Origin of the sequence: Amycolatopsis sacchari (genome assembly GCF_900114035.1) — a bacterium.
Taxonomy (GTDB): domain Bacteria; phylum Actinomycetota; class Actinomycetes; order Mycobacteriales; family Pseudonocardiaceae; genus Amycolatopsis_E; species Amycolatopsis_E sacchari.
In genome coordinates, this window is the sequence record NZ_FORP01000026.1 from 1 (window position 1) to 93,060 (window position 93,060).

The 93,060-nt window shown below is 71.7% G+C and carries 95 protein-coding genes; 44 read left to right on the forward strand and 51 right to left on the reverse strand.

Annotated features, from left to right (window positions below):
- Positions 1-658: 658 nt before the first annotated feature.
- The 12 genes from BMZ92_RS30290 to BMZ92_RS30345 all read right to left on the reverse strand — a co-directional run bounded on the left by BMZ92_RS30290 (position 659) and on the right by BMZ92_RS30345 (position 9,381).
- The gene (locus tag BMZ92_RS30290) at positions 659-1,075 is read right to left on the reverse strand and encodes a YbaB/EbfC family nucleoid-associated protein (protein WP_091514568.1); all 417 of its coding nucleotides are present in this window, start codon (positions 1,073-1,075) and stop codon (positions 659-661) included.
- Positions 1,072-1,359, reverse strand: coding sequence for a hypothetical protein (locus BMZ92_RS30295; protein WP_091514571.1), 288 nt, complete (start codon positions 1,357-1,359; stop codon positions 1,072-1,074). Before BMZ92_RS30295 ends, BMZ92_RS30290 begins: the two co-directional genes overlap by 4 nt.
- Complete coding sequence (locus BMZ92_RS30300) at positions 1,356-2,429, reverse strand: C40 family peptidase (RefSeq protein ID WP_091514573.1); 1,074 nt, start codon at positions 2,427-2,429, stop codon at positions 1,356-1,358. Before BMZ92_RS30300 ends, BMZ92_RS30295 begins: the two co-directional genes overlap by 4 nt.
- Before the next feature lie 10 nt (positions 2,430-2,439).
- Entirely contained in the window at positions 2,440-2,760 is a 321-nt protein-coding gene (locus BMZ92_RS30305; protein WP_091514576.1) for a hypothetical protein, read from the reverse strand.
- 46 nt (positions 2,761-2,806) lie between these two features.
- On the reverse strand, positions 2,807-4,087 hold the full coding sequence (locus tag BMZ92_RS30310) for an MFS transporter (RefSeq protein WP_091514578.1): 1,281 nt from the start codon (positions 4,085-4,087) through the stop codon (positions 2,807-2,809).
- Between the two features lie 137 nt (positions 4,088-4,224).
- Positions 4,225-4,896, reverse strand: a complete 672-nt coding sequence (pdxH, locus tag BMZ92_RS30315) for a pyridoxamine 5'-phosphate oxidase (protein WP_091514580.1) — start codon at positions 4,894-4,896, stop codon at positions 4,225-4,227.
- A 101-nt stretch (positions 4,897-4,997) separates the two neighbouring features.
- Positions 4,998-5,717 (reverse strand): urease accessory protein UreD, encoded by a 720-nt coding sequence (locus tag BMZ92_RS30320; protein ID WP_091514583.1) that lies wholly within the window; start codon positions 5,715-5,717, stop codon positions 4,998-5,000.
- Positions 5,714-6,397, reverse strand: a complete 684-nt coding sequence (ureG, locus tag BMZ92_RS30325) for an urease accessory protein UreG (RefSeq protein ID WP_091514585.1) — start codon at positions 6,395-6,397, stop codon at positions 5,714-5,716. The genes BMZ92_RS30320 and ureG overlap by 4 nt, the downstream gene beginning before the upstream one ends.
- Entirely contained in the window at positions 6,387-7,067 is a 681-nt protein-coding gene (locus BMZ92_RS30330) for an urease accessory protein UreF (protein WP_091514587.1), read from the reverse strand. The genes ureG and BMZ92_RS30330 overlap by 11 nt, the downstream gene beginning before the upstream one ends.
- Entirely contained in the window at positions 7,067-8,785 is a 1,719-nt protein-coding gene (locus BMZ92_RS30335) for an urease subunit alpha (RefSeq protein ID WP_091514590.1), read from the reverse strand. Before BMZ92_RS30335 ends, BMZ92_RS30330 begins: the two co-directional genes overlap by 1 nt.
- Positions 8,782-9,069, reverse strand: a complete 288-nt coding sequence (locus tag BMZ92_RS30340; protein ID WP_091514591.1) for an urease subunit beta — start codon at positions 9,067-9,069, stop codon at positions 8,782-8,784. The genes BMZ92_RS30335 and BMZ92_RS30340 overlap by 4 nt, the downstream gene beginning before the upstream one ends.
- Before the next feature lie 9 nt (positions 9,070-9,078).
- Positions 9,079-9,381 carry an urease subunit gamma gene (locus BMZ92_RS30345; RefSeq protein WP_091514594.1) on the reverse strand — a complete coding sequence of 101 codons (303 nt, stop codon included), beginning with the start codon at positions 9,379-9,381 and terminating at the stop codon, positions 9,079-9,081.
- A 253-nt stretch (positions 9,382-9,634) separates the two neighbouring features.
- On the opposite strand from BMZ92_RS30345, the gene BMZ92_RS30350 reads away from it, so the two are divergent.
- From BMZ92_RS30350 to serC, 7 genes are all read left to right on the forward strand, one after another.
- Positions 9,635-10,783 (forward strand): citrate synthase 2, encoded by a 1,149-nt coding sequence (locus BMZ92_RS30350; RefSeq protein WP_091514595.1) that lies wholly within the window; start codon positions 9,635-9,637, stop codon positions 10,781-10,783.
- Positions 10,784-10,864: 81 nt separating this feature from the next.
- Complete coding sequence (locus BMZ92_RS30355; RefSeq protein ID WP_091514598.1) at positions 10,865-11,701, forward strand: ABC transporter ATP-binding protein; 837 nt, start codon at positions 10,865-10,867, stop codon at positions 11,699-11,701.
- Positions 11,698-12,459 carry an ABC transporter permease gene (locus tag BMZ92_RS30360; RefSeq protein WP_091514600.1) on the forward strand — a complete coding sequence of 254 codons (762 nt, stop codon included), beginning with the start codon at positions 11,698-11,700 and terminating at the stop codon, positions 12,457-12,459. Before BMZ92_RS30355 ends, BMZ92_RS30360 begins: the two co-directional genes overlap by 4 nt.
- On the forward strand, positions 12,423-13,583 hold the full coding sequence (locus tag BMZ92_RS30365) for a sensor histidine kinase (RefSeq protein ID WP_245783343.1): 1,161 nt from the start codon (positions 12,423-12,425) through the stop codon (positions 13,581-13,583). Before BMZ92_RS30360 ends, BMZ92_RS30365 begins: the two co-directional genes overlap by 37 nt.
- Positions 13,580-14,200 (forward strand): response regulator transcription factor, encoded by a 621-nt coding sequence (locus BMZ92_RS30370; protein ID WP_091514605.1) that lies wholly within the window; start codon positions 13,580-13,582, stop codon positions 14,198-14,200. The genes BMZ92_RS30365 and BMZ92_RS30370 overlap by 4 nt, the downstream gene beginning before the upstream one ends.
- A 23-nt stretch (positions 14,201-14,223) precedes the next feature.
- Positions 14,224-15,579, forward strand: coding sequence for a serine hydrolase domain-containing protein (locus tag BMZ92_RS30375; protein WP_091514775.1), 1,356 nt, complete (start codon positions 14,224-14,226; stop codon positions 15,577-15,579).
- Positions 15,580-15,631: 52 nt separating this feature from the next.
- Positions 15,632-16,756 (forward strand): phosphoserine transaminase, encoded by a 1,125-nt coding sequence (gene serC, locus BMZ92_RS30380; protein WP_091514608.1) that lies wholly within the window; start codon positions 15,632-15,634, stop codon positions 16,754-16,756.
- Here serC and BMZ92_RS30385 read toward each other — a convergent pair.
- A complete protein-coding gene (locus BMZ92_RS30385) occupies positions 16,664-17,758 on the reverse strand; it encodes a glycosyltransferase 87 family protein (RefSeq protein WP_245783344.1) in 1,095 nt (364 codons plus the stop codon). The genes serC and BMZ92_RS30385 overlap by 93 nt on opposite strands.
- 186 nt (positions 17,759-17,944) lie before the next feature.
- Here BMZ92_RS30385 and sepH point away from each other — a divergent pair, with 186 nt between their 5' ends.
- Positions 17,945-18,736 (forward strand): septation protein SepH, encoded by a 792-nt coding sequence (gene sepH, locus BMZ92_RS30390; protein ID WP_091514609.1) that lies wholly within the window; start codon positions 17,945-17,947, stop codon positions 18,734-18,736.
- A 781-nt stretch (positions 18,737-19,517) separates the two neighbouring features.
- Here sepH and BMZ92_RS30395 read toward each other — a convergent pair.
- Together BMZ92_RS30395 and BMZ92_RS30400 are read right to left on the reverse strand one after the other, a co-directional pair.
- Positions 19,518-20,138, reverse strand: a complete 621-nt coding sequence (locus tag BMZ92_RS30395) for a DUF2537 domain-containing protein (RefSeq protein WP_091514611.1) — start codon at positions 20,136-20,138, stop codon at positions 19,518-19,520.
- 40 nt (positions 20,139-20,178) lie between these two features.
- Complete coding sequence (locus BMZ92_RS30400) at positions 20,179-20,982, reverse strand: TrmH family RNA methyltransferase (RefSeq protein ID WP_091514614.1); 804 nt, start codon at positions 20,980-20,982, stop codon at positions 20,179-20,181.
- 206 nt (positions 20,983-21,188) lie between these two features.
- Between BMZ92_RS30400 and BMZ92_RS30405 the strand changes: the two genes are divergently transcribed.
- The 8 genes from BMZ92_RS30405 (at position 21,189) to BMZ92_RS30440 (ending at position 28,294) form a co-directional block, all read left to right on the forward strand.
- Positions 21,189-22,688: a glutamate-cysteine ligase family protein gene (locus tag BMZ92_RS30405; RefSeq protein ID WP_091514615.1), complete on the forward strand. Its 1,500-nt coding sequence runs from the start codon at positions 21,189-21,191 to the stop codon at positions 22,686-22,688.
- 44 nt (positions 22,689-22,732) lie between these two features.
- Positions 22,733-23,398 (forward strand): biliverdin-producing heme oxygenase, encoded by a 666-nt coding sequence (locus BMZ92_RS30410; RefSeq protein WP_091514618.1) that lies wholly within the window; start codon positions 22,733-22,735, stop codon positions 23,396-23,398.
- A gap of 162 nt (positions 23,399-23,560) precedes the next feature.
- On the forward strand, positions 23,561-24,181 hold the full coding sequence (locus BMZ92_RS30415) for a superoxide dismutase (RefSeq protein ID WP_091514621.1): 621 nt from the start codon (positions 23,561-23,563) through the stop codon (positions 24,179-24,181).
- 95 nt (positions 24,182-24,276) lie between these two features.
- The gene (locus tag BMZ92_RS30420) at positions 24,277-25,068 is read left to right on the forward strand and encodes an arylamine N-acetyltransferase family protein (protein WP_091514624.1); all 792 of its coding nucleotides are present in this window, start codon (positions 24,277-24,279) and stop codon (positions 25,066-25,068) included.
- A gap of 153 nt (positions 25,069-25,221) precedes the next feature.
- Positions 25,222-26,175 carry a hypothetical protein gene (locus BMZ92_RS30425; RefSeq protein ID WP_091514629.1) on the forward strand — a complete coding sequence of 318 codons (954 nt, stop codon included), beginning with the start codon at positions 25,222-25,224 and terminating at the stop codon, positions 26,173-26,175.
- On the forward strand, positions 26,172-26,675 hold the full coding sequence (locus BMZ92_RS30430) for a putative immunity protein (protein WP_091514631.1): 504 nt from the start codon (positions 26,172-26,174) through the stop codon (positions 26,673-26,675). Before BMZ92_RS30425 ends, BMZ92_RS30430 begins: the two co-directional genes overlap by 4 nt.
- Before the next feature lie 78 nt (positions 26,676-26,753).
- Positions 26,754-27,161 carry a YciI family protein gene (locus BMZ92_RS30435; protein WP_091514779.1) on the forward strand — a complete coding sequence of 136 codons (408 nt, stop codon included), beginning with the start codon at positions 26,754-26,756 and terminating at the stop codon, positions 27,159-27,161.
- Entirely contained in the window at positions 27,158-28,294 is a 1,137-nt protein-coding gene (locus tag BMZ92_RS30440) for an RNA polymerase sigma factor (protein WP_091514635.1), read from the forward strand. Before BMZ92_RS30435 ends, BMZ92_RS30440 begins: the two co-directional genes overlap by 4 nt.
- On the opposite strand, the gene BMZ92_RS30445 is transcribed toward BMZ92_RS30440, so the two are convergent.
- Positions 28,275-28,640 (reverse strand): MerR family transcriptional regulator, encoded by a 366-nt coding sequence (locus BMZ92_RS30445; protein ID WP_091514638.1) that lies wholly within the window; start codon positions 28,638-28,640, stop codon positions 28,275-28,277. The two genes, BMZ92_RS30440 and BMZ92_RS30445, sit on opposite strands and share 20 nt — an antisense overlap.
- Positions 28,641-28,691: 51 nt before the next feature.
- Between BMZ92_RS30445 and BMZ92_RS30450 the strand changes: the two genes are divergently transcribed.
- A complete protein-coding gene (locus tag BMZ92_RS30450) occupies positions 28,692-29,480 on the forward strand; it encodes an alpha/beta fold hydrolase (protein ID WP_091514640.1) in 789 nt (262 codons plus the stop codon).
- Here the strand turns inward: BMZ92_RS30450 and BMZ92_RS30455 are convergent.
- From BMZ92_RS30455 to BMZ92_RS30465, 3 genes are all read right to left on the reverse strand, one after another.
- The gene (locus BMZ92_RS30455; protein ID WP_091514643.1) at positions 29,477-30,730 is read right to left on the reverse strand and encodes an MFS transporter; all 1,254 of its coding nucleotides are present in this window, start codon (positions 30,728-30,730) and stop codon (positions 29,477-29,479) included. The genes BMZ92_RS30450 and BMZ92_RS30455 overlap by 4 nt on opposite strands.
- A 107-nt stretch (positions 30,731-30,837) precedes the next feature.
- Positions 30,838-31,260 (reverse strand): MarR family winged helix-turn-helix transcriptional regulator, encoded by a 423-nt coding sequence (locus BMZ92_RS30460; protein ID WP_091514645.1) that lies wholly within the window; start codon positions 31,258-31,260, stop codon positions 30,838-30,840.
- Positions 31,261-31,303: 43 nt separating this feature from the next.
- Positions 31,304-32,761 (reverse strand): NCS2 family permease, encoded by a 1,458-nt coding sequence (locus BMZ92_RS30465; protein ID WP_091514647.1) that lies wholly within the window; start codon positions 32,759-32,761, stop codon positions 31,304-31,306.
- Positions 32,762-32,811: 50 nt separating this feature from the next.
- Here BMZ92_RS30465 and BMZ92_RS30470 point away from each other — a divergent pair, with 50 nt between their 5' ends.
- Complete coding sequence (locus tag BMZ92_RS30470; RefSeq protein WP_245783345.1) at positions 32,812-33,093, forward strand: DUF2530 domain-containing protein; 282 nt, start codon at positions 32,812-32,814, stop codon at positions 33,091-33,093.
- A 296-nt stretch (positions 33,094-33,389) separates the two neighbouring features.
- Here the strand turns inward: BMZ92_RS30470 and BMZ92_RS30475 are convergent, their stop codons facing one another.
- Together BMZ92_RS30475 and BMZ92_RS30480 are read right to left on the reverse strand one after the other, a co-directional pair.
- On the reverse strand, positions 33,390-36,299 hold the full coding sequence (locus tag BMZ92_RS30475; RefSeq protein WP_245783346.1) for a sacsin N-terminal ATP-binding-like domain-containing protein: 2,910 nt from the start codon (positions 36,297-36,299) through the stop codon (positions 33,390-33,392).
- Complete coding sequence (locus tag BMZ92_RS30480) at positions 36,289-37,056, reverse strand: DUF3027 domain-containing protein (RefSeq protein WP_091514652.1); 768 nt, start codon at positions 37,054-37,056, stop codon at positions 36,289-36,291. The genes BMZ92_RS30475 and BMZ92_RS30480 overlap by 11 nt, the downstream gene beginning before the upstream one ends.
- 50 nt (positions 37,057-37,106) lie before the next feature.
- On the opposite strand from BMZ92_RS30480, the gene BMZ92_RS30485 reads away from it, so the two are divergent.
- From BMZ92_RS30485 to BMZ92_RS30495, 3 genes are all read left to right on the forward strand, one after another.
- Positions 37,107-37,883: a glutaminyl-peptide cyclotransferase gene (locus BMZ92_RS30485; RefSeq protein WP_091514654.1), complete on the forward strand. Its 777-nt coding sequence runs from the start codon at positions 37,107-37,109 to the stop codon at positions 37,881-37,883.
- A gap of 116 nt (positions 37,884-37,999) precedes the next feature.
- Positions 38,000-39,592 (forward strand): MFS transporter, encoded by a 1,593-nt coding sequence (locus BMZ92_RS30490; RefSeq protein WP_425425878.1) that lies wholly within the window; start codon positions 38,000-38,002, stop codon positions 39,590-39,592.
- Between the two features lie 14 nt (positions 39,593-39,606).
- On the forward strand, positions 39,607-40,104 hold the full coding sequence (locus BMZ92_RS30495; RefSeq protein ID WP_091514659.1) for a DUF2771 family protein: 498 nt from the start codon (positions 39,607-39,609) through the stop codon (positions 40,102-40,104).
- A 4-nt stretch (positions 40,105-40,108) separates the two neighbouring features.
- Here BMZ92_RS30495 and BMZ92_RS30500 read toward each other — a convergent pair whose 3' ends face one another.
- Positions 40,109-40,495, reverse strand: a complete 387-nt coding sequence (locus tag BMZ92_RS30500) for a cold-shock protein (RefSeq protein WP_091514661.1) — start codon at positions 40,493-40,495, stop codon at positions 40,109-40,111.
- Positions 40,496-40,643: 148 nt separating this feature from the next.
- Between BMZ92_RS30500 and BMZ92_RS30505 the strand changes: the two genes are divergently transcribed.
- Positions 40,644-40,865 carry a hypothetical protein gene (locus BMZ92_RS30505; protein ID WP_091514664.1) on the forward strand — a complete coding sequence of 74 codons (222 nt, stop codon included), beginning with the start codon at positions 40,644-40,646 and terminating at the stop codon, positions 40,863-40,865.
- On the opposite strand, the gene BMZ92_RS30510 is transcribed toward BMZ92_RS30505, so the two are convergent.
- A complete protein-coding gene (locus BMZ92_RS30510) occupies positions 40,831-41,454 on the reverse strand; it encodes an HAD family hydrolase (RefSeq protein ID WP_091514667.1) in 624 nt (207 codons plus the stop codon). The two genes, BMZ92_RS30505 and BMZ92_RS30510, sit on opposite strands and share 35 nt — an antisense overlap.
- Before the next feature lie 81 nt (positions 41,455-41,535).
- Here BMZ92_RS30510 and BMZ92_RS30515 point away from each other — a divergent pair, with 81 nt between their 5' ends.
- A complete protein-coding gene (locus tag BMZ92_RS30515) occupies positions 41,536-42,150 on the forward strand; it encodes a TetR/AcrR family transcriptional regulator (RefSeq protein WP_091514669.1) in 615 nt (204 codons plus the stop codon).
- Positions 42,147-43,106 (forward strand): R2-like ligand-binding oxidase, encoded by a 960-nt coding sequence (locus BMZ92_RS30520; protein WP_091514671.1) that lies wholly within the window; start codon positions 42,147-42,149, stop codon positions 43,104-43,106. Before BMZ92_RS30515 ends, BMZ92_RS30520 begins: the two co-directional genes overlap by 4 nt.
- Before the next feature lie 211 nt (positions 43,107-43,317).
- Here BMZ92_RS30520 and BMZ92_RS30525 read toward each other — a convergent pair whose 3' ends face one another.
- Both BMZ92_RS30525 and BMZ92_RS30530 read right to left on the reverse strand, forming a co-directional pair.
- Positions 43,318-43,728: a VOC family protein gene (locus BMZ92_RS30525; RefSeq protein WP_091514673.1), complete on the reverse strand. Its 411-nt coding sequence runs from the start codon at positions 43,726-43,728 to the stop codon at positions 43,318-43,320.
- A gap of 26 nt (positions 43,729-43,754) precedes the next feature.
- Positions 43,755-45,398: an AMP-binding protein gene (locus BMZ92_RS30530; protein ID WP_091514675.1), complete on the reverse strand. Its 1,644-nt coding sequence runs from the start codon at positions 45,396-45,398 to the stop codon at positions 43,755-43,757.
- Positions 45,399-45,508: 110 nt separating this feature from the next.
- Between BMZ92_RS30530 and BMZ92_RS30535 the strand changes: the two genes are divergently transcribed.
- Together BMZ92_RS30535 and BMZ92_RS30540 are read left to right on the forward strand one after the other, a co-directional pair.
- A complete protein-coding gene (locus tag BMZ92_RS30535) occupies positions 45,509-46,270 on the forward strand; it encodes a PhzF family phenazine biosynthesis protein (protein WP_091514677.1) in 762 nt (253 codons plus the stop codon).
- A complete protein-coding gene (locus BMZ92_RS30540; protein ID WP_091514680.1) occupies positions 46,270-46,638 on the forward strand; it encodes a YccF domain-containing protein in 369 nt (122 codons plus the stop codon). The genes BMZ92_RS30535 and BMZ92_RS30540 overlap by 1 nt, the downstream gene beginning before the upstream one ends.
- Before the next feature lie 358 nt (positions 46,639-46,996).
- Here the strand turns inward: BMZ92_RS30540 and BMZ92_RS30545 are convergent, their stop codons facing one another.
- The 6 genes from BMZ92_RS30545 to BMZ92_RS30570 are packed head-to-tail and all read right to left on the reverse strand — an operon-like array spanning position 46,997 to position 51,643.
- A complete protein-coding gene (locus tag BMZ92_RS30545) occupies positions 46,997-47,797 on the reverse strand; it encodes a metallophosphoesterase (RefSeq protein WP_091514683.1) in 801 nt (266 codons plus the stop codon).
- A gap of 29 nt (positions 47,798-47,826) precedes the next feature.
- Positions 47,827-48,624 carry an HAD-IIA family hydrolase gene (locus tag BMZ92_RS30550; RefSeq protein ID WP_091514685.1) on the reverse strand — a complete coding sequence of 266 codons (798 nt, stop codon included), beginning with the start codon at positions 48,622-48,624 and terminating at the stop codon, positions 47,827-47,829.
- Positions 48,621-49,679 carry a sulfate/molybdate ABC transporter ATP-binding protein gene (locus tag BMZ92_RS30555; protein ID WP_091514687.1) on the reverse strand — a complete coding sequence of 353 codons (1,059 nt, stop codon included), beginning with the start codon at positions 49,677-49,679 and terminating at the stop codon, positions 48,621-48,623. Before BMZ92_RS30555 ends, BMZ92_RS30550 begins: the two co-directional genes overlap by 4 nt.
- Positions 49,679-50,485, reverse strand: coding sequence for an ABC transporter permease (locus BMZ92_RS30560; protein WP_245783347.1), 807 nt, complete (start codon positions 50,483-50,485; stop codon positions 49,679-49,681). The genes BMZ92_RS30555 and BMZ92_RS30560 overlap by 1 nt, the downstream gene beginning before the upstream one ends.
- On the reverse strand, positions 50,466-51,242 hold the full coding sequence (gene modA, locus BMZ92_RS30565) for a molybdate ABC transporter substrate-binding protein (protein WP_091514693.1): 777 nt from the start codon (positions 51,240-51,242) through the stop codon (positions 50,466-50,468). Before modA ends, BMZ92_RS30560 begins: the two co-directional genes overlap by 20 nt.
- Complete coding sequence (locus BMZ92_RS30570; RefSeq protein ID WP_091514696.1) at positions 51,239-51,643, reverse strand: TOBE domain-containing protein; 405 nt, start codon at positions 51,641-51,643, stop codon at positions 51,239-51,241. The genes modA and BMZ92_RS30570 overlap by 4 nt, the downstream gene beginning before the upstream one ends.
- Positions 51,644-51,803: 160 nt before the next feature.
- Between BMZ92_RS30570 and moaA the strand changes: the two genes are divergently transcribed.
- From moaA to BMZ92_RS30585, 3 genes are all read left to right on the forward strand, one after another.
- On the forward strand, positions 51,804-52,865 hold the full coding sequence (gene moaA, locus BMZ92_RS30575; protein ID WP_091514697.1) for a GTP 3',8-cyclase MoaA: 1,062 nt from the start codon (positions 51,804-51,806) through the stop codon (positions 52,863-52,865).
- 7 nt (positions 52,866-52,872) lie between these two features.
- Positions 52,873-53,127: a MoaD/ThiS family protein gene (locus BMZ92_RS30580; protein WP_177228940.1), complete on the forward strand. Its 255-nt coding sequence runs from the start codon at positions 52,873-52,875 to the stop codon at positions 53,125-53,127.
- A gap of 480 nt (positions 53,128-53,607) precedes the next feature.
- A complete protein-coding gene (locus tag BMZ92_RS30585; protein WP_091514700.1) occupies positions 53,608-54,258 on the forward strand; it encodes a LysM peptidoglycan-binding domain-containing protein in 651 nt (216 codons plus the stop codon).
- A gap of 990 nt (positions 54,259-55,248) precedes the next feature.
- Here the strand turns inward: BMZ92_RS30585 and BMZ92_RS30590 are convergent.
- The 4 genes from BMZ92_RS30590 to BMZ92_RS30605 are packed head-to-tail and all read right to left on the reverse strand — an operon-like array spanning position 55,249 to position 58,455.
- On the reverse strand, positions 55,249-56,373 hold the full coding sequence (locus tag BMZ92_RS30590; protein ID WP_091514703.1) for a molybdenum cofactor biosynthesis protein MoaE: 1,125 nt from the start codon (positions 56,371-56,373) through the stop codon (positions 55,249-55,251).
- Entirely contained in the window at positions 56,370-56,840 is a 471-nt protein-coding gene (gene moaC, locus BMZ92_RS30595) for a cyclic pyranopterin monophosphate synthase MoaC (RefSeq protein ID WP_091514704.1), read from the reverse strand. Before moaC ends, BMZ92_RS30590 begins: the two co-directional genes overlap by 4 nt.
- A gap of 22 nt (positions 56,841-56,862) precedes the next feature.
- Positions 56,863-58,254 carry an NAD-dependent malic enzyme gene (locus tag BMZ92_RS30600; RefSeq protein WP_091514707.1) on the reverse strand — a complete coding sequence of 464 codons (1,392 nt, stop codon included), beginning with the start codon at positions 58,252-58,254 and terminating at the stop codon, positions 56,863-56,865.
- 12 nt (positions 58,255-58,266) lie between these two features.
- Entirely contained in the window at positions 58,267-58,455 is a 189-nt protein-coding gene (locus tag BMZ92_RS30605) for a hypothetical protein (protein ID WP_091514709.1), read from the reverse strand.
- 89 nt (positions 58,456-58,544) lie between these two features.
- On the opposite strand from BMZ92_RS30605, the gene BMZ92_RS30610 reads away from it, so the two are divergent.
- Complete coding sequence (locus BMZ92_RS30610) at positions 58,545-60,776, forward strand: helicase-associated domain-containing protein (RefSeq protein ID WP_091514711.1); 2,232 nt, start codon at positions 58,545-58,547, stop codon at positions 60,774-60,776.
- 264 nt (positions 60,777-61,040) lie between these two features.
- Here BMZ92_RS30610 and BMZ92_RS38380 read toward each other — a convergent pair whose 3' ends face one another.
- The 6 genes from BMZ92_RS38380 to BMZ92_RS30640 all read right to left on the reverse strand — a co-directional run bounded on the left by BMZ92_RS38380 (position 61,041) and on the right by BMZ92_RS30640 (position 67,142).
- Positions 61,041-61,880, reverse strand: coding sequence for a DUF742 domain-containing protein (locus tag BMZ92_RS38380; protein WP_245783348.1), 840 nt, complete (start codon positions 61,878-61,880; stop codon positions 61,041-61,043).
- A gap of 8 nt (positions 61,881-61,888) precedes the next feature.
- Entirely contained in the window at positions 61,889-62,311 is a 423-nt protein-coding gene (locus BMZ92_RS30620) for a roadblock/LC7 domain-containing protein (protein WP_245783349.1), read from the reverse strand.
- Between the two features lie 139 nt (positions 62,312-62,450).
- Positions 62,451-63,059 (reverse strand): GTP-binding protein, encoded by a 609-nt coding sequence (locus BMZ92_RS30625; protein WP_091514715.1) that lies wholly within the window; start codon positions 63,057-63,059, stop codon positions 62,451-62,453.
- Positions 63,040-63,765: a DUF742 domain-containing protein gene (locus BMZ92_RS30630; protein ID WP_091514717.1), complete on the reverse strand. Its 726-nt coding sequence runs from the start codon at positions 63,763-63,765 to the stop codon at positions 63,040-63,042. The genes BMZ92_RS30625 and BMZ92_RS30630 overlap by 20 nt, the downstream gene beginning before the upstream one ends.
- 63 nt (positions 63,766-63,828) lie before the next feature.
- Positions 63,829-64,281, reverse strand: coding sequence for a roadblock/LC7 domain-containing protein (locus BMZ92_RS30635; protein ID WP_091514719.1), 453 nt, complete (start codon positions 64,279-64,281; stop codon positions 63,829-63,831).
- 2 nt (positions 64,282-64,283) lie between these two features.
- Positions 64,284-67,142: a sensor histidine kinase gene (locus BMZ92_RS30640; protein WP_091514722.1), complete on the reverse strand. Its 2,859-nt coding sequence runs from the start codon at positions 67,140-67,142 to the stop codon at positions 64,284-64,286.
- Between the two features lie 270 nt (positions 67,143-67,412).
- On the opposite strand from BMZ92_RS30640, the gene BMZ92_RS30645 reads away from it, so the two are divergent.
- Positions 67,413-68,177, forward strand: coding sequence for an ABC transporter ATP-binding protein (locus BMZ92_RS30645; protein WP_091514787.1), 765 nt, complete (start codon positions 67,413-67,415; stop codon positions 68,175-68,177).
- A gap of 2 nt (positions 68,178-68,179) precedes the next feature.
- Positions 68,180-69,748, forward strand: a complete 1,569-nt coding sequence (gene mdlC, locus BMZ92_RS30650; protein ID WP_091514725.1) for a benzoylformate decarboxylase — start codon at positions 68,180-68,182, stop codon at positions 69,746-69,748.
- A 41-nt stretch (positions 69,749-69,789) separates the two neighbouring features.
- Here mdlC and BMZ92_RS30655 read toward each other — a convergent pair whose 3' ends face one another.
- The 4 genes from BMZ92_RS30655 to BMZ92_RS30670 all read right to left on the reverse strand — a co-directional run bounded on the left by BMZ92_RS30655 (position 69,790) and on the right by BMZ92_RS30670 (position 75,240).
- Positions 69,790-70,590, reverse strand: coding sequence for an ABC transporter permease (locus BMZ92_RS30655; RefSeq protein ID WP_091514727.1), 801 nt, complete (start codon positions 70,588-70,590; stop codon positions 69,790-69,792).
- On the reverse strand, positions 70,587-71,351 hold the full coding sequence (locus BMZ92_RS30660; RefSeq protein ID WP_091514729.1) for an ABC transporter permease: 765 nt from the start codon (positions 71,349-71,351) through the stop codon (positions 70,587-70,589). Before BMZ92_RS30660 ends, BMZ92_RS30655 begins: the two co-directional genes overlap by 4 nt.
- A gap of 4 nt (positions 71,352-71,355) precedes the next feature.
- Positions 71,356-72,366, reverse strand: a complete 1,011-nt coding sequence (locus tag BMZ92_RS30665; protein ID WP_177228941.1) for an ABC transporter substrate-binding protein — start codon at positions 72,364-72,366, stop codon at positions 71,356-71,358.
- Positions 72,367-72,792: 426 nt separating this feature from the next.
- Complete coding sequence (locus BMZ92_RS30670) at positions 72,793-75,240, reverse strand: sensor histidine kinase (protein WP_091514735.1); 2,448 nt, start codon at positions 75,238-75,240, stop codon at positions 72,793-72,795.
- Positions 75,241-75,436: 196 nt separating this feature from the next.
- Between BMZ92_RS30670 and BMZ92_RS30675 the strand changes: the two genes are divergently transcribed.
- Positions 75,437-76,393 carry an ABC transporter substrate-binding protein gene (locus BMZ92_RS30675; RefSeq protein WP_091514738.1) on the forward strand — a complete coding sequence of 319 codons (957 nt, stop codon included), beginning with the start codon at positions 75,437-75,439 and terminating at the stop codon, positions 76,391-76,393.
- On the opposite strand, the gene BMZ92_RS30680 is transcribed toward BMZ92_RS30675, so the two are convergent.
- On the reverse strand, positions 76,390-77,037 hold the full coding sequence (locus BMZ92_RS30680) for a TetR/AcrR family transcriptional regulator (protein WP_091514740.1): 648 nt from the start codon (positions 77,035-77,037) through the stop codon (positions 76,390-76,392). The two genes, BMZ92_RS30675 and BMZ92_RS30680, sit on opposite strands and share 4 nt — an antisense overlap.
- A gap of 95 nt (positions 77,038-77,132) precedes the next feature.
- Here BMZ92_RS30680 and BMZ92_RS30685 point away from each other — a divergent pair, with 95 nt between their 5' ends.
- Positions 77,133-78,065 (forward strand): alpha/beta hydrolase, encoded by a 933-nt coding sequence (locus BMZ92_RS30685; protein WP_091514742.1) that lies wholly within the window; start codon positions 77,133-77,135, stop codon positions 78,063-78,065.
- On the opposite strand, the gene BMZ92_RS30690 is transcribed toward BMZ92_RS30685, so the two are convergent.
- Positions 78,062-78,682, reverse strand: a complete 621-nt coding sequence (locus BMZ92_RS30690) for a TetR/AcrR family transcriptional regulator (protein WP_245783350.1) — start codon at positions 78,680-78,682, stop codon at positions 78,062-78,064. The genes BMZ92_RS30685 and BMZ92_RS30690 overlap by 4 nt on opposite strands.
- A 64-nt stretch (positions 78,683-78,746) precedes the next feature.
- On the opposite strand from BMZ92_RS30690, the gene BMZ92_RS30695 reads away from it, so the two are divergent.
- Together BMZ92_RS30695 and BMZ92_RS30700 are read left to right on the forward strand one after the other, a co-directional pair.
- A complete protein-coding gene (locus BMZ92_RS30695; protein ID WP_091514746.1) occupies positions 78,747-80,126 on the forward strand; it encodes an FAD-dependent monooxygenase in 1,380 nt (459 codons plus the stop codon).
- An 8-nt stretch (positions 80,127-80,134) separates the two neighbouring features.
- Entirely contained in the window at positions 80,135-81,787 is a 1,653-nt protein-coding gene (locus BMZ92_RS30700) for a DNA repair helicase XPB (protein ID WP_091514749.1), read from the forward strand.
- 7 nt (positions 81,788-81,794) lie between these two features.
- Here the strand turns inward: BMZ92_RS30700 and BMZ92_RS30705 are convergent, their stop codons facing one another.
- Both BMZ92_RS30705 and BMZ92_RS30710 read right to left on the reverse strand, forming a co-directional pair.
- The gene (locus BMZ92_RS30705) at positions 81,795-82,643 is read right to left on the reverse strand and encodes an LLM class flavin-dependent oxidoreductase (protein ID WP_091514751.1); all 849 of its coding nucleotides are present in this window, start codon (positions 82,641-82,643) and stop codon (positions 81,795-81,797) included.
- On the reverse strand, positions 82,643-83,662 hold the full coding sequence (locus BMZ92_RS30710; protein ID WP_091514754.1) for an aldo/keto reductase: 1,020 nt from the start codon (positions 83,660-83,662) through the stop codon (positions 82,643-82,645). The genes BMZ92_RS30705 and BMZ92_RS30710 overlap by 1 nt, the downstream gene beginning before the upstream one ends.
- Positions 83,663-83,760: 98 nt before the next feature.
- On the opposite strand from BMZ92_RS30710, the gene BMZ92_RS30715 reads away from it, so the two are divergent.
- Positions 83,761-84,339 (forward strand): TetR/AcrR family transcriptional regulator, encoded by a 579-nt coding sequence (locus BMZ92_RS30715; RefSeq protein ID WP_091514756.1) that lies wholly within the window; start codon positions 83,761-83,763, stop codon positions 84,337-84,339.
- On the opposite strand, the gene BMZ92_RS30720 is transcribed toward BMZ92_RS30715, so the two are convergent.
- On the reverse strand, positions 84,322-85,038 hold the full coding sequence (locus BMZ92_RS30720; RefSeq protein ID WP_091514758.1) for an arginase family protein: 717 nt from the start codon (positions 85,036-85,038) through the stop codon (positions 84,322-84,324). The genes BMZ92_RS30715 and BMZ92_RS30720 overlap by 18 nt on opposite strands.
- Before the next feature lie 25 nt (positions 85,039-85,063).
- Here BMZ92_RS30720 and BMZ92_RS30725 point away from each other — a divergent pair, with 25 nt between their 5' ends.
- The 3 genes from BMZ92_RS30725 to BMZ92_RS30735 are packed head-to-tail and all read left to right on the forward strand — an operon-like array spanning position 85,064 to position 87,321.
- Entirely contained in the window at positions 85,064-85,681 is a 618-nt protein-coding gene (locus BMZ92_RS30725) for a hypothetical protein (protein ID WP_091514760.1), read from the forward strand.
- A 40-nt stretch (positions 85,682-85,721) separates the two neighbouring features.
- On the forward strand, positions 85,722-86,477 hold the full coding sequence (locus BMZ92_RS30730; protein ID WP_091514763.1) for a DUF4253 domain-containing protein: 756 nt from the start codon (positions 85,722-85,724) through the stop codon (positions 86,475-86,477).
- A 22-nt stretch (positions 86,478-86,499) separates the two neighbouring features.
- Positions 86,500-87,321, forward strand: coding sequence for a DUF72 domain-containing protein (locus tag BMZ92_RS30735; protein ID WP_091514764.1), 822 nt, complete (start codon positions 86,500-86,502; stop codon positions 87,319-87,321).
- Positions 87,322-87,901: 580 nt separating this feature from the next.
- Here BMZ92_RS30735 and BMZ92_RS30740 read toward each other — a convergent pair.
- On the reverse strand, positions 87,902-88,474 hold the full coding sequence (locus BMZ92_RS30740) for a type 1 glutamine amidotransferase domain-containing protein (protein WP_091514767.1): 573 nt from the start codon (positions 88,472-88,474) through the stop codon (positions 87,902-87,904).
- 178 nt (positions 88,475-88,652) lie between these two features.
- On the opposite strand from BMZ92_RS30740, the gene BMZ92_RS30745 reads away from it, so the two are divergent.
- Genes BMZ92_RS30745 through BMZ92_RS30760 form a run of 4 tightly spaced genes read left to right on the forward strand, consistent with a single transcriptional unit; the run spans position 88,653 to position 92,876 of the window.
- Entirely contained in the window at positions 88,653-89,465 is an 813-nt protein-coding gene (locus tag BMZ92_RS30745; RefSeq protein WP_091514768.1) for a MurR/RpiR family transcriptional regulator, read from the forward strand.
- A gap of 9 nt (positions 89,466-89,474) precedes the next feature.
- Positions 89,475-90,767 (forward strand): MFS transporter, encoded by a 1,293-nt coding sequence (locus BMZ92_RS30750; RefSeq protein WP_091514771.1) that lies wholly within the window; start codon positions 89,475-89,477, stop codon positions 90,765-90,767.
- Positions 90,764-91,912 (forward strand): M20 family metallopeptidase, encoded by a 1,149-nt coding sequence (locus tag BMZ92_RS30755; RefSeq protein ID WP_245783351.1) that lies wholly within the window; start codon positions 90,764-90,766, stop codon positions 91,910-91,912. Before BMZ92_RS30750 ends, BMZ92_RS30755 begins: the two co-directional genes overlap by 4 nt.
- A gap of 28 nt (positions 91,913-91,940) precedes the next feature.
- The gene (locus BMZ92_RS30760; RefSeq protein WP_091514773.1) at positions 91,941-92,876 is read left to right on the forward strand and encodes an o-succinylbenzoate synthase; all 936 of its coding nucleotides are present in this window, start codon (positions 91,941-91,943) and stop codon (positions 92,874-92,876) included.
- The last annotated feature ends 184 nt before the right edge of the window (positions 92,877-93,060 follow it).

Consider the following 93,060-nt stretch of genomic DNA (forward strand, 5'->3'; position numbering starts at 1 on the left):
CACCCCCCGGATCATGACCTCGACTGGGGGCATCAGTCATACCGAACCTGGCGACCACAGCTCCTTGATCAGGAACCACGAAAAAGGTAACGGGGTGATGGTGGGGCGGTTGGCTCGCGACGGCGGGGCGATGCTGGGCGGTTGGCTCGCGGCGGCGGGGCCATGGTGGGGCGGGCGACTCGCGGCGGCGGGGCCATGCTGGGCGGTTGGCTCGCCGACGCGACCGAGGAGTGCTCGCCCCGGCGCCACCGAGGCCTGCTCTCGGCTGAACGGCCCATGCCAGCCCGCCGACCGACCACGCCAGCGCAGCGGCCGACGCGAGCGAGGCACGCTCCGCCTCACCGGCTGACGCCACCGAGGCCTGGGCTCCCGCCGGGCGACCGGCCACGGCCCCGCCACCTCAACGCGAAGGCACGGCCACCCGGGCCCGCCAACCGGCCCACCGACCGAACGACCCGCCACACCGACCCGGCTTCTCCGCACTCAGCGCACCAAGCCCCACCACCCCAGCCCGCCAACCAGCCCACCGACCGAACGACCCACCACACCGACCCGGCTTCTCCGCACTCAGCGCACCAAGCCCCACCACCACCCCAGTCCACCGACCGAACGACCCGCCACAGCCGCGCCCCCGGCCGACGACCAACGCCACCGGGACTCACTCCGCTTCGATGACCCGCCAGCGGTGGGCGTTCGGGTCCACGCCGGGGGTGTACGGCACCACCTCCGGCTCCGGGTCGGGCTGCAGGCCCGCCGAGCGCATCATCTCCAGCGCCGCCGCGTCGCCCAGCGCGTCGCCGAGGACGTTGACGCCTTCGGCGAGTGCGGCCTGTTGTGCGCGGTGCGCCAGCGCCACGATCTCCTCGCCGAGGGCCTCCGGGCCGAGCGCCAGCGCGGATTCGTCCAGGTGGAGCTCCTTCAGCCCACCGTGCACGTCCACCGTCGCGCGGACGTTCTCGGCGCCGTTGTAGGCCCAGCCCCGCACCTCCGCCAGCCGCGCGGGCAGCTCCTCCGTCACCCGCAGGCGTTCCTCGGCGTCGGCGAGGAGGCGTTCGGCCGTGCGTCTTCCGTTCATCCCCTCGTCCAGTCCCGGTCGAAGTCGTCGTCGGCGGCCAGTTCCGGGTCGTAGCCCAGGCCGATCGCCTGCCCGACCCGCTCGGCGTCCCGCCCCAGCGTCTGCGCGTACCGCTGGTTCGCCCGCGCCGTGGCCTGCGCGGCGACTTTCACGACCGTCTGCGCCAGCACCGCGGCGCCGTACCGCATCGCCTGGGGCGTCAGCTTCACCGACCGCAGCCGCCCGCCGACGCCGGCCTCCACGGTCACCCCGTCCGCACTGGCCTTGCCCACGATCTCGCTCATGCCGAAGGCCTGAACACGCCCAGCAGCGGTTCACCGGCGTTGCTCGTGCGCAGCGGCACGACGTGGCACACGGAGCCGGTGTGCGGCTCCTCGACCATCTGCCCGTTGCCGATGTACATCGCCACGTGCCCGCTCCAGATGATCAGGTCCCCGGGCTGGATGTCGTTGATGTCGACCTTCTGCCCCACGGTCTGCGTCGCCGCCGTTCGCGGGATCTTCAGTCCCGCCTGGCTGTACGCCCACTGCGTCAGCCCGCTGCAGTCCATGCCCTTGTTCGGGTCCGTGCCGCCCCACACGTACGGCAGGCCCAGCCGCGACAACGCCGCCCGCACCGCGATCGCGGCGCGCTCGTTCGGCGCGTTCACCGTCTGGCCGCCGGGCAGCTTGATCTGCGTGCCGCTGCCGTACTGGTCCGACGGCGGGAACGTGATCGCGGACCCCGTCGAGGCGGCACCACCGCCACCGCCGCTGTACCCGCCACCGCCTCCGCCGCCCCCACCGCCGGAGCCGCTCGCCCGCGTGCCGAGCGGGCCCGCGGGCGGCGCCGACGCCGGGACCGTGGCGTTCATGCCGTTCATCAGGTCCTGCAGCCGGGCCTTGGCCGCGTTGACGATGTCCGCGGCCTCCTTCGCGTACTTCGCCGACATCCCGGCGAGCACCGCGCGGGCCTGCATCTCGGCTCCCGGGTCGGTGCTGCTCGCCGCCGCGCTGACCAGTGTGCGGGCGTCCGCGTCGAACTCCGTCAGCAGCGACTGGCACTGCTGCTGCGCGTCCTTGACCAGGCTCGTCGCGTCACCGATGGTCTGCGCGGTCTTCGACGCCCACGTCGCCGCGTCGTCGAGCGCCTGCGTGTGCTCCTTGGCCTTGACGCCGAACATGTCGCCCCGGTCGCCCACCCAGTTGCCCTGCAGGCTGGTCGCCTCGGTCTGGTGCCGCGTGCCGTACTCGGCGAGCTTCTGCGACAGCGAGTTCAGGTCCGCCTGCGCCTTGTCGGCGGCGCCGGTGTCCCCCTCCAGCTTGTCCGCGGCCTCCTTGATCGGCGCCTCGTACGGCGCCAGGTCGATCGCCACGCCTGCCCCCTCAGCCCAGGATCCGGCGGAACTGGTCGCCGAACAGCTGCTCGTCGGACTCGTAGTCACCCTTCGCGGTGCGCACCGACTGCCCCAGGTCGTGCACGGCGCCGGCGACCGAGTGGACGTGGGTGTGCATGCGGTCGAGGTGGTCGGTCAGCGAGCCGTGCAGGCCGCTCTCCTCGCCGAGGTCACCGAAGAGGTTGCCGGGCAGCGACAGGTTGGCCGCCAGGTGGTTCTTCGCCGCGCCCACGATGTCGTCCGACAGGCCACCCGCGTGCGAGTGGTATCGCGCCAGGTCGGCGGTGTCGACGGAGATCCCTTCTGCCATGCCGCCATGGTGCCCCATCGGGCAGCCCCACGGGGGTGAAACGCGGTTATTCGACCACCGCGGCGGCGCGGTAACGCCAGAACGCGGGCAGCATCGCGACCGCGACGGCGATCAGCACGACGACCAGCGCACCACCGCCCGCGGCCGCGGCCGTGGTGCCCGCCGCGGCGCCGACCCAGCCGTGCGTGACGTCGGCGATGCGCGGCCCGCCCGCGACGACCACCGTGAAGGCGCCCTGCATGCGGCCCCGCATCTCGTCGGTCGCGGCGGCCTGCAGGATCGACTGCCGGTAGATCGCGCTGACCATGTCCGAGGCGCCGGCGAGGATCAGGAACGCGGTCGCGAGCCACAGCGTGTGCGACAGCCCGAAGCCGACGATGAACACGCCCCACGCGCAGATCGCGATCACGACCGCGACGCCCTGGCGGCGGACCCGGCCCAGCCAGCCGGAGAACAGGCCGATCACGACCGAGCCGATCGGGATCGCGGCGAACAGCCAGCCCAGCGCGAGCCCGCCGCCGGGCGGATCACCGAACGTGCGTTCCGCCATCTCCGGGAACAGGGCGCGCGGCATGCCGGCGACCATCGCGATGATGTCCACGACGAAGCTCGCGAGCAGCACCTTCTGCGTGCCCATGTAGCGGAACCCGTCGATCACGTCCCGCAGCCCGGCGCGCCGGACCTGCCCCGACAGCGGGGGCATCGACGGCAGGCGCCACACCGTGTACAGCGTGAGCAGCAGGGCGATGGTGTCGATCAGGTACAGCGTGGGCAGGCCCAGCACGGGCATCAGCGCACCGGCCGCCATCGGGCCGAAGATCGTGCCGAACATGTTCATCGTGCCGGACAGCGCGGTGGCCGCGGGCAGCAGTTCGGGCGCGACGAGCCGGGCGACGATCGCGCTGCGCGTGGGCATGTTGATCGCGAAGAACGCCTGGTTGAGGGCGAGCAGCACGAGCACGACCCACACCGAGCCGATGTTCAGCCAGGCCTGCAGCCACAGCAGTGCGGAGACGACCGCGATGCCGGTGTTGCCGAACAGCAGCAGTTTCCGCCGGTCGACGGTGTCGGCGATCGCCCCGCCCCAGAGCCCGAACACGAGCAGCGGCACGAGCGCGACGGCGCCGGTGAGCCCGACCCAGCCGGACGAGCCGGTGAGGTCGAACACCTGCTTCGGCACGGCCACGGTGGTCAGCTGCGAGCCGATCGCGGTGACGGCGGTGCCGATCCACAGCCGCCGGAACGCGGGCACCTTCAGCGGCTGGGTGTCGATGACGATGGAACCGAACCGCTTGCGCTTCCTGCTGGACCCCGCCTCGACACTCACAACCAGCCAGCTTAGCGGAGCTAAGTAGTTGGCAGGTTGTGATTTCCGCTGGGTGAAGACCCGGCTGCCCGCGCAGGCCCGCGAAGTGCCCGCTCGGGCAGGGACCGGACTTCAGCCCGGCCCCTGCCTGTCGACGCCTACGGCGCTACGCGGTCCACCCGCCACCCGTCGTGGGTGCGGACGTAACGCAGCCGGTCGTGCAGCCGGTTCTGCTGGCCCTGCCAGAACTCCACGGTGTCCGGCTTGATCCGCCAGCCACCCCAGTGCGGCGGGAACGGCACCTTGTCCACGTCGGCGAAGCGGCGCTCGATCGCGGCCAGCGCGTTGTCCAGCTCACGCCGGCTGCGCACCACCTGCGACTGCGGCGAGGCCCACGCCCCCAGCTGCGAACCGCGCGGGCGGGAGGCCCAGTACTCGGCCGTCTCCGAGACGTCGACCTTCTCCACCTCGCCCCGCACCGTCACCTGCCGGTGCAGCGGGTACCAGGGGAAGGTCGCCGACGCGTACCGCGTCACGCTCAGGTCGTGGCTCTTCGCGGACGTGTAGTTCGTGTAGAACACCACGCCGCGCTCGTCGAGGCCCTTGCACAGCACGGTCCGCGAGGACGGCCTGCCCTCGCCGTCGGCGGTGGCCAGCACCATCGCGTTCGGTTCGGCGACACCCGCGGCGATCGCCTGGTTCAGCCAGCGCTGCAGCTGTTCCGTCCAGCTGTCCGCCAGTTCGGACTCGTCCAGGGACTCCCCTTCGTAGGCCACCCGCATTCCGGGCAGCTGCACCGCCACGTCGTCGATGTTGCCGACCTCCGGCATAAGCCAACCTCCGCGCCCGCACAACGCATCAGTAGAAGAAATGGATGGAGGTTGACGTTAGGCCCTGTGCCGCCCCGGCGAAACCCGCCGAACGGTGACGCCTACCACGACGCCGGGGAAAAGCAGCGGCTGGCTCGATCAAGATCCCGCTGTGCCGTCACCGCATCGGGTGCCAGCGCGGTGACGAGAGCGCCGCCCGCGGCGAGCGGGGACACCGACCACCACTCACCGCTCGCCGCCGCCACCTGCTCACCCACCCGCAACTCGGTCGCGAGCACCCGCCTCCCGGCGAGGTGCGCCACGCTGCGTTCCAGGTGCCCGACGTCCAACGTCTGGTGCAGCACGGGCGCCCCGTCGCGCACGACGCGCTGGGTGCTGCGCAACCGCCCCGGCCGCTCCCCCGCCCGGCCCAGCACCAGCACCTCCCGCGTGCGCAGCTTCGCCGTGGCCGCCACCGTCGCGAACAGCTCCGCCGTGTGCCGGGCCCGCGCGGTGACCACCGTGGGTTCGGGCAGGTACTCGAACACCCCGCCGTCCTCGACCTCCACCCGCACGGTCGCGCGGCTGCCGCCCTCGCGGTGCCCCGGCAGCGCCAGCGTCGCCGCCACACCCGACAGCCGCAGCCGCGCCCCGGCACCGACCAGCACGGTCAGGGTCAGCTCGTCCCCGCCCAGCGGGGCCGTCGCCGAGTTCACCAGGTGCACGACGGCGTCGCCGCGCGTGCGCTTCGGCAACAGCGTCAGCGGCGCCATCGACCGCAGCTCACGCAGCACCGTGCGGCCGTCGCGGACCTCGGCGACCAGCCGCGCGTCGGCCCTCATACCAGTTGCTTGCGGACCCAGTCGGCGACCTCCGGCGCGTCCGGGGTGTCCACAAGGGACTGTGTGATCACCGGCAGCTCGCCACGCATGCGGTGCGCGTCGGACGTCATCACGTCCATGTCCGCGCCGACGAGGTGGGCGAGGTCGATCTTGTTGATCACCAGCAGGTCCGCCGTCGTCACGCCGGGACCGCCCTTGCGCGGCACCTTGTCCCCGCCGGCGACGTCGATCACGAACACCTGGCTGTCGGCCAGCCCCCGGCTGAACACCGCCGTCAGGTTGTCGCCGCCGCTTTCGATGATCACCAGTTCGAGGCCGGGGAAGCGTTCCTCCAGCCGCTCGACCGCGTCGAGGTTCGCGGTGATGTCGTCGCGGATCGCGGTGTGCGGGCACGCCCCGGTCTGCACGGCCTCGATGCGCTCGACGTCGAGCACGCCCGCGCGGCGCAGGAAGTCGGCGTCCTCGGTGGTGTAGATGTCGTTGGTCACCACGGCGAGGTCGATCTCGTCCCCGAGCGCGCGGCACAGCGCCGCGACCAGCGCCGTCTTCCCGCTGCCGACGGGACCACCGATGCCGATGCGGAACGCGCGGCCCTGTTTCGGCTGCGCCTCGTGGTGATCGGGTTCGGGAACCGTGGGATCGAAGTTCACCGGGTGGGAGTGACCGTGTTCAGCTGGCAAAGAGACGCACCTCTTCCTCGTGGTGCCGAAGGTGGGCTTCGGCGAACAGATCGAGCGCGGGAGCGTTGGGCGCGGGCAGTTCCGCCGGGTCGGCACCCGCTGTCGCGGCGGCTTGGCCGGCGACGGCCTCCAGGTCCGGGCCCAGCCGCGCGACCATCGCGTTCACAGTGAGCGGGTCGAACCCCAGCAGCCGCACCGCTGCGCTCGCGGGCCCGCTCACGGCCAGGTAGGCGACGGCCAGCGCGGCTTCCCGCGGTGCGGCACCGGCGGCGCCCGCCAGCGCCCCGGTGACGATCGGGTGGTGCGGCCGGGGCACCACCGCCAGCAGCGTTTCGACCGCGGGCCAGGCGATCCGGCCCGCCCGCGCGGTACCCCGGCCCTGCGCCCGCGACGCCTCCCGCTGCGCGTGCGAGGGCGTGCGAGCGTCGAGTTCGGCGTCGAGCCGCAGCCAGTGTCCACTTGCGACATTCCGGCGCACGGCATGCGCTGAAGCAGCGGCGAATGCGGCGGCCAGCAGCCCCGCGGTCCACAGCCTGCCGTACAGGAACGGCGGCAGGTCGCGCTCCGCGGTCACGAGCCGGCGCGCGACGACCTCCTCCAGCCCGCCCGAATGGACGTGTCCCCCGCCGGGGAAGCGGGAGTCGGCCAGCAGCAGCGCGGTGACGTCCATCAGAACAGGAAGTACCGTTGTGCCATCGGCAGTTCGGCCACCGGCCGCGGCTCGATCAGCTCGCCGTCCACGTGCACGGCGAAGCTGTCCGGGTCCACCTGGACATCGGGCAGCGCGTCGTTGAGCACCATGTCCGCCTTGCCGACCGAGCGCGTGTCCTGGATCGCCGCCAGCCGCCGCTGAAGCCCGAACGTGCCCGCGACGTCGGCCCTGATCGCCGCTTCGGTGACGAAGTGCAGGCTCGTCTCCGCGGCCACCGACGGCTGCGCGCCGAACATCGGCCGTGCGAGCACGGGCTGCGGCGTCGGGATGGAGGCGTTCGCGTCGCCCATCGCCGCCCACGCCGGGAACCCGCCCTTGAGCACCACGTGTGGCTTCACGCCGAAGAACTTCGGTTCCCACAGCACGAGGTCGGCGAGCTTGCCGACCTCGACCGAGCCGATCTCGTGCGCCATGCCGTGCGCGATCGCCGGGTTGATCGTGTACTTGGCGACGTAACGGCGTGCGCGCAGGTTGTCGGCCGCACCGTCCCCTGGCAGCGAACCGCGGCGGGCCTTCATCACGTGCGCCGTCTGCCAGGTCCGGATGATCACCTCGCCGATGCGGCCCATCGCCTGCGAGTCGGAGCTCATCATCGAGATCGCGCCCAGGTCGTGCAGGACGTCCTCGGCGGCGATCGTCGTCGGCCGGATGCGGCTTTCCGCGAACGCGAGGTCCTCGGGCACCGACGGGTTGAGGTGGTGGCACACCACGAGCATGTCGAGGTGTTCTTCGAGGGTGTTGACCGTGTGCGGGCGCGTCGGGTTGGTCGACGACGGCAGCACGTTGGGCAGCGAGACGACCTTGATGATGTCCGGCGCGTGCCCGCCGCCGGCGCCCTCGGTGTGGTAGGCGTTGATCGACCTGCCGCCGATCGCGTCCACTGTGGACTCGACGAACCCGGCCTCGTTCAACGTGTCGGTGTGGATGGCGACCTGCGCGCCGTACTCGCCGGCGACGGAGAGCGCGACGTCGATCGCGGCGGGCGTGGAACCCCAGTCCTCGTGCAGCTTCAGCCCGCCCGCGCCGGCCTCGAACTGCTCGCGCAGCGCGTCGTGGCGGACCGTGTTCCCCTTGCCCAGCAACAGGACGTTGACCGGCATGGCGTCCATCGCGCGCAGCATCCTGCCCAGGTTCCACGCGCCCGGCGTGACAGTGGTGGCCTTGCTGCCCTCGACGGGGCCGGTGCCACCGCCGACGAGCGTCGTCAGCCCCGACGCGAGCGCGGTGTCCACAAGCTGTGGACAGATGAAGTGGACGTGGCAGTCGATCCCGCCCGCGGTGAGGATCTTCCCGTTGCCCGCCAGCACTTCCGTGGACGGGCCGATCACCAGCGTCGGGTCCACGCCGTCCATCGTGTCCGGGTTGCCCGCCTTACCGATGCCGACGATCCGCCCGTCCCGCACGCCGACGTCGGCCTTCACGACACCCCAGTGGTCGAGGACCACCGCGCCGGTGATGATCAGGTCCGGCGCGCCCTCGGCGCGGGTCGCCATGCCCTGGCCCATCGACTCGCGGATGACCTTGCCGCCGCCGAACATCACCTCGTCCCCGGCGGCGGGGCCCATGCTGCGGTCCTCGGTGACCTCGATCAGCAGGTCGGTGTCGGCGAGCCGGATCCGGTCGCCGACGGTCGGACCGAACAGTTCGACGTAGCGCTCGCGGTCGATGGCGCTCACCGCTGCAGCCCCGGCACGACGCGGTTGCCCGCGAGCGGCACGAGCTCGACCTCGCGGTCCACCCCCGGTTCGAAGCGCACGGAGGTGCCTGCCGGGATGTCGAGCCGCTTGCCCTGCGCGGCCGCCCGGTCGAAATCGAGCGCGGCGTTGGTCTGCGCGAAGTGGAAGTGCGAACCGACCTGCACGGGCCGGTCGCCGGTGTTGACCACGCGCAGGGTCGTGCGCGGGCGACCGGGGTTCAGCTCGACCGGCTCGGCCGCCGGGATGATCTCGCCGGGGTGCACGGGAACCTCCTAGACGATCGGGTCGTGCACGGTCACGAGCTTCGTGCCGTCCGGGAAAGTGGCCTCCACCTGCACCGAATCGACCATTTCCGGAATACCGGGCAGCACCTGGTCCCGCGAGAGCACGCTGCGGCCGCCCGCCACCAGATCGGTGACGCTGAGCCCGTCCCGCGCGCCCTCCAGCACGTAGTCGGTGATCAGCGCGACGGCCTCCGGGTAGTTGAGCTTGACGCCGCGTTCGAGCCGCCGCCGCGCCACGTCGGCGGCGACGTGGATGAGCAGTTTGTCCCGTTCCTGGGGGCTCAGGTGCATGGGTCAGGTCTATCACCGCGGGGGCGGGACGCAGCCCCTGAGAAACACAGGATTTACACGGCTGGGGCAGCCCGCACTGAATCGTTCTCGTAATCGTGACCGAAACCACCACTTCTTTCGATTGCCACCCGGGCGGCGGGGGTGCATGGTTTGGGCATCCGTGCGACGAGGCGCGTCCCCCGCGCCGCGCTCGTGCGAGTAGGCCAGACGCAAGGCAAACGTCGGGGAACGCGCATCGAAAGGTCTTCTTACCGTGACTACCTCAGCGCCTGCTGCTAGCAACCAGCCTGCTTCCGAGCCGGACGACGGGTTCAAACCTGGCCTGGAGGGCGTGGTCGCCTTCCGCACCGAGATCGCCGAGCCCGACCGCGACGGCGGCGCCCTGCGTTACCGCGGCGTGGACATCGAGGACCTGGCCGGCAAGGTCAGCTTCGGGGACGTGTGGGGTCTGCTGGTCGACGGCCACTTCCGGAACCCGCTGCGGCCCGCCGAACCGTTCCCGCTGCCCGTGCACACCGGTGACGTCCGGGTGGACGCGCAGGCCGCGCTCGCGATGGTCGCGCCGATCTGGGGCTTCAAGCCGCTGCTCGACATCAGTGACGAGGAGGCCCGCGACAACCTCGCCCGCGCCTCGGTGATCACGCTGTCCTACATCGCCCAGTCCGCCCGCGGCGTGGGTCTGCCCGCGGTACCGGAGTCCAGGGTGGACGAAGCGAAGACGATCACCGAGCGGTTCCTGGTGCGCTGGCGCGGCGAGCCGGACCCGGCGCACGTCAAGGCCCTCGACGCGTACTGGGTGTCGGCCGCGGAGCACGGTCTCAACGCCTCGACGTTCACCGCACGCGTCATCGCGTCCACCGGTGCCGACGTCGCGGCCGCCATGTCGGGTGCGATCGGCGCGATGTCCGGCCCGCTGCACGGCGGTGCGCCCGCGCGCGTCCTGCCGATGATCGAAGAGGTCGAGCGCACCGGCGACGCCCGCAAGATGGTCAAGGGCATCCTCGACCGCAAGGAACGGCTGATGGGCTTCGGGCACCGCGTGTACCGGGCCGAGGACCCGCGTGCGCGCGTGCTGCGCCGGACGTGCAAGGAGCTGGGCGCGGAGCGGTACGAGGTCGCCGAGGCGCTGGAGCAGGCCGCGCTGGCGGAGCTGCGTGAGCGCCGCCCGGACCGTCCGATCGAGACGAACGTGGAGTTCTGGGCCGCGGTGATCCTGGACTTCGCGAAGGTGCCGCCGTCGATGATGCCCGCGATGTTCACCTCGGCCCGCACCGCGGGCTGGGCGGCGCACATCCTGGAGCAGAAGCGCACCGGCCGCCTGGTCCGCCCCTCGGCGTCGTACGTCGGGCCCGGCCCGCGTCAGCCGCAGGAGGTCGAGGGCTGGGAGTCCGTCGGCAGGTAGGGCTTGTCCACCGGACGGTGGACAACGCGTTCCACGGCCCGGTCGTCCCGCGGAGGGGTGGCCGGGCCGCAGTCTGTCCGCATGACCCCTGTGGTGAGCGCACGCGGACTGCGCAAGGAGTACCCGGGTCACGTCGCCGTGCACGACGTGGACCTCGAAATCGAGCACGGCGAGGTGTTCGCGCTCCTCGGCCCCAACGGCGCGGGCAAGACGACCACGGTGGAGATCCTCGAAGGCCACCGGAAGCGGACGGCGGGTCACGTCTCGGTCCTCGGGGAGGACCCCGGCTCGGCGGGCCGGCACTGGCGGGCGCGGCTCGGCATCGTCCTGCAGACCGCGACCGACGCGGCCCACCTGACTGTCGCCGAGGTCGTGCGGCACTTCGCGCGCTACTACCCGCATCCCCGTGATCCCGAGGAGGTCGTCGAGCAGGTCGGGCTCACGGACAAGGCGCACACGCGGGTGAAAGCGCTTTCCGGCGGCCAGCGGCGGCGGCTCGACGTGGCGCTCGGCATCATCGGCCGCCCGGAACTGGTGTTCCTCGACGAGCCGACGACCGGGTTCGACCCCGAAGCGCGGCGGCGGTTCTGGGCGCTGATCCGCGCGCTCGCGGACGAGGGCACGACGGTCCTGCTCACCACGCACTACCTCGACGAGGCCGAAGCGCTCGCCGACCGCGTCGCGGTGCTCGCGGCCGGCCGGATCGTCGCGCAGGACACGCCGTCCGCGCTCGGCGGTCGCTCGCGCGGGGAGGCGACGGTCCGGTGGCGCGACGAGAACGGGTTCCACCAGGAGCGCACGGCCTTCCCCACCAAGCTCGTCACGCAGCTGTCCGGCGGCCGGGAACTCACCGACCTCACCGTCACCAGGCCCAGCCTCGAGGACGTCTACCTGGACCTGATCGGGGGGACGGCGTGATCACGCTCGGTCTCGCCCGCGGTGGCCTGGAACTGCGCCAGTTCTTCCGGCTCAGGGAAGCCGTGGTGTTCACGTTCACCCTGCCCGCGTTCCTGATGGTGCTCCTCGGCTCGATCTTCGGCGGCACGGCGCAGGTGTTCGCCGCGGGCATGATCGGCTCGGGCATCGTGTCGACGTCCTTCGTCAGCATGGGCACGGGCATCGCCTCCGACCGCGAGGACGGGACGCTCAAGCGCCTGCGCGGCACGCCGTTGCCCGCGACGGCGTACTTCCTCGGCAAGGTCGTGCTGGTCGCGGTCGCGAGCCTCGCCGAGGTCGTGCTGCTGCTCCTCGTCGCGGTCCCGCTGTTCGGGCTGGACCTGCCGTCGTCGCCCCAGCGGTGGTTCACCTTCGCGTGGGTGTTCGTGCTCGGCGTGACCAGCTGCGCGCTGCTCGGGATCGCCGCCGGCTCGCTCGCGCGGTCCGTCGCCGGCGCCACCGCGATCATGAACCTGGTCTACGTGGCGTTGCAGTTCGTCTCGGGCGTGTTCGTCACGCCCATCACGCAGCTCCCCGCCGTTATGGTCGAGGTGGCTTCGTTCTTCCCGGTGAAGTGGATCTGTCAGGGCTTCCGCTCGGTGTTCCTGCCGGACGCGATGGCCGCGAACGAGATGGCGGGGCGATGGGAACTGGGGACGGTGGCGCTGGTGCTGGGCGCCTGGTGCGTGGCGGGACTCCTGCTGTGCCGCCTGACGTTCCGGTGGGCGAACAGCCGCTGAACGCCTGGCAGCGCTACGAGTGGCTGTGGGACGTCTTCTACGCGGCCGACTACGTGGTCACGGTCGCACTGGTGCTCGCGCAGGACGGGCCGCTCGCGAGGAGGCTGGTCGCGGTCAGCGCGCTGACCGCGATCGGGGTGGCCTACCTCGTCCTCGGCAGGCGGGGCCGGCGGCCCGCGCTGTTCTGCGGGCTCGTGCTCGTGCTGGCCGTCCTCGCGATCGTCTCGCACGCGGCCGCCGGGTTCGGGTTGTTCGCCGCGTGCTCGATGCTGTTCATGGCGGCACCGCTGCCGCTCGCCGTCGTCGCGACGGTGCTGGCAACCCTGTCCCCGGTGCTGTCCGTGCTGCTCCAGCAGGGCGTGGACGACCCGTCGCTGAGCACGCTGGTGCCGATGACCGGGATGCTCGCGGTGTTCGGCGTCTGCGTCGGGTTGTGGATCGAGCGGGTGCTGCGGCAGAGCCGGGAACGCGCCGAGCTGATCGGCCAGCTCGAAGCGAGCCGGGCGGAGGTGGCCCGGCTGTCCCACGAAGCCGGGACCGCCGCCGAACGCGAACGGCTGGCGCGCGAGATCCACGACACCCTCGCCCAGGGCTTCACGAGCATCGTCACGCTGCTGCAGGCGGTGGAGTCGGAGTGGGACGACCAGGCCGCGGCCCGGCGGCACCTCGCGCTCGCCGCCCGCACCGCCAGGGAGAACCTGACGGAGGCGCGGGCCATGGTCGCCGCGCTCACCCCGGCCGCGCTCGGGACGGGGACGCTCGCGGAGGCGGTCCGGCGGCAGGCCGACCGGTTCGCCGAGGAGACCGGTGCCGAGGTGTCGTGCGACGTTCCGGCGGCGCTGCCCCCGCTCGGCACGGCGAGCGAGGTGGTGCTCCTCCGCGCGGCGCAGGAGTCGCTGGCCAACGTCCGCAAGCACGCGGGGGCGCGGCACGTGTCCGTCGCGCTCGCCGTGGTGCCGGGGGCGGTGCGCCTGACCGTCCGCGACGACGGCACCGGCTTCGACCCCGGCGCGGTCCGCGGTTTCGGCATCGAGGGGATGCGGGCCAGGGCGGCGCAGGTCGGTGGCTCCCTGACCGTCCGAAGTGGACGGGGAACCACGGTGGCGGTGGAGGTGCCCGCGTGATTTCCGTGCTGCTGGTGGACGACCACCCCGTCGTCAGGGAGGGGCTGCGCGGCATGCTCGAAGCCGAGCCGGACCTGACCGTGGTCGGTGAGGCGGGTTCCGGCGACGAGGCCGTCGCGGTCAACCTCGCCCGCGCGCCCGACGTCGTGCTGATGGACTTGCGGATGCCCGGGCTCGACGGCGTGGGCGCGACACGCCGGATCCTCGCCGACACCCCGGACCGCCGCGTCGTCGTGCTCACGACGTACGAAACGGACGCGGACATCCTGCGTGCGGTCGAGGCCGGCGCCGCGGGTTACCTGCTCAAGGATGCCTCGCGGGCGGAACTGGCCGGTGCGATCCGGGCGGCCGCCCGTGGTGAGACGGTGCTCGCGCCCTCGGTCGCCGGCAAGCTGGTCGCGCGCGTGCGCAACCCGGCGCCGCCACCGCTGTCCGCCAGGGAGACCGAGGTGCTCCGGCTCGTCGCGCGCGGGCACACGAACGCCGAAATCGGCCGCGCGCTGCACATCGGCGAAGCGACGGTGAAGACCCACCTGCTGCGGGTGTTCGGCAAGCTCGGCGTCTCCGACCGGACGGCGGCGGTGACCACGGCGATGGCCCGCGGTCTGCTCATGTGATCGACCACGGGCAGAATGGCCCCATGCTGCCCTCGACCGAAGCTGCCCTGCTCCGCCGGATCGCCACTGAACAGGCCGCCGCGCGGGTGCCGTCCCTGGTCGCCGCCGTCGTGCGGGACGGGGAGCTGCTGTGGTCCGGCGCGCGCGGGTTCGTCGACGGCGCCGCACCGGACGACGACACGCAGTACCGGCTCGGCTCGATCACGAAGACGTTCGTCGCGGTGCTGGTCATGCGGCTGCGTGACGAGGGCAGGCTCGACCTCAACGACCCGCTCGACAAGCACGTGCCGGGCACCGGCTTCGGCTCCACCACGGTCGGGCAGCTGCTGTCCCACACCGGCGGGCTCACGTCGGAGTCCCCCGGCTCGTGGTGGGAGCGCAGCCCCGGCGGTGACTGGGCGGCGCTGCAGGCGAGCCTCGCGCGGGACGCGCTCAAGAACCGGCCGGGCAGCCGCTTCCACTACTCGAACGTGGGCTACGGCGTGCTCGGCGAGCTCGTGGCCCGCCACCGCGGCAAGAGCTGGCTCGACGCGGTGCGCGAGGAGATACTGGCGCCGCTCGGCCTGTCCCGCACCACGCCCCACCCCGAGGGCAGGCACGCGACGGGTTACGCGGTGCACCCGTTCGCCGACCTGGTGCTGCCCGAGCCCAGCCCGGACGCCGGCGCGATGGCGCCCGCCGGGCAGCTGTGGTCCACCGTCCGCGACCTCGCCCGCTGGACCTCCTTCATCGGCGGGGACACCGCGGACGTGCTGAACCCGGACACGATGGCGGAGATGCGCGCGGTCGCGGCCGTCGAGGACGGCGACAGCTGGACCAGCGGTTACGGCCTCGGCCTGCAGCTCGTCCGGCACCACGGCCGCCGCCTGGCCGGGCACACCGGCTCGATGCCGGGCTTCCTCGCCTGCTCGCTCGTCGACGAGAAGACCGGCACCGGCGCGCTCATGCTGGCGAACACGACGTCCGGCCCGGCACTGCTGGCCACGACGATCGACCTGCTGACCACGGCCGACGAGCAGGAGCCGAAGCTGCCGGCCGAGTGGCAGCCGTCCGAGGTGGACCGGTCGCTGCTCGACCTCACCGGCCTGTGGCACTGGGGCCCGACGCCGTTCCACCTGCGCCTGCTGCCCGGCGGCCTGTTCGACCTGTCGCCCGCCCGCGGCGGGGGCCGTGCCTCCCGGTTCCGCCCGCTCGGGCCGGACGAGTGGCTCGGCCTCGACGGCTACTACGCCGGGGAGACCCTGCGCGTGGGCCGCGCCGCCGACGGCACGCCGTCGTACCTGGACCTGGCGACGTTCATCTTCACCCGCACCCCCTACGACCCGGCCGCGCCGGTCCCCGGCGGGGTGGACGCCGAAGGCTGGCGTCCCGCCCACTGAGATCCGCGCCACCTCCGTCAACCGGCGGAAACGCACCTGCGACACTGGGCGCATGAGCGCTGAGCTGACGATTCCCGCTGATCTCAAGCCGTCCGACGGGCGCTTCGGCTGCGGGCCCTCGAAGGTCCGGACGGAGCAGCTCGCCAACCTCGCCTCCGAGGGGGCGAAGTACCTGGGCACCTCCCACCGGCAGAAGCCGGTCAAGTCCCTGGTCGGGCGGGTGCGCGCGGGGTTGTCCGAGCTGTTCTCCCTGCCCGAGGGCTACGAGGTCGTGCTCGGCAACGGCGGCACGACGGCGTTCTGGGACGCCGCCGCGTTCGGGCTCGTGCGTGAGCGCGCCCAGCACTTCACCTACGGCGAGTTCTCCTCGAAGTTCGCCACCGTGACCAAGGGCGCCCCGTTCCTGGCCGACTCGATCGTGGTCAAGTCGGAGCCGGGCAGCGCGCCGGAAATCGCGTACGAGCAGGGCGCGGACCTCGTCGGCTGGGCGCACAACGAGACGTCGACGGGGGTCGCGGTGCCGGTGCGGCGCCCCGCGGGCAGCGAGGGCGCGCTCGTCGCGATCGACGCCACGTCGGGCGCGGGCGGTCTGCCCGTCAAGGCCGAGGACTTCGACGTCTACTACTTCGCCCCGCAGAAGTCCTTCGCCTCCGACGGCGGGCTGTGGTTGGCGCTGATGTCGCCCGCGGCGATCGAGCGCGTCGGCGAGATCGGCGGCGGTGACCGCTGGATCCCCGAGTTCCTGTCGCTGACCACGGCGCTGGACAACAGCCGCAAGGACCAGACGTACAACACCCCGGCCGTGGCGACGTTGTTCCTGCTCGCCGACCAGATCGAGTGGATGCTGTCCAACGGCGGCCTGGACTGGGCGGTGTCGCGCACGAAGGACTCCTCGACGCGCCTGTACGAGTGGGCCGAGAAGACCAGCTACACGGTGCCGTTCGTGAAGGACCCGGCGCTGCGCTCGCAGGTCGTCGGCACGATCGACTTCGTCGACGAGGTGGACGCCGCCGAGGTCGCGAAGACGTTGCGCGCCAACGGGATCGTGGACGTGGAGCCGTACCGCAAGCTGGGCCGCAACCAGCTACGCGTCGGCATGTTCCCCGCGATCGAGCCGGACGACGTCTCCGCGCTGACGGCGTGCATCGAGTACGTCGTGGAGCGCCAGGGCAAGTAGGAGCCCGGCGAGGACGTAGCTTTCCCGCAGCGGCCAGAACGAGAAGTCCCAGACGGGGCTGACGACGAAGACGATGGTGAGCGGCACCGCCGCCCACCATCGTCTTTTCGCGTACAGCAGGGCGATCGCCGGTGCGACCCACACCCAGTGGTGCGTCCAGGAAACCGGCGAGACCAGCAGCGCACCCACGGCGCACACCAGCAGCGCCGGGACCTCGTCGCGCGCCCGCCGGATCGCGTACGCCGTCGCGGCGAGCACCAGCACCGCGGCGAGCAGCCACCAGCCCTGCCCGAGGTCGAGCCGGGCGAGCAGGCCGCGCAGCGACTGGTTGCCGATGTAGCCGGGGTCGCCGATGCGGTCGCCCTGGAAAACCAGGCTGGTCCAGTACTCCTCCGACGCGTCGGGCGCGATCAGCCACGTCAGCACCGCGCATCCGGCGAAAGTGCCCAGCGCCCTTGCCGACGCCCGGAAATCCCGGCGTACGAAGAAGAACAGGACGAACGCCAGTGGCGTGAGCTTCACGGCCGCGGCGAGCCCGACGAGGTACCCGCGTCGCCGGAACGCCAGCACGTCGACCGCGACCAGCAGCATCAACAGGATGTTCACCTGCCCGAAGCCGAGCGTCGCGCGCACGGGTTCGCTGAACAACGCGACGGCTTGCGCGACGAGGACCAGCGGCCCGAACCGGCCGAGGCACAACGCGAGCACCGCGCCGAGCGCGACGACCGACACCACGGTCAACGCGATCAGCGCCACCTGGGGCGGCACGGTCAGCAGTGGCGCGAACACCAGCGCGGCGAACGGCGGGTACGTGAACGGCAGCCGCGTCCCGTCGCGGGTCGGCGGCAGCACCCCGTACGGGTCGCCGTGCGTGAAGAAAGCCTGTGCGCCCAACCGGTACACGTCGAGGTCGAGCCCGTCGAGCCGCTTCCACAGCAGCACGATCGCGATCAGCACGAGCTCCGCGGCACACAGGACCGCGAGCGTTTTCCGCCCCAGCACCGCGCAATCCTCCCCGAGAATCCCCTGTTCGTGACGGCGGGGGCAGGCGTGTCCCGCTGACGGGGCGCCGGGACCTGCGAGAAGATCAACGATTGGGTAACGAGGATTCGGCGCGCCTTACCCGTCAAGCCGACGCGCCGTCTTACCGTTAACACCCACAACGGTGAAGTCCGGAGGAGGCGGCTGATGCGAGCGCTGAGGGTTGTCGGGTTGCACGAGGACGGCAAGTCCATCGTGTGCGAAGACCCGGCGCGCCGCGAGCGGTTCCTCCTGCCGGCGGACGAACGGCTGCGGGCCGCCGCGCGGGGCGACATCACCCGGCTCGGGCAGCTCGAGGTCGAGATGGAGAACCAGATGCGACCACGCGAGATCCAGGCGCGCATCCGCGCGGGCGAGTCGGTGCGGCAGGTCGCGGAGTCGGCCGGTGTCCCGGAGGCGCGGGTCGAACGGTTCGCCTACCCGGTGTTGCTGGAGCGCTCGCGGATGGCGGAGCTGGCGCAGAGCGCGCACCCGGTGCGTGAGGACGGGCCGGACGTGCGGACGTTGGGCGAGGTCGTGGCTTACGCGTTCGGCGTGCGGGGGCAGGACTACGGCCACGCGGAGTGGGACGCCTGGAAGGGCGACGACGGCCGGTGGGTGGTCGCGCTGCGCTGGCAGACGGGCCGTTCGGACATGGCGGCACACTGGTCGTTCTCGCCGGGCGCGCACGGCGGCACGATCGCCGCGCTGGACGAGCACGCCGAGGACCTGCTCGACCCGCACCGCACGCCGCGCACGCTGCGCGCGGTCGAGCCAGAGCCGCTGGTGGAGCAGTCGCCTGAGCCCGAGGCGGCGCCCGAAGCGGAGCCGGAGCAGCAGGCGCTGATCGAGTCCCCGGAGGGCGAAGCGCCGAAGCCCAAGCCGAAGGCGCGCAAGAACCACCCCGCAGTCCCGGCCTGGGAGGACGTGCTGCTGGGGGTGCGCTCCCAGCGGGGGTAGCGGCGGCCACGGTGGGGTGAGGGTGGTGGCTGCGGGGCGCTCGGCAGGGCTGACCGCGGGCGGCCTGCGCAGCGGGCGGCCTGCGCAGCGCTCGCTGCCGTGCGGGCGGCCCGCGCAGCGGGCTGGCTGCTGTCCGGCGCGCACCTGCCGGGGCAGCCCGCGCCCAGCGGCTGGCTGCGGTTCGGCGCGCACCCACTGGGGCAGCTCCGTGGGCTCGCCACTCAGGGCCACTCGGGCCCTCCGCCACGGCTCTCTCCAGCTCCTGCCACCTCGCGGTGGCCCGACAGCCCGCCACCACGGCGGCCGCCGCCACGGGCCACCGCAACCCGCCGCCACCGGCCCTCTTCAGCTCCTTTGCGCCCGCCGCCTCGGGCCCCGGCAGCCCGCCACGTCGCGCTCCAAGTCGCCGCGGCCGACCCCGCCAGCTCCTGCCACCTCGCGGTGGCCCGACAGCCCGCCACCAAGGCGCCCGCCGGTGGGGCCACCACAACCAGCCGCCACCGGCCGTCTTCAGCTCCTTGCGCCCCACCTCGGGACCACCCAAGGCCACCGGCTCAGCCTGCCCCGCTACCTCGCGCTGCCCCGATTGCTCGCCGCCCCGGCGCCCCGCCTCGGGGCACCCCTGCCCGCCGCCACCTGCCCGCCGCCACCGGCCCGCCAGCTCCTGCCCCGCCTCGGGCGCCCCAGACCACCGCCCGCTCCCGTCACTGCCACCTCGCGGCCGCCCGGTAGCCGCCACCACAGCGCCCACCCCCAGCCCCCAGCGCCCCCACCGCACCCCTCACAACGCCACGGTCAGCACCCCGAACCACGCCAGCACGCAGCCCGCCGCCGCGCCGAGGGCCAGCCAGCGCACGATCGGCAACCGTCGGGCCAGCCACAGCGACGGGGCGAGGCCCGCGGTCACGATCACCGCCGCCAGCACCACCACCCAGCCCGCCGTCTCCTCGGCCAGCGCGGACGCCAGCGCCACCATCGCGGTGATCACGACGGCCGCGACGAAACCCGCCACCACCAGGCCCGTCCCCCACGGCGTCGGCTCGTTCCCGATCTCCACACCGCCGAACAGCCGCTGCCCCAGCGACGGGCGGGCCGGGTCGGCCGGGCTCGGCGGGACCGCGACCTCCTCGTCGGTCACCGGGTCGACGTAGTGCACCGTCGTGCCCATCACCGTCGCCACGCGGGCGGCCAGCTGCCGCCCCCGATGCGACACCACCGGGGCCGCCTCGCTCGGCTCCCCGGCGTCCTGCGCGCGCCGGACGGCCGCGGCGACGCGTGCCCACTCGTGCAGCGCGTCCGCCAGTTCCGCACCGAGTGCGAGGCTGTGCGGATCGACTTCCCGCGTGTACGCCTCGCCGTGCCCCTTGAGCACGGCCCGCTCCCCGCGGATGCGCAACTCCACGCGTGTGCCTCCCCGTCCTGCGCCTGTGACCGCCCGCAATCTACCGCCCGGCCAGCTCGTAGAAGGCGACCGCGGCGGCCGTGGCGACGTTGAGCGAGTCCACCCCCTCGGCCATCGGGATCCGCACCGCGACATCGGCCGCCGCGAGCGCCTCCGCCGTCAGCCCCGGACCCTCCGACCCCAGCAACAACGCCACCTTGCCCGCGTCCTCCGCCAGCTCCCGCAACGTGATCGAGTCCGCCCGCGGGGTCAGCGCCGCGACGCGGAAACCGTTTTCCCGCAACCACGTCAGGCCCGCCGGCCACGGTTCGAGCGGGGCGAACGGCACGCGGAGGACGTTCCCCATCGAAACACGCACACTGCGCCGGTACAGCGGATCGGAACAACCCGGGCCGAGCAGCACCCCGCCGACGCCCAGCGCCGCCGCGTTGCGGAACAACGCGCCGAGGTTCTCGTGATCACCGACGCCTTCCAGCACGGCCACGACCCGTGAGCGCGCCACGACGTCCTCGGCGCGCGGCCGTGGCGCCCGGTCGGCCACCGCGAGCACCCCGCGGTTGAGGTGGAACCCGACGATCAACGCCATCACCTCGGCGGACGTGGTGTACGCGGGCACGTCCACCCCGGCCAGGTCCGGCGCCAGCTCCTCCACCCGCCTCGGCACGCCTAAAACCGCGCGGACGGGGTAATCGGACGCGAGCAGGCGGCGGACGACGACGGTCCCCTCGGCGATCACCAGGCCACGGCCGCCAGGACGGTCGGGCCGCCGGTCGGCGGTGGACAGGTCGCGGAAGTCGTCGACACGGGGGTCGTTGACCTTGTCGATGGAGATGCGTTGCGCCACAGGGACGAGTTTGGCGGTGGGGGAATTGCTCCGAACGAGCTGGGTACCGCTACGACGAACGGGTCACGAAGCGGTGCCCGGGAGGCAAAGTCCGCCACAGTACCAATTTGGCCGATAGCCGGGGACGCGATGCTGTGCGACTGTTGTCCGCCGGGCAACACCGCCAAGACCGCGCGATGGTCCCGGACGAACGAAGCAGGGAAGGCATGGGCCAGGATCTTTCGGCTGACGGCTTCAACCCACGCGACCGGGCCCGGTACCGCCGGAAGGTCCAGCGGTGTCTGGACACCCTCGGCAGGATGCTCGGTGACGGCGGGTTCTCGTTCCCCCGAAGACACATCGGCCTCGAGGTGGAGCTGAACCTCGTCGACGAGGAGATGCGCCCGTCGATGAGCAACCAGGAAGTGCTGGAGGCGCTGGACAACCCGTCGTTCACGACCGAACTCTCCCAGCACAATATAGAGCTGAACGTGCCACCGCGGCCGCTCGCGGGGAACTCCGCGATCGAAATGGAACGCGACCTCCGCGGTTACCTCCGCGAGGCGGACGACCGGGCCCGGCGTTCGGGGGCGCGCCTGGCGGCGATCGGCATCCTGCCCACGCTCACCGCGGAGCACTTCGACCAGAAGTGGATCACCAACAGCGCGCGGTACACGATGCTCAACGACCAGATCTTCGCCGCGCGCGGCGAGCAGGTGACGCTGTCGCTGGACGGCCCGGGCCTGCCGGGGCACGAACCGGAGCGGCTGCGCACGCATTCCGAGTCGATCCTGCCGGAGGCGGCGTGCACGTCGCTGCAGCTGCACCTGCAGGTCGCGCCGGAGGAGTTCGCCGCGCACTGGAACGCCGCGCAGTGCCTCGCGGGCGTGCAGGTGGCGGTGGGCGCGAACTCGCCGTTCCTGCTGGGCAAGGCGCTGTGGCACGAGACGCGCATCCCGCTGTTCCTCCAGGCGACCGACACCCGCCCGGAGGAGCTGAAGAACCAGGGCGTGCGGCCGCGGGTGTGGTTCGGCGAGCGGTGGATCACGTCGATCTTCGACCTGTTCGAGGAGAACGTCCGGTACTTCCCCGGCCTGCTGCCGGAGACCGACGAAGAGGACCCGGTCGACGCGCTGGACTCCGGCCAGGCGCCCAAGCTCGCGGAACTGCGGTTGCACAACGGGACCGTGTGGCGCTGGAACCGCCCGGTGTACGACGTGGTGGACGGCAAACCGCACCTGCGCGTGGAGAACCGCGTCCTGCCCGCCGGGCCCACCGTGGTGGACATGATGGCGAACGCGGCGTTCTTCTACGGCGCCCAGCGCGCGCTGGCCGAGGCCGAACGTCCTCTTTGGACACGGATGTCGTTCCAGGCCGCCGAGGAGAACCTGTACGCGGGTGCCCGCAACGGGTTCGAAGCGCAGCTGTACTGGCCGGGCATCGGCTGGGTACCACCCGACGAGCTGACCCTGCGCGTGCTGCTGCCGCTGGCCTACGACGGGCTGCGCACGGCGGACGTCGCGGAGGCCTCGATCGAGCGGTACCTCGGGATCATCGAGCAGCGTTGTCTCGCCAAGCGCAACGGAGCGTGGTGGCAGCGGCGGATGGTGGAGCTGGCCCAGCAGCACGGCGCGGACCGCGAGAGCGCGCTGGCGACGATGCTGGAGCGCTACCTGGAGCTGGCCGCGACGGACGAGCCGGTGCACACCTGGCCGGTCGAGCTGTGAACTTAGGCTAGCCTAAATAGCCTGGCTCACTTACGCTCGATCACATGGCGGCTCCCCTCACAGCGGAACAGCTCCCGTTCTCGGCGCTACTGCGCGAGTCCACCCGGGACGTCCACGAGCGCGCGCACCACTCCGCGTTCATGAGCACGCTCTTCGACGGCGGGCTCACGCTGGACGGCTACGCCAGGCTCGTCACGCAGTACTACTTCATCTACCAGGCGATCGAAGAGGCCGCCGACGCGCAGCGGGACCACCCCGTGGCGGCGCCGTTCGTCGTGGACGAGTTGCGCCGCGTGCCCGCGCTCGAAGCCGACCTGGCCTTCTTCCTCGGCGAGGACTGGGCGGACCGCATCGAACCGGTGCCCGCCACGGAGGACTACGTCCGCCGCATCCGGACCGTCGCCTTCGACTGGCCAGGCGGCTACGTCGCGCACCACTACACGCGCTACCTCGGCGACCTCGCCGGCGGGCAGGCCGTCCGCGCCCTGCTCAAGCACACCTACGGCGTCGAAGGCCCCGGCGCGCTGTTCTACGCCTTCGACATCGGCAACGTGCCCGCGTTCCGCAAGCGCTACCGCGCCTGCCTGGACGACGCGCCGTGGGACGAGGCCGAGCGGCGCCGGATCGTCACGGAGACGCTGACCGCGTTCGAGTGCAACATCGCCGTCTTCGCCGACCTCGCGGGCGAGCTCGACGCGTTCCGCGCGTGATCACCGGCACACCCGGTTGACCTCCAGCAAGCTGGAGCTTGCAGGCTGGGCAGCACAGGGGTTCCCGGGTGCTGGACGGCCAAGATCCCGGTTAGCCCCCCGATACGGTTGCTACTAGGTTTGGTAGCGCAGGGATTGTGCGCACACGAAGAAGGAGGGCTGATGGCCCGGTACGAGCTTCCGGATCTGGACTACGACTACGGCGCACTCGCGCCGCACATCTCGGCTCAGATCAACGAGCTGCACCACAGCAAGCACCACGCCACCTACGTCAAGGGCGCGAACGACACCCTGGACAAGCTCGCCGAGGCGCGCGACAAGGGTGACTTCGGGTCCATCGTCGGGCTGGAGACCACGCTGGCCTTCAACCTGGCGGGGCACGCGAACCACGTCGTGTGGTGGAAGATCCTCTCGCCGGAGGGTGGCGACAAGCCGACCGGTGAGCTGGCGCAGGCCATCGACGACGCGTTCGGCTCCTGGGACAAGTTCCAGGCGCAGTTCACCGCCGTGGCCACCACGATCCAGGGCAACGGCTGGGCCGCGCTGTCGTGGGACCCGATCGGCAAGACGCTGATCACCCAGCAGCTGCGCGACCACCACAACAACCTGATCCTGCCGACGATCCCGATCCTGCTGGTGGACGTGTGGGAGCACGCGTTCTACCTGGACTACAAGAACGTCAAGGCGGACTACGTCAAGGCGCTCTGGAACGTCTACAACTGGGCCGAGATCAGCAAGCGGTTCGACAACGCCGTCTCGGGCGGCAACGGCCTGCTCCTCTGAGCGGGGTAGCGCGACCGGGGTCCTTCCACAGCGGAAGGGCCCCGTTCTCGTTTTCCGGTTGACCTCGACCGTGGTGGAGGTGCGACGGTAGCGGCATGGACGTCGACGCCTACCTCGCCCGCATCGGTGCACAGCGGCCTGCCGCCCCCACCGCGGCGGCACTGGCCGAGTTGCACGAGCGCCACGCCACGTCGGTGCCGTTCGAGAACCTCAGCGTGCACCGGTACGAGCCGATCGTGCTGGCGGAGGACGCGCTCGTCGACAAGATCGTCCGGCAGCGGCGCGGCGGGTTCTGCTACGAGCTCAACGGCGCCTTCGCCGCGCTCCTGCGGGAGCTGGGTTTCACGGTCTCGCTGCTCGCGGCACGCGTGTACCGCGGGGAGGGCCGCTTCGGCTCGCCGTTCGACCACCTGGCACTGCGGGTGGACCTGGAGGAGCCGTGGCTGGCGGACGTCGGGTTCGGCCGCTTCGCGCGGCGGCCGCTGCGGATGACGGCGTGCGAGGCGCAGCCGGACGCCGAGGGCGAGTTCCTGGTGCTCGACGCGCCGGACGGGGACCTGGACGTGCGGTACAACGGCGAGCCGGTGTACCGGCTGGAGCGGCGGCCGCGGCTGCTGGCCGATTTCGGGCCGACCTGCTGGTGGCAGGCGACCTCCCCGGACTCGCACTTCACGCAGCAGCTCCTGTGCACCCTGCCGACGCCCGGCGGCCGGGTCACGCTGGCCGGGGACAAGCTGATCGAGCACGTCGACGGGAAGCGCGTCGAGCGGGTGCTGGCCGGGCGGGAGATCGTGGACGCGTACCGGGAGTACTTCGGCATCGACGTGAACGAGGCCCCGTCGCCAGGAGTGTTCCCGGCGGCGGGGCCTCGCCCGTTCCCGAACTGACTGCCGCTCCCACCACGAAGCGGACGCGTCTGAGGTTAGCCTAACCTCAGCAGTCTTCGCAAGACCGGGTTCCGGTGCGGACCGTGATCACCCGATCGCGTAGCCGTGCCTCCGTTGATCACCACGCTCCGCGCCCGCTGTAGCCTCCCGGGCGTGAAGACGTCAGCCGTCGTGGGAATCGTGGTGGCCGTGCTGTGCTCGTTCGCCTCGGTGGCGACCGCGGCGGGGTACCTGTGGACCCGGGCGGACGTCGAGCAGCCCCTGCCGGCGCGCGCGTTGCCCGCGCAGTGGCCGGGCAAGGACGGGCAGGCGCTGCGCACCGTGCCGCTGCCGACCGGGGAACTGGTGACGGCGCTGCCCGCCCAGACCGGCGGGCAGGTGCTGTGCCAGACGCTCGACCAGGAACGCTGGGAGGCGCTGCTCGGCGGCAAGGCGCTGCGCGAGGTGCGCGACGGGGCCTGCCACGTCCTCACGACGACGAGCGAGGTGCTGCTCGCGCTCGACGAGCAGGGGGCGGTGCTCCGCGATCCGGCCTCGGTCGACGTCGCCGGGCACCCCGGCGAGCTGGAGTACCTGCCGCCGAAGGTCAACGCGCGGCTCGACGTCCGGCTCGTCGACGCGCCGGCCAGCGCCCAGGTGCACCCGTTCCTGCGGGTCGAGGTGTCGGGCACCGGCGCGGTCGACACGCTGACCGAGTCGATCGCGCGGGAGGTCGTGTCGGCGGCGATGACGCCCGGGCCCGCACTGCCCGCCCGCGCCGCGGACGGCTCGATCCCCCTGCAGCGCCCCGCTCCCGTGGCGATCGTGGACGCGCCGTGGCCGGTGATCTCGTGGCAGCTGTGCGCCGAGCTGAGCCGGGCACTGGGCGGCACCGGCAGGCCGCGGTTCGACGGCCGCTGCACGGTGCGCGGCGTCGAGGCGGTCTACACGGACAAGGTCACCCCGCGCGTCTTCCCCGAGCAGATCGCCGGGCGGCCCGCGGTGGTCACCGGCAACACCGTGGCGATCAAGCTCACCGACGACAGCGCGCAGGAGCTGACGATCACCGGCGCACGGGACCCGCGCGGGCTCGCCGAAGCCGTGCTGCCCCGGCTGCTGGGCCGTTGATCGTCCTGGAGCCGCAGGACCTGCGTGCCGTCACCAGCTACGCGGCGGCCTGCGCGCAGGAGGTCCTGCCGCTCTTCGAGGCCGAGCACCCCACCGACACCCGCCCGCGCGAGGCGATCGACACCGCGTGGGAGTTCGCCCGGGGCGGCGAGCGCGGCAAGGCGCTGCGGGACACGGCGTGGGCGGCGCTCAAGGCGGCCAAGGAAGCGGCGACCCCGGCCGCGAGCGACGCGGCACGAGCCGCGATGTTCGCCGCCTCCGCCGCGTACCTGCACCCGCTGGCCGACACCAACCAGGTGAAACACATCCTCGGCGCGGCCGCCCACGCGGCGCGAGCGGCCGGTGATGCCCCGGAGCACCTCGAACGGGCGCTGCGGCTCGCGACGCCCGCGGTCGTCGACGTGCTCCGCCGCTACCCGCCCGCGCCGCCCGGCGGCGGCCGCACCGGTGAGCTGCTCCGGACCCTCGACGAGGAGCTCCGGAAAAACTTCCGCGCCTGATGTCGAGATCCCGTGTTCGGCTCCGTCCCCGTGCTGAAAGCGACCACAATGGGCCGCACCGGCACCGAGGAGAACACGATGGCGAAGTACCTGCTACTAAAGCACTACCGCGGCGCTCCCACCCCCGAGAACGACGTCCCGATGGACCAGTGGACGCCGGAGGAGATCTCGGCGCACGTCCAGTACATGCGTGATTTCGCGGCCAAGCTGGAGGGCACCGGCGAGTTCGTGGACGCGCAGGCGCTGGTTCCCGACGGCGTGTTCGTCCGGTACGACGGTGAGGGGCGGCCGCCGGTGACCGACGGCCCGTTCCCCGAGACCAAGGACCTGATCGCGGGCTGGATGGTGATCGACGTCGACAGCTACGAGCGCGCCGTCGAGCTGGCCGGGGAGCTGTCGGCCGCGCCGGGGAAGGACGGGAAGCCGATCCACGAATGGCTGGAGCTGCGCCCGTTCCTGACCGAGCCGCCCACGGTGACCGAGTGAACGAGTCTTCGCTGCGGGAGCTCGTGCCCGCGGTGCTCGGCATCCTCGTCCGCCGCGGAGCCGATTTCGCGGCGGCCGAGGACGCCGTGCAGGAAGCGCTGATCGAGGCGCTGCGCGTATGGCCGGCCGACCCGCCGCGGGACGCGAAGGGCTGGCTGGTCACGGTCGCGTGGCGCAAGTTCCTCGACGCCACCCGCGCGGACGCCGCCCGCCGCCGCCGGGAGGACGTCGTCGAGGACGAAGCGCCGACGGTGTCCACAGTGGACGACACGCTGCAGCTGTACTTCCTGTGCGCCCACCCGTCGCTGACCCCGGCGTCCGCGGTCGCACTCACGCTGCGCGCCGTCGGCGGGCTGACGACCCGCCAGATCGCCCAGGCCTACCTGGTGCCCGAAGCGACGATGGCCCAGCGCATCAGCCGGGCCAAGCGCACCGTCTCGGGTGTGCGGTTCGACCAGCCCGGCGACGTCGGGACCGTGCTGCGGGTGCTCTACCTCGTCTTCAACGAGGGCTACTCCGGTGACGTCGACCTCGCCGCCGAGGCCATCCGGCTGACCCGCCAGCTCGCGACCGTCGTCGATCACCCCGAGGTGGCGGGGCTGCTCGCCCTCATGCTGCTGCACCACGCGCGGCGGGCCACCCGGATCGCGCCCGACGGGAGCCTGGTGCCGCTCGCCGAGCAGGACCGGAGCCGCTGGGACACCCGGCTGATCGCCGAGGGCGTCGGGATCCTGCAGGCGGCGCTGGCGCGTGACCAGCTGGGCGAGTTCCAGGCGCAGGCCGCGATCGCCGCGCTGCACGCCGACGCCCCCACCGCGGAGGAGACCGACTGGGTGCAGATCGTCGAGTGGTACGACGAGCTCGTGCGCCTGACCGACAGCCCCGTCGTCCGGCTCAACCGCGCGGTCGCCCTCGGCGAGGCGGACGGGCCCCGCGCCGGGCTGGCCGCGCTCGCCGAGCTGGACGGTTCGCTGCCCCGCCACACCGCCGCCGCGGCCTACCTCCACGAACGCGACGGCGACCTGGCGAAGGCCGCGAAGCTGTACGCCGAGGCCGCGGCTAAGGCAACCAACCTCGCCGAGCGCGACCACCTCACCCGTCAGGCCGCGCGGCTCAACGCGCGGCTCCGGTAACGGGTTCCGCGCCCAGCAACGCAGTCACGGCGCTGCGGCGGCTGTCCAGCGCCTTCAGCTCGGCTTCGATGCGGTCCAGTGTGCCGCGCATCGCCGCGACGACGCTGGGGCACAGCTCGATGTGCGGACGGCTGCCCTTGGCGCACGGCAGCAGCTGCGCCACCGTGCGCGAGTTGAACCCGGCGTCCAGCAGAGCCCGGATCTGCGCCACCCGGACGACCGCGTCCTCGCCGTACTCGCGGTAGCCGTTGCCCGTGCGGTCCGGCCGCAGGAGCCCCTGCTCCTCGTAGTACCGCAGCGCCCTCGTGGTCGTGCCCGCCCGCCGGGCCAGTTCACCGATCCGCACACCCACCTCCGCCTTGACCTTGACGCCGACGTCAACGCTTACCTTCGCGCCATGATTTCCGCACTGCTGAAGGACATCGACGTCGTCGACGAAGGCACCGGTCCGGTCGTCGCGCTCGCCCACGGCGCGGGCGGGGGCGTCCGGGAGAACTTCGGCCCGCTCATCTCCGCGGCCGGGGACCTCCGGTTCGTCGGGCCCTACTACCCCGGCGCGGGCAAGACACCACTGGCGACCGAGCCGTTGTCACTCGAACGCCTGGCCGACACGGTCGTCGCGGCGGCACTGGAAACGGGGGCCGAACGGTTCCCCGTCGCCGGGCTGTCCCTGGGCGCGGCTGTCGCCGTGACCGCGGCCGTCCGGCACCCCTCGCACGTCAGCGGCCTGGTGCTGACCGTCGGCGTCGCGCGGCACGACGCGCAGTTGCGTGCCTACGCGACGGTCTGGCGGCGGCTGGCCGAGCGCGAGGACTTCGACGCCCTCGCCGAGTTGATGCTGCACGCGGCCGGCTCACCGGCGGCGCTGGCGGCGCTCTCGCCCGCCGACCACGCCGAGGCGGTCCGGCAGATCCGCCAGGGCTACCCGGCGGGCGGCGCGGCGCACGCCGAACTGGCCGCCCGGACCGACGTCACCCCGCTGCTCGGCGCGATCGACGTGCCGACGCTCGTCGTCGTCGGCGGGCAGGACCGGATCGTCCTGCCCGACACGGCCCGGCTGTTCGCGACGGGGATCCGCGGCGCCGAGCTGGTCGAGTACCCCGGCGCCGGGCACATCTTCAGCCCGCCGGAGGCCGCCCGCTGGGCTTCGGACGTACTCCCGTTCCTGCGCCGGGTGGTGGCTTAAGCCGCTTTCCGGGACAGCACGCGGAGCCCGGCCAGCCGGTAGCCCTTCGCGAGGCCGCCGCGGCGGGCCAGCACCGCGGCGCACGCCACGGCGGCCAGCGCGGAGACCACCCCGCCGATGTAGAACGGCGACCGGCCGCCGAAGGTGTCGGCCATCCAGCCCACCATCGGCCCGCCGACCGGGTTGCCGCCGATCAGCACGAGCACGTAGATGCCCATCACGCGGCCACGCATCTCGGGGCTGACCGCCGTCTGCACGAGCGAGTTGGCCGTGTTGAGGAACGTGATCGTCGCGAAACCCAGCGGGATCAACGCGATCCCGAACGCGAGGTAGCTCGGCATGAACGCCGCCGCGAACTCGACCGCGCCGAGCGCGAACGCGGAGATCAGCAGCAGCCGCACCCGCGGCCCGCCCTTGGTCATCCGCCGCGCCGCCATCAGCGAGCCGGTGAACGTGCCGACCGCGAGCAGCGTCGACAGCAGGCCGTAACCGTCCGCCTCGGTGCCGAACACGTTGCCCGCCACGATCGCCAGCGACGTGAAGAACGTGATGCCGAACGTGCTCACGAAGAACACCAGCACCATCACGGTCATCAGGTCCGCGCGGCCGCGCACGTAGGTGAGCCCTTCACGCAGCTGCCCCTTCGCCCGCTCGACGACCGGGCCGCGGAACAGCTTGTCCGGGTCCATCAGCGCGAGACCGGTGATCACGGCGAGGGTGCTGGCGGCGTTGGCGAGGAACATCCAGCCCGTGCCGACCCACGTGATCGCGAACCCCGCGATGGCGGGGCCGACGATGCGCGCCATGTTGAACACCGACGAGTTCAGCGCGACGGCGTTCGGGATCTGCTTGCGCCCCACCATCTCCGCGACGAACGACTGCCGCGCGGGCACGTCGAGCGCGCTGAAGATGCCGAGCACGAAGCACAGCAGGTACACCTGCCACAGCGCCACCAGGCCGGTGACGTTCAGCAGCCCCAGCACCAGGGCCTGCACGCCGATCCCGCTCTGGATCAGGATGCACAGCTTCCGCTTGTCCACCCGGTCGGCCAGCACGCCGGCCCACAGCGACAGCAGCACGGTCGGCGTGAACTGCAGCGCCACCGCGATGCCCAGCGCGATCGGGTTGTTGCCGGACAGCTCGAACACGAGCCAGTCCTGCGCGATGCGCTGCATCCAGGTGCCGATGTTCGAGACGACCTGCCCGGAGAAGAAGAGCCGGTAGTTCCGCACCCGCAGCGAGGCGAACATGCCCGGCTTCGGCTTCGGCGGCTCGGCGGCCGGTGGAGGAGCCTGACCCCGGGTAGCTGTCGTCGTCGGATGAGTCTTCGCCTGGCTACCCGTGTCTGGTCGCACCGTTACTCGTTCCCCGCCATTCTGTCGATGAGCTCGGCGGCGCGGGCGAGCACTTCCCGCTCGTCGCCGCTCAGTTCTGCCAGCTTGCGGTCCAGCCACGCCTCGCGCACGGAGATCATCTCCTCGACGAACGCCGTGCCACTGGACGTGAGCGCGACGATCGACTGCCGCCCGTCCGTCGGGTGCGCGCTGCGCTCGACGTAGCCCATGTCCTCGAGCGCGGCGATGACGCGCGTCATCGACGGCGGCTGCACGCCCTCCTTCGCGGCCAGCTTGCCGGGCGTCAGCGCCCCGCATTTGTGCAAAGTGGACAGCGCGGCGAGCTGCGTCAGCGAGACGTTCTGGTCGGTCCGCTGTGCCCGGAGCTTGCGGTTCAGCCGCACGACGGCGAGCCGGAGGCGGCTCGCCAGCTGGGGCTCACGCATTTCGGGCACATAGTTAGCATACCTTACGATCGGCGGTGCGTGCTCACCGCAGCGCGGCCTGGATCGGCCCGACGGCGAAGTACGCGACGAACGCCACAGCGATGGCCCACATCAGCGGGTGGATCCGCCGGGCCTTCCCGGTCACGGCCTGGATCACGACGTAGCTGATGAACCCGGCGCCGATGCCGTTGGCGATCGAGTAGGTGAACGGCATGACCACGATCGTGAGGAACGCCGGGAGCGCGATCGAGAAGTCCGTGAAGTCGATGTCGCGGACCTGCGCGATGAGCAGCGCCCCGACCACGACGAGCGCGGGCGCGGCGGCCTCGACCGGCACCGACTGGTACAGCGGGGTGAGGAACATCGCGGCGAGGAAGAGCACGCCGGTGACGATGTTGGCCAGCCCGGTGCGGGCGCCTTCGGCGATGCCCGAGGCCGACTCGACGAACACGGTGTTGGAGCTGGCGGAGCCGAGCCCGCCGGCGGCGCCCGCGAGCCCCTCGACGAACAGCGCGCGCCCGACGCGGGGCAGCTGCCCGTCGGGGCCGAGCTGCCCGGCTTCCTTGGCGAGGCCGGTCATGGTGCCCATGGCGTCGAAGAAGTCGGCCAGCACCAGGGTGAACACGAGCAGGATGACGGTGATGATCGGCAGCCGGGTCCAGGCACCGAAGGAGACGTCTCCGACGAGCGACAGGTCGGGCAGGCTGAGGACCTTGTCCGGCAGTGCGGGGTAGCCGAGGTTCCAGCCCTTGGGGTTGGTGCCGTTCGACGGGCCGGCGTGCACGATCGCTTCGACGACGATCGCCAGCACGGTCGTGGCGAGCACGCCGATCAGGATCCCGCCGCGGACGCGCTTGGCGACGAGCGTGCCGGTGATCAGCAGGCCGACGACGAACACCGCGGTCGGCCAGGAGGCGATGGAGCCGCTGATGCCGAGGCCGACGGGGACGGTGGTGTTGGCGGCGTCCGGGAGCCGTCGCACGAACCCGGCGTCGACGAGGCCGATGAAGCAGATGAACAGCCCGATGCCCGCGGCGATGGCGGATTTCAGCGCGGCCGGGACCGCGTTGAACACGGCCGTGCGGAAGCCGGTGAGCACGAGGACGACGATGATGACGCCCTCGATCACGACCAGCCCCATCGCCTCGGGCCAGGTGACCTGCGGGGCGATGGTGACGGCGACGAGGCTGTTGATGCCGAGGCCGGTCGCGATGGCGAAGGGGTACTGGGCGACGAGGCCCATCAGGATCGTCATGACCCCGGCGACGAGCGCGGTGACCGCCGCGACCTCGGGGACGGGCAGGATGCCGCCGAGCACGTCGCGGTGGGCGCCGGCGTCGGAGGGCGAGAAGCTGCCGATGATCAGGGGGTTGAGCACGACGATGTACGCCATGGTCACGAAGGTGACCAGCCCGCCCCGGATTTCCCTGCCGGTCGTCGAGCCGCGCTCGCTGATCTTGAAGAAGCGGTCGAGGGCCGACCGGCTGCCCAGCTGGGTCATGCTTCCGCCTTCGTGGAGGTCATCGGGAACTGGCCGGTAGCCTTCCAGGCGTGACCGACAACGGTGGGGATGGTAAAGGCTCGCTGCGCCCGGTGCCCGAGTTGCCTCGGCAACTGACGGCGATGTTCCCCCTCGTGACCGTCGGGACCGTGCTCTGGTTGGGTGGTTTTGTCGCTTTCGCCGTGCACGACTGGGGTGGGGGACGGCCCGCGTCGGTGTGGCTGTGGACGTGCGGGGCGGGGGTTGTGATCAGTCTCATCGGGATGGGCATCATGACCTGGCAGAGAACCGCCGCAAGGCGCGGTTCGAGGGCGGCCCAGACGGGGCTTTGAGGTTCGGGTCTGGTGGGGCCTGTGGGGTTTGTGGGGCTGCTGGGGCTTGCGGGCACAGTCCGCTGAGACTTGCGGGCTCAAGCCGCTGCCATCACCCGCACTGCTTCGCCGACGTCAGCAGCCACCCGCGACCGCCGCATCCACCGCACGAGCCGCCGCCAGCAGCCATCCGGCTCAGGTCAGCAGATCCGCCACCTGCGTCGACCTCGCGCGTTGCCGACCGCAGCCACCCAGCTCACCTCAGCAGCTCGGCCGCCTACATCGGCCTCGTGCGCCGCCTCCACCAGCCATCCGGCTCAGGTCAGCAGGGTCAGCGGATCCGGCTCCTCCAGCAGCGCCGCGATGAGATGCCGGTCCTCCCAGCGACCGGCCGCCCAGGCGAAGGCCCGCGCCAGGCCCTCGGGGGTGTCGGCCGCGTGATGTTCCCCGTGAAACCGGCCACTATCGACCCACCACGGCGCGTCGTGCTTGACTCCGGCCACCTCGACCGTCAACTCCTCGTGCACCACGACCCCGCCGTCGGGGAACGGGATGTCCAGCAGCTCCGCGACCAGGCGGATCGCCGTGAGTTCGGACCACGGGACGTACTCGCCCTCGGGCAGGCTCGCCGACACCAGCTCGCTCAGCACCGGCACGTCCAGCACCTCCGCCAGCCGCTCCGCCAGGCCAGGCAACCCCTCCCCGCCTGAGGCGTGCTCCGCCGGACCTCCCGGAGCCAGATCCGCGTCACCCGCGAACGGCACCGCCGAACGTCGGGCCCCCAGCCCAGCCGGACCTCCGCCCGCCAGCTGCCTCGCCGAGCGCTCCTCCGCCGCCAGCCCCTCCGCTGCCGACCCCGCGAGAGCCACCCCCGGCCGACCCGCCCCCACGCGCCGCACCGACCCCACCTCCGGCACCGCGACCAAACGCCCCGCCGGCCACACCGCCGCCAGCCAGGGCCGGTCCAGCACCGCCGCCTGCTCCGCCGCCACGACCGAACCGTCGACCGTCCGCACGCGCTCCGGCGGGTCCAGCTCCTGCCACTCCAGCCCGGCCGCCGCCACCGCCCGGTACGCCCGCCCCACGAGCCCGGGCGCGATCACCCGCTCCGGATCGCCCAGGCGGTCCAGCACGTCGGCGGCGTCCTCGAGGTCCGCGACCACCAGCTCCGCCCGCACACCGGCCAGCGCGAGCACCTCCGGCCGCACCCCGACGTCCGGCACCGGGTCGTACAACCCCGCCAGCCCGTCCGCGTCCGGCAGCCGCCACTCCGCCGGCGCCCGCCCCGCCAGCACCGCGTTCCGCGCCAGCCACTCGCCCGACGGGCCCGCCAGCGCGTGCCACGTCTCCCGCTCCGCCGCCAGCAACCGCAGCGCCGCGGGCCACGCGTCGTCCGCGACGAGGTCCAGGTCCCGGATCCCGTCCTCGGCCACGACGAACCCGTCCACCACACCGACCGCCACAAGCGCCTCACGAGGCCATCGTGCCGCGAAATCCTCGTCCAGCAAGGAAAACGGACCGTCCTCTGTGAACACTTCGGGGTCGAAGACGTCCAGCAGCGGCGAAGTGGGCAACAACAGCTCGTCCGCCCGCCGCCACCCGTCCTCGCCCGGCAGCGCCAGCGCGCCCAGCCCCTCGGCCGAGGTGTCGGAAACCAGGCGCAACACGGCATCCGCGAGCGGCCGAGTGTCCAAACCAGACAGTGCATCTTCGACACTGCGCTCGACAGCCTCACGCAGCGCGGGCGCTTCCAGCAGATCCGCGGACTCGGCCTGCTTCGCCCCCAGCCGCTCCAGCAGCGGGTGCGCCGCCTCCGGGTGCACCAGCCGCAACCCGACGACCTCGGCCTCCGCGAGCAGGTCCAGCAACTCCTCCGAACCGCCGAACAGGAAAGCACCCCGCGGCCCGGGCAGCGTCCGCCCGTCGGCGAGCGGAACCGGCAACGCGCCGAGCTCGTCGGCCTGCACGGAATGCGCTTCCAGCAACGGGAGCAGCGCGTCGTACAGCGAGCGCCACCATGACGGCGGCCGCTCCAGCCCGGTCAGGACCTCGACGACCTCGGCCACCCCGAGCGGATCGGCGCCGACTGCCGACAGCACCCGCGCCACCTCGGGTCCGGACAGCGAAACCAGCCGCGGCACGACCTCCCCGAGCAGGTCGACGAGCTCCGGCGACTCGACGTCCAGCACGCGCGCCCCGGAGCCCGGCAGTTCTTCCTCGCGCCCCGGCAACCACGGCTGCGCCGACAACTGCCGCACCACCGCGTCCCGCAGTTCGGCGTCCACTTCGGACAACGGGAAACCGGGCCGTGGCACCATCTCCGAGCGCCGCTCAGGCGGCAGCTGCCGTACCAGCGCCGGGTACGACTCGGCGAACACCGCCAACTCGGTGCCGGGCAGCACGCGCCGCCGCGAAGGCTCCAACGGCACGTGTGCGATCAACCGCGCCGGCAGAGACATCCGCTCGTCGGTCGGCGTCGGGGCGTGCAGCACGTCAGCCGTCAGCGGCCCGTCGACCGGCACCGCCCACAGCCCGCCCGGCGCCTCCTGCGTCAGCCACCGGCGCCCGGAAACCTCGACAACACCGTCCACTTCGGACCGATCCCATACGCGGTCCGCGACCTCGACACGCGCCAGCCAGGGCAGCACCAGCAGCAGGTCCTCGACCTCGTCCGCCAGCCGCGCCAGCAACTCGGAGACGTCCACACCCTTGCGCAGCGGCAGGCGGACCTCCGTGTCGAAACCTTCGGGCACCTGCTCCTCGACCGGCCACGGCAACCGCAGCACCGGCACGTCGTCGCGCCCCACGGCCTCCCGGGTGCGTGCCTCGGAAAACGCCACCCCGCCCGTCCGCGAGATCACCCGCGGCTCGGAGGTCACCGCGAGCACGGCGGCGAACCCGACGCCGAACTGCCCGACCATGCCCTCCTTCGCCGACGCCCGCAGCGACGACAGCGAAGCCACCCCACGGGCGTCCAGTGGCGCACCGGTGTTGGCGACCCGCAACTCACCGTCCACAACGGACACCCGCAGCGTCCCGGGCGTCCCGGCGGCGAGCGCGGCGTCGGCGGCGTTCTGGGCCAGCTCGACGAACAGCCGGTCCCGGTAGGCGCCGACCCGCAGATCGCGCTCGGCGTTGGTGTCCTCGGTCAGGCGAGTGGGCGAATCCGCCCAGGCCCGCAGCACCGCGGCACGCAGGGCCTCGGTGCCGAACGGGTCACTGCTCACGCAGCGGTTCCATGTCCAGCAGCGAGTCGTCGTAGACCAGCTCCGCGACCGGCACCGACGACGTCGTCTCCACCTCGATCTCGGAATGCGCCCCGCAGCCGTACTCGACGTTCACGACGTGCCCGTCGGCAGGCGCGATCTCGTTGCCGCACACCCCGAACGCGGCCCGCAGCGAACCGGCCAGCGGCAGGTAGAAGCCGCAGGTCCCGCACGAAGCGGGCGCGCTGCGCGCCATGTCCGAACGCGGCCCGAACTCGCCGGACCGCCACCGCGAGGCCGCCTCCAGCCGCCCGTAGCGGGACAGCACCCGCACCCGGCCGAGGCCGGCCTCGTGCGCGACCTCCTCGACCGCCGGGTCGTCCGACTGGAGGTAGCCCGGCACCAGCCGGGGGTCCTCCGCGTCGGTCGGGAAGATGTCGCCGACGCCGAGGTCGCCGGGGCGCACGCGGCGCTCCCACGGCACCCACTTCGGCGCGACGAGCGCGTCCGGCCCCGGGGTCAGCACGACCTCGCTGACGGTCACCGGCAGGTCCGGGCCCGCCGTCGCGACCGTCACCGACCAGTGCCAGCCGCGGTAGCCGGGCACCGCCGCCTCGAAGAGGTGGCTCGCCGACACCGCGTCCTCGAAGTGGACGCCGGTGTGCGCGCCGACCTGCTCCGGCCCGGCCTCCTCGACCGCTGCCTCGCGAGCGAGGTCGACGGCGTCGGTGAGGGCCCGCTGGACGGAACCGTCGTCCAAGGTGAGCAGGAGCGTCATGACGCCATTGTGCAGCGGCGGATTTACCGGCGTCATGTCAGGGTAAGGCCGTGCGCATCCTGGTCTCGATCTTCCTCGCGCTGGTCACGGCTCTGACGGCCTGTGCCGCCAGCGCTCCGCGAGCGGACGGCTCCGTTCCGCGACTGCGTGCCGACGTGCTCGCGACGCTCCCGCACGACACGTCCGCGTTCACGGAGGGCCTGGAACTGGACGGCGGCACGCTGTACGAGGGCACCGGGATGGTCGGCAGCTCGGAGGTGCGGGCCGGACCGCCGGGCGCCGCGCCCGCCGTCCGGGCCGCGCTGCCCGATCCGCTGTTCGGCGAGGGGATCACGGTCGTCGGCACCAAGCTGTGGCAGCTGACCTGGCAGAACGGCGTCGCGATCGAGCGCGACGCGCACACGCTCACCGAGCTGCGGCGGGTGCCGTACGAGGGTGAGGGCTGGGGCCTGTGCCACCAGCGGGACCGGCTGGTGATGAGCAACGGCTCCAGCCGGCTCACCTTCCGCGATCCGGTCACGTTCGCCCCGCTCGGCACCGTCACCGTGCACGCGGGGAACCAGACGTTCGACCAGCTCAACGAGCTGGAGTGCGTCGGCGGCGACGTGTACGCGAACGTGTGGCAGACCGACACGATCCTGCGGATCGACGCGGCGAGCGGCGAGGTCGAGGCCCTGATCGACGCGTCGGGCCTGCTCACGGACGCGCAGCGGCAGCAGGCCGACGTGCTCAACGGCATCGCCGCGGTGCCGGGGACCGACGAGTTCCTGCTCACCGGCAAGTACTGGCCGAGCCTGTTCCGGGTGAAATTCGTGGCAACCTCCTGATCGGGCCGCCTTCTGGCCTGGTCATGAGGCAAGATTGACGCGTGGGGCGCAAACGGAAGTGGACGCCGGAGCCGGGGGCCGGGCAGAGCTGGCGCCCGGCCACGTCCACGCGCGCCATGCCGACGGAGGAAGTGCCGACCGAGGGCTTCCGGACGGCGCCGCCGCCTCCGCGTGGCGCGCGGCCGTACCCGCCGCGCCCGAGCGAGCCGCCCCGTCGCGAGCCGCCGCCCCGCCGCACCGAGCCGCTGTACGAGCACTACGGCACCGACGGCTACCCGCCCGGTGGTGCCAGGCCGGAGGAGCCGCGGCAGGAGCGGCACGAGCACCGCACCGAGGCCACCGCGGGGCCGCTGCCGCGCATGCCCAAGAAGCTCACGGTCACCAGGGTCGCCGCGCTGCGCAGCCGTGAGCTGGGCGGCAAGGCGGTCGGCGCGTTCCAGCGCGCGGCGAAGGCCGACGGCGCGGACAAGTCCGGCCTGACGTCGCTGATGTACGCGGTGATGCTGAACTACGCCAGTGACGCGGCGATGGCCGTGGCGCTGGCGAACACGTTGTTCTTCGCGGCCACGAGCGGGGAGAGCAAGAGCCGCGTCGCGCTGTACCTGCTGATCACGATCGCCCCGTTCGCGGTGGTCGCGCCCGTGATCGGGCCCGCGCTCGACCGCATCCAGCGCGGCCGCAGGCTCGCCATGTGCGTGTCCTCGCTGGGCCAGGGCCTGATGGCGGCGATCATGGCGCTGCACTTCGACGACTGGGGGCTGTACCCGGCGGCGCTCGGGATGATGGTGCTGTCGAAGTCGTTCACCGTGCTGAAGTCCGCGGTCACGCCGCGGGTCGTGCCACGCGGGGTGACGCTGTCGAAGACCAACGCGAGGCTGACGGTGTTCGGGCTCGCCGCCGGTGGTGCGTTCGGCGCGGTCGCCAGCGGCGTCAACTCGCTGCTCGGCTCCGCTGGCGCCCTGTGGTTCACCGGCCTGATCTGCGTCGCGGCGGCGGTGCAGTCGATGCGGATCCCGTCGTGGGTCGAGGCGACCGAGGGCGAGGTGCCCGCGTCTCTCAAGGCGCGGCCGGGCAAGAAGAAGCGGCAGCCCCTCGGCCACGAGGTCGTGCTGGCGCTGTGGGGCAACGGCTCGGTGCGGGTGCTGACCGGGTTTCTGATGATGTTCGCGGCGTTCGCGGTGAAGGCGCACGCCGAGGCCAACGGGCAGAGCCCGTTCACGCAGCTGCTGCTGCTCGGCATCATCGGCGCCGCGGCGGGTGCGGGCGGGTTCGTCGGCAACGCGCTCGGTTCGCGGCTGCAGTTCGGGCATCCCACGCAGGTGGTGCTCGGCAGCCTCGGCGCCGCGCTGCTGTCCACGGTGCTCGCCGCCGTGTTCGCGGGTATCGCCACGGCCGCGATCGTCGGCCTGGTCGGCGCGACGGCGAGTGCGCTCGCGAAGATCAGCCTCGACGCGGTGATCCAGTCCGACCTGCCGGAGGAGTCACGGGCGTCGGCGTTCGGCCGGTCGGAGACCGTGCTGCAGCTGGCGTGGTGCTTCGGCGGGGCGGTGGGCCTGCTGCTGCCGCCGACGTACTGGATCGGCTTCCTGGTGGTTTCGGTGCTGCTGGGCCTCGGGCTCACGCAGACCGTGCTGCTCTCGCGCGGCGCGACGCTGCTGCCGTTCCTCGGCCGGAAGCGCCCCCAGCGCCCGGCGCGCACCGCTGCTTAATTAGTGTTTCGCCCATGCGGCGTAGTCGGGTCTTCGGAATCTTGGCGGCTGGTGCACTGGCACTCACGGGATGCTCGGCGACCGTCGGCCCGCCCGAGGTCACGTTCTACGGAGACGGGCACACGGTCGACACCGGCCCCGCCGTCCACTGCGACGCGCTCGTGCGCAACTGCGACAAGCACCCCGAGGACATCGCCACGCTGAAGGTGCGCAAGGGCAGGCCGGTGCAGATCTCCGTGCCGTCGGAGATCAGCGACACCCCGTGGCTGGTCAACGTGCAGTACGCGGACGCGAGCGGGAACCTGCAGGTCAAGCAGGAGTTCTTCGCCCCGGGCAGCCGCCTCGCGTACACGGCGACGCCCGGGGGCGCGGACAACCAGCTCGTGGTGGTCGAGGTGCAGCAGATCGGTGCGGCCTACGCCGCCGACCAGTCGGGCAACCCGATCCTGGACGAGAACGGCAACCCGCAGCTGGTCGCCCGCGCCTACTGGTCCCTGCAGATCCAGCCCTGAGGGCTTACGGGTCGAGGTCCCTGGCCACCGCGCGCATGACCTCGGCGATGCGCTTGGTGTTCTTCCGGTCCGGGTAGCGGCCGCGCCGCAGGTCCGGCTGCACCTTCATCTCCAGCAGCTTGATCATGTCCTCGACGAGCCCGTGCAGCTCCTCGGCGGGACGACGCCGCGCCTCGGCGACCGAAGGCAGCGAGTCGATCAGCCGGACGGAAAGCGCCTGCGGCCCGCGGCGCCCTTCGGCGACCCCGAACTCGAGCCGCTGGCCCGCCTTGAGTGCCTCTACCCCCGGAGGTAGCGCGGTCTTGCGGATGTAGACGTCCTCGCCACCGTCCTGGGTGACGAAACCGAATCCCTTCTCCGCGTCGTACCACTTGACCTTGCCGGTCGGCACTGCCCTCACCCGTTCCTTCGCTCTGCTTCGTCAGTTCGCCTGCCCTGCACGACGAACGCGCCCCGGGGCGTACCCAGGACGCGTACCGGCCAGCCTATCCCGCTATCCACCTCGGGGAGAAGTAGCCAACCGTTCTAACCTTGTGCCCATGAACGACGTCGCGAACACCCGGCAGAACAAACCTTGGCTCATGCGGCTGGGCATCGGTGTGTTCGCTTTCGGCGTACTGGCCGTGCTGGTGGTGTTCATCCTGTTCGCCGCGGGTCTGCGGGACCTGCCGCTGTGGCTGAGCCTCGTCGCCGGCGTCGCGACCCCGCTGGGGATCGTGCTCGGGTTCATCGCGCTGGTTCGGGAGCACCGAAAGCGCTGAACCAGTCCGGGAACTCCGCCAGGCTGTCGAACACGACCTCCGCGCCGGCCGCGACGAGTTCCTCCCGCGTGCACGGGCCGGTCGCGACCGCGACGGGCACCGCGCCGGCGGCGAGCGCGCCCCGCACGTCGCCGAGGTGGTCGCCCGCGTAGGCGCGCGCCCCGTGTTCGCGCAGCGCCACGGCCTTGCCCGCGGCCCACAGCTCGCCGACCACGACGTCCACCTCGAAGCCCAGCGCCTTGATGTGCCGCACGGCGTTCGGCCGGTACTTGCCCGTGACGACGACCGTCCGCCCGCCCGCGCGGCGCACCGCTTCGAGCGCCTCGTGCGCGCCCGGCAGTGCGACCGTGCCGGGCACGACGATCTCGGGGTAGAGCTCGCGGAAGCGCGCGACCAGCTCGGGGATGCGGCCCTCGGGGGCGCCGAAGTCCCGCAGCACCATGTCCAGCGGCGGGCCGAGGTTGCTCGCGAAGTGCTCGCCGTCGAGGGGCAGCCCCGCCTCCTCGCCGAGCGCGTTCATCACCGAGGCCATGCCCGGTCTCGGGTCGATCAGAGTCATGTCCAGGTCGAAGCCCACCGTCATCCCCACATCCCCACCGTACGGTCTTTACATCGCGTCCGATCGGGTCAAGTTGTTTGACATCTCTTCTCCTTGTGTCAAGCTGCTGGTGTGTCGGACATCACCTCGTCGTTCACCGAGCGCACCAAGGCCTCGCTGCGGGAGACCCTCCTCGAGGCCGCGACGGCACTGCTCGCCGAGCACGGGCACGCCGGACTGCGGATGGCGGATGTCGCCGCGGCGGCGGGGGTGAGCCGGCAGACCGTGTACAACGAGTTCGGCAACAAGACCGCGCTGGTCGAAGCCGTCGCGCTGCGCACCACCGCGGAGTTCCTCGAAGGCATCCGCACCCTGTTCGAGGACGCGCCGGACCTGCTCACCGGCATGCACCGCGCGGTCGTCTTCACCATCGAGCACGCCCGCGAGAACAAACTGGTCGCCGCCGCGCTGGGGACCACCGCCGGGGAGGACCTGCTGCCCCTGCTCACCACGAAGGGCGAACCCGTGCTGTCCGCCGCCACGGAACTGGCCGCCGCCCGCTACCTCGAGTTCCTGCCCGCGCTCGACGAGCCGACCGCGCGCCTGCTCGCCGAAACCGCCAGCCGGCTGGCCCTGAGCCACCTCGTGCTGCCCACCCACCCCGCCGCGGAGGCGGCGGATATGGTGTGCGCCGCGCTCGGCCCCGCCATCGCCGCACATTCGTCCACATTGGAGTGTGAGAAATGACCGGAACCCTCGTCCCCCACCGCACCGGCTTCGCCTCGCTGCGCCGCGGCGGGCTCAACTGGGACTCCTTCCCGCTCCGGCTGTTCGTCAAGGGCAACCGGAAGTTCTGGAACCCCGCCGACATCGACTTCTCCGCCGACCGGGCCGACTGGGAGTCGCTCAACGACGAGGAACGCCGGTCGGCGACGTACTTGTGCGCCCAGTTCATCGCCGGTGAGGAGGCGGTGACCGAGGACATCCAGCCCTTCATGAAGGCGATGGCGGCCGAGGGCCGCTTCGGCGACGAGATGTACCTCAGCCAGTTCTGCTTCGAGGAGGCCAAGCACACCGAGGTCTTCCGGCGCTGGATGGACGCGGTGGGCCTGACCGAGGACCTGACGTCGTACGTGTCGGAGAACCCGCACTACCGCAAGCTGTTCTACGAGGAGCTGCCCGAGTCGCTGAACCTGCTCGCCTCGGATCCCAGCCCGCTCAACCAGATCCGCGCGAGCGTCACGTACAACCACGTCATCGAGGGCAGCCTCGCGCTCACCGGGTACTACGCCTGGCAGAAGGTGTGCACGAAGCGCGGCATCCTGCCGGGGATGCAGCAGCTGGTGAAGCACATCGGGGACGACGAGCGCAGGCACATGGCGTGGGGCACGTTCACCTGCCGCAGGCACATCGCCGCCGACGACTCGCTGTGGGAGGCGGTGCAGCAGCGCATGGGCGAGCTACTGCCGCACGCGCTGGGCATGATCCAGTGGGTCAACGAGCAGTTCGAAGAGCCGCCGTTCGAGAACGACCCGCAGGAGTTCGTCACCTACGCCGCGGACCGCGCGCAGCGCCGCCTCGGGGCGATCGAGTCCGCGCGGGGTGTGCCGGTCGAGCAGATCGACCTGGACTACTCGCCGGAACAGCTGGAGGAGACCTTCGGCGAGGAGGACGCGAAGGCGTTCGCCGAGTCGGTCGGCTGAGCCGCGGCTGAAACCGGCGGGCGGGCGCGGCGGCTTTTCGTCCTGAATGCTCAGCCGCCGTACGCCGCCCCGCCGCCTCATGTGCGGGATCCTGGCGCTGCTGTTCGGCCTGTTCTGGATCCTGGTCATCGGGGCGGCCGCCTCCAGCGCCGGCGTCCACTGAAGCCCGAAACCGGAAGGCGGGTGCGGCGGCTGCCGCACCCGCCCGGGTTCAGGCCTGCTGGGCGATGTCCACCAGCCAGTGCACGCCGAACCGGTCGACGCACGAGCCGAACTCGTCACCCCACATCTGCTTCTCCAGCGGCGTCTCCACCGTGGCGCCGTCGGAGAGCTTCTCCCAGTACCCGCGCAGCGTCTCCGCGTCGTCGCCGCTGAGGGACACGCTGACCGTGTTGCCCTGGCTGTGTTCCATGTTCGGCGGCAGGTCCGAGCCCATCAGCGTCAGGCCGCCGTCGGTCTCGAGCTGGCCGTGCATGATCTTGTCGGCCAGCTGCTCGTCGGGCGCGCCGAACTCGCCGAACGTGCTCAGGTTCAGCGTGCCCCCGAACACCCGGTGGTAGTGCTCCATCGCCTCCCTGGCGTTGCCCTTGAAGTGCAGGTACGGGTTGAGCCGGACTGTCATCGCCTTACCTCCTGGGTCGCTCGCTCTCACGCGTGCCGGGTGGCCGCCGCCCGCTCCAGGCCCAGCAGGCTGACCGCCTGCTGCCGCATCTCGACCTTGCGGATCTTGCCGGTGACCGTCATCGGGAACTCGTCGACGACGTGCACGTAACGGGGGATCTTGTAGTGCGCGAGCTTGCCGGTGCAGAACTCGCGCAGCGCCTCCGCCGTCAGCGGCTCGGCGCCCTCGCGCATCCGGATCCACGCCATGAGTTCCTCGCCGTAGCGCTCGTCCGGCACGCCGATCACCTGCGCGTCGAGGACGTCCGGGTGCGTGTACAGGAACTCCTCGATCTCACGCGGGTAGATGTTCTCGCCGCCACGGATGACCATGTCCTTGATGCGGCCGGTGATGTTGAGGTAGCCCTCCTCGTCCATCACCGCGAGGTCGCCGGTGTGCATCCAGCGCGCGGAGTCGATCGCCTCGGCGGTCTTGTCGGGCTGCTCCCAGTAGCCGAGCATCACCGAGTACCCGCGCGTGCACAGCTCGCCGGGCTCGCCGCGCGGCACGGTCAGGCCGGTCTCCGGGTCGACGACCTTGACCTCCAGGTGCGGGCCCACCCGGCCGACCGTGGAGACCCGCCGTTCGATGGAGTCGTCGGCACGCGTCTGCGTGGACACCGGCGAGGTCTCGGTCATGCCGTAGCAGATGGAGACCTCACCCATGCCCATCCGCTCGATGACCTGCTTCATCACCTCGACCGGGCAGGGCGAACCGGCCATGATGCCGGTGCGCAGGCTGGACAGGTCGTAGGACTCGAAGTCCGGCTGGGCGAGCTCGGCGATGAACATCGTCGGCACGCCGTAGAGCGAGGTGCAGCGCTCGGCCTGCACCGCCTCGAGGGTGGCCTTCGGGTCGAACGCCGGGGCGGGGATCACCATGCACGCGCCGTGGCTGGTGGCCGCGAGGTTGCCCATCACCATGCCGAAGCAGTGGTAGAAGGGCACGGGGATGCAGATGCGGTCGGACTCGGTGTAGTTGCACAGCTCGCCGACGAAGAAGCCGTTGTTGAGGATGTTGTGGTGCGACAGCGTCGCACCCTTCGGGAAGCCCGTGGTACCCGACGTGTACTGGATGTTGATCGGGTCGTCCGCGGCCAGCGGGATGCCCTCCAGCGCGACCCGGTCGGCGCGTTTTCCGTTGTCCAGCAAGGAGTTCCACAGCTCGCCACCGATGAGCGCGACGTGCTCCAGCCGTTCGCAGCGCGGCCGGACCTCCTCGATCATGCCCGCGTAGTCGGAGGTCTTGAACTTCTCGGCGGCGATCAGCAGCCGGATGCCGGCCTGGTTGAGCACGAACTCCAGCTCGTGCGAGCGGTACGCCGGGTTGATGTTGACGAGGATGGCACCGATCTTCGCGGTCGCGTACTGCGTGAACGTCCACTCCGCACAGTTCGGCGCCCAGATGCCGACCCGGTCGCCCTTGCCGATGCCCAGGTCGAGCAGGCCGAGCGCGAGCGCGTCCACCTCGGCGGCGAGTTCGGCGTAGGTCCAGCGGCGGCCGCTCGCGCGGTCGACCAGCGCGTCCCGGTCACCGAATGCCTGCACTGTCCGGTCGAAGTTGTCGCCGATCGTGTCGCCCAGCAGCGGGACGTCGGAGGTACCGGAGGAGTAGCTCGGCACGGCAGGCATGGTTCGGCCTCCTGGCAAAAGGTCAACGCTGACTTTGGAATTTTAGCTGCAATGCGCAGCATTTCCATGAGGGGCGGTGGTCGGGCGACGGGTGGGCCTAAGGTGGGAATATGCGCCTGTACATCGTCGACGCGTTCACCGATCGGGCTTTCGCCGGCAACCCCGCCGGGGTCGTGCTGCTGGACGAACCCGCGGATCCGGCCTGGATGCAGTCGGTCGCCGCGGAGCTGAAGCACGCCGAGACGGCGTTCGTGGAGGTGGCGGCCGAGGGTCCGAAGCCGCTGCGCTGGTTCACCCCGACGGTCGAGGTCGACCTGTGCGGGCACGCCACCCTCGCGACCGGTCACGTGCTCGGCGGTTCGCAGGTGTTCACGACGCGCAGCGGTGAGCTGCGCACGACGGCCGAGGACGGCTGGGTCAGCATGGACTTCCCGGCGGACCCGCCCCACGCGACGGCCGACGAGGTGGTGCCCGCGCTACCGGGCGTGACGGTCCGCGAGGTGTTGCGGGGCAAGTGGGACATCCTCGTGCGCACCGACGACGCCGCCGAGGTGCGGGCGCTGGAGCCGGACCTGGACGTCATCGCGGGCTGGGACGCGCGGTGCGTGGTGGTGACCGCGCCGGGCGACAAGCCGGAGATCGACTTCGTGAGCCGCGTGTTCGGTCCCGCCGTCGGCGTGCCGGAGGACCCGGTGACGGGCTCGGCGCACTGCACGCTGTCGCCGTACTGGTCGGCTGAGCTGGGCCGGGACAAACTGGTGGGCGAGCAGGCGTCGGCGCGGGGCGGCGTGGTCCGGACGGCGTTGCAGGGTGACCGGGTCCTGCTGGCGGGCCAGGCCGTCACCACGGTGCGGGGGGAGCTGGTGGTCTGATGCGCTTGCTGCTGAACATCATCTGGCTGGTCTTCGCCGGTTTCTGGATGGCACTCGGCTACCTCGCGGCGGGGATCGTCTGCTGCCTGCTGATCGTGACCATCCCGTTCGGCATCGCGTCGTTCCGCATCGCGAACTACGCACTGTGGCCCTTCGGCCGCACCATCGTCGACCGCTCCGGCGTCGCGTCGGTGCTGGGGAACGTCGTGTGGATCATCTTCGCGGGCTGGTGGCTCGCGCTCGGCCACGTGATCACCGGAATCGCCCTGTGCGTGACGATCGTCGGGATCCCGTTGGGGCTGGCGAACTTCAAGCTGATCCCCGTGTCACTGGTGCCGCTGGGGAAGGAGATCGTGCCGGCGCCGTGAGGGCACCCACCCCGAGAGTTGGGTGATCATCCCGTCGCCTGATACCGGTGGATCACTTTGGGCCAGGGCCGCAACCTTTTTCGAGACTCGCGCTGGCTTCCTTGCTGGTCGAGTCGGGCACGGGGTCTCCCGGCGCTGGCGCGCCTGCTGAGCGGCCCCACCCCCGCCCCGATCTTTGAGTGTTCACGGCCGCTCCACCGCGTCAAGAGCGCCTTCGGCGTCCCTTCGGGATGGGCTTCGCCCACTCTTGACCCGCCGGATCGGCCGTAAGTGCGGCTGGGGATCGGGGCGGGGGTGGGTGTGGGCGGTGTGGCCGCTTCCGTTCCGTTGCCGGGTGCGGGGAGGCGGTTGCCGGGCCCTAGTCTTCTGGTTCCCAGGGCAGCTGCACCACTAGGCAGGGGCCGCCTGCGAACAGACCGCCGTCGATGCCCAGGGCTTTGCCGCCTGCGTAGAGATACGGGGCCTCGATCTGGGTGGGGTGGATGCCGAGCTGATCGGCGATCACGCTGTGGCCGTGCACGATCCGCTCGCCGCCGAGCCGGTCCAGCAGACCCGCCGCGACCTCCGCGCCGTTCGGGCCGCGGAAGGCGTAGCGCGTCGTCATGCGGCGCCACACGTCCCACCACGCGGCGAGGTCGTTGCCTGCCAGTATCTCCTGCGCGGTCTCGTTGATCTCCTCCGCCGAGTCCCCCCATTCGAGGTACTCGAGGGTGTCCGAGTGCATCAGCAGGTGGTTGGCGGCGTGGGCCACGAGGGGGCGCGTCGACAGCCATTCGATGTGGTCGTCCGTGAGCGCGTCCTGGTCCGCCAGCAGCCCGCCGTTGATCTCCCAGCTCCGCGCGAAGCTCCTCGGCCCGAAATCGGACGGGACCTCGGTGTCGCCGAAGTGGTACATCCCCAGCAGCAGGATCTCGTGGTTCCCCAGCAGCGCCTGCACGGCACCACCGGCCTCGGCCGCCTGCTCCTGCAACCGCATCACGAGGTCGATGGCGCCGACGCCGTCCGGCCCCCGGTCGACGAAGTCCCCGAGGAACCACAGGTGCGCGTCCTCACCGCACCAGTCGTCGTGCTCGTCGACCAGTTTGCTGTCGCGCAGGGCGTCGGCCAGTTCGTCCCGGTGCCCGTGCACGTCACCTACGACATACGTCGGGACATCCACCCCTCGACGATAAGCCCTGCTCAGTCCCGCTACCCGCCCAGCCCACCGGTGAACGGGTCCTGCGTGCGCCCCACCAGGTCGGCGATGGAATCCACGACCATCGTCGGCCGGTACGGGTAGCGCTCCGCCGACTCCTTCGTCGAGATGCCCGTCAGCACCAGGACCGTCTGCAGCCCGGCCTCGATCCCCGAGTGCACGTCGGTGTCCATCCGGTCACCGATCATGATCGTGCTCTCCGAGTGCGCCCCCAGCGACCGCAGGGCCGAGCGCATCATCAGCGGGTTCGGCTTGCCGACGTAGTACGGCGAACGCCCGGTGGCCTTCTCGATCAGCGCCGCGATGGACCCCGTCGCGGGCAGCAGGCCCTCCAGGCTCGGCCCGGTGGCGTCCGGGTTCGTCGCGATGAACTTGGCGCCACCCTCGATCAGGCGAATCGCCCTGGTGATCGCCGTGAAGCTGTACGTGCGGGTCTCCCCCAGCACCACGTAGTCCGGATCGCGGTCGGTGAGCACGTACCCGGCTTCGTGCAGCGCGGTCGTCAGGCCCGCCTCGCCGATCACGAACGCGGAACCGTTCGGCCGCTGGCTGTCGAGGAACTTCGCCGTCGCGAGCGCGGACGTCCAGATGCGCTCCTCCGGCACGTCGAGGCCCGTGTTCAGCAGCCGCGCCCGCAGGTCACGCGGGGTGTAGATGGAGTTGTTCGTGAGCACCAGGAACGGCGTGTCGTGGGCGCGCAGCTCGGCGAGGAACTCGTCGGCGCCGGGGACCAGGTGCTCCTCGTGCACCAGGACCCCGTCCATGTCCGTCAGATACGTCCACTGGGTCATAGGGGAAGACTAGCCGGGTACACGGTCACCGTCGTGGCTTTGATCGACAACCGCACGGGCGTTCCCGGTTCCAGCGCGAGGTCCGCCACGGCGGCCGGGGTCAGGTCCGCGGCGAGGTTCGCGTCCGTCCGCAGCCGGATCACCGGACCGTGTGGTTCGAGCGCCGTCACCAGCGCTTTCACCGTGTTGCGCGGACTGCCCGGATGCCCGTCCTCCGCCGGGTAGACCGCCACCGCGCTCGGCTCGAACACCGCCACCGCGGCCTCACCCAATGCGGTGCCCTCGGCGAGCATCCCCGCCACGAACCGGCCGTCCTCGGCCCGCAACCCGCCTTCGGTCGCGACGCCGGGAATGAGGTTCAACCCGGCGATGCGCGCCGTGAACGCCGTACGCGGCGCGGCGAGCACCTCACGCGTCGGCCCGCGCTCGACCGCGCTCCCTTCGCTCAGCACCAGCACGTGATCGGCCAGCGCGAGCGCGTCCAGCGGGTCGTGCGTGACGAGCACCGTCGCGCCGATGCGGTGCGTGCTGAGCACCCGCCGCAGCAGTCCGCGGATCGCGGGCGCGGCGTCGACGTCCAGCGCGGCGAGCGGCTCGTCGAGCAGCAGCAGGTCCGGATCGCCCGCGAGCGCCCGCGCCACCGCCACCCGCTGGGCCTGCCCGCCGGACAGCTGAGCCGGTTTGCGGTCGGCGAACTCGGTCGCGTCCACCTCGGCCAGCCAGCGCCGCGCGATCTCCCGCGACTCCGCCCGCCGGGCCCCCTTCGACCGCGGCGAGAACGCGACGTTGTCCAGTACCGAAAGGTGCGGGAACAGCAGGGCGTCCTGGGCCAGCAGCCCGACCGACCGCTCGTGCGGCGGCAGGCCGTGCAGCTCGCGGTCGCCGAGCCGGATCGTCGCGCGGTCGGGCCGCAGCAGCCCCGACAGGCTGCCCAGCAGGCTCGACTTGCCCGACCCGTTCGGCCCGAGGATCGCCAGCACCGTGCCGTCCGGCACCTCGAAACCGACCGCGAGCCGGAAGCTCCCCCTGACCAGTTCGATCTCGGCGCGCAGCACTACGCCCGCCCTTCCAGCGCCTTCGGCCGCGCCACGACGATCACCACGAGCGCCACCACGACCAGCAGCAGCGCCACCGCGACCGCACTGTCCACATCGGACTCCGCCTGCGTGTAGACCTCCAGCGGCAGGGTCCGCGTCACGCCCTCCAGACTGCCCGCGAACGTGATGGTCGCGCCGAACTCCCCGAGCGAGCGCGCGAAGCTCAGCACCGCGCCCGAACCGAGCGCGGGCAGCAGCAGCGGCAGGGTCACGCGCCGGAACACCGTCCACGGCTTCGCGCCGAGCGTCGCGCCGATCTGCTCGTAGGAGTCACCGGCGTTGCGCAGCGCGCCCTCCAGGCTCACCACGAGGAACGGCATCGCCACGAAGATCTGCGCGATCACCACCGCCGTCGTCGTGAACGGCACCGTGATCCCGGCCGTGACGTCGAGCAGGTAGCCGAGGAACCCCTTCCGGCCGAGCAGGTACAGCAGTGCGAGCCCGCCGACCACCGGCGGCAGCACCAGCGGCAGCAGCACGACCGCCCGCAGCAGCCGGATGCCCCGCACCTCCGTCCGCGCGAGCACCACCGCGAGCGGCACCCCCAGCAGCACGCAGCCCACGGTCGACATCGCGGCCGTCTCCACGGACAGCCGGAGCGCCGCGAGCGACGAGTCCGAGACGATCAGCGACGGCAGCCGCCGCAGGTCCGTGCGCACCAGCAGCCCCACCACCGGCAGCACGACCAGCGCGAGCGCCAGCCCCGCGGGCACCCACAGCACCCGCGGGACCGCCGCCTTCGCGCTACTGGCCTGGCGTGCCAAAACCCACCTTGGCCAGCTGCTGCCTGCCCTGCGCACCGAGCACGAACTGCTCGAACTCCTTGGCGAGGTCGCTCTGCGGCGCCCCCTTGACCACCGCGATCGGGTAGTTGTTGACCGCCTGGGCGGCCTCGGGGAAGTCGACCTGCGCGACCTTGCCCTGCGCCGTGGCGGCGTCGGTGACGTAGACGAGGCCGGCGTCGGCGTCCCCGGACTCCACCTTGGTCAGCACCTGCTTGACGTCCTGCTCCTCGCTCACGGGCTTGAGCGTGACACCCGTGGCCTTCTCCACCTTCTGCGCCGCCGACCCGCACGGCACCTGCGGCGCGCACACGACGACCTTGAGCCCGGCGTCCGCCAGGTCCGCGAAGGCCTTGAGCCCCTTCGGGTTGCCCGGGGCGACGGCGATCGTCAGCTTGTTGGTGGCGAAGACCGTCGGCGCCCCGTCAATCACCCCGCCCTGGACCGCTTTGTCCATGTTGGTCTGGTCGGCGGAGGCGAACACGTCGGCCTTCGCGCCGTTGGTCAGCTGCTGGACGAGGCTCGACGAACCGCCGAAGCTGTACTTCACCGTCACACCGGGGTGCGCCGCCTCGAACTCCGTCTTGAGCGCGTTGAAGGACTCGGTCAGCGAAGCCGCGGCGAACACCGTCAGCGTCCTCGGCCCGGCGCCACTGTTATTACTGTTACTACTACTGCTGCCGCCGCAGCCCGTGACCAACAGCGCGACACCGGCCAGCGCGGCCAGAAGCTTCTTCACCGTTCTCCTCCAGGAGTCTCGACGACGACCGTCGTCGCCTTCACCACCGCCACCGCGAGCACCCCGGGCCGCAGCCCCAGCTCGCGCACCGCCTCGGCGCTCATCAGCGAGACCACCCGGTGTGGTCCGCACTGGAGCTCCACCTGCGCCATGACCTTGTCGACGACGACCTCGGTGACGAGCCCGACGAACCGGTTGCGGGCGGACCGGCCGACACCGGACGGGTCGTCCGGCCCCGCCGCCTGCTCCCGCGCGAACGCGGCGAGCTCCGCGCCGTCGACGACCTTGCGCCCCGAGGCGTCCACACTGGAACTCAGCTGTCCGGCCCGGACCCAGCGGCGGATGGTGTCGTCGCTCACACCCAGCAGCGCGGCGGCTTCAGAGAACCGAAAATGCGGCATGGCCGCGACATTATCTCCGCGCATGCGGAAAAGCCATGCGGTCCTGTCTTCGGCTACGGAGAACCGGTCCCGCGCCCGGCGCCGATCACGCGGCCACGCTGGGATTTTTCGGCAATTCCGTGACCGTTCCGGCAGCGTGAATCGGGCTAGGCTGGGTCCGGTGAGTGCGGTGAACCTCGGTCTGCCCCGGTTGCGGGGAGCCTCCAACGCGTCCCAGCCCCGGCCGGACAACCCTGCCCTCATCGACACCTTCGGGCGGGTGGCCACCGATCTGCGGGTCTCGCTGACCGACCGGTGCAACCTCCGCTGCACCTACTGCATGCCCGCCGAGGGCCTGCCGTGGCTGCCGGGCGAGGACGTGCTGACGGACGAAGAACTGTTGCGGCTGCTGCGGATCGCGGTCGAACGCCTCGGCGTCACCGACATCCGGCTCACCGGCGGCGAGCCGATGCTGCGCCCCGGGCTGGAGGACCTCGTCGCGGAGATCACGGAGCTGCGCCCGCGGCCCCGGCTTTCGATGACCACCAACGGAATCGGCCTGGCGAAGCGGGCGGCGAAGCTCGCCGCGGCCGGGCTGGACCGGATCAACGTCTCGCTCGACACCGTGGATCCGGAGACGTTCCGCGCGATCACCCGCCGCGACCGGCTCTCCCACGTGCTGGCCGGGCTCGAAGCGGCGCGTGCCGCCGGGCTGGACCCGGTCAAGGTCAACGCCGTGCTGCTGCGCGGGGTCAACGAACACGAAGCCGCGCCGCTGCTGCGGTTCTGCCTCGAACACGGCTACCACCTCCGGTTCATCGAGCAGATGCCGCTGGACGCGCAGCACGGCTGGAACCGCGGGGACATGGTGACCGCGGAGGAGATCCTGGGCCTGCTGCGGGCCGACTTCGAGCTGACGCCCAGCCCGTCGGAGCGCGGTGGCGCCCCGGCGGAGCGCTGGCTCGTCGACGGCGGGCCCGCGGAGGTGGGCGTCATCGCGTCCGTGACCAGGCCGTTCTGCGCCGCGTGCGAGCGCACGCGGCTCACGGCGGACGGCGCGGTCCGGTCCTGCCTGTTCAGCAACGCGGAGACCGACCTGCGAGGCCTGCTGCGGGGCGGCGCCGACGACGAAGCGGTGGCCGATGCGTGGCGGATGACCATGTGGGGCAAGCTGGCGGGCCACGAGATCAACGACGCCGGGTTCGCGCAGCCGATCCGGCCGATGAGCGCGATCGGGGGCTGAAACTTCCGTGACGAAGGTGCTGGTGCGGTACTTCGCGTCCGCGCGGGCGGCCTCGGGGGTGGAGCAGGAGACGCTCCAGCTGCCCGCGGGGGCGTCCGTGGCCGAGGCGCTGGGCGTGCTGCGGGAGCGGCACCCGGAGAAGCTGCCGCGGGTGCTCGAGGCGGCCAGCTTCCTGCTGGACGGGATCGCCGTCAGGGACCGCTCCCGGACCCTGCCCGATGGGGCGGAGCTGGACGTCCTGCCGCCCTTTGCCGGGGGTTAAGCGGAGGTTTTCCTCCCGTTTGCGGGGGGCTCACGAACGGCCCAGTCGTGCGCCTACGACGTGATGCAGACCTCACGATCAGTGAAATATCTCGGCCAGGAAACGGGACGATAACGGGCCTCTGAGCAGGAAGAACACCCAAATCGGCAGAGGTTGCGTGCCGTTACTGTGATGTAGGTCACGTACCGAATAATTTCCGATCACGCTCGCCGTTACGTACCGTCGCTTTTCGGCTGGCCCCGACCGGCCAAGGCAAGACCGGGATTCCGAAGCGCCAAACCCTGTCCGGCGGAATCCCGGAAAACAAACCCCGAGCGAAAGAAGCTTCCGGACAGGGGCGGAGGGAGCCTGGACCGCGCCACGTGCGTGGGCCGGGCCGGCAACCCGGATCCCGCCGGGAAGCCACGGGCCCGCGAGGGTCCGCCCGCAAGACGGCCCGTGAGGGTCGGCTCGACGGCGCGGAAGCCCGAGATAGATCGAATGTCCTACCGAGGCAAGCACCGCAAGATGTCCCCCGCCGCTCGCAACATCGCCCGCGTCGCTGTCGCGGGCCTCGCGGTCGGCACCCCGCTGGCGATCGCTGCGACCCCCGCGCAGGCCTCCAGCGTGAACTGGGACGCCATCGCGCAGTGCGAGAGCGGTGGCAACTGGAGCACGAACACCGGTAACGGCTACTACGGTGGTCTGCAGTTCACGCAGAGCACGTGGAAGGCCTACGGCGGCACCGGCTCGCCGCAGAACGCGTCGCGTGAGCAGCAGATCGCGGTCGCGGAGCGCGTGCTGCAGGGCCAGGGCCCCGGCGCCTGGCCGGTGTGCAGCAAGAAGGCCGGCGCGGCTTCGAGCTCGTCTTCGAAGAGCAAGAGCACTGCGAAGACCCAGCAGAAGAAGAGCACCTCGACCCCCAAGAAGGCCGCCGCTCCGGCGCCGAAGAAGGTGGCGGCCCAGCCCGCGACCGCGGTGCCGAGCTCGAACCCGAACGGTGACTACACCGTCGTGGCCGGGGACACGCTGTCGAAGATCGCGCAGCAGTTCAACGTCGAGGGCGGCTACCAGAAGCTCCAGCAGCTGAACGCCCAGTACATCCCGAACGCCAACCTGATCCTGGTCGGCCAGAAGATCGCCACCAAGTGACCTGCTGAAGGTCACAGCACCAACGCGATCGGCCGGCGGACTGACACAGCCACGTCTGTGAAGTCCCGTTGTGCAACCGAGGGCCCCACCGCTATCCCCCGTGCGGTGGGGCCCTCGGGCATTTCCCGGGCGTTGCGGTGCCAGGGCCGGGTCCGGGCAGGTCCGGTTGGATCGGCGCGGCCGGAGGCCGGAGCCGGGTTGTGCTGGCCTGGTCGGGCTGGGCTGGGCTGAGCCGAGCGGAGCTGGGCCTGGGCGGACTGGGCCTGGGCGGGCGGAGCTGAGCCGGGCCGAGTCGGGCCGGGCCGAGCTGAGCTGACGTGCCCGGCGGCGGGAGTCGGGCTGGGTTGAGCCGGGCCGGGCTGAGCGGAGCTGAGCGGGCTGGGCCGGGCGGAGCTGGGCCGACGCGTTTACGGGCCCGGAGCCGGGCCGGAGTTGCCCGGGCCGAGGCGGGCCAGGCTGGGCCGGGCCGGGGCGCGGCTGCCGGTTGGAGCCAGGCTGCGTCCAGCCAGGCTGAGCTGGGCCACGGCTGGCCACGCCAAGCTGCCCAACGCCCAACCTCGATCTGGCCGAGCCCCAGGCGAGGCCGGATTGTGCCTGTGGCGCCTTCCCGCCGAGCGGGATGGGCTGCCCCGAACAGGCTCGGCGGCGAGTGCCCGTCCGCGCGGTGCCAGCGGCCATGCCACCCGATCGGTCGTGCCAGGCCCGCGGCCGGGCTCGGCGTTCAGCGTGCAGCTGAGCCTGGCTTCTCCGAGGCGAACGCCCCACACGGAAGTGTGACCCGGGACCCGGACACGCCATGGCCCCCGGGCGGAGTAGCTCAGGCCGGTGAAGGGCGCCTCCACACCGCCGGTCGTGGCGATCCGAGGGCGCATCGATGGCAGACACCGCCCCGGCCCGGACAAAACCGCCCTCAGAGAGCCTCTCGCGGCCGAATCGGGGGTGCGGTGACATTCGGGGCCGCGACGGCCTCTCCAGCGCGTCAGCGGCACACTAGGGCGAGTTGACCCATTCGTCCGTGCCGTCGGCGAAGTGCTGGTGCTTCCAGACCGGCAGCTGGGCCTTCACCTCGTCGACCAGCTCGGCGCACGTCGCGAAGGCTTCGGCCCTGTGATCGGCCGCCACGGCGCACGCCAGAGCCACATCGCCGATCGCGAGAGCGCCCAGGCGGTGACTGACCGCGACCGCGCGGACACCAGCGCGCCGGGCCGACACCTCCGCGACCACCCGAGCCAGCACATCTCCCGCGCTGGGGTGGCCCTCGTAGAACAGCGTCTCCACCGACTTGCCGCCGTCGTGGTTGCGGACCACACCACCGAAGGTCACCACGGCGCCCGCGGCCGGATCGTCCACCAGCTCGGCGTGCGCTTCCACCGACAACGGCTGCTCGGTGACCTGCGCCAGCGCGATCCGGGGTGGCGCGATCGCTTCGGCTCGGACCTCCGCCGACGTCGGCGCGGCGGCTGACGCGGGGACAGCAGCCGAGGTGGGCTCAGCCGCTGACGCGGGGACAGCCGCCGGCGTGCGCTCAGCCGCTGACGCCGGGACAGCAGCCGAGGTGGGCTCAGCGCCCGTGGTGGCTGAGGCGCCCGACGCAGCCGAGGCGCCCGGAGCAGCGGCGGCAGGAACGTCAGCCCCCGCCCGGGGATGATCACCGCCAGCCAGCTGGTCCACGGCGTGCGCCAGCACGCCGTCCAGCACGCCGAGGCCGTCCTTCACACCACCGCGGGAACCGGGCAGGTTCACGACCAGCGTCCGCCCCGCGACGCCCGCCACCCCGCGCGACAGCACCGCCGTCGGCACCTTAGGCAGGCCCGCGTTCCGGATGGCGTCCGCGAGCCCCGGCAGCTCGGCGTCCAGCAGGGCGGCCGTCTCGTCCGGCGTGCGGTCCGTCGGCGAGATGCCCGTGCCACCCGTGGTGATCACGACGTCCACCCCGTCCTGCAGGCAGCTCCGCAGCGCCTTGCCCACGGGCTCACCGTCCGGCACCACGATCGGCGCCGGCACGTCGAACTCCCGCCCCGCCAGCCACTCCACGATCACCGGGCCGGTGTTGTCCTCGTACACCCCCGACGCCGCCCGGTTCGACGCGACGATCACCCGTGCCGTGCGCTTCATGGCCGCTCCCACGTTCCGGTCTTGCCGCCGTCCTTGCGTTCCAGCCGCACCGCGTCCAGCACCGCCGCGGGGTCGACCGCCTTGATCATGTCGTGCAGGGTGAGCCCGGCGACGGCGACCGCGGTGAGCGCCTCCATCTCGACGCCCGTCCGGTCGGTGGTCTTCGCCGTCGCCTGGATCGCCACCTCCGACTCGCCCAGCGTGAACTCCACCTTGACGCCGGAAAGCGCTATCTGGTGGCACAGCGGGATCAACTCGGGCACCTTCTTCGCGCCCATGATCCCGGCGATCCGGGCGGTCGCGAGCGCGTCACCCTTGGGCAGGCCGTTCGCCGACAGCAGGCCGATCACCTCGGTGGTCGTCCGCACGACCCCCGTCGCGACCGCGGTGCGGGCCGTGGCCTCCTTGCCCGAGACGTCCACCATCCGCGCGGCGCCGGTCTGGTCGACATGGCTCAATTCAGTCACAGCCCGCCCCTCCAGCGGAGAACTAGACGGCCGCGCTCCGGCGGGCCGCCGCCTTCACGGCCTCGGCCACCGCCGGGGCCACCGCCGAGTCGAACACGCTCGGCACGATGAACGACGCGTTCAGCCGGTCGTCCACCACGTCGGCGATCGCGTTCGCCGCGGCGATCAGCATCTCGTCGTCGATGTCGTGCGCCTGCGCGTCCAGCAGACCGCGGAACACACCGGGGAACGCGAGGACGTTGTTGATCTGGTTCGGGTAGTCGCTGCGGCCCGTCGCCACGACCGCGGCGTGCTTCTGCGCCTCCAGCGGGTCGATCTCCGGGTCCGGGTTCGCCAGCGCGAACACCACCGGGTTCTCCGCCATCGTCGCGACCTGCTCGGCCCCGAACAGGTTCGGCGCCGACACCCCGATGAACACGTCCGCCCCGACCAGCGCGTCGTGCAGGCTGCCCGACACGTTGTCCTTGTTCGTCGTCTCCGCGAGGTGCCGCAGGTTGTCGTCCAGGTTGGCGCGGCCGGAGTGGACGATGCCGTCGATGTCCGCGGCGATGATGTCGGCAGGCTTCTTGTGCTGCAGCAGGCGGATGATCGCCGAGCCCGCGGCACCCGCACCGCTGACCACGATCTTGCAGTCCTCGATGTTCTTCCCGACCACCCGCAGCGCGTTGCGCAGCGCGGCCAGCACCACGATCGCGGTGCCGTGCTGGTCGTCGTGGAACACCGGGATGTCGAGCTGCTCACGCAACCGCTTCTCGATCTCGAAGCAGCGCGGCGCGGCGATGTCCTCGAGGTTGATGCCCGCGTACACCGGCGCCAGCGCCTTGACGATCTTGATGATCTCCTCGGTGTCCTGGGTGTCCAGGCACACCGGCCACGCGTCGACGTCGGCGAACTTCTTGAACAGCGCCGCCTTGCCCTCCATCACCGGCAGCGCCGCCGCGGGGCCGATGTTGCCGAGGCCGAGCACGGCCGAGCCGTCGGTGACCACGGCGACCGTGTTGCGCTTGATGGTCAGGCGGCGCGCGTCCGCGGGGTTCGCGGCGATCGCCTGGCACACACGCGCGACGCCCGGCGTGTACGCGCGGGACAGGTCGTCACGGTTGCGGAGCTGCACCTTGGGGGCGACCGAGAGCTTGCCGCCCAGGTGCATGAGGAAGGTGCGGTCGGAGACCTTGCGCACCCGCACGCCGTCGAGGGAGTCGAGCTCCTTCGTGACGTCCTCGACGTGGTCGGCGTTGGAGACGTTGGCGGTGATGTCGACCACGATCGCGTCGGAGCGGGACTCCACGACGTCGAACGCGGTGAGCACCCCGCCCACCCGGCCGACGGCGGTGGTGAGGTCGCCCGCGGCGCTCGCCGACGGGGGAGCCTCGACGCGGACGGTGATCGAATAACCGGGGCCGGGAACCGGCACTGTCGTTACCCCTTACTTGTTGATCTCGGTCTCCGGGTGCACGTACGGCACCGTGTCCAGCGGGAACGTCACGTCGCCGTACGGCGAGAGCGCGCCCTGGCGGTCCGCCGCGAGTTCGGTCACGGGGTGTTCGCCGTCCGGCACCTTCGGCCAGCTCGGGTCGATCCGCCCGGCCTTCTTCCCGTTGTCACCCTTGGCCACGTCATCCTCCCGTTCGCCTCGCCTGTGAGGCCTTCAGTTTGCCTCAACACGAGCGGTACCCGGAGGCCAGGGCGGTATCCTGGCCTGTGATGCCCGCGACCTCTCTGGCGGACTGGCTGCGATCCGCGTCCGACGACGAGCTGGCCGCACTCCTGCAGGCCAGACGCGATCTGGCCACCCCTCCGCCCTCCGACAGCACCGTGCTCGCCACCCGTGCGGGCACGGCGGGTTCCACCGCACGGGCGATCGAGGACCTCGACACCTTCACCCTGACGGTGCTCGACGCGTTGCTCGTCGCGGACGCCGACACCGAGGCGGTCCCCATCGGGAAGGTGCGCGAGCTGATCGGGGCCGACCCCACGCCAGCGCTCGACCGGCTGCGCGGGCGCGCGGTCGCGTGGGGCGACGACGACGCGCTGCGCGTCGTGCCCGTGGCGCGTGAGATCGTCGGCCCGTTCCCCGCCGGGCTCGGCGCTTCGGTGCCCGAACTGGCCGGTGTGAACCTCGACGACCTGCCCGAGGACGAACGGAACGTGCTCGCCACGCTCGCCGCGGGCCCGCCCATCGGGCGCAGCCGGGACGCACAGGCGGAGGTTCCGCTCGACGAAGCGAAGACGCCGGTGCAGCGCCTGCTCGCCCGCGGTCTGCTGCTGCGGCGTGACGCCGAGACCGTCGAGCTGCCCCGTGAAGTCGCGCTGGTGCTGCGGGGCGGGCGCTCGTGCTCGCCGAACGCGCTGCACGAACCGGAGCTGCCGACCCACCCGCACCAGCAGTCCACAGTGGACGAAGCCGCCGCCGGGGAGGCCGCGGAGTTCTTGCGGCACATGGAATCCCTGCTCACCGCGTGGTCGGAGCAACCGCCGCCGGTGCTCAAGTCCGGTGGGCTCGGCGTGCGGGAGCTGCGGCGCGTGGCGCGTGACCTGGAGATCGACGACGCGCGTGCGACGCTGCTCGCCGAGCTGGCCGTCGGTGCCGGGCTCGTCGGTGACAGCGGCAGCACCACCCCTGAGTGGGTCCCGACGACGCTCACCGATTCGTGGCTCGCGTCCGCTCCGGCTCAGCGGTGGCTCGTTCTCGCCCAGGCCTGGCTGGACCTGCCGCGCCTGCCCGGGCTGGCCGGTCAGCGCGACGCCAAGGACAAGCCGATGGCACCGCTGTCGGACGACCTGCGCCGTCCGCTCGCGCCGATCACGCGCCGCCGGGTGCTGCAGGCGCTCGCCGACCTGCCCTCCGGCGCGGGTGTGCAGAGCGTCGACGAGCTGGTCACGGTGCTGGCGTGGCGCGCCCCGCGGCGCGGTGGGCGCCTGCGTGACGAGACGGTCCGGTGGACGATGGCCGAAGCCGCCACCCTGGGCGTCATCGCGCTCGGCGGGCTCACCACCGCGACCGCGGCCCTGCTCGCCGAGGACCGGCAGGGCGCGCTGACGGCGATGACCGACGCGATGCCCGACCCCATCGCCCACGTGCTGGTGCAGGCCGACCTCACCGTCGTCGCGCCGGGGCCGCTGGAGCCCGAACTGGCGGCGGAGATCAAGACGGTCGCCGACGTGGAGTCGGCCGGGCACGCGACGGTGTACCGGATCACCGAGCAGACGGTGCGCCGGGCGCTCGACGCCGGGCGCACCGCCGACGAGCTGCACGAACTGTTCCGCGAGCGCTCCGCGACGCCGGTGCCGCAGTCGCTGACCTACCTGATCGACGACGTGGCCCGGCGGCACGGGCGGTTGCGGGGCGGGGCGGCGGCGTCGTTCCTGCGCTGTGACGACGAGGTGCTGCTCGCCGAGGTCCTCGGCCACCCGGTGGCGGAGGAGTACGAGCTGCGCCGCATCGCGCCGACGGTCCTGGTCAGCCCGGTCCCGCTCGCCGAGGTGATGGACGGGCTGCGGGCGGCCGGTTTCGCCCCGGCCGCGGAAGGCCCGGACGGGCGCGTGCTGGACCTGCGGCCGAGCGGACGGCGCATCCCGCCGAGGAACCGGCAGGCGCGGCGCGTGCTGCCCGAGCCCAACGGGGCCAACCCTGAGCAGCTCGCCCAGGTCGTCGCGCACCTGCGAGCCGGGGACCGGGCGGCGAGCCGCCGGCGTGGCGCGGAGGTGCGGCTACCCGGCGGTGGCGGCGGCTCGGACACGGCGGCGACGATGGCGCTGCTGGCGCGCGCGACCCGCGAGCGGCGTGAGGTGTGGATCGGGTTCGTCGACTCGCACGGCACGGCGAGCCAGCGCATCGTCACGCCCGCGCACGTCGGCGGCGGGGTCCTGCACAGCACGGACGACGAGCGCTATCCGCTGCACCGCATCACGTCCGCCGCCCTCGTCGAGGACTGAGCTAAAGCCTGTATCGGAGTGGTTTGCGTGGCGGTGCGGGTAGCGGCCCCTCTCGTCTCCCACCACCACCCCTCACGAACGCTCCGCGGCTGTGCCTCCCACCACGCAGGCGCTGTCCTCGCGAGGAACCGCCCACCCGTCGCCCGCCGCCACCCTCAACGGACGCGCTCCGCGCGGCCAACCCCCTTCAAACCCGCGGCGGTGCCGGTTGCTCGGGTGGTGCAAAAGACTGAAAGCGGCGGCTCCACCACTTCGAAACACAACCTAAAGCGCCCGCAGTCCTTCCAGGACCCGTGCCATGAACTCGCGGGACGAGCGGTCGCCGAAGGACAGGCCCGGCTGGTGCAGCACCACGAGTTCGAGGTTGTCCATGTCGCTCACCAGCACCTTCACCACGTTCAGCGGCAGGTGCAGGAACGCGGCGATCTCCGCGATGGACCGCGGTTCGACGCACAGGTCGCAGATCCGGCGGTGCTGCACGGACGCCGCGCCCTGGTACCGGCGACCGCGCTCGCTCGTCGACACCAGCGTTTCGAGCGCCAGCTCGTAGTCGGGCCGCGTGCGGCCGCGGGTGTGCGCGTACGGGCGCATCATCGTCCGCTGGCGGACGGCCGTCGGCGCCGGGGCGGAAGCGCCAGGCCATTCCGTGGCGGCCGGGATCGTGGCGGTTTCCCACTCCCGCGCGGAGGGCTGGCGCGGCCAGTCGCGCTGCGCGTCCGGCCACTCGCGGGCGGGCGGCCAGTCGGCCACGGGCGCGTCGCCCGGCCAGTCGCGGCTCACGTCGGATTCGTCCGGCCACCGCGGCGCGGGCTGGGCGGGCCAGCTCTGGTCACCGGGCAGGGCACGGCGACGGCGACGGCCGCCGCTCTCCACCGGTTCCGGCAGCAGGGGCGGCTCGGTGCGCGGCAGGGGCGGGCGTTCGTCGGCACGCGTGTGGCGCCCGCCTGCCGACGGGCGCTGCCGGGCGTGCAGCGAGCGCACCCGCATCAGCACCGCGGCGCGGTCGAGCTTGAAGCGGGCGGGCGAGTCGAGTTGTTCGCGGTCGGCTCCCTGGTGCAGCGCTTCCCACGCATCGGGGCCGGGGTTCTCGGGGCGGATCGGCATCCCTGTCACTACCCGTGCATCCCACCCTGGAGCTGCATCCGCAGCTCGGGAGTCATCTGCTGCCCGACGCGGTCCACGAGGAGGGTCATCTCGTAGGCCACCGTGCCGATGTCGCAGTTCGGTGCGGCCAGCACGGCCAGGCTCGACCCGTCGCTGATGGACATCAGGAACAGGTAGCCCCGCTCCATCTCGACGACGGTCTGGTTCACGTTGCCCGCCTCGAAGCACCGTGCGGCGCCGAAGGTGAGGCTGACGAGGCCGGACGCGACGGCGGACAGCTGGTCCGCCCTGTCCTTGGGCAGACCGTCCGAAGCGGACAACAGCAGCCCGTCGGCGGAGACGACGACGGCGTGTGCGGCGCCGGGGACCCTGCGCACGAAGTCGGTGATCAGCCAGCCGAAGCTGCCGGTCTGGAATGCCGGGGCGCTCACTCCTACCTCCTCGCCGTCGCTCAAGGTCGCGATTATTCCCTGCCAGGGTATTCCCCCTGGCGTTCTTGTCGACCCGCGAAGACGGGTGGTTCCCATCTTCACCCCAACGGCCGTACCCGGAAGGTGATCGGGCAAACACTCAGCCTGGCTGCAACGCCGAATCCCGCGCGATCGCGTGCTCCACGACCGAGATGAGCACCTGCTTCGCGGATTCACGCTCCCGTGCGTCACACGCGATGATCGGTACGTGGTCGCCGATGGTCAGCGCGTGCCGCACGTCCTCGATCTGGTGGTGCAACAACCGGTCGAAGCAGTTGATCGCCACGATGTAGGGCAGTTTCCGGTTCTCGAAGAAGTCGATCGACGGGAACGCGTCGGCCAGCCGCCGGGTGTCGACCAGCACGACGGCACCGATCGCGCCGAGCGCCAGGTCGTCCCACATGAACCAGAACCGGTGCTGCCCCGGCGTCCCGAACACGTACAGGACGAGGTCCGAGTCCAGCGAAAGCCTGCCGAAGTCCATCGCGACGGTCGTGGTGACCTTGTTGGGGGTCGCGGAGATGTCGTCGACGGACAGGCTCGCCTCCGTCATCTGCGCTTCCGTCGTGAGCGGGTCGATCTCCGACACCGCACCGACCAGGGTGGTCTTGCCCGCGCCGAAGCCGCCGGCGACCACGATCTTGGCCGACTGCGTCGGCCCGTTGGCCGCCGACGTGTTCGCGTCGGAGTCAAATTCTCCGAAGCCCACTGAGCACCCTCTCCATGAATTCGATACTGGGACGATCGCCGACCGTGGCCGCGTTGTGGACGAGGACGAGGCCGAGCCCGGCGACGTCACCGATGAGCACCCGGACGACACCGAGCGGCAATCGCAGGTAGGCGGCCACCTCGGCCACCGAACGCGTGTCCAGGCACAGCCCGCAGATCGAGCGGTGCTCGGGCACCTGCACCCGGTCGAGCGCACGCCCGCGCTCGCTGGTGGACACGAGCGACTCGATCTTCAGGTCGTAGGTCGGCTTGGTGCGGCCCTTGGTCCGGAAGTACGGCCGGACCAGGCCGGACGTCTCGGCCGGCGACGGCGGCATCGCCGTGGGCACCGCCGGGATCGAGGGCAGGCTGGGATGACCACCGACGCCGGGGTTGCTGACCGGACCGGGGCCGGGAGCGACCGGCCGGTAGGCGGGGAACTCCCCGCTCGGCGGCCCGCCGTCGGCGCGGCCGCCGAACAGCTCCGCCCCCGGACCGGACAGCAGCCGGTCGCCGAAGTCGTTCACCCTGTGCTCACCGACCCCGGGGTAGGACGGCGGGCCGCCGAGGTCCTCGGCCTCACCCGCACGCCGCTGCTGCCAGGCGCGGTCCACCCTGGCGCGGAAGCGCGTCCAGTCGTCGTCGGGCGGCACGTTGTGCCAAGGCTCGCCGGCTGCCGAGCCGGAATCGTCGGCGCTTCTGCCCATCCGGTTCCCGTCCAAGTCCGTCGATCGACCCGCATTCACCGCAGTCCCTCCGTGCGCCGCGCGTCACGCGCGAGCGGCTCCCTGGAGCTGCGCCCGCAGCTCGGGCGTCAACTGCTGCCCGACGCGGTCGACCAGGAGGGTCATTTCGTACACCACCAGCCCGATGTCGCTGTCGGGCGACCCCAGCACCGCGAGGCACGAGCCGTCCGAAACCGACATCAGGAACAGGAAGCCGTTCGCCATCTCGACCACGGTCTGCGCGACCGGGCCGCCTTCGAACACCTTCGCCGCACCGCGGGCGAGGCTGGTCAGCCCGGAGGCGACCGCCGCCAGCTGGTCGGCCCTGTCCTTGGGCAGGCCGCGCGAGGCGGCCAGCATGAGCCCGTCCGCGGACACGACCACGGCGTGCGCCGCACCGGGCACGCGGTGCACGAAGTCCGTGATGAGCCAGGCGAAACCGTTCGGCCCGCTCTGCGGCTTGGCGCCTCCCGGTTGCAGGGAACCCGCGCGTGTCACTGTCACTCCTCACTGCCGAACTGGGGCGGGGTCGCGTCCCCGCCGGTCACCGAAACGCTCTCCCCGGACCGCTCGCGGAGGGCGTGCCGGCCTGAGCGGTAGCCCTGCTGGAAGCTCACCATACGTTCGCGGGCGGCGGTGGCGGACCGCGTGATCGCGCTCGCCCCCGGCCTGCCCGACGTCGTGTCGGTGAAGGAGGCACCGCTCGGTGTGCTGCTCGTGGCCGTCACCGAACCCGGCATCAGGTACGCGTTGGGCACCCGCTTGGGCAGGCCGGCCTCGGTCACTTCCTCGCTCTTGGGCTCCAGGAGCGACTGGGCCTTCTGCCAGCCCTCGTCGGCGACGCTGCTCCAGGCGTCCTCGGGCACCGTTTCGACCGCCCGGTGCGCGGCCGTTTCCTCGAGATCTCCCGTCATCGGGCGCTCGGACGCCTCCTCCCCGCGGGTGTCCTGCTCCTCTTCGCCTTCCTGGGTGAACCAGCGCGACACGACCGACTGGTAGATCGGGAGCCGCTTGGTCGGCACGTCGTCCTCCAGCACCCCGCTCTGCTGCACGGGCTGCTCCTCGGGCACCGGCTCCGGTTGGACCACCGGCACGTACTGCGGCTCCCGCTTCGGCAGTTCGAGCGGGGTGAACCGGTTCCCGTTGAGCTGCGGGCGGTTCGCGGGCGCCGGGCCCGCCGAACCACCCCGGCTGAGGAACGCGGCGCTCGACGAACCCGCGACGAGGTCGTCGAGGCTGATCGGCTGCGCGAGCGGGGTCAGCCCGGCCGAGGTCTGCTCGGAGCCGACCGACTCGGGCCTCGGCCGCTGCGCGGGCACCGACGGGATGTCCGGCAGCGAGGTCTCCAGCTGCGACGGCGGGGGCATCGGCGCCTCGGGGACGACCGGCCCGAGCAGCTCGGCCGGCACCACGACGCGGGCGATGACGCCGCCCTCGATGTCCTCGTTCTCCCGCAGCCGCACCTCGATGCCGTGCCGCTGCGCGAGCCGCGCGACCACGTACAGGCCCATCCGCCGGGTCACCGACACGTCGAGGTCCGGCGGGTCGGCCAGCCGCTGGTTGGCCTCGGCGACCTGCTCCTCCGACATGCCGACACCGCGGTCGGTGATCTGGATGGCCAGCGCCTTGCGCCGCGTCACCACGGCGCGCACGCTCACCTTCGTCTCCGGCTCGGAGAAGTAGGTGGCGTTGTCGAGCAGCTCGGCGAGCAGGTGCACGAGGTCGTGCACGGTCAGCCCGCGCACCGCGACCTCGGGGATGACACCGACCTCGACCCGCGCGTACTGCTCGATCTCCGACACCGCGGCGCCGATGACGTCCGCGGCGGGCACCGGCTTGGGCACCGACTTCGCCAGCCCGGCGCCCGAGAGCACCAGCAGGCTTTCACCGTTGCGCCGCAGCCGGGTCGCGAGGTGGTCGAGCTCGAACAGGCTCGCGAGGTGGTCGGGGTCCTGCTCGTCGGCCTCGAGCCGGTCGATGACGCCGAGCTGGCGCTCCACCAGGCGCTGCGAGCGCCGCGAGAGGTTGACGAAGATGCCGTTGACGTTCTCGCGCAGCAGTGCCTGCTCCGCCGCCATCTTGACGGCCTGCTCGTGCACCTCGTCGAACGAGCGGGCGAGCTCGCCGATCTCCTCGCGCGTGTTGATCGGCACCGGTTCGACGGCCTTCGCGGCCGCCTCCATCGGTTCCGGGTCGTCGAGGATCTTCGTGACCGTCTGCGGCAGCCGTGTGTAGGCGATCTCCAGCGCGCTCGTGCGCAGGACCCGGATCGGCTTGAGCATGACCCGCGCGACGAGGAACGTCAGCAGCAGCGCGGCGGCGAGCGCGACGAGCACGATGAGGATATCGCGCCAGGCGGCCATCGTGGCCTCGCTCGCCAGCGACGCCGACCGGGCCCGCACGTCGTTCAGCAGCGCGCTCTCGATCGTGCGCAGCTTGTTCAGGTTGGCGCCGCTGTTGGTGACCAGCTCGTTGCGGTTCACGCCGAGCGGGCCGCCGTTGTCGGCCCGCGCCAGCACGGTCGCGGCGATGCGCGCCCTGCCGTCGACGTCCGGGCCGCTCACGGTGTCGGTGAACTGCTGCACCTGTTCCGGGGTGGCGTTCGCCTGGAACTGGGCGAGCGCGGCGGCGGCGCTGAACTGCGCGGCCTGCGCCCCCTCCAGCAGCAGACCGGAGAACTGGCCGCGCAGCAGCGCGATCTCGATCGCGGCGTCCTCGCGGACCGTGAACTCCTTGAGCTGGCTCAGCGCCTGCACGCTCGCGCCCTCGCGCAGCAGGTTCTGGTCCGTCACCGACGACGTCATCTCGCGGCCCAGCTGGATCAGCGAGTCCAGCACCGAGGAGTAGGCGTTGAACGCGGCCTGCTCGGAGAACGGCGGCGTGTTCACGGACGAGCGCAGCGGGCCGAGCGCGTCGAGGCGCTCCAGGCCGCGGTCGTACCGCTCCTTGCTCGCCGCGTCGTCCACCTTCAGGTCGGCGGTCGACCGGCGGAGGTCCGCCACGGCGACATCGGACTGCTGGATCTGGCTGTTGAGCGCGCTCTGCAGGTCGACGTCGCCGGGGGTGACGATCTTGGCGACCGCCAGCATCCGCTCGCCCTGGAGCTGGTGCACCACGTTGGTCACCTTGAGCGCGAGGTCGACCTGCGCCGTGGTCTGGTTGAGCTGGCCCGCCGTGTGCAGCTCGTCGACCGCCCGCAGGCCGCCGAGGACCAGCGCCGTCACGGTCGGGATCGCCAGCACCAGCGCCAGCTTGGAGCGCAGCTTCCAGTTCTTCAGACCCAGCGATGACCCGGAGGAGGGCGCCGAACTCTGCCGCGCAGGCTGCCCCGCTATGTCTGGGGTGTCTTCTTTCGGCACCGCTGTACCACCATCAATCCCACCAGAAGTGGACCCGAAGCTCGGATTGCAGGTGCAGAGGGTAGCGAAGAGCGGGTGAAGATGTAACCCTTCCTGGGCAACCGCAAGAAACGGTGCTCCAGAAAGAATTTCCGACCTGAGACAATAGGTGCTGCGCGGTCACATTAGACCACTGTGCGTAGTGCTCCTCATCCGAATGGACCTGATCAGGTGATCAACATCACTGGGCTGAGCAAGAACGACCCCGCGCCCGGCGAGACGCCGGTGGCCATGCTCGAAGTCGAAGGACTGAACCACCGCTTCGGCAGTGGTCCGGACGCCCACGCGGCGGTGCGCGACCTGACCTTCACCGTCTCGGCGGGGCAGCTCGCCTGCATCGTGGGGCCGTCCGGCTGCGGCAAGTCGACGCTGCTGCGGTGCATCGCCGGGCTCATCAAGCCGACCGGCGGCAAGGTGCGGTTGCACGGTGACGAAGTGCAAGGTGTGCCCGCGGACCTCGCCGTGGTTTTCCAGGACTACAGCCGTTCCCTTTTTCCCTGGCTCACGGTCGCCGGAAACGTCGAATTCCCGTTGCGGTCACTGGGGATCGGCAAGGAGGAACGGCGCCGCCGCGTCGAGGAGGCGCTGGGCTGGGTGGGCCTCGCCGGTTCCCAGCGGAAGTTCCCGTGGCAGCTGTCCGGCGGCATGCAGCAGCGCGTGTCGATCGCGCGGGCGCTCGCGAGCCGTCCCGCGCTGCTGCTGATGGACGAGCCGTTCGCGTCGGTCGACGCCCAGACCCGGTTCGAGCTGGAGGACCTGCTGCGCACGGTCCAGCGCGAGCAGGGCAGCACGGTCCTGCTGGTCACGCACGACATCGACGAGAGCGTCTACCTCGCCGACCGGGTGCTCGTGCTGTCGTCGTCCCCCGCCACGATCGTCGCCGACCTGCCGGTGGACCTGCCCGCGGAACGCGACCAGATCACCACGCGCGAGTCCGCGGAGTTCGTCGCGCTGCGGGGCGAGGTGGCCCGGCTGCTGCAGAAACGAGCGGCGTGACGATGCCGGTCACCGTTCGCGACGCCGTGCGCGCGCTCATGCGCGAGTGGAAGCTGACCACGGTCTTCGGCAACCCCGGCAGCACGGAACTGCGGTTCCTCGCCGACTGGCCCGACGACTTCCGGTACGTGCTGGGCCTGCAGGAGGCGAGCGTCGTCGCGATGGCCGACGCCTACGCCCAGCTGACCCGCAACGCTGCCGTCGTCAACCTGCATTCCGCAGGAGGCGTGGGGCACGGGCTGGGCAACCTCGTGACGGCGTTCCACAACCGCGCGCCCCTGATCGTGGTCGCCGGCCAGCAGTCGCGGTCGCTGCTGCCCGCCGACCCGTTCCTCGGCGCGCTCGAACCCACGGAGTTCCCGCGGCCGTACGTGAAGTGGGCGTGCCAGCCGGCGCGGGCCGAGGACGTGCCCGCCGCGTTCGCGCGCGCCTACCTGCTCGCCACGCAGGCCCCGGCGGGGCCGGCCTTCCTGTCCGTTCCCGCCGACGACTGGGACGAGCCCGCCGAGCCGGTCCCGGCGCCGCCGCGGCTCGCGAGCTTCGCCCCGGACGAGACCGCGCTGGCCGAGGTGGCCGCCGCGCTGAACGCGGCGCGCAAGCCCGCACTGGTCGTCGGGGCCACTGTGGACGGTGACGACGCGGTGCCGGAAACCGTTGCGCTGGCGGAGAAAACCCGGGCCGCGGTGTGGGCCGCGCCGTTCTCGGCCCGCAGCTCCTTCCCGGAGGACCACGACCTGTTCGCCGGGTTCCTCGCCCCGAACCGGGCCGCCGTCGCGACCGCGCTCGCGGAGTACGACGTCGTGGTCGTGCTGGGCGCGCCCGCCTTCACCTACCACGTCGTCACCGGTCCCGGACCCGCCATGCCGCCGCTGTACGTGCTCAGCGACGACCCGCAGGTGCTCGCGCGGGCGCCGATGACGGCGGGGGTGCTGACGACGCCGCGTGCGGGCATCGCGCGGCTGGCCGAACTGGTGTCCGACACGGGACGTGCGGCACCGGCACCGCGGCCGCGCCCGGCCCGGCTGCCCGAACCCGCCGCCGGTGAGCCGCTGACCGGCGCGTTCGTCTACCAGACCCTCGCGGACCTGCTCCCCGAAGACGCGCTCGTCGTGGAGGAGGCGCCCACGCACCGGCAGGACATGCAGCAGCACCTGCCGATCCGCTCGCGGGGACGCGGCTTCCTGACGATGTCCAGCGGCGTGCTGGGGTACGGCCTGCCCGCCGCGGTGGGCGCCGCGCTGGCCGAGCCGGGGCGGCAGGTGGTCGCGGTGCTCGGGGACGGCAGCAGCATGTACAGCATCCAGGCGCTGTGGACCGCGGCGCGGCAGCAGACGCCGGTGACGTTCGTGGTGCTCGACAACGGCGAGTACGCGGCCGTGCGCCGCCACGCCGTCCGCAGCGAGTCCGGGAAGGTCCCGGGGATCGAACTGGGCGGCCTCGGCTTCGGCGACCTCGCGAAGGGCCTCGGCTGCGCGGCCGCGGAGGCCGGGACGGCGGACGAGCTGCGCTCCGCACTGCGGAACGCGCTGGCCGCCCCGGTCCCGACGGTGGTGCACGTCCGGCTGGGGTGATTTCGGTGCGGCTCCGCCGTTTTCGGACGGCGGAGCCGCTTTCAGTCCAGCACCTCCGAGCGGAAGCCGGGGTGCCAGGCGAGCGCCCGCCGCTCCGCGACGGTCAACAGCAGGTTGGACACGTACCCGAGCACGCTGACCAGCACGATCCACGCCCACATCACGTCGAGCTCGAAGCCGAACTGGGCGTTGATCAGGCGGTAGCCGATGCCGCTGTCGCTGCCCGTCAGCTCCGACACGATCATCAGGATGATCGCGATCGCCAGCGCCAGCCGCAGCCCCGCGAACACCTTCGGCAGCGCCGCGGGCAGCACGACCCCGAAGATCCACCGCCTGCCGCCGATCCGGAAGGCCCGCGCGGTCTCGATCTTCACGTCGTCCACCGACCTGGCCCCGTCGATCGTGTTGAGCAGGATCGGCCAGATCGTGCCCCACAGGATCGTCACCAGCTCCATCCGCGTCCCGATGTGGAACATCACCAGGAACACCGGCACCAGCAGCGTCGCGGGCACCGAGCGGGCGAAGAAGAACATCGTCGAGACGTAGTCGGTGAGCACGGGCGAGCGGCCGAGCGCCAGCCCGAGCGGCACCCCGACCGCGATCGCGATCAGCCACCCCGCCAGCAGTTTGCCCAGGCTCGGCAGCAGGTCGTGCGTCACCGCGTCGGTGACCCACAGGTGCGCGGCCGGGCCGGAGAACCACACCCGCCCCGCCGCCTCCGCGATCCGCGTCGGCGACGGGAAGTACGGGTTGTCCGCCAGCACCGTCAGCAGCTGCCACAGCAGCAGGAACCCGGCGAACACCGCCCAGCGCCGGGCGAAGTCACGCCACCGCGTGCTCACACCGCACCTCCTGTCGCCGCCCAGCCCAGCCAGCGCCGCTGGGCGCTGAGCAGTGCCGTGTTGACGAGGTAGCCGGCGAGCCCGGTGAAGATCGTCCCGGCGAGCACGATGTCCATCCGCAGCGAACCGCTGCCCCAGTGGTAGACGAACTGCCCGACACCCACGCTCGTCCCCGTCAGGAACTCGGTGCTGACCAGCACGATCAGGCCGATCGCCGCGGACAGGCGGATCCCCGTCAGCACGAACGGCGCGATGCTCGGCAGCACCACCGCGTACACCAGGCGCGGCCGCGGCGTGCGGAAGGCCCGTGCGGTGTCCAGCACCTGGCGGTCGATCTCCGAGATCGCGTACACCGTGTTGAACAGGATCGGCCACACCGACGCGAATGTGGCGAGCGCGATCTTCATCTGCGCCCCGCTGCCGAGCACCAGCGTCGCCAGCGGGATCAGCGCCACGGTCGGCAGCGGTCTCAGGAACTCGATGAGCGGGCCGGTGACCAGCCGCAGCGGCCGGATGCTGCCGAGCAGCAGGCCGAGCGGGATGGCGATGACCGAGGCGAGCAGGAGCGTGATGAGCCAGGCCAGCAGGGTCGCCGCGACGGCCCGCTGGAACTCGGCGTCACCGAACAGCGCGAAGAAGCGCGTGATCACGGTGGACGGCGGGGGCAGCACCCCGGCCTTGACCACACCCGAGCGGCTGACCGCCTCCCACAGCAGCAGGAAGACGGCCAGCCCGGCGAGCCGGCGGAGAACGGTGCGCATGGGATCAGACTTGGGGCGTCGGCACGATCAGGTTCGCGGCGTCCAGCTGCGCGGTCATGCCACCGTAGTTCTGCAGCAGGGTGATCACGCGCTGGAGCTGCGTGGGGTTGGTGGACGTCGGGAACGTGTCGATGTTGAGCAGCGTCGCCGTCGCGGCGTCCACACCGGACAGATCGGGCAGCACCTGCGCGACCTTCGAGCGGTCCGCCGCGTCGCGCTGCGCGGGGATCATGGCGCGCTGGAACGCCGCGACCGTCTTCGGGTTCGCTTCGATGAACTTGGTCGTCGCGATGTAGCCGGTGTTCGGGATGTTCGCCGTCGAACCGGTGACGATCTTCATGACCGGGACCAGCCCCTGCTTCTGCTGCGCCGTGGTCAGGTAGGGCTCGACCTCGACCCCGGCGTCCAGCTGGCCGCTCGCGATCGCGGCCGGGATGTTCGGGAACGTGACCGGCTGGTAGGACACCGAGTTCGGGTCGACGTCGTTGTCCTTCAGCGTGGCGCGCACCAGCAGCTCGGCCGCCGACTTCGACGCCTGGATGCCGACCTTCTTGCCGACCAGGTCCTTCGGGCCGCGGATACCGGAGTCGGGCTTGGCGATGACGAGCTGCGAGGTCTCGTTGGCCGTGTCGCCGTCCACCACGATCTTCGCGTCGAGCGACCTGTTGGCGATCGCGGTGAAGAACGACACGTAGTTGATCACCGCGAAGTCCAGCTCGCCGTTGATCAGCGCCGGGATCGCCTGCGGGCCCTGCGCGAAGGGCTTCAGCGTGACCTCGAGGCCCTCGTTCTTGTAGTACCCGTACTTCTCCGCGAGCTTGCTGCCCACGCTGCCCTGGCTGCTGAGGATCCCGACGGTGATCTTGCTCTTCTCCACCGGGCCGGAGCCGTTCCCACCCGAGGACGACTTCGAGTCCGAGCCGTTCAGCACGCTGCAGCCGGTGGCCACGAGCGGTGCGGCGAGGGTGGCGCCAAGGGCGAGCCGGAGCACGCTCCGACGGGTGGTATTGCTCACGTTAGCTGACATTTTTACGACGCTCCTGACGCGGCGTATCGAAGGACGAATATCTGACTACTCCATGTGATTCGGTGAGTGATCGACCATCCCCACCGAGACCTGGCCGGGCGCAACCTACCGCAAACGCCGCTTCCCGCAACACCCCGATTTGATCATGATCCGGTATCGGTCACGCCCCGTCCGGCAATGTCCCCGCGAGGGACCTGACCTGCCGGTAGGCCGCGTAGCGCCCGTTTTCGCCCGCCCCGCCGAATGGCGCACGAAAACTGCGCGGAAACGGGTGTTCCCAATAGGACGTTCAGCCGAATGCGGTGATCACACCGAGTCGGGAAAGAAGCAAGGCGACATTTGCCGAGGGCAAGTCGAAGCAGGGCCCCCATTCCGGGAGCCCTGGGATTGCCGGTCACACCCGCGCCGGGGCGGTCACTGCGCGGGCGCGTCCTCGCCGTGCCGGGTGGCGCTGCGCGCCTCACGCGCGCGGTTGAAGCCGTCCTGCAGCCGCGCCATCCGGCCGCGCACCGCCTCGGGGTCGAGCTGGAGCGTGGGTGGGTCGGCCGGCTCCGGCCGGGCGTGCCGCGCCCCGTTCAGGCGCGCCGCGATGGGCCCGCCCTCCTCCGGGGTCTCCTCCGGCGGGGGCACGGGCGCGTGCTCCCCCGTGTAGAACCACTGCGACAGCACCGCCTGGTACGCCGGCATGCGCTCGGTCGGCTCGTCGTCCTCCAGGTAGTACCGCTCCCGCTCGTCGTCGTCCTCCGACGGCCAGTCCGGGGTCTGCTCGTCCACGACGGGCACGCGGGGCGCGGGCTCCGGGATCGCGGGCAGCGCCAGCGGCCCCTCCGCCACCTCGGGCTCGGGTTCCTCCTCGACGACGACGGGCTCGGGCTCCGGCCGCGGCGGCTGCGCCACCACGAGGTCCGCGGGCACGACGACCGTCGCCACCAGGCCGCCGCCGTCCGCCGAGCGCAGCCGGACCCCGATGTCGTGCCGCGCGGCGAGCGACGCGACCACGAACAGGCCCATCCGGCGGGACACCTCGACATCCACCTCCGGCGGGTTGGCCAGCCGGGCGTTCGCGCGCTGGATCTCCGGCTCGGGCATCCCGGCGCCGGAGTCGGTGATGTGCACCTGCCACGCGCCGTCGTCCCCGACCGCGCTCACGACGGTGACCGTCGAGTCCGCCGGGGAGTACAGCGTCGCGTTCTCCAGCAGCTCGGAGATCACGTGCACGAGGTCGCTGCACGCCTCGCCGCGGATCGCCAGGTCCGGCGCCGCCGTCAGCTCGATCCGCTGGTAGTGCTCCACTTCGGACAGTGCCGCACCGATGATCTCCTCGGCGGGCACCGGTTCCGTGCGGTCGTCCCCGAGGTCCTGCCCGGACAGCACGAGCAGGTTCTCGCTGTTGCGGCGCATCCGGGTCGCGAGGTGGTCCAGTTCGAACAGTCCGCCCAGCGTTTCCGGGTCCTGCTCGTGGGCCTCCATCCGGTCGAGCACGGCGAGCTGCCGCTCGACGAGGGCCTGCGTGCGGCGCGACAGGTTGACGAACATCGCGTTCACGTTCTCGCGCAGCAGCGCCTGTTCGCCCGCGAGCCGCACGGCCTCGCCGTGCACCGCGTCGAACGCACGCGCCACCTGGCCCAGCTCCTCGCGGCTGAACACCGGCACCGGCTCGATCCCGCGCCGCCGCGCGGCACCCTCCGGCTGCGGGTCGGCGAGGATGTTCTCGACCGCCTCGGGCAGCCGGTGCTCGGCGACGTCGAGCGCGGTGCGCCGCAACGCCCGCAGCGGCCGCAGCAGCGAGCGCGCGATGATCACCGCCAGCACCGCGCACAGCACGAGCACGCCCAGCACAACCCCCGCGTTGGCGATCGCGGACCGGCGCGCGCCGGTCGCCAGCGCGTCGATCTTCGTCTGGGTCTCCGCCTGGAGCGCCTGCTGGACCTGGTAGGCGAGGTTGATCGTGTAGGTGGCGGCGGTGTCCCACTGTTGCGGGTCGAGCCCGCTGAGGTTCTGCCCCATCTCGGCACGGGTGATCGCCGACTCGACGAGGTTGTTGCCGGTGTCGACGATCAGCCCGATCACCGTGTCGTCGTACATCCGCTGCTCGGCGGGCGTGGCGAACTTCCGGAAGTCGTTGCGCGCGGCGTTGAGCTCGGCGTCCGCACCGAGCAGCGCCCGCAGCTGGTCGGTGGACAGCCGGTTCTCCTGCAGCGCCTCCGCGAGCAGCGCGCGTTTGACCGACATCTGGTCCTTCACGCGCGCGAGCGCGCTCGCGGCGAGCCGCAGCCGGGACAGCTCCGGGTCGCTGACGTCGGCGACGGACTGGTCGGACAGGTCGAGCACCCCGCCGATCAGCTCGCGGTAGGAGCGGAGCGTGGCGTCGGCGGGGAGGCTGGAGTGCTCGGTCGCGAACCGCAGGCCCGTCAGCACGGTCAGCCGGGCCAGCGTGGACTGCAGCTCGGTCACCCCGGTTTCGGACAGCTTCGGCCGCTCGGCCCCGAACTGCCGGTCCACGGTGCCGATCGCCGCGTCCACCTTGGCGCGCTGGTCCCGCAGCTCGCCGAGGTCGCCCTGCCGTCCGCCCGCGACGAACCGCACGCTCAGGTCCCGTTCGCGCTGCAGCTGCTGGACGAGGTCGTTGACGCCCGCGCGGACGCGCCCGTTCGCGGACAGCTCCGCGAGTTCGTCCGCGTGTGCCAGGTCCTGCCGGACCTGCAGGCCGACGAGGCCGAGCACGGTGACCGCGGGGATCGCCAGCACCGCGATCAGCTTCGTGCGCAGCCGCCAGTTGCGCAGCCGCCACCGGCTGCCGGCCCTGATCTCCGGCCGCCGCTCCGGTGCGCCACCGTCGGGACGCTTGCGCGGACGGGCCATCGACTTCCTTCGTTCGCTGCTCGGTTGAATACGCACCGTTACCGGCACGAAGCCGTTAACCTACTAGAGAGGAACCGGGCTCGTGCACGTCCGAGTCGCTCTCTACTCTCGGTGCGATCCGTCGGCGATGGTATTGGGCCTGCATCCTAAGCTCCACCTCCGACCGATGTTTTCCTTCGCCCGGCAGGGGGGTCGCATGCGGACAGTAGCGATCTTGCTGGTCGCCGTCCTCGGCCTGCTCACCGCGTGTGACACCTCGGCGGGGACCGGGCCGCAGGGGGGTCAGGGCCGGCTGGAACGGGCGGACCTGCGGGTCGGCGTGGGCAACCCGATCGACACGGCCCCGCTGCGGATCGCGGTCGCTGACGGTTCGTTCACCCGCGCCGGCCTGCACGTCGAGCTCGTCGAGACGGCGGATCCGCTGGGTGACCTGACCGCGGGGAAGGTGGATGTGGCGTTCGCCACGGACGTCGCGCTCTTCGCGGCGGCGGCCCGCGGCACCCCCATCCAGCTCCAGGGCGAGGCGTACACGTCGGCGCCGTTCACGATGGCCCTGGTGACACTTCCGGGCTCGACGTACACCGAGCTGTCGAGCCGGAAGACCCCGAAGATCGCGGTGGACCAGGAGAACGACCTCGGGGCACTGGCGGCCCGCTCGATGTTCGCGACCGCGGGCGGGGATCCGACGAAGATCAAGTTCGTGCCACGGTCCTATCCGGACATGCCGGCGGCACTGCGGGACGGCTCCGCGGACGCGGCGCTGATGACCGAGCCGTACATCACCAAGGCGCAGCAGGAGCTCGGCGCCAGGACGCTGGCCGACTCGTCACGCGGCGCGACGAAGGACTTCCCCGTCTCGGCCTACGCGGCGAGCGGGTTGTTCGCGCAGGCCAACGTGCACACGCTCGCGGTGTTCCGGCAGGTGCTCGCGGACGCGCAGCAGCGGGCGGCCGACCAGTCCGTCGTGCGGCAGGCGCTGCCCCGCCTCGCGGGGATCGACGACACGACGGCGGCCCTGATCGCGCTCGGCCAGTACCCGACGTCGCTGAGCGGTGTCCGGCTCCAGCGCGTCGCCGACCTCATGCACAGCATGGGGATGCTCAACGCCCGCCTCGACGTCCAGTCCCTCCTGCCGAAGGACGGAAACCCCTAGCCCGCCGCCCGGGCGGCCGCGACGCGGTCCGCGATGTGGTCGATGACCACGTTGACCGCGCGGCGGTAGGGGGTGGCGTCCCGGTTCACCTGGGACAGCAGCATGCCGCCCTGGATCGCGGCCAGCAGCGCGACCGCGAGCGCCGAGACGTCCTCGTCCGCCGGGAGGTCGCCGCGCTCGCGCATGCGGGCGAGCCCGGCTTCGATCGCCGCCTGCCACGCGGCGAACCCCGTGGCCAGGCCGAGGCGGGCCGAGGGGTCGATGTCCGACAGCTCGCTCGCGAGCGAACCGATCTCGCAGCCCCCTTCGCAGTGCACCGCGTCCAGGCGGACGGCAGCGCGCTCGCACCATTCACGCAACGCCTCGACGCTGTCGAGGTGGTCGAGCAGGGGCCGCTGCTGTTCGAGCTTCACGGTGCTCTGGTACTCGATCACCGCCGCCGTGAGGCCCTTCTTGTCCCCGAAGTAGTGGTAGATCTGCGAGGCGCTCACCTGGGCACGGCGCTGCACGTCGGGGATGCTCGTGCCGGCCACGCCCTGCTTGAACATCAGCTCGGCGGCCGCGCGCAGGATGCGGTCTCGCGTGCGACGGCCACCCTCGGTGCTCGCCGCCTTGGCCCTGGTCTCGACACTGCGCGTCGCCATGGCAACCAGCCTAGCAAAGATTGGAATTGACTTTCCAATCTCGCGCTTCCTACGGTTGGAGAGATCATTCCAAGCGACCCGGAAAGGCGAAGCTCATGGCTCTCGACCCCCAGATCCAGACCGTGCTCGACGACCTGCCCGCGACCCCCGCGGCCAACACCCTCACCGTGGCGGAGAACCGGGCCGCCGGGCTCGCGTTCACCTCGTTCGCCGGAGACGTCGTCCCGGTCCGCGAGGTGCGCGACACCACCTTCCGCAACGGCGACCACGACGTCCCGGTCCGCATCTACACCCCCGAGACGGTCCCGGGCCCGGCCGCGCCGGTGACGGTGTTCTTCCACGGCGGCGGCTGGGTGTTCGGTGACCTCGACAGCCAGGACCACTTCGCCAGGATCGTCGCGACGCGGTCGAAAACGGTCGTCGTCTCCGTCGACTACCGGCTGGCGCCGGAGCACCGGTTCCCGGCCGCCGTCGAGGACGCCTACGCGGCGCTGCGGTGGGTCGGGCAGAACGCGGGCACGTTCGGCGCCGATCCCGAGCGGATCGCCCTGTTCGGGGAGAGCGCGGGCGGCAACCTCGCCGCCATCACCGCGCAGGAAGCGAAGCGACGCGGCGGACCGGCCGTCACCTTCCAGGCCCTCGCCTATCCCGCGACCGACCGTTTCGACGACAGCGCGTCGATGTACGACCACGCCGACGGCCCCCTGCTGACGCGCCCCTGGCTCGAATGGTTCTGGGGCGCCTACCTCAACACCCCCGACGAGGGCGCCGACCCGCGCGTCTCTCCGCTGCGCGCGCCGGACCTCACCGGGCTCCCGGCCGCGTTCATCGTCACTGCCGAGCTGGACCCGCTGCGCGACCAGGGCATCCGGTACGCGGACGCGCTCCGGGAGGCCGGGGTGCCGGTGACACACCGGCTGGTCGAGGGCGTGCCCCACGCGTTCCTGTCCTTCACCCGTGACGTCCAGGTCTCGCGCGACGTGCTGAACGAGATCGGCGACGCCATCGGCGCGGCCTTCGCGGACTAACCCAGTCCGGCGCTGCCGAGGCCGTTCAGCAGGAGCGAGAAGCTCAGCTCCGCCGCTTCGACGGCCTCCGGGTACGCCTCATCGGCGCTGGCGCCCGCCGTGATCCGCGCGTTGTTGTCCAGCGCGAGCCGCCACCGCACGCCGCTGAGCTGGTCCGCCGCCAGGTCCGCGACCAGCGGCGGCACGTCCGCCACCTCGCGCAGCGCATCCGCCAGCGCCCGCGTGCCCGAGGCGTGGAACGTGACCATGCGGTTCATCAACGCCGGCGTCTCCTTGATCAGCCGGTACAGGGCGAGCACCTCGGGTTTGTCCGACAGCCCGGTGATCGGGTCGCGCTCGCGGAGCCCTTCGAGGAAGTGCGCCCGCAGCGCGGCCACCGGTGGCTCCCGCCGGGCTCGGACGACCCGGGCGTTCTCGAACTCGTGGTCGGCGAGCCGGTGCACGACCAGGTCTTCCTTGGTCGGGAAGTAGGCGAACAAGGTCCGGCGCGAGACCTCCGCCGCCTCGGCGACCTGCGTGATCGACACCTGGTCGAACCCGGACTTCAGGAACAGGGTGATCGCGGCGTCCGAAATCGCCTTCCGCGTCCGTTCCTTCTTCCGCTCCCGCAAATTCACACCCCTCAGGCTAGCACTCGGTGCTATCTTGCACTTAGTCTACTTATGCACTGAGGAGAGTGAAATGGACGTGCTGATCGTGGGCGCCGGGCCGACCGGGCTGGCGCTGGCGTACGAACTGCGGCTGGCCGGCGTCGAGACGGTGGTGGTCGAACGGCTGCCCGAGCGCCTGGAGCAGATGAAGGGCGGCACCCTCCAGGCCCGCACGGCGGAGCTGCTCGACCACCGCGGCCTGCTCGGCCCGCTGCTGGCGCGCGCCCTGCCGCGCAACACCGAGGGCGGACACTTCGGGCTGCTCCCCGTGCCACTCGACGCGAGCCCGTGGCGGACGCGCTACCCGACCCCGATCTCCGTGCCCCAGTGGGTGGTCGAGGAGGAACTGGAGCGGGCGGCCGGAGTGCCCGTGCTGCGCGGACGCGAGGTCACCGCCGTCGAGCAGGACGACGAAGGCGTCACCGTCACCGCGGGCGGCGAGACGTTCCGCGCCCGCTACGCCGTGGCCTGCGACGGCGCGCACAGCACCGTCCGCCACCTGCTCGACCTGCCGTTCCCCGGCCGCTCCGGCACCTACCGGGCGGTGCTCGCGGACATCCGGCTGTCCTCGGCGTCCGCGCTGGTGCCGGAGCAGGCCGGGCACATCAGCAAGCTCACCCGCGAAGGCGGCGACTACTGGGGGATGCTCGTGCCGCTCGGGGAGTCGAAGTACCGGTTCACCTTCGGCCGCCAGGGCGAGACGGCCGAGAACGAGGTGCAGGAGGCGCTGACCGCCATCTACGGCGAGGAAACACAGCTGGCCGAGGTGCTCACCAGCTCCCGCTTCGGCGACGCCACGCGCCAGCTGGAGCAGTACCGGTACGGGCGGGTGCTGTTCGCCGGGGACGCCGCGCACATCCACCCGCCGCTGGGCGGTCAGGGCCTCAACCTGGGCGTGCAGGACGCGGTCAACCTGGGCTGGAAGCTCGCCGCGACGCTGTCCGGCCGCGTCGACCTGCTCGACACCTACCAGGACGAACGGCATCCACCAGCCGCGCGCGTGCTGCACCACACGTCGGCACAGCGCGTGTTCGCCAACCCGAAGCCGGAACCCGATGTGGTGGCGCTGCGGGACATCTTCACGGACCTGCTGCGCCTGCCCGACACCAACCGCTACCTCGCGGGCATGATGTCCGGCCTCGACGCCCCCGGCCGCATCCCCGACCTCGACCTCGTCACCGACCAGGGCCCGACGCGGATCGCGGAACTGCTGCGCTCGGGCCGGGGACTGCTGCTCGACTTCGGCGCCCGGGACTGGCCGGCGGGCTGGGCCGACCGGGTCGACGTGGTGCACGCGAAGGCCGACTGGGACCACGACGCGGTGCTGCTGCGCCCGGACGGTGTCGTGTGCTGGGCCGGCGAGGGGCCGGTCACCGCCGCGCTGACCAGATGGTTCGGGCACGCCGTATAAAGGATGTCGTGACAGATGGCCCGCTGATCGTCCAATCCGACAAGACCGTGCTGCTCGAGGTCGACCACGCGCAGGCGGACGACGCGCGGATAGCGATCGCGCCGTTCGCGGAGCTGGAGCGGGCGCCCGAGCACGTCCACACGTACCGCATCACGCCGCTCGCGTTGTGGAACGCCCGCGCGGCGGGCCACGACGCGGAGCAGGTGGTGCACGCGCTCACCACGTACTCGCGCTTCCCCGTGCCGCAGCCGCTGCTGATCGACATCGTCGACACGATGGGCCGGTTCGGGCGGCTGCAGATCACCAACTCCCCCGTGCACGGGCTCGTGCTCGTCACCACCGACCGCGCGGTGCTGGAGGAGGTGCTGCGCAACAAGAAGATCAGCCCGATGCTGGGCGCGCGCATCGACGACGACACCGTCATCGTGCACCCCTCCGAGCGCGGCAGGCTCAAGCAGGCGCTGCTCAAGGTCGGCTGGCCCGCCGAGGACCTCGCGGGGTACGTCGACGGCGAGGCGCACCCCATCGCGCTGGAGGAGCAGGGCTGGCAGCTGCGCGACTACCAGCGCGGCGCGGCCGAGGCGTTCTGGGCGGGCGGTTCCGGCGTCGTCGTGCTGCCGTGCGGCGCGGGCAAGACGCTCGTCGGCGCGGCCGCGATGGCCCAGGCGCAGGCGACCACGCTGATCCTGGTCACCAACACGGTCGCCGGGCGGCAGTGGAAGCGCGAGCTGGTCGCGCGCACGTCGCTGACCGAGGACGAGATCGGCGAGTACTCCGGGGAGAAGAAGGAGATCCGGCCGGTCACGATCGCGACGTACCAGGTGATCACGCGCAAGACCAAGGGCGAGTACAAGCACCTGGAGCTGTTCGACACGCGGGACTGGGGCCTGGTGATCTACGACGAGGTGCACCTGCTGCCCGCGCCGGTGTTCCGCATGACGGCGGACCTCCAGTCCCGCCGCAGGCTCGGCCTCACCGCGACGCTGGTGCGCGAGGACGGCCGCGAGGGCGACGTGTTCTCCCTGATCGGCCCGAAGCGCTACGACGTCCCGTGGCGGGACATCGAGGCGCAGGGCTGGATCGCGCCCGCCGAGTGCGTCGAGGTGCGCGTGACGCTCACCGACAACGAGCGGCTGGTCTACGCGACGGCGGAGTCGGACGAGAAGTACAAGCTCGCCTCTACCGCGCACACCAAGACCGCCGTCATCAAGTCCATTTTGGACAAGCACCCCGGCGAGCCGACGCTGGTGATCGGCGCGTACCTGGAGCAGCTGGAGGAGCTGGGCGCCGAGCTGGACGCGCCGGTCGTCCAGGGCTCGACGCGCAACAAGGAGCGCGAGGAGCTGTTCGACAAGTTCCGCCGCGGCGAGATCCAGCGGCTGGTCGTGTCGAAGGTCGCGAACTTCTCGATCGACCTGCCGGAGGCCTCGGTCGCGATCCAGGTGTCGGGCACGTTCGGCTCACGCCAGGAGGAGGCGCAGCGCCTCGGAAGGTTGTTGCGCCCCAAGGGCGACGGCCGTCAGGCGCACTTCTACTCCGTGGTCGCGCGGGACACGCTCGACGCGGAGTACGCCGCGCACCGGCAGCGCTTCCTCGCCGAACAGGGCTACGCGTACACCATCCGCGACGCCGACGCCTACCTCTCCGGCGACTACAGCTGACGCGACCTCACCCGGGGAGGATCTCGTCCGCGACCCACCGCGCCACGCCGTCCGGATACGGCGCGGGCAGGGCCAGGACGAGGTGCCGGAACCCGGCGTCCTCGGCCGCGGCGATCGCGTCCCGGGTCACTTGCGGGCGGTCGTAGAAGACCGGCAGCACCAGGGAACGCGCGATCGACGCGGGGTCACGGCCGATTTCGGCGCAGAAGCGGTCCAGCAGCGCGCTCCGGCCGAGCGCGTCCTCGAGGTCGTCACCCGGGTAGTTCCACACGTCGGCGTGCCGCGCGACCACCCGCAGCGTCGCGGCCGACCGTCCACCGAGGACGAACGACGGTCTACCGACGGGCTTGGGGTTGCAGTACGCGCCCTTCAGCCGGACGTACTCGCCGTCGAATTCGAACGGCTCGTCGTCCGTCCACAAGCGACGGATGACGGCGCACGCCTCGGCGAGCGCGCCGACGGCGTGCGCGGAGTCGTGGAACGGCAGGCCGTGTGCCTCGTACTCCCGGCGCGCCATCGGGACGTCGGGCCGCGAACCCGCGCCGATGCCGAAGTCGAGCCGCCCGCCGGAGACGACGTCCACGGTCGCGGCGATCTTGGCCAGCATCGCCGGCGGCCGGAACCGGTTGCTGGTCACCAGCAGCCCGAGCCGCAGCCGTTCGGTCTGCGCCGCCAGTGCGGAAAGCAGCGTCCAGCCTTCGAGGACCGGCCCGCCGGGGTCGCCGCCGATGGGCATCAGGTGGTCGAACAACCAGGCGTGCTCGATTTCCGGGATGCCGTCCGCCTCCCGCCAGACACGGGCGACGTCGGCGTAGGACACCTGTTGCGGAGCGGTCATGAGCCCGAAGCTGGTCATCACCGCCTCCGCAGCGCCGGGTCGAGCAGCGCGGGCGGGGTGTCCACCTTCTCCTCCGGCGCGAGGTCGACTCCGGGCGCGACGATCGAGTCGATCGCGTCCAGCACGTCGGCGGGCAGCACGGTGTCCGCGGCCGCGAGCTGGGAGCGCACGTGCTCCACGGTGCGCGGGCCGATGATCGCGCTCGTCACCGCCGGGTGCGCGGTCACGAAACCGAGCGCGAGCTGGATCATCGTCAGGCCGGCCTCGTCGGCGACCTTCGCCAGCTGCTCGACGGCTTCGAGCCGCGCGCGGTTCGCGGGGAGGCTGGTGTCGAAGCGCCGCGGGAGCGTCTTCGAGCGGTTGGTCGTGATCTCGCGACCCGCACGCACGGCGCCGGACAGCCAGCCCGAAGCGAGCGGGCTCCACACGAGGACACCGAGGCCGTACTGCTCGGTCACGGGCAGGACGTGGGCTTCGACGCCGCGCTGCAGGATGGAGTAGCTCGGCTGTTCGGTGACGTAGCGGCCGAGGTGGTGCTCGCGCGCGGCCCACTGGGCCTCGACGATGCGGTACGCCGGGAACGTCGAGGAGCCGAAGTAGCGGATCTTCCCCGCGCGCCGCAGGTCGGTCAGTGCCGACAGGGTCTCCTCGTCGCTGGTGAGCGGGTCCCAGCGGTGCATCTGGTAGAGGTCGACGTGGTCGACGCCGAGCCTGCGGAGGCTGTCTTCGAGCGCGGTGACCAGCCAGCGGCGGGAGCTGCCGCGGTGGTTGCGCTCGTCGCCCATCGGCATGGTCGCCTTCGTGGCGAGCACGAGGTCGTCACGGCGGCCCGCGATGGCCCTGCCGACCATCTCCTCGGACACGCCGGTGCCGTACATGTCGGCCGTGTCGACGAGGTTGACGCCGGCTTCGAGCGCGGCGTCGACGATGGCGGTGGCCTCGTCCTGCGTGGTGCCCCCGATGGGGCCGAAGTTCATCGCCCCCAGGACGAGGGTGCTGACCTGGACGCCGGTGCGGCCCAGGGTGCGGTACTGCATGGGAGGGTCCCCTTTGGCAGAATGGGTTAAGCGGAACGTTGCTCCGTCTAACATACGGAACATTGCTCCGCTTGGCAACCACGCACGAGAGGAAGACCGTGGCGAGCACCGGATCGAAGTCCCCGAAGAAGCGGGCCGACGCCCGCCGCAACGAGCAGACCCTGCTGGAGGCGGCCGCGGCCGTGTTCGTCGTCTCCGGGGTGGACGCGCCGGTGCGGGACATCGCCGCGAGGGCCGGCGTCGGGATGGGCACGATCTACCGCCACTTCCCGACCAGGGCGGACCTGGTCATCGCCGTGTACCGGCACCAGGTCGACGCGTGCGCCGAAGCCGGGCCGGAACTGCTGGCGAGCAGCGAAAGCCCGCACGCCGCGCTGACCCGGTGGATCGCGATGTTCGTCGACTTCCTGACCACCAAGCACGGGCTCGCGACGGCACTGCAGTCCGACAACGCCCGCTTCGAGGCGCTGCACGCGTACTTCCTCGACCGCCTCGTGCCCGTGTGCGCCCGGCTGCTCGAAGCCGCCGTGGAGGCAGGCGAGATCCAGCCCGGGATCGAGGGTTACGGGCTGCTGCGAGCGGTCGGCAACCTGTGCGTCGGGGCCGGGGAAGACCCGCGCTACGACGCCCGCCGCATGGTGGACCTGCTGATCGCGGGGCTACGGCTGCCCCGGTAGGCCCGTCAGCTCCGAGAGCAACCGCCGCCGGTTCTCCTGGTCACGGCCGGGTTCCCACGGGCAGGCGACGTGCAGCGCGGCCACCCGGCCGCTGTCGAGCAGGCGCCGGACCGCGGTCAGCACCGCGCTGCGAGTCGGCCCGTCCGGCGCCGGGAACAGCAGGCCCGGCAGTTCTGCGCTGTCGATGACGTCCAGGTCCACGTGCAGGAGGACGGGTCCCTCCGGGATTTCGACGTCGGCCACCGGCACCCGGCGGACCGCCGACGTCGCGAGGTACTCGGCCTCAGCCGGGTCGAGGTCCCGCGCATCCACGAGCGTCACGCACTCCTCCGCGAGCGGCGTGAGGTCGTCGGCCGGCGGCTCGATGGCGAACCGGAGCGCCATCCCGCCCACGTAACCGGAGGTCGAGCTGGCGGGGGTGTGCAGGTCACCGTGGGCGTCGAACCACACGACGGACGGCTCCAGCCCCGCCCGCCGCACGCCTTCGAGCACGCCCAGAGCGATGAGGCAGTCGCCGGAGACGACGGTGGGCCGCTCACCTCGCCGGATGGCGGCCGCCACCTGCTCGGCCACGCCGTCGTGCAGCGCGGCGAGCCGGTCCCACAGGTCGCCGTCGGGCAGCGCGGGCGCGAACCGGGGCGCGTCGAGCGGGAGCGCGTCGTCGGGCAGCCGCTGGTCCTGGTGGTAGGGCACGAGCACGGGTCCAACCTAGCGGCGGACAGGCATGATTTCCCGGCCCGCGTGGAACTCCGGCGAGGTGACCGAGCAACTGCGGCACCGCGTCCCCACGCCGGCACTGCTGCCGCGGTACGTGACCGCGTTGATCACCGCGTGCGTGGCGGGGGTGATCAGCGGGCTCGGCAGTGCGCACTTCTTCGGCTCGGACGGCCTGCAGCGCGCCGTGCCCGCGTTGCTGGTGGCGGTCGTCGTCGGGCTCGTGGTGCTCGCGGTCGGCGCGGGGCTAGTCGCGCGGCACTCGGACCGCGAGACGATCGAGCGGATGGCGAAACACCTCTTATGGGTGACGTTCGTGCTCGCCGCCCTGCCCGGGCTGGCGTGGTTCGCGCTGTGGCTTTCCGGCGGGGACGCGCAGGCGTGGTACGGGCTGGCGGCCGTCGTGGTCGGCGGGCTGCCGCTGTTAGCCGCCTCCCGCAAGCCGTCGATCATACCTCTGACCACGGGTTTCTGCCTCCTCGTCGGCCTCGCGGCGCTGCTGTCGTGGCACCGGCTGTTCCTCCTGCTGCCGATCTCGGCGGCCGTCACCGGGGGCTGGCTGCTGGTGCTCGCGTTGCTCGGCTACGCCCGTCGGCGGGTGCCCAAAACTGTCGTACCCTCGAACTAGTGTTCGGACGCGTTGGCGAAACCTATCGCGAGGGGTACCGATGACCACCGCTTTCTCCGGCACGCTGCCGGGTCTGGACCTGCCCGCCGGCCGCTGGCACGGCCCGCTGTGGCTGACCGACGAGCCGCTGACCGAGCCCGGCCGCTTCCGTGACTGCATCGCGGCGTTCGAGCGCACGGGCCTGTGGCCGGTGCTGGTGCCGCACGACGAGCGGTTCGCGGCGAACGGGGAGGACTGGGTGGACGACCGGGGCAGGCTCGCCCCGGCCACGCACCGGATCGACGCGGTGGACGTGGCGGAGACGTTGTCGCGCTGGTGGGATCCGTTCTGCTGCGCGGGCGGCACGGGCTGCCTGCGCCCGTTCGGGGCGAGTTTCCCTGGCCTGGCGCGGAAATCGCAGCTGCGGGTGGATCCGTACGCCGAGGCGGGCAACACGGGGTCGATCCTCGTGCGCCGCGGCACGTACCGGCTGGGCCTGGTGGCGGTCGAGCGGCCCGCGGACGTCCCCGCCGCGCTGGGCTGGACGGGCATGATCAAGTCGACCGACCAGGTGGCGGCGATCTCCGCGGTGCTGCGCAGCTGGGAGGACCGCTTCGGCGCGACGTTGGTCGTGCTGGGGTTCGACGAGCTGGAGCTGGCGGTGGCGGCGCCGCCCCGGTTGCAGAGCCGCGCGGTCGTGGTGGCGGCCGAGCACAGGGCGTTCTCGGTGCGGAGTTTTTCCGGTCAGCCGGGGAACCTGCGGGAGTACGCGGCGAGCCTGGTGCACCGGCGGCACTGGCGGTTCTCGTGGGACTGAGGAGGATGCGATCGAGCTGAGGATCGGCACGTCGGGCTGGCGGTACCCGCCCTGGCGCGGCACCTTCTACCCGAAGGGCCTCGTGCAGCGACGCGAGCTGGAGTACCTCTCGCGGCGGATGAACTCGGCCGAGATCAACGGGTCGTTCTACTCGTTGCAGCGGCCGGAGCGGTACCGGCTGTGGTACGAGCAGACCCCGGAGGACTTCGTGTTCGCCGTGAAGGGCGGCCGGTACCTCACGCACATGAAGCGGCTGCTGGACGTCGAGGTCCCGCTGGCGAACTTCTACGCGTCGGGTGTGCTGGCGCTGGGGCACAAGCTGGGGCCGATCCTGTGGCAGCTGCCGCCGCAGCTGGCGTTCGACGCGGAAAGGCTGTCGGCGTTCTTCGCGCTCCTGCCCCGTACCACGCACGAGGCGGCGGAGCTGGCGAAGAAGCACGACGACAAGCTGAAGGGGGAAGCGCACACGGATCCGGGCGAGGATCGTCCGTTGCGGTACGCGCTGGAGGTGCGGCATCCGAGCTTCCAGACGCCGGAGTTCCCGGAGTTGTTGCGCGCCAACGGAATCGCGTCCGTGGTGGCGGATTCCGCGGGCACGTGGATCACGCTGGAGGAGGTCACGGCGGACTTCGTCTACGTCCGCCTCCACGGTGACGAGGAGCTGTACACGAGCGGCTACAGCGAGGCGGCGCTGAAGCGCTGGGCGGAGAAGATCCAGCGCTGGCAAGGCGACACCCGCGACGCATACGTCTATTTCGACAACGACACCAAGGTGAAGGCCCCCACGGACGCGATCGCCCTGGCGGAGCTCATGACGGGCGACGCGGGGAAGCGGCGCCGGTAGCTGGCGGCCGAACACCGGGGGTGTGTACGGCATCCGCACCGGGCCCGGGCCTGGCCTTATCTCGCCGCACCCGGGCATCCCGCACCAGCCGCGCCGCCACCCCAGGCTCACGCACCGCACGAGCCACGCCGCCGCACGCTCGCGCACCGCACAGCCCGCCCGCCACCCGCGGCATCCCGCACCGCACGGCCCGCTCCGCCACTCCCGGCTCACCCACCGCGCAGCCCGCGCCGCCGCCCGCCCCCGGCGTCATGCCGCGCCGCGCCACCCACCGCCGCGCCGCCCGGCGCAACCAACCCCGAACAGCCGACAGCCCGGCTCACCCGCGACCTCCCGGAGTCGCAAGGCGGGCCGGGCTGCGAGACAGCCACTCCACCACCGGGGCAGGGCACCCGAGAACAGACCCCGAACGAAACTGCGCCGAGGCGCCCTGTCAACCGGCGGACCGCACAACGGTCACCGCGCAACCGATCACCGCACAACTGGTCATCGCGGAACCATCACCGCGCAACCGATCACCCGCGCAACCGGTCACCGCGGAACCATCACCGCACAACGTTCACCGCGGACCGCACAGCGATCACGCGCTCTTCGCCTGGGCGCGGTGCTTGCCCTCGGCGATCTCCTCGACCATCTTCGCGCAGAAGGCCGGCAGGTCGTCGGGCTTCCGGCTGGTCACGAAACCGCCGTCGACCACGACCTCCTCGTCGACCCACTCAGCACCGGCGTTGCGCAGGTCCGTCTGCAGGCTCGGCCACGACGTCATCCGCCGCCCGCGCACCACATCCGCCTCGATGAGCGTCCACGGCGCGTGACAGATCGCGGCCACCGGCTTCTGCTGGTCGAAGAACCCGTGCACGAACTGCACCACGTTCTTGTCCGTGCGCAGGAAATCGGGGTTCGCCACCCCACCGGGCAGCACCAGCCCGTCGTAGTCGTCCGGCGAAACGTCGGTCACGACCTTGTCCACCGGGAAGGTGTCCGCCTTGTCGAGGTGGTTGAAGGCCTGGATCTCGCCGCTCTTGGTGGACACCAGCTCCGGCTGCCCGCCTGCCTGCTGCACCGCCTTCCACGGCTCGGTCAGCTCGACCTGCTCGGTGCCCTCCGGCGCCACCACGAACGCGACGCGCTTGCCGGCGAGTTCGTTCGCCACGGTCGCACTCCTTCCGTCCTCGAAGACCTCTGAAAAATCCGTTCCCGCACCGCATACCCCGCCGCCGCGAAGCACGAAACATCGCGGCGTTTACCAGTCCGAAACGCGCCGACCCCTTGCCAACTGGAATCTAGATTGCAAGCATCGAGGTGACTGCAACCGATCTTACGGAGCTGGCATGCTGGCCGAGCGGATCCGCGACCACGCGGGAAGCCTGTCGAAGACCGACCGGCTCATCGCCGAGCACCTCCTCGAACACCGGGAGGAGCTGCCCTTCCTGCGCGCCGCCGAGATCGCCGAACGGCTCGGGGTCAGCGCCGCCAGCATCACCCGCTTCGCGCAGCGCCTCGGCCTCGACGGCTACCCCCGCCTGCAGGACGAAGTGCGCCTGGAACTACGCGCCGCCCTCGCCCCGCCGACACCGCCGACGCAGGGCGAAGGCCGCTTCGCCCACCTGTGGGAGCGCGAGCTGCAGAACCTCGAAGCCCTGCGCCGCCTGCCCGAGGACCTCCTCGACGGCGCCGCGCGCATGATCGCCGACGCCGCCAACGTCTGGGTCATCGGCGGGCGCGCCTCGCAGGCGCCTGCCGAGATGCTCGCCTACTCCCTCGGCCGCGTGCGCGACCGCGTTCGCCCGCTGCACGCCTCGGCGCTGCACGAGGCGGAAGCCCTCCTCGACCTGGGACCAGGCGACCTCCTCGTCGCGCTGTCGTTCCGCCGCTACAGCTCCAGCACCGCCCGCATCGGCCGCCTGTTCGCCGAGCGGGACGTCCCGATCCTGCTGATCACCGACGACGGCAACCCCTCACTGGCCGGCCTCGCGAAGCTCGTGCTGCGCGTGTCGAGCAAGGCGCCCGGCGCCCTGCCCTCGATGACGGCCGCGACCAGCCTGTCCCTCGCGCTCACGCTCGGCGTCCTCGGCTACTGCGGCGGCGACCGCCTCGAAGCCGGTGAACAGCTCAGCCGCGAGCTGCACGCCTTCGAAGACTGAAAGGGAACCATGACCGAGATCCAGGCGGCGCCCGCGAGCACGCGCCGCATGACCCCGGCACAGCGGCGCGCGGTGTTCGCCGGGGCGATCGGCAACGCCGTGGAGTGGGTCGACTGGGCCGTCTACTCGACGTTCGCCTCGGTGTTCAGCGGCCAGTTCTTCCCCGCTGGCAACGAAACCGCCGCCCTGTTGTCGACGCTGGTGGTGTTCGCCGTCGGCTTCTTCATGCGCCCGATCGGTGCCGCCGTGCTGGGCAGTTACGGCGACCGCCACGGCCGGAAGAAGGCGATGACGCTCACCATCGGGCTGATGGCGGGCGCCGCGCTGGTCATCGCCGTGTGCCCCGGGTACTCGAAGATCGGCCTCGCCGCGCCGGTCGTGCTGTTGCTCGCCCGGCTCGTGCAGGGTTTCTCGGCCGGTGGTGAATTCGGCACGTCCTCGGCGTTCCTGGTCGAGTCGGCCGCGCCGGGACGCCGGGCGTTCGCCGGTTCGTGGCAGCAGGTTTCGGTCGGGGCGGGCACGCTGATCGCGTCGTTGCTCGGCACCGTTTTGACGTCCACACTGGACAGTGCCGCGCTGCAGAGCTGGGGCTGGCGCTTGGCTTTCGCCGTCGGTGGTCTGCTGGGTCTAGTAGGGTTGTGGTTGCGGGTCTCGGTGCCCGAGACGGAGTCGTTCAAGCAGGTCGCGCCGGAACGCAGGCGCAACCCGCTCAAGACGATGCTGCTGGAGCACCCGGGTGCCGCGCTGCGGGTCGCCGGAATCACCATCGCCGGCACCCTCACCTACTACCTGTGGGTGAGCTACCTGCCCTCCTACGCCCACGTGACGACCGGCATCCCGCTCAAGACCGCCTTGCTGGCGAACACGATCGGGCTCGCCCTCTTCCTCGTCCTGCTGCCGTTCGGCGGGCTCCTGTCGGACCGGTGGGGCCGCAAACCGACGCTGCTGCTGTTCGCCGCCGGGTTCGCCGTGCTCGCGTGGCCGCTGTTGTCCTTGCTGGACAACAGTTTCTGGAACGTTTTCGTCGTCGAGCTGGTCGGGCTGGTGCTCATCGTCGGCTACTCAGCGAACTGCGCGGTGGTGATGGCCGAGCAGTTCCCGCCGGAGGTCCGCACCACCGGTATCGCCCTGCCGTACGCGCTCGCCGTCGCGATCTTCGGCGGCACCGCGCCCTACATCACCACCTGGATGAGTACCTCCGGCCACCGGGACCTGGTCTGGGTCTACGTCGTGGTCGCCGCGCTGATCGGCGTGCTCGTGTACGCCACGATGCCGGAAACGAAAGGGAGAGAACTGAAGTGACCGACCCGAAAGCGTTGCTGGACTGGGTTTCCGGACACCGCGACGACCTGCTGGCCGACCTGCGGACGTACGTGGAACTGGAATCCCCCAGTGGCGACAAGGAGTCCCTGAACACCACACTGGCGTGGCTGGGTTCCTGGCTCGGCGAGCGCCTCGGCGAGCCGGAGCGGCTCCACCGGGTCGACGGCGGTGCGTACGGCGACATCGAGGTGCGTGACTACCCCGGCACGGGTGACAAGCCGATCCTGTTGCTGTGCCACTACGACACGGTGTGGCCACTGGGCACGCTCGCCGAGATCCCGTTCCGGATCGACGGCGATCGCGGCACCGGTCCGGGCATCTTCGACATGAAGTCGGGTCTCGTCCACGCCGTGTGGGCGCTGCGGGCGCTGGACGCGTTCGGCCTGCCGCGACCGCCGATCCGGTTGCTGCTCAACGGTGACGAGGAGATCGGCAGCCTCGCGTCACGTCCCGTCATCGAGGCGGAGGCGCGGGGGGTCGCTGCCGCGCTGGTGTTCGAGGCGAGTGCCGCGGGCGCGATCAAGACCGGCCGCAAAGGCGTGGGCATCTTCCGTGTCGAGGCGACGGGCGTCGAGGCGCACGCGGGCCTGGACCCGGAGAAGGGCTGCAGCGCGATCGACGAGATCGCGCGTGTCGTGCTGTACCTGCACGGGCTGACGGACCTGTCGCGCGGGACGAGCGTCAACGTCGGGATCATCGAGGGCGGGACCGGCACGAACGTGGCGGCGGGCCGGGCGAGCGCGCGGCTGGACGTGCGGGTCGCGAGCCAGGACGAGGCGGAGCGGATCGACCGGGCGCTGGCCGACCTGCGCCCGCACGACCCGCGCGCGACGCTGGAGGTGTCGGGCGAGTGGAACCGGCCGGTGATGGAGCGCACGCCGAGCACGGTCGCGCTGTACGAGCGGGCGCGGGACATCGCGCGGGAGCTCGGGATCCAGCTGGAGGAGGTCACGGTGGGCGGTGCCAGCGACGGGAACTTCGTGTCCGCGCTGGGCGTCCCGGTGCTCGACGGGTTCGGCGCGGTCGGTGACGGTGCGCACGCCCGGCACGAGCACATCAGTGTCCAGGGCATGCTCGAACGCACGGCCCTCGCGGCGGCGACGCTCACCGCACTGGCGGGCTAGGCGGCGGTCCGGCTGGGACAATGGGGGGATGGAGTCCGTCTACGCCATCCCCCTGCACAACCGGTTCCGCGGCATCACCGTCCGGGAGGGCGTACTGTTGCACGGCCCGGCGGGCTGGGGCGAGTTCTGCCCGTTCGCCGACTACTCGGACGCGGAAAGCGCCCCGTGGCTCGCGGCGGCGGTGGAGGCCAGTGAGGTGGGCTGGCCGGAGCCGGTGCGGGACCGCGTAGAAGTGAACACGACGGTGCCGGTCGTGTCGCCGGAGCGGGCGTACGAGCTGGTCGCGGCGTCGGGCTGCCGCACGGCGAAGGTGAAGGTCGCCGATCCCCGCTCGTCACTGGCGGACGACTGTGATCGGGTCGCCGCGGTGCGTGACGCACTGGGCCCGTCCGGCGCGATCCGCATCGATGCGAACACGGCGTGGGATGTGGACACAGCGGTAAAGTCGATCAGGGAGCTTGACAGGGCTGCGGACCGCCTGGAGTACGCCGAGCAGCCCTGTCCGTCCATTGAGGACTTAGCGGCGGTCCGCCGCCGCGTAGATGTCCGAATCGCCGCCGACGAGTCGATCCGCCGCGCAGAGGACCCACTGAAGGTAGCGGTCGCCGACGCGGCAGACGTGGCCGTGATCAAGGTAGCCCCACTCGGCGGTGTGCGGCGAGCACTGGAGGTCGCGGAAGCGTGCGGCCTGCCGTGCGTGGTTTCGTCGGCGGTGGAGACGAGCGTCGGCCTCGCGGCAGGCCTGGCACTGGCAGGCGCCCTGCCCGCACTGGACTTCGCCTGCGGCCTGGGCACAAGATCCCTACTCACAGGCGACGTGACCAGCGAGGAACTGTCCCCTGTGGACGGTTACTTGCCGGTGCTGCGAACCGCACCGACCCCAGACCGCTTCGACGAATTCGCCGCCCCAGAAGAAACCCGGAAACACTGGCAAGCCCGCCTAACCAGAATCCAAGCACTCTGACGCCCACACCGCCCACACACCGCACCCAGCAACGAAACGGAAGCGGCCCCACGCCCCGCTCCTCCCCCGCCTCGATCCCCAGCTGCCTTAGAGATCAGTTCAGAATGAGCTTGCGTAGGCAGATGATTGAGCAGGCCACGCTGAGGATGGCCTGGTGGACATCGGCTCGGCGTTCAGTGCGGAG

Excerpts from the sequence above, each read along its gene's own strand:
- BMZ92_RS30680 (WP_091514740.1), bottom strand. The coding sequence starts at position 77,037 with ATGGCGACGCGCAGTGTCGAGACCAGGGCCAAGGCGGCGAGCACCGAG.
- BMZ92_RS30705 (WP_091514751.1), bottom strand. The coding sequence starts at position 82,643 with ATGACCAGCTTCGGGCTCATGACCGCTCCGCAACAGGTGTCCTACGCC.
- BMZ92_RS30520 (WP_091514671.1), top strand. The coding sequence starts at position 42,147 with ATGACCGGAACCCTCGTCCCCCACCGCACCGGCTTCGCCTCGCTGCGC.
- BMZ92_RS30710 (WP_091514754.1), bottom strand. The coding sequence starts at position 83,662 with ATGCAGTACCGCACCCTGGGCCGCACCGGCGTCCAGGTCAGCACCCTC.
- BMZ92_RS30410 (WP_091514618.1), top strand. The coding sequence starts at position 22,733 with ATGGCGGCTCCCCTCACAGCGGAACAGCTCCCGTTCTCGGCGCTACTG.
- BMZ92_RS30585 (WP_091514700.1), top strand. The coding sequence starts at position 53,608 with ATGTCCTACCGAGGCAAGCACCGCAAGATGTCCCCCGCCGCTCGCAAC.
- BMZ92_RS30630 (WP_091514717.1), bottom strand. The coding sequence starts at position 63,765 with ATGGGCAGAAGCGCCGACGATTCCGGCTCGGCAGCCGGCGAGCCTTGG.
- BMZ92_RS30305 (WP_091514576.1), bottom strand. The coding sequence starts at position 2,760 with ATGGCAGAAGGGATCTCCGTCGACACCGCCGACCTGGCGCGATACCAC.
- BMZ92_RS30405 (WP_091514615.1), top strand. The coding sequence starts at position 21,189 with ATGGGCCAGGATCTTTCGGCTGACGGCTTCAACCCACGCGACCGGGCC.
- BMZ92_RS30290 (WP_091514568.1), bottom strand. The coding sequence starts at position 1,075 with ATGAACGGAAGACGCACGGCCGAACGCCTCCTCGCCGACGCCGAGGAA.
- BMZ92_RS30355 (WP_091514598.1), top strand. The coding sequence starts at position 10,865 with ATGACCCCTGTGGTGAGCGCACGCGGACTGCGCAAGGAGTACCCGGGT.
- BMZ92_RS30375 (WP_091514775.1), top strand. The coding sequence starts at position 14,224 with ATGCTGCCCTCGACCGAAGCTGCCCTGCTCCGCCGGATCGCCACTGAA.
- BMZ92_RS30730 (WP_091514763.1), top strand. The coding sequence starts at position 85,722 with ATGACCACCGCTTTCTCCGGCACGCTGCCGGGTCTGGACCTGCCCGCC.
- BMZ92_RS30535 (WP_091514677.1), top strand. The coding sequence starts at position 45,509 with ATGCGCCTGTACATCGTCGACGCGTTCACCGATCGGGCTTTCGCCGGC.
- BMZ92_RS30645 (WP_091514787.1), top strand. The coding sequence starts at position 67,413 with ATGCTCGAAGTCGAAGGACTGAACCACCGCTTCGGCAGTGGTCCGGAC.
- BMZ92_RS30760 (WP_091514773.1), top strand. The coding sequence starts at position 91,941 with ATGGAGTCCGTCTACGCCATCCCCCTGCACAACCGGTTCCGCGGCATC.
- BMZ92_RS30685 (WP_091514742.1), top strand. The coding sequence starts at position 77,133 with ATGGCTCTCGACCCCCAGATCCAGACCGTGCTCGACGACCTGCCCGCG.
- BMZ92_RS30320 (WP_091514583.1), bottom strand. The coding sequence starts at position 5,717 with ATGAGGGCCGACGCGCGGCTGGTCGCCGAGGTCCGCGACGGCCGCACG.
- BMZ92_RS30455 (WP_091514643.1), bottom strand. The coding sequence starts at position 30,730 with ATGTTCGCCTCGCTGCGGGTGCGGAACTACCGGCTCTTCTTCTCCGGG.
- BMZ92_RS30420 (WP_091514624.1), top strand. The coding sequence starts at position 24,277 with ATGGACGTCGACGCCTACCTCGCCCGCATCGGTGCACAGCGGCCTGCC.
- sepH (WP_091514609.1), top strand. The coding sequence starts at position 17,945 with ATGCGAGCGCTGAGGGTTGTCGGGTTGCACGAGGACGGCAAGTCCATC.
- BMZ92_RS30750 (WP_091514771.1), top strand. The coding sequence starts at position 89,475 with ATGACCGAGATCCAGGCGGCGCCCGCGAGCACGCGCCGCATGACCCCG.
- BMZ92_RS30415 (WP_091514621.1), top strand. The coding sequence starts at position 23,561 with ATGGCCCGGTACGAGCTTCCGGATCTGGACTACGACTACGGCGCACTC.
- BMZ92_RS30610 (WP_091514711.1), top strand. The coding sequence starts at position 58,545 with ATGCCCGCGACCTCTCTGGCGGACTGGCTGCGATCCGCGTCCGACGAC.
- BMZ92_RS30670 (WP_091514735.1), bottom strand. The coding sequence starts at position 75,240 with ATGGCCCGTCCGCGCAAGCGTCCCGACGGTGGCGCACCGGAGCGGCGG.
- BMZ92_RS30480 (WP_091514652.1), bottom strand. The coding sequence starts at position 37,056 with ATGACGCTCCTGCTCACCTTGGACGACGGTTCCGTCCAGCGGGCCCTC.
- BMZ92_RS30490 (WP_425425878.1), top strand. The coding sequence starts at position 38,000 with ATGCCGACGGAGGAAGTGCCGACCGAGGGCTTCCGGACGGCGCCGCCG.
- BMZ92_RS30450 (WP_091514640.1), top strand. The coding sequence starts at position 28,692 with ATGATTTCCGCACTGCTGAAGGACATCGACGTCGTCGACGAAGGCACC.
- BMZ92_RS30660 (WP_091514729.1), bottom strand. The coding sequence starts at position 71,351 with ATGCGCACCGTTCTCCGCCGGCTCGCCGGGCTGGCCGTCTTCCTGCTG.
- serC (WP_091514608.1), top strand. The coding sequence starts at position 15,632 with ATGAGCGCTGAGCTGACGATTCCCGCTGATCTCAAGCCGTCCGACGGG.
- BMZ92_RS30590 (WP_091514703.1), bottom strand. The coding sequence starts at position 56,373 with ATGAAGCGCACGGCACGGGTGATCGTCGCGTCGAACCGGGCGGCGTCG.
- BMZ92_RS30495 (WP_091514659.1), top strand. The coding sequence starts at position 39,607 with ATGCGGCGTAGTCGGGTCTTCGGAATCTTGGCGGCTGGTGCACTGGCA.
- BMZ92_RS38380 (WP_245783348.1), bottom strand. The coding sequence starts at position 61,880 with ATGCCGATCCGCCCCGAGAACCCCGGCCCCGATGCGTGGGAAGCGCTG.
- BMZ92_RS30435 (WP_091514779.1), top strand. The coding sequence starts at position 26,754 with ATGGCGAAGTACCTGCTACTAAAGCACTACCGCGGCGCTCCCACCCCC.
- BMZ92_RS30675 (WP_091514738.1), top strand. The coding sequence starts at position 75,437 with ATGCGGACAGTAGCGATCTTGCTGGTCGCCGTCCTCGGCCTGCTCACC.
- mdlC (WP_091514725.1), top strand. The coding sequence starts at position 68,180 with ATGCCGGTCACCGTTCGCGACGCCGTGCGCGCGCTCATGCGCGAGTGG.
- BMZ92_RS30530 (WP_091514675.1), bottom strand. The coding sequence starts at position 45,398 with ATGCCTGCCGTGCCGAGCTACTCCTCCGGTACCTCCGACGTCCCGCTG.
- BMZ92_RS30725 (WP_091514760.1), top strand. The coding sequence starts at position 85,064 with ATGATTTCCCGGCCCGCGTGGAACTCCGGCGAGGTGACCGAGCAACTG.
- BMZ92_RS30570 (WP_091514696.1), bottom strand. The coding sequence starts at position 51,643 with ATGCCGCATTTTCGGTTCTCTGAAGCCGCCGCGCTGCTGGGTGTGAGC.
- BMZ92_RS30525 (WP_091514673.1), bottom strand. The coding sequence starts at position 43,728 with ATGACAGTCCGGCTCAACCCGTACCTGCACTTCAAGGGCAACGCCAGG.
- BMZ92_RS30745 (WP_091514768.1), top strand. The coding sequence starts at position 88,653 with ATGCTGGCCGAGCGGATCCGCGACCACGCGGGAAGCCTGTCGAAGACC.
- BMZ92_RS30330 (WP_091514587.1), bottom strand. The coding sequence starts at position 7,067 with ATGGACGTCACCGCGCTGCTGCTGGCCGACTCCCGCTTCCCCGGCGGG.
- BMZ92_RS30295 (WP_091514571.1), bottom strand. The coding sequence starts at position 1,359 with ATGAGCGAGATCGTGGGCAAGGCCAGTGCGGACGGGGTGACCGTGGAG.
- BMZ92_RS30540 (WP_091514680.1), top strand. The coding sequence starts at position 46,270 with ATGCGCTTGCTGCTGAACATCATCTGGCTGGTCTTCGCCGGTTTCTGG.
- BMZ92_RS30505 (WP_091514664.1), top strand. The coding sequence starts at position 40,644 with ATGAACGACGTCGCGAACACCCGGCAGAACAAACCTTGGCTCATGCGG.
- BMZ92_RS30550 (WP_091514685.1), bottom strand. The coding sequence starts at position 48,624 with ATGACCCAGTGGACGTATCTGACGGACATGGACGGGGTCCTGGTGCAC.
- pdxH (WP_091514580.1), bottom strand. The coding sequence starts at position 4,896 with ATGCCGGAGGTCGGCAACATCGACGACGTGGCGGTGCAGCTGCCCGGA.
- BMZ92_RS30345 (WP_091514594.1), bottom strand. The coding sequence starts at position 9,381 with ATGCACCTGAGCCCCCAGGAACGGGACAAACTGCTCATCCACGTCGCC.
- BMZ92_RS30465 (WP_091514647.1), bottom strand. The coding sequence starts at position 32,761 with ATGACCCAGCTGGGCAGCCGGTCGGCCCTCGACCGCTTCTTCAAGATC.
- BMZ92_RS30460 (WP_091514645.1), bottom strand. The coding sequence starts at position 31,260 with ATGCGTGAGCCCCAGCTGGCGAGCCGCCTCCGGCTCGCCGTCGTGCGG.
- BMZ92_RS30695 (WP_091514746.1), top strand. The coding sequence starts at position 78,747 with ATGGACGTGCTGATCGTGGGCGCCGGGCCGACCGGGCTGGCGCTGGCG.